The sequence below is a fragment of the Kosakonia sp. LAM2021 genome, from assembly GCF_016620385.1.
Lineage (GTDB): Bacteria > Pseudomonadota > Gammaproteobacteria > Enterobacterales > Enterobacteriaceae > Kosakonia > Kosakonia sacchari.
In genome coordinates this window covers 1-111,084 of sequence record NZ_JAENHT010000012.1, presented here as the reverse complement: position 1 = coordinate 111,084, position 111,084 = coordinate 1, and the positions used below count along the sequence as shown (strand labels likewise).

The window sequence follows — 111,084 nt, the reverse complement described above, 5'->3', positions numbered from 1 at the left end:
AAGGAACGTTGAAGACGACGACGTTGATAGGCCGGGTGTGTAAGCGCAGCGATGCGTTGAGCTAACCGGTACTAATGAACCGTGAGGCTTAACCTTACAACGCCGAAGATGTTTTGGCGTGAGAGACAGATATTCAGCCTGATACAGATTACATCAGAACGTGAGAACGGTCTGATAGACAGAATTTGCCTGGCGGCACTAGCGCGGTGGTCCCACCTGACCCCATGCCGAACTCAGAAGTGAAACGCCGTAGCGCCGATGGTAGTGTGGGGTCTCCCCATGCGAGAGTAGGGAACTGCCAGGCATCAAACAAGTGAAGAGGCCATCCTGACGGATGGCCTTTTTGCATTTTTACGCAGCGAAACAGCACAGGCGCTCGCCCTGCGATGCCGGTTTTAATCTTTCATCTGCCCGACAGAAAGCCTCATATGAAACAGGCAGTAAGTACCGGCAAATTAATCCACTTGCCTAAGCCAGCGCATAATAAACGTGACTATCTGCTCAATATCATTCAGGTTTAGTATCGGCACACCATGCATCAGAGGGATATCACTGGCAATGGCGATAACATGCTCGTCCAGCACCAACTCCGCTAAATCATGACCACAGTCATGCCGCCAGAGCAGAATTTTGGGCACAGCCTCGTGTTTAAAACCCTCGATAAGAACCAGATCCAGTTTTGTTGCATCCATTCTACTAACCAGATATGCCAAATCCAACTCGGCCACATCCGGCGTTTCTGTCATTAATGCCCAGCGTTGCGAACTGGCAACCAACGTTTGTGCCGCACCTGCTTTACGTAATTCATAGCTGTCTTTACCGGGCATATCGACATCCATATCGTGATGGGTATGTTTGATTAACCCGGGGCGAATACCTTGTTCGCAGAGAGCTGGAATCAACTTCTTAAGTAGCGTCGTTTTACCGGTTCCGCTCCAGGCGGCAATGGCGAGTAATGGGATCATGTTCTCTCCTGCCAGTGCGCGAGATCATCAGGGGTGTTCACATTGGCGAAGGCGGATTTCACATCACTAAAATCAACCGCATGCCCTCCTGCTCGTCGCATAAATACCATCACCCGACGTTCGCCGCTGGCGAGATAGTCCCGCAAAAATGGTAAAACGCTGCGATGTACCAGAGCAATTGCCGGGTGATCTCTCTCGCCATCATTAACCCACATTGCTGGCGCATTATGCTGCCGATTCTTTTGTAACCGCGTCATAAGATCCGTTGGTATACGTGGCGTATCGCACGGGCAAAACAGAAACCACTCCCCATCGCTTTGCTGCATAATGGAGAGTATTCCCGCCAGCGGGCCGGGAAAATCATCCAGCGTATCTGTGAGGACCGGTAAGCCACTGGTGCGATAAATTTCAAGGTTTCGATTGGCGCTGATAACTAAGCTGGTTACCTGTGGTGCCAGCCGTTCGGCAACATGTTGCCACAGCGGTTTGCCATTTAATTCCTGCAGTCCTTTATCTTTTCCACCCATCCGCGAGGCTTTTCCTCCCGCCAGCACCACACCTGTTACTGCACTACTGTCCGTCACCCTTATCGCCTCTTTTATTGTGGGTTTTACCCTGCTAACGTGTCTGTACCCAGAGTAAGGAGCACGATTATGAAATGTAAACGCCTGAATGAAGTTATCGAACTTCTCCAGCCTGCATGGCAAAAAGAACCAGAGCTTAATTTAGTGCAATTTTTGCAGAAACTGGCGCAAGAGTCAGGTTATCAAGGCGACCTTGTGGATTTAAGTGATGACATCCTGATCTATCATTTGAAAATGCGCGACTCCTCGAAAGATGCAGTGATCCCAGGCATTCAGAAAGATTATGAAGAGGATTTTAAAACCGCGCTGTTGCGCGCGCGTGGCGTAATTAAAGAGTAAAAGCTTGTAAGCGGCGCAACCGAATACGCTACGAAATGATATCCTGAATTATTCGTCGTATTTTCGGATCCCAGGATGACCTGCAACGCCTTTACCTTCCAGACATTACACCCGGATACCATTATGGATGCGCTGTTTGAGCAGGGGATCCGGGTGGATTCCGGGCTTACCCCGCTCAACAGCTATGAAAACCGCGTTTATCAATTTCAGGATGAAGATCGCAAACGTTATGTGGTGAAGTTTTACCGCCCGGAGCGTTGGTCTGCAGAACAAATCCGTGAAGAGCATGAATTTGCTTTAGATTTGCAGCGTGATGACGTGCCGGTCGCGGCACCGCTCGCTTTCAACAATGAAACCTTACTCACCCATCAGGACTTCTTTTTCGCCGTTTTTCCAAGCGTTGGTGGCCGTCAGTTTGAAGCCGACAATCTGGATCAAATGGAGTGGGTGGGGCGCTACCTTGGTCGTATGCATCAAACCGGCAGTAAGAAGCGTTTTACAAGCCGTCCGGAAATAGGCGTTCAAGAATATCTGATTGAGCCACGCCAACTCTTTGAAACATCAACGCTCATTCCTTCTGGTTTAAAAGATGAATTTTTGCGCGCAGCCAATAAGCTTATTGATGCTGTAATGGCGCAATGGCATAACCGTTTTAATTTTTTGCGTCTGCATGGTGATTGCCATGCAGGGAATATTCTCTGGCGAGACGGGCCAATGTTCGTTGATTTAGACGATGCCCGTAATGGCCCCGCCGTACAGGATCTGTGGATGTTGCTACACGGCGATAAAGCTGAGCAGCGCATGCAGATGGAGATGATCGTTGAGGCCTACGAAGAATTCAGTGAATTCGACATGGCCGAGCTCGGGTTAATCGAGCCGCTACGCGCCATGCGCCTGGTTTATTATCTGGCATGGCTGATTCGTCGCTGGGACGATCCGGCATTTCCCAAAAATTTCCCGTGGCTAAGCAGTGAAGATCACTGGCACAGACAAACATTGATTTTTCTTGAACAGGTGAAAGTTCTTCAAGAACCACCTTTAGCATTAACACCAATGTATTAAATGGAGAGAGTTAACCATGAAGAAGATTTGGCTGGCGCTGGCAGGAATGATTCTGGCTTTTAGCGCCTCAGCAGCACAACCAACAGACGGTAAGCAATTTATTACGCTTGATAAGCCAGTGGCGGGCGAGCCGCAGGTGCTTGAGTTCTTCTCGTTTTATTGCCCGCACTGCTACGACTTCGAGCAAGTTTGGCATGTTGCTGATGCGGTGAAGAAGAAGCTGCCAGAGGGCACAAAAATGACCAAATACCACGTGGAATTCTTAGGTCCACTGGGTAAAGAGATGACGCAGGCGTGGGCTGTGGCCATGGCGCTTGGTGTGGAGGATAAAATCACTTCTCCACTGTTTGAAGCGGTTCAGAAAACACAGACCGTACAGTCTGTTGCAGATATTCGCGATGTCTTCATCAGCGCGGGCGTGAAAGGCGAAGAGTATGATGCAGCGTGGAACAGTTTCGTGGTGAAATCGCTGGTTGCTCAGCAAGAAAAAGCGGCTGCGGATTTACAACTTCAGGGCGTTCCGGCTATGTTTGTTAACGGGAAATATCAGGTTAACCAGCAGGGCATGGACGGCAGCAGCCTGGATGCCTTCGTTCAGGACTACGCAAACACCGTGAAGTATCTTGTTGAGAAGAAATAAAAATAACGCCGGTCACTGACCGGCGTTATTGTATTTTGCTTTGATGGTATCAATCAGTTCATCTTTTCCAAGCCACAGTTTATTCAGCCACTGCTGGAAACTCCGTTTAAAATTCTTATCGTTAACATAGTCTCCATGTAACGCTTCATCCACCGGCAATAAATTGACTCGCACGACAATACGCGTCAGTTTACCGCTGAGCATATCAAAGAACGGCGTCCGGTCGTTTTCCGGATAACAGAGCGTAACATCAAGCAATTTATCGAACTGTTTACCCAATACATTTAGCGCCATGGCAACACCTGCTGCTTTTGGCGACAACAGATTTTTAAAAGAAGAGCGTGTCTGTTGGCGCTTGTCTTCCGTGAAACGTGAGCCTTCAACAAAGTTCACAATGGTGGTCGGGTGAAAGCGAAATTTCTCGCATGAACGGCGCGTGGTTTCAACATCTTTACCCCGACGTTCAGGGTGACGAATCAAATAACTTCTGGAGTAACGGCGCATAAAAGGCATATCCAGCGCCCAGCAAGCAAGGCCAATAAAAGGTACCCACGCCAGTTGCTGTTTAAGGAAATATTTGTTCATGGGAATATGTTTACGAAACAACACGCATAACACCACAATATCCGCCCAGCTATGATGATTGCAGATCAATAAATACCAGTTTTTCTTATCCAGCCCTTCCAGCCCCTCAACATCCCATTGTAAATAAGGGTTGAGATGCAATAGCAATGAGAGCCCTTCGCACCAGCAGTACATCAGAAAATTGCAAAACGTTGAGATCGAGCGCCATACCGCGGGAACGGGAATTAACAGCTTGAGCATTCCGGCGATAATTATGGGCACGGAACAAACAATGGTAACCAATATGGTGAGCAGAACACTCAAAAATAGAGTAGTTACCGCAAGAAATCTCGACATAGTTATATTATTCAGAAAGTTAGCTGCTAAAAGCACATTAAAAAAGCGCAAGGCGCAGATCTTAACAGAAAACAGTTATCACGAATGCTTAAACCTTGCTGGTAATACCTGAACAATTATCGGTAATAAATCAAATCAAAATTACTTATATCCACACAGCGTAAATTGCTATCAAAAAGCAACAATGATCATCTTTTATAATATAACCTATTGAATATAAATGGTTTGTATAATTCTGCGATCGGCGTAATAGCACAAAAGTCCAGCCTGACAAAAACTATTCACAAACTTATCCACAGGATGTTTATGCGAGCGATCCCGACGATCGCGAAATCTTTTCGGCATTTTCCGCGAAAAACTCATGTTTTCTCCCTGTCTGTGGCATCCTTTAACCATAATTTGATAAACAGGCATGGACATCATGGTTCAGATCCCAGAAAACCCACTTATCCTTGTTGACGGCTCGTCTTACCTTTATCGCGCTTATCATGCGTTTCCGCCGCTGACCAATAGCGCCGGTGAGCCTACTGGCGCTATGTACGGCGTGCTCAACATGTTGCGCAGCCTGATTTTGCAATACCAGCCGACACATGCTGCGGTGGTGTTTGATGCGAAAGGCAAAACCTTCCGTGATGAACTGTTTGAGCATTACAAATCTCATCGCCCGCCAATGCCGGACGATTTGCGTGCGCAAATTGAGCCGCTGCACACCATGGTAAAAGCGATGGGGCTGCCGTTACTGGCGGTCTCCGGCGTTGAAGCGGATGATGTCATCGGCACGCTGGCGCGCGAAGCCGAAAAAGCGGGTCGGCCGGTGTTGATAAGCACCGGTGATAAAGATATGGCGCAACTAGTGACGCCAAATATTACGCTTATCAATACTATGACCAACACCATTCTCGGCCCAGATGAAGTCGTCACAAAATATGGCGTCCCGCCGGAGTTAATTATCGATTTCCTCGCCCTGATGGGTGACTCCTCAGATAACATTCCTGGCGTGCCGGGCGTTGGCGAGAAAACGGCGCAGGCATTGCTGCAAGGGCTGGGCGGTCTGGATACGCTCTATAAAGAATCGGATAAAATCGCCGGGCTCACCTTCCGCGGTGCTAAAACCATGGCGGCGAAGCTTGAGCAGAACAAAGAGGTGGCTTATCTCTCCTACCAACTGGCTACTATCAAAACGGATGTCGAACTGGAGCTTACCTGCGAACAGCTGGAAGTTCAGCAGCCTGCGGCGCAAGAGCTTCTGGAGCTGTTTAAGAAATATGAATTCAAACGCTGGAGCGCAGATGTAGAAGCGGGCAAATGGCTCCAGGCGAAAGGCGGCAAACCGGCGGCAAAACCGCAGGAAACCATTGAGATTGAGGCAGAAGCGGATATTCCCGCAGCCGCGCTGTCGGCGGAAAATTACGTCACCATTCTCGATGAAGAGACGTTGCAAACATGGATCGGTAAACTGAAAAGCGCACCGCTCTTTGCTTTCGATACTGAAACCGACAGCCTCGATAATATCAGCGCCAATCTGGTTGGCCTCTCCTTTGCGACCGAACCGGGTATCGCGGCTTATGTGCCGGTTGCGCATGATTACCTTGATGCACCGGATCAAATCCCGCGCGAGCGCGTGCTGGAATTACTGAAACCGCTGCTGGAAGATGAAAATGCCCATAAAGTGGGGCAGAACCTTAAATACGATCGCGGCGTGCTGGAAAATTACGGCATTGAACTGCGCGGCATTGCCTTCGATACCATGCTGGAATCCTACATACTGGATAGCGTCGCCGGTCGTCATGACATGGACAGCCTCTCCGAACGCTGGCTAAAGCATAAAACGGTCACCTTCGAAGAGATCGCTGGTAAAGGTAAAAACCAGCTGACGTTTAATCAGATCGATCTTGAACAGGCCGGGCGTTATGCAGCGGAAGATGCCGATGTCACGCTGCAGCTGCATCTGAAGATGTGGCCGGAGCTGCAAAATAATGCCGGACCGCTGAACGTCTTTCAGAACATTGAAATGCCGCTGGTGCCGGTAATTTCGCGTATTGAGCGTAATGGCGTCAATATTGATCCCGCCGTCTTACACAAGCACTCCGAAGAGTTGACGCTGCGCCTGGCAGAGCTGGAGAAAAAGGCGCATGAAATTGCGGGTGAGCCGTTTAACCTCTCGTCAACCAAGCAGTTGCAAACTATTTTGTTTGAGAAGCAAGGCATTAAGCCGTTGAAGAAAACACCTGGTGGCGCGCCGTCGACGTCGGAAGAGGTGCTCGAAGAACTCGCGTTGGATTACCCGCTGCCAAAAGTTATTCTCGAACATCGTGGGCTGGCGAAGCTGAAATCGACCTATACCGATAAGCTGCCATTGATGATTAACCCGAAAACCGGGCGTGTGCATACCTCGTATCATCAGGCTGTGACGGCAACGGGCCGTTTATCTTCGACCGATCCGAACCTGCAAAATATTCCGGTGCGTAATGAGGAAGGCCGCCGTATCCGCCAGGCTTTTATCGCGCCGAAAGATTATGTCATTGTCTCGGCGGACTACTCGCAAATTGAGCTGCGTATTATGGCGCACCTGTCACGCGACAAAGGTCTGCTGTCTGCATTTGCTGAAGGTAAAGACATTCACCGCGCAACGGCGGCAGAAGTGTTTGGTTTGCCACTGGAAAGCGTCAGTAACGAGCAGCGCCGCAGCGCGAAAGCGATCAACTTTGGGCTGATTTACGGCATGAGCGCCTTTGGTTTATCGCGTCAGCTCAATATCCCGCGTAAAGAGTCGCAGAAGTACATGGATCTTTACTTCGAGCGTTATCCTGGCGTGCTGGAATATATGGAGCGCACTCGCGCACAGGCGAAAGATCGTGGCTATGTTGAAACTCTGGATGGGCGTCGTCTTTACCTACCGGACATCAAATCCAGCAATGGGGCCAGACGAGCCGGTGCGGAACGTGCGGCGATCAATGCTCCCATGCAGGGAACGGCAGCGGACATCATTAAACGCGCCATGATCGCTGTAGATAGCTGGCTGCAAAGCGAGAAACCGCGCGTGCGGTTGATCATGCAGGTGCACGATGAACTGGTGTTTGAAGTGCATAAAGATGATGTTGAGGCCGTGTCGAAAAAGATCCATGAACTGATGGAGAGTAGCACCAAACTGGATGTGCCGTTGCTGGTGGAAGTCGGAAGTGGTCAAAACTGGGATCAAGCGCACTAAGTGTTCGGTGGGTAAAGGGCTTTTTCTGTAAGTAAGCAACAAATCACCGTGAGTTTTGTGACAATCATTAGAATTCCCTATGTAAAAATTGAAAAGAAATTACAAAAAGTGCTTTGTCCGGATCTAAAAAGGGAGTAGAGTTATTCGCGTAGGGTACAGAGGTAAGATGTTCTATCTTTCAGACCTTTTACTTCACGTAATCGGATTTGGCTGAATATTTAGCCGCCCCAGTCAGAAATGACTGGGGCGTTTTTTATTGTACGAAAGAAAGAAAAAGCGCGGCGAATGCCACGCTTGATATGAAGGTTACTCGCCCGTTTCTTCTTCCACTGGCGGCAGGTTATTGAACCAGCCATCCAGTTTCTCACGTAATTTATCCACGCCTTGTTTTTTCAGCGACGAGAAAGTTTCAACCTGTACTTCGCCGTTAAAGGCAAGCACAGCTTCACGCACCATATTCAGTTGCGCTTTCCGCGCGCCGCTGGCCAGTTTATCCGCCTTGGTCAGCAGCACCAGCACTTGCAGATTGCTCTCGACAGCCCACAGGATCATCTGCTGATCAAGATCTTTCAGCGGATGGCGAATATCCATCAGCACTACCAGGCCTTGCAGGCATTGGCGTTTTTCGAGGTATTCACCCAGCGCGCGTTGCCATTTGAGTTTCATCTCTTCCGGCACTTCCGCGTAACCGTAACCCGGCAAGTCGACAAGACGTTTGCCATCAGCGACTTCAAATAAGTTGATCAGCTGCGTACGGCCGGGCGTTTTCGAGGTTCGCGCCAGGTTTTTCTGGTTGGTCAGGGTATTAAGTGCGCTCGATTTACCTGCGTTGGAGCGGCCAGCAAAAGCCACTTCAATGCCGGTATCGGCGGGTAAGTGGCGAATATCAGGCGCACTGGTGACAAAGTGCGTCTGTTGGTAATTCCAGTTAGTCAAAATGGTCGTCTCCATCGTCAAAGCATGCGGCGATTATACCTGAACCCACGTAAAAGGCTGTTTTTCTCGCCAGAAACTCTCCTGTGAGCCATTACCGCGCGATGTGTAAGATATTTGCCCTTTTCGTTATGCGAACTTTCGGAGAAACTGCAGATTAAAAAATGGCTAAAAGTTATCTAATCAAAGGGTTATGTATATAGAATTTTCTTAAACTGCGGGTTCTGGCGCTTTTCCTGCTTGTCAGTTTAGCTCAGAAGGGTAAAGTAACCCACTAAGGCCGGATGCTGCTTGTGGAAGGATAACTCACGGAATGAGGGGTCAGGAGCGCCAGGAGGCGAAGACCGGAGACTAACGTCAGAAGACGTTGAACAAGGAAAAGGAACCGTAACAGGGAACGTTCTACGCTAACGGATAAACAGGGCAAGTTGATAGCGAACACGGAATGTAAAACCCATTACGGGTGAAGGGTCAAGAAAAAAGGCGACAGTTTGCACTGTCGCCTTTTTTCTTTGCTTGCTTTCTGCTAGATTCCGCCGCAATTCTATACTGATGAAAAACGACTTAAGACCACTAATATGAAAAAACCGTCCACCAATCCGCGCGGTAAAGTGCGCCGTAAAACCCGTGAAGAGTTAAATCAGGAAGGCCGCGATCGTAAGCGTGAGAAAAAGCACCGCGGTAATGCTTCAGGCAGCCGTGCGAACGGTGGCGACGGCGCTTCTGGCTCCGGAAGGGGTAAACAGCAAAAAGATCCGCGTATTGGTAGTAAAAAACCGATCCCGCTGGGTGTCACCGACACGCCGGTCAACAAGCAGCACAAACCTAAGAGCGAGAAACCTATGCTTTCACCGCAGGCAGAGCTGGAAATGCTGGAAACGGATGAGCGCCTGGACGCGCTACTGGAACGTCTGGAAGAGGGTGAAACCCTGAGCGCTGACGATCAGGCGTGGGTCGATGCCAAACTGGACCGCATTGATGAGCTGATGCAGAAACTCGGCCTCTCTTACGATGATGACGAAGAAGAGGAAGAAGAAGGCAAAGAAGATATGATGCGTCTGCTGAAAGGCGGCAACTAATCCTTTTCTATGGGGCTTTCTGTCCTGCTTATAACCCTTCCGGTTATATGTTATCTGGTGTGGTTATTCGTTAAACTACAGCGGTTGTCGCGGCGCAAATTGTGGCTGCGCAACCGGCTTATGACCCGAAACGAGGTCAGGCCGGGCCGCCGGAACCGCCAGCGGCGTCATCGGAAGGAGTAAACAATGTCTGAGCAAGTCATCGACTGGGATCTGGCCCTGATCCAGAAATATAACTATTCCGGGCCGCGTTACACCTCATATCCCACCGCGCTGGAGTTTTCCGACGCTTACGGCGAAGACGATTTTCGCCAGGCTGTGGTGCGTTACCCTGAGCGACCGCTGTCGCTGTATGTGCATATCCCGTTTTGTCACAAGCTGTGCTACTTCTGCGGTTGCAATAAAATTGTCACCCGCCAGCAGCATAAAGCCGATCAGTATCTGGACGCGCTTGAGCAGGAAATTATTCACCGCGCGCCGCTATTTTCAGGTCGCCACGTCAGACAGTTGCACTGGGGCGGCGGTACACCGACCTATCTGAACAAAGCGCAAATCAGCCGTCTGATGAGCCTGCTGCGCGGTCATTTTGCGTTTGATGCTGATGCGGAAATATCGATCGAAGTTGATCCGCGCGAAATCGAACTGGATGTGCTCGATCATCTGCGTAGCGAAGGTTTTAATCGCCTGAGTATGGGCGTGCAGGATTTCAACAAAGAGGTTCAGCGTCTGGTCAATCGCGAGCAGGATGAAGAATTTATCTTTGCGCTGCTCAATCACGCCCGCGATATTGGTTTTACCTCGACCAATATTGACCTGATTTACGGCCTGCCAAAACAGACGCCGGAAAGCTTCGCTTTCACGTTACAGCGCGTGGCGGCGCTTAGCCCGGATCGCCTGAGTGTCTTCAACTACGCGCATTTGCCGACATTGTTCGCCGCACAGCGCAAAATCAAAGACGCTGATTTGCCTACAGCGCAGCAGAAACTCGATATTTTGCAGCAAACTATCACTTCTCTGACCGGCTCCGGTTACCAGTTTATTGGCATGGATCACTTTGCCCGCCCGGACGATGAGCTGGCTATTGCTCAGCGTGAAGGTGTACTGCACCGTAATTTCCAGGGGTACACCACGCAGGGCGACAGCGATCTGCTGGGGTTGGGCGTGTCTGCCATTAGCATGATCGGCGACAGCTACGCGCAAAACCAAAAAGAGCTGAAACACTATTATCAGCAAGTGGACGAGCGCGGAAATGCGCTATGGCGCGGTATCGCGTTAACCCGTGACGACTGTATTCGCCGCGATGTGATCAAAGGGCTGATTTGTAATTTCCGCCTCGAGTTCGATGCGGTGGAACGCGCCTGGGATCTCAACTTCCGTGATTATTTTGCCGAGGATTTGCGCCTGCTGGCACCGCTGGTGGAGGACGGGCTGGTGGCAATGAACGAGCAGGGATTACAGGTCACAGCGAAAGGGCGTTTGCTGATCCGCAATATCTGCATGTGTTTCGATGCTTATCTGCGGCGCAAAGCGCGCTTGCAGCAGTTTTCACGCGTGATTTAACGAGATGGCGCATCAAGCCTACAAAATACGTTCTGTAGGCCTGATAAGCGCAGCATAACGCGAAGATTAGCTAAACAGCCCAACCAGCGCGGCACACAGAACAGCCGCGATGGCCGTTTGCGGTGTGTGGCTTGCCGACGCGCCAGCTTCTACGCCTGCAGTGACCACATTGATTAATGATTCCAGCATGATGACCTCTCCCATGAACGGGCAAGATCATACGTCACTGCCGGTAACAGTAAAGCGCAAAATAGCGGCAATTTGCGATCGCGGTTCATTCTTTACACTTCGCCTGCCTGTTATTCCATTCCCAGCTCTTTCAACTTACGCGTCAGGGTATTACGACCCCATCCGAGCAGCCGCGCCGCTTCCTGTTTGTGGCCCTGCGTGTGACGCAGCGCTGTGGTCAGTAAGGTGCGCTCCATTTCGGGTTGCGCTTCTGAAAGCAGATTTTGATGACCGGAACGCAATGCGCGATCCGCCCATTGCGCCAGCAGTGTTGCCCAACTGTCTGGCAGGCTCTGCGAAGGGCTGTCCGGCACGGTGGTTTCGAACAACTCGCCAGGCAAATCCTGAATCAACACTTCCTGGCCTGCGGCCATAACCGTTAACCAGCGGCAGGTGTTTTCCAGTTGGCGGACGTTACCTGGCCATGCCAGACGCGTAAGCGCGGTTTCGGTTTCCGGATGCAGTTGTTTCGTTTCCACGCCCAGCTCACGCGCGGCGACTTGCAAAAAGTGGCGTGCTAAACGCGGAATATCTTCCCGGCGTTCGCGCAGCGGCGGCAAATGCACACGGATCACGTTCAGGCGGTGGAACAGATCCTCACGGAATTTGCCCTCCTGAACGCGCTGTTCCAGGTTCTGGTGCGTGGCTGCGATAATGCGTACATCGACCTTCACCGGCGCATAACCGCCCACGCGATAAAACTGGCCATCGGCCAGTACGCGCAGCAAACGTGTCTGCACATCCAGCGGCATATCGCCGATTTCGTCCAGAAACAGTGTCCCGCCATCGGCTTGCTCAAACCGTCCCTGACGAATCGTATTCGCGCCAGTAAACGCCCCTTTTTCGTGACCAAACAGTTCCGATTCAATCAAATCCTTCGGAATGGCTGCCATATTGAGGGCGATAAACGGCGCCTTCACGCGCGGGCTGTGGCGATGCAGTGCATGAGCCACCAGTTCTTTACCGGTTCCCGATTCACCATTAATCAACACGCTGATCGATGAGCGCGACAGCCGACCGATAATGCGAAACACATCCTGCATCGCCGGTGCTTCGCCGATAATGTCGGTCGTTGGGCCACTGGCCTGCACATTGCGCGGCTGCTGCTGTTCCTGATAATGGCTGATCGCGCGCTCAACCAGCGCAACGGCTTCGTCGATATCAAACGGTTTAGGTAGATAATCGAATGCCCCTTGTTGATACGCGCTTACCGCTGCATCGAGATCGGAATGCGCGGTCATAATGATGACCGGGAGCATCGGATGGCGCTGTTTGATCTGTTTCAGTAACGCAAGACCATCCATCCCTGGCATACGAATATCCGAAAGCAGTACATCCGGGGTTTTGGTGGTGAGTGCATCTAGCACTTCATTGGCACTTTCAAACGTTGTACAACTCAAGCCAGCCCCGGTGAGCGCGCGTTCCAGCACCCAACGGATGGAGCTATCGTCATCAACGATCCAGACTATCCCTCGTTGCATAAACACCTCTACTTCCGAATAGGCAGAAATACCGAGAATTCGGTATGGCCTGGCCAACTGGTAAATTCAATTTTGCCAGAATGTTGATCAATCAAACTGCGTGCGATAGATAACCCAAGCCCGGTGCCGCCTTCGCGTCCGCTCACCATCGGGTAGAACAAGGTATCCTGGAGATGCGACGGAATACCCGGGCCGTTATCTTCCACATCTATTCTCGCCGCGAGGCGATAACGCACGCCGTGCAGTGTCAGCTGGAAGGCGGTACGGGTGCGCAGAATAATTTCGCCCCCTTCCGGTCCCAGCGCCTGCAGAGCGTTACGCACTATATTCAGTAAAACCTGCTCGATTTGGTCTGGATCGTGCGCGAGCTCCGGCAAACTTGGATCGTAATCACGGGTTAAGGTGACATTCTCCGGCAGCTCCATCGACACTAGTTTCACTACACGCTCGGCCACTTTGTGAATACTTTCGGTAACATGCATCCCCGGTTGCTGCGGCCCCAGCAGGCGATCAACCAGGTTACGCAAGCGGTCAGCTTGCTCGATGATTACTTTGGTGTATTCCAGCAGTGCCGGATCGGGCAGGGCTTTGCTCAGCAACTGTGCCGCGCCGCGTAAACCACCAAGCGGGTTTTTAATTTCATGCGCCAGACCGCGTACCAGATCGCGCGCCGCAACTTGTTGGGCGTGCTGGAGCTGCTCCTGGCTAAGACGACGCTGATTATCCATCGGCGCCATTTCCAGCAGAATCAAACCATCCGGCAGACGTTGCGCCGTCAGCGAAAGAATGTGTGAGCGCCCGTCAATGACGAGCGTCACTTCGTTGTCGGTAAACCCCTGCCCGGCATGTAAACTTTCCCGCATCAAATCGATGTTCAGGGAAAAGTAACTCAGCAGTTCGGGGAGCGGAGTGCCGAATAGCTTACGAGAGCTTTGCGCCAGCAGTTGCTGTGCCGCAGGGTTGGCGTAATGTACCGCCAGCTCGTCATCAACCAGCAAAATGCTGTTGATCAAAGAATTGAGGATCTGCCCAGCATCGGGCAGCACGCCGCTTGCCATTTAGCAGTCTCCCGGAGGTGTGCACCAATTTAGTGCAGTATAGCGTTTTATTGGTAAAAAGCGCGTTAGATCAGGTTGTTGGTGGAGAAAAAAGCCCATCCAGGGATGGGCTAAAAGTTCCACGGCAACTAAAAATCCTCTGGCGTCTTTCTCACCGTAGCTGTGTTGGCTGCCCTCATTCGCCCGAATCAGTTAGTGAACTCAGTGATTCGGGACATATTCGGTTGCCGCCTTGCTGCGACAAGACTTCTGCCGAGTCTTAATTCTTAAACGCTGTAGTACAGTTCGAACTCTACCGGGTGCGGCGTCATGCGAACGCGGTCGTTCTCTTCGATACGCAGCGCGATGTAAGCATCGATAGCGTCGTCGGTGAATACGCCACCGGCAGTCAGGAACTCGCGGTCAGCATCCAGCGCGTTGAGCGCTTCTTCCAGAGAGCCTGCAACTTGCGGGATTTCTTTCGCTTCTTCAGCCGGCAGGTCATACAGGTTTTTGTCCATCGCTTCGCCCGGGTGGATTTTGTTTTTAATGCCATCCAGACCAGCCATCAGCAGCGCTGCGAAGCACAGATACGGGTTAGCAGCCGGATCCGGGAAGCGCACTTCGATACGACGCGCTTTCGGAGAAGCCACAACCGGGATACGGATAGATGCAGAACGGTTACGTGCAGAGTAAGCCAGCATTACCGGCGCTTCATAACCCGGAACCAGACGCTTGTAGGAGTTGGTGGTCGGGTTAGACAGGGCGTTGATAGCTTTAGCGTGTTTGATTACGCCGCCAATGTAGTACAGCGCCATTTCAGACAGGCCTGCATATTTGTCGCCAGAGAACAGGTTAGTACCGTTCTTGGACAGGGACATGTGGCAGTGCATACCGGAACCGTTATCACCGAACATCGGTTTCGGCATAAAGGTCGCGGTTTTGCCGAAGCGGTGAGCAACGTTATGCACCACGTATTTGTAAATCTGAATTTCGTCCGCTTTTTTGGTCATGGTGTTGAAGCGGGTAGCCACTTCGTTCTGACCAGCCGTTGCCACTTCGTGGTGGTGAGCTTCAACAACCAGGCCCATCTCTTCCATCACCAGACACATGGTGGAACGCAGATCCTGTGATGAATCGACCGGTGGAACCGGGAAGTAACCGCCTTTCACAGCCGGACGGTGACCTTTGTTACCACCTTCGTATTTGGTGGAGGTGTTCCATGCGCCTTCGATATCGTCGATAGCCACGCTGGAACCGGAAATGGAGCTGCCGAAGCGCACGTCGTCGAACAGGAAGAATTCCGGCTCCGGCCCAAACAGAACGGTGTCTGCCAGACCGGTAGAGCGCAGGTACTCTTCAGCACGTTTAGCGATGGAGCGCGGGTCACGGTCGTAGCCCTGCATGGTGCCTGGTTCGAGGATATCGCAACGAATGATCAGCGTAGACTCTTCGTAGAACGGGTCAATGACAGCGGTAGTCGCGTCCGGCATCAGCACCATGTCTGATTCGTTGATGCCTTTCCAGCCACCAATCGAAGAACCATCAAACATTTTACCTTCTTCAAAGAAGTCAGCGTTTACCTGATGGGCTGGGATAGTGACGTGCTGTTCTTTACCTTTGGTATCGGTGAAGCGCAGATCGACAAACTTCACTTCGTGCTCATTCAGCATCGTCAAAACGTGTTCAGCGGACATACTTAAACTCTCCCGGATTTGTCATTGTCGTCGTGGTAACGAGGTCTTCTAATTACTACGTAAGCTGGCGTAGTTATCGTACAATCGTTAAAGCGAAATCTATGCCAACTTTTAAATGCCCCTAAAAAGGCGTTATCATGCACGGTATAGTGCAAAAGGGCTGCACCATGATGGTTATGTTGCACCAATATAGTGCCTTTATGTGAACATAGGGCACTATATTGGTGCAATTTTCGTTAATTGCCCCTTTTAACGCTCCGTGAAAGCGATCACAAAGCATCTCTGCAATACTTGTTTGCGGGGGATGTTTGTGATCCTGTTTTGTAGTGCGATTAATCCGTGTACAATAACGCGCTATTTCTAAATGCCTGAGGCAAAGTTGTGATCGAAAATTTGCGTAACATCGCCATCATCGCGCACGTTGACCATGGTAAAACTACCCTGGTTGATAAGCTGCTGCAGCAATCCGGTACGTTTGATGCTCGTGCCGAAACCCAAGAACGCGTGATGGACTCCAACGATTTGGAGAAAGAGCGTGGGATTACCATCCTCGCGAAAAACACCGCGATTAAATGGAATGACTACCGTATCAACATCGTGGATACCCCAGGGCACGCCGACTTCGGTGGTGAAGTTGAACGTGTAATGTCCATGGTAGACTCCGTTCTGCTGGTCGTTGACGCAATGGATGGCCCAATGCCGCAGACGCGCTTTGTGACTAAAAAAGCATTTGCCCATGGTCTGAAGCCCATCGTCGTTATCAACAAAGTTGACCGCCCTGGCGCGCGTCCTGACTGGGTTGTTGACCAGGTATTCGATCTGTTCGTTAACCTTGATGCGACTGACGAGCAACTGGATTTCCCGATCGTTTACGCTTCCGCGCTGAACGGTATCGCAGGTCTGGATCACGAGAACATGGCTGAAGACATGACTCCGCTGTACCAGGCGATTGTTGACCGTGTTCCTGCGCCAAATGTTGACCTCGATGGCACCCTGCAGATGCAGATCTCTCAGCTCGACTACAACAACTATGTTGGTGTAATCGGCATCGGTCGTATCAAACGCGGTAAAGTGAAGCCGAACCAGCAGGTCACTATCATTGATAGCGAAGGCAAAACCCGTAACGGTAAAGTCGGTAAAGTGCTGACCCACCTGGGGCTGGAGCGTATCGATAGCGAAATCGCCGAAGCAGGCGATATCATTGCGATCACCGGTCTGGGCGAGCTGAACATCTCCGACACCATCTGCGATCCGCAGAATGTGGAAGCGCTGCCGGCACTGTCTGTTGACGAGCCGACCGTATCCATGTTCTTCAACGTCAACACCTCTCCGTTCTGTGGTAAAGAAGGTAAGTACGTGACTTCACGTCAGATCCTCGACCGCCTGAACAAAGAACTGGTGCACAACGTTGCACTGCGTGTTGAAGAAACACCGGATGCTGATGCATTCCGCGTTTCCGGTCGTGGTGAACTGCACCTGTCTGTTCTTATTGAGAACATGCGTCGCGAAGGTTTCGAAATGGCGGTTTCCCGTCCGAAAGTTATCTTCCGCGAAATCGACGGCCGTAAACAAGAGCCGTTCGAAAACGTCACGCTGGACGTTGAAGAGCAGCACCAGGGTTCTGTAATGCAGGCGCTGGGCGAGCGTAAAGGCGATCTGAAAAACATGAATCCGGACGGTAAAGGCCGCGTACGTCTCGACTACGTGATCCCAAGCCGTGGCCTGATCGGTTTCCGTTCAGAGTTCATGACCATGACTTCCGGTACCGGTCTGCTGTACTCCACCTTCAGCCACTACGACGACGTTCGTCCGGGCGAAGTAGGCCAGCGTAACAACGGCGTGCTGATCTCCAACGGTCAGGGTAAAGCGGTTGCGTTTGCGCTGTTCAGCCTGCAGGACCGCGGTAAGCTGTTCCTCGGTCACGGTGCGGAAGTGTATGAAGGCCAGATCATCGGTATTCACAGCCGTTCTAACGACCTGACGGTAAACTGCCTGACCGGTAAGAAACTGACCAACATGCGTGCGTCTGGTACAGACGAAGCCACGGTTCTGGTTCCGCCGATCAAGATGACCCTGGAGCAAGCTCTGGAGTTCATTGATGACGACGAACTGGTAGAAGTGACCCCGCTCTCTATCCGTATTCGTAAACGTCACCTGACGGAAAACGACCGTAAACGCGCCATGCGCGGAGCGAAAGAAGAGTAATCGCTCTTTATTTGCTTGTGAAAAAGCCGCTGATTTTCAGCGGCTTTTTTTATGTCTGTATCTTCTGCGCGTGAAGTCGCGAACTATTCAAGTCAGAACTTTCCCGCTACAGTTAACTCTCCACGGCTGGCAAGGAGAGAGAAATGCTCTATATCTTTGATTTAGGTAACGTGATTGTCGACATCGACTTCAACAGGGTGCTGGGTGCCTGGAGCGATTTTAGCCGTGTGCCGCTGGCGACCTTAAAGCAGAGTTTCACCATGGGCGAGCCGTTTCATCAGCATGAGCGCGGTGAGATCAGCGACGAAGATTTCGCCAAAGCGCTGTGTCATGAAATGGAACTACCGCTCAGCTACGAGCAGTTTTCCACCGGCTGGCAGGCGGTGTTTGTCGCGCTGCGCAAAGAGGTTGTCGACATCATGCACAAACTGCGTGAGCAGGGGCATCGGGTCGTCGTGCTGTCGAATACTAACCGTCTGCACACCACGTACTGGCCGGAGCAATATCCGGAAATTCAGGCGGCGGCTGACCATATCTATCTTTCCCAGGAGATGGGAATGCGTAAGCCCGAAGCGCGAATTTATCAGCAGGTGCTGGCGCTGGAAGGTTTTTCTGCCGAAGATAGCGTCTTTTTCGACGATAATGCGGACAATATCGCCGGTGCGGAACAACTTGGCATTACCAGTATCCTGGTGACGAGCAAAACGACCATCCCGGACTACTTCGCGAAACAGCTATGCTAAAAAATCTGCGGCATCATGCAAAACATCGCACGCGCCCGCTTGTTGCCTGGTTGAGGCTGCTTTGGCGGCGCATTGATGAAGACCATATGACGACGCTGGCGGGGAATCTCGCCTACGTCTCTTTGCTTTCGATTGTGCCGCTGATCGCCGTGGTGTTTGCTTTATTCGCTGTTTTTCCTATGTTTTCTGAAATTAGCATCCAGTTGCGCCACTTTGTGTTTGCCAATTTCATTCCCACTACTGGTGATGTGATCCAGAACTACATTGAGCAGTTTGTGGCGAACTCCACCAAAATGACGGCGGTCGGCGCATGCGGGCTGGTGGTGACATCGCTGCTGCTGATGTACTCCATCGATTCGGCGTTAAACACCATCTGGCGCAGTACGCGTGTACGCCCGCATGTTTATTCATTTGCCGTCTACTGGATGATCCTCACACTCGGCCCGCTGCTGGCGGGTGCCAGTCTGGCGATAAGCTCCTACTTGCTGTCACTGCGCTGGGCGAGTGAGCTGGATAGCGTGATTGACGATGTGCTGCGCATATTTCCGCTGATCCTGTCGTGGCTCTCTTTTTGGTTGCTGTACAGCATTGTGCCGACAACGCGTGTGCCGAACCGCGATGCTATCGTCGGCGCGTTTGTCGCGGCACTGTTATTTGAGTTAGGTAAAAAGATTTTTGGCCTCTACATCACCATGTTTCCGTCTTACCAGCTGATTTATGGCGTGCTGGCTGTCATCCCCATTTTGTTCCTCTGGGTCTACTGGACCTGGTGTATCGTCTTGCTTGGCGCTGAAATAACTGTCACTCTCGGTGAATACCGAAAACTCAAAATAGCCGCACAGCAAGAAGAAGCAGACCAACCATGATTGCATTAATTCAACGTGTTTCCCGCGCGAGCGTTAGCGTGGCGGGTGAGGTGACGGGCGAAATCGGCCCTGGACTTTTGGTGTTGTTGGGCGTCGAAAGGGAAGACGATGAACAAAAAGCGAACCGCCTGTGCGAGCGTGTGCTGGGGTATCGTATTTTTGGCGACGCGGAAGGGAAGATGAATCTTAACGTCCAGCAGGCTGGTGGGAGTGTGCTGGTGGTGTCGCAATTTACGCTGGCGGCGGATACAGAACGTGGAATGCGTCCGGGATTTTCCCGGGGCGCTGCGCCGGAAAAAGCCGAGGCGCTGTACCACTATTTTGTTGAACGTTGCCGCAGCCAGCAAATGGAAACGCAAACCGGGCGATTCGCTGCCGATATGCAGGTTTCGCTGGTCAACGACGGCCCCGTCACGTTCTGGTTGCAAGTATGAGCCAGCTTGCGGCGTGGCCCCTGGTTACAAGAGAGAGTGCTGCTATGTACCACCTTCGCGTACCGCAAACGGAAGAAGAGTTAGAACTCTATTACCAGTTCCGCTGGGAAATGCTGCGTAAACCGCTGCATCAACCGAAAGGTTCCGAGCGTGATGGCTGGGATGCGATGGCACATCATCAGATGGTTGTCGACGAAGAGGGCAACATTGTCGCTATCGGTCGGCTGTATATCAACGCGGATAACGAAGGGTCGATTCGCTTTATGGCGGTCCACCCGGACGTGCAGGAAAAAGGCCTCGGCACATTGATGGCGATGACGCTGGAGTCCGTGGCCCGCCAGGAAGGGGTGAAGCGCGTGACCTGTAGCGCCCGTGAGGATGCGGTGGCGTTCTTCGCGAAACTCGGGTTCGTCAATGAAGGGGAAATCACCGCGCCGCAAACCACGCCGGTACGCCACTTTTTGATGATCAAACCGATCGCCACGCTCGATGATATTCTGCATCGCGGCGACTGGTGCGGGCAGTTGCAGCAGGCCTGGTATCAGCATATTCCGCTAAGTGAAAAGATGGGTGTGCGTATTCAGCAGTACACCGGGCAGAAATTTATCACCACCATGCCGGAAACCGGCAACCAGAATCCGCACCACACGCTGTTTGCCGGTAGCCTGTTTTCCCTGGCGACGCTCACCGGCTGGGGGCTGATCTGGCTGATGCTGCGCGAACGCCATCTCGGCGGCACCATCATCCTTGCCGATGCGCATATTCGCTATAGCACGCCGATCACCGGTAAGCCGAGCGCGATTGCCGATCTTGGCTCGCTAAGCGGTGATTTGGACCGTCTGGCGCGCGGGCGCAAAGCGCGCGTTCAGCTCCAGGTTGAACTGTTTGGCGAAGATAAGCAGGGCGCGATTTTCGAAGGCATTTATATCGTGTTGCCCGCCAAACCCTTCGGCTCGTTTGAAGAGGGTGGTAACGAGGAAGAGTAAGCCGCTGCGCGCCTGACGATACAGGCGCGCAACGTCCTGCGAACAACCCCTACTGCGCGAAGAAAAACCACGCGGTTTTGATCAACCCATCCTGCACTTCATAAACCGCCATATTTTCAATCACCGACTCGCCGATGCCGTAGATTTTTTCGTGATCGAACACCTTATTGCCCATCACCGTGCGCGAGAGCAACTCGGCGCGTAATGCCGGGTTGTTAAAGCGATGCGCAGCATAAAAGGCACGTAATGCTTCACGCCCTTGCAGCGACGGCTCAGTGGATGGCAAGCGATAAGCGATAACATCGTCGCTAAAACAGGCGGTAAACTCCTCAATATCATGGGCATTGTAAGCAGCAAACTGCTTTTCCACAGGACTTACGTCAGCCATCGGCTCTCCTTTTTTCACGCGGTTATATCCTGGCCACCCGTGCGGCCACGTCTCTTATCGCGTCTTTTGCGCTTTGGCTGATCCCGGCAAGCTGGAAGAAGCCATGGATCACGCCCTGATATTGTGAACAAGTACAAGTTACGCCCTGCTCGGTCATGTGCTGAAACAGCGCCTCGCCCTCATCACATAACGGGTCGAACTCTGCGGTAATAATATGTACCGGCGGCAGACCGGAAAAATCATCGCGCCACAGCGGGCTGACATCCGGCAACAGGCGGTCGGTATCGCCAAGATACATTTCATAGCCCGACAACAGCGCCTCGCGGGTAATCACATAATCGGAACCGTTAAAGGTATAGCTGTCGAAATAGGCGGTGGCGTCGAGCATCGGGTAAATCAACACCAACTGGGCCGGTTGCCATGTCGCCGCGGCTTTCAGCCGTAGCGCCGTCACCAGCGCTAAGTGACCGCCTGCGCTATCACCTGCTAGCGTGATACGTTCCCTGTCGATTCCGAGTTTTTCGGCGTTGTTCCATATAATATCGGCACCAGATTGCGCATCATCATGCGCGACAGGCCAGCGATATTCCGGCGCTAGCCGATATTGCACAGCCACAACCCGGCAACCACTATAAAAGGCCAGCTGACGCAGTTGGTTATCGTGCGTGTCGAAGCCGCCGCTAATAAAGCAGCCGCCGTGGTAGTAAATCAACGCGGGAAGATGACCGCTGGCGTCCTGCGGTGAAAACAGACGAAACGTCATACCTTCAAGCAATATATCTTCAACCTGAACGCGCGTTTCCGTTTCCCCTGCCAGCACGGTGCTGGCGACATATCCACTGCGCCGGTCATCAATACTCTTCGCTCGCGCTGACGGGCGTCCAGCGGCAATAAAGTCGCTTACCAGCCCGGCAATACCTTTTTCCAGTGCCATTCCGCTAACCTTTATCTGTATAAATATCCAGTCTTTATAGCCTGGTTTAGCGTAAATGGGAACGGCTGATTTTTAATAACAGACGGCGAAATGACAGTGCCAGGGGAAGTAAAAAGAGGGGCTGACAACCCTTGCCAGAAAGGCAAGGGCTGGAGGAGATTATTCCCCTTCGCCGGGGAATAAAAACGGGTTGATGGAGCTGCGGGCGAAGCCTTCCTGCTCCATGCGGGCATCTAACACCAGCGAGGCCAAATCGTCCGCGACCGGCTCGACGTTCGGGTCTTTTTCCTGATACAGGATCTTCAGGTAAGTGCCGCAGTCGCCGCAGCTTTCCGCTTTGATTGCTGCCTGCTCGTTATCCAGCGACCAGTAGTGTAAATCGCGGGTTTGCTCGCAGTTGCTGCATTTGACGCGCACCACATGCCACTCGGTTTCACATAGGTTGCAGTGCAGATAGCGCAGCCCTTGCGTCGTGCCAATATGCACCATGCTAGAAACCGGCATTGCGCCGCACACCGGGCAGAACTGGCGCTGTTCACCATATTCCGCGCGCGCTTTGCCGGGAATAAGGCTGGCCATTTGCGCCCAGTAGAGCGATAGCGCAGCCCAGACAAAAGGCGCTTTATCACTGCTTACGGAGGCGAAATCAGCGGCAAACAGCGCGCTGGCCATCGCTTCCAGTTCCTGCGCAGAGGCTTTTTCCAGGTTCTCAATGACCGCCAGCGCCGGGCCACTCATCTCCGGCTTCAGCTCGGCTATAAGCGAATGCAGCAGCTTGTGCCAGTGCGTATCGCGCGGCAGCACATGAATGTCCAGCGGCGGTTTGCCCTGTTCGGCGGCTTCTTTAATGCGCGCAGTCAGGTCAATGTGCAGGGGGTGGTCGTAAAGCACCACTTCCTGGGCATGGGCGATAAGCGCAGCAAAGCGCAGATAATCACCCAGCGGATTACTCTCTGCCAGCTCACGCAAACGCTCTGCGCGGCGGTTATAGAGATTTTTCAGTCTGGGGAATAATAACGGCGGAATAACTTCCGCCGTGCGTTTATCGCTCTTCTCCAGCTCATCTTGCGGGATTATGCGAATACTCATTCAGTCGATTTTTCCGTTGTCTTGCGAACTTCCCGGTACCAGCGCGGGTGATGTTTCTTCGCCCACGAGCTGGTAACCCAGCCTTCCACCATTGCGGTTATCGTGCCTTTTACCCACAGGGCGGCGTAAATGTGCACCATAATAACCACAATTAACGCGACTGCGGCAAATGAATGCACCATCAACGCTAATCGGATCACCGGAATGGGAAACGCTGGCGCGAAGTAAGGGCGCCAGATAACCACGCCGCTTACCAGTAGCAACACCAGGAAAATAATCGCCGCCCAGAAAACACATTTCTGACCGAAATTATAGCGCCCGGTGTCACCCACTTCCTCATTGACGACGATCTTACGAATATTCTTCGCCCAAAAGATATCATCCCTATTGATGAGGTTATGGTGCCAGTAGCGGAAAAACATGATTATAAACGACGCGAACATCACCACGCCGACAAACGGATGGAGAATGCGCGCCAGCTGCGGCGTACCCAGAATGCCCATCAACCAGTTGAAGGAGGGGAAGAAAAACCCCAGCCCGCTCACCGCCGCCAGCACGAAGCAGAAGGCGGTGACCCAGTGGTTGATGCGCTCTGGCGCCGTGTAGCGCACGATGGTGTCACGTTTTTTCATTTGCGCACCTCGTCTTTCTCTTCATGCAGGTTATCGTCTTCCTCTTCTGCGCGGTTCGGACCGACACCGACATAGTGGAAGATGCTGGCAGCGAAGGTCGCGGCAAAGCCGACCGCCGCAAGTGGTTTCCAGATACCTTTCCAGAACTTCACGGTAGAGCTGATTTCCGGGTTCTCCGGCAGGCCGTGATACAGATTCGGCTTGTCGGCATGATGCAGCACATACATCACGTGCGTACCGCCAACGCCCGCCGGATCGTACAGACCCGCGTTGTCGTAACCACGGGTTTTCAGTTCCGCCACGCGCTCGCCGGCCAGCGTTTTCATATCCTCTTTAGAGCCAAAGTGGATAGCGCCGGTCGGGCAGGTTTTCACACACGCCGGTTCCTGACCCACGGTTACGCGGTCAACGCACAGCGTACATTTATAGACGCGGTTGTCTTCCGGGTTCATGCGCGGTACGTCGAACGGACATCCGGCGATGCAGTAACCGCAGCCGATGCACTGCTCAGACTGGAAGTCGACAATGCCGTTAGCATACTGAATGATAGCCCCTTCTGACGGGCATGCTTTCAGACAGCCAGGATCGGCGCAGTGCATGCAGCCATCTTTACGGATCAGCCACTCCAGTTTGTCGTTCTGTTCCACTTCCGAGAAGCGCATGACCGTCCACGATTTGGCGGTCAAATCCGCCGGGTTGTCATACACCCCGACGTTATGTCCCACCTCATCACGAATGTCATTCCACTCGGAACAGGCCACCTGACAGGCTTTACAGCCGATACAGGTGGTGACGTCGATAAGCTTCGCCACTTCCTGCTGGTGATCCCGCGCCTGCGGCGCGGGAGTGAAACCGTTAGTCGCGGAACGACGGATGATGTCTTGCGATTGATAAGCCATAAGTCGTCTCCGTTACACCTTTTCCACATTCACCAGGAACGCCTTAAACTCCGGCGTTTGGGTGTTCGCATCGCCGACAAACGGCGTTAACGTATTGGCGATAAAGCCTTTCTTCGCCACACCTTCATAACCCCAGTGGATAGGAATACCGATGGTATCGACTTCCTTACCGTGCACGTTGAGCGTGCGAATACGTTTGGTCACCACCGCCTTGGCTTTGATATAGCCACGGTTGGAGGAGACGCGCACCGTATCGCCCTGCGTGATGCCCAGCTTGTTCGCCAGTTTCTCGCCAATTTCCACAAACTGCTCCGGCTGCGCGATTGCGTTAAGCAGCGCGTGCTTGGTCCAGTAGTGGAAGTGCTCGGTTAAACGGTAAGTGGTACCGACATACGGGAACTTATCCGCTTTACCCATTGCTTCCAGATCGCCTTTAAACACGCGGGCGGCCGGGTTGGAAACCACTTTCGGGTGCAGCGGGTTGGTGCCCAGCGGCGTTTCAAACGGCTCGTAGTGTTCCGGGAACGGCCCTTCAGCCATCTTATCAAGTGCGAACAGGCGACCCATGCCTTCCTGCTGCATGATAAACGGCCCGACATTGCTGCCAGGTGCGGCAGCGCTGTAGTCCGGAATATCCACGCCGCCCCACTTCGCGCCGTCCCATTTCAGCAACTGACGCTTCGGATCCCACGGGTTGCCCTGCGGATCAGCGGAGGCGCGGTTGTAGAGAATGCGGCGGTTAAGCGGCCATGCCCATGCCCAGCCCAGCGTATTGCCGAGGCCCGACGGATCAGCGTTATCGCGGTTAGCCATCTGGTTGCCTTTCGGCGTCCAGCTCCCGGCGAAAATCCAGCAACCGCTTGAGGTGGTGCCGTCATCGCGCAGGTGAGCGAAGGTGCTTAACTGCTCGCCTTTCTTCGCCAGCACGGTGCCGGTTGCCGGATCGATAATATCCGCCAGCGCTTTACCGTTGCTTTCCATGGCCACTTCTTCCGGCGACGGGTTTTCCGGCGTCGAGTAGTTCCAGGTCATGTTCAGCACCTGTTCCGGGCTGGCGCCGCCTTCTGCCGCGTACATTTTACGCATACGCAGGAAGATGCCCGCCAGGATCTCGCCATCGTTCAGCGCATCGCCCGGGGCGTCCGCGCCTTTCCAGTGCCACTGCAACCAGCGACCTGAGTTAACGATAGAACCGTTCTCTTCTGCGAAGCAGGTCGACGGCAGACGGAACACCTCGGTCTGAATTTTCGACGGATCGACGTCGTTAAATTCGCCGTGGTTCTGCCAGAAGTTAGCCGTTTCGGTATTGAGCGGGTCAATCGTCACCAGGAACTTCAGTTTCGACAGTGAGGCGACAACTTTATTTTTGTTCGGGAACGACGCTACCGGGTTAAAGCCCTGGCAGAGATAGCCGTTGACCTTGCCCTGGTTCATCATCTCGAAGTACTGCAGGACGTCGTAACCCTTGTCCCACTTCGGCAGCCAGTCAAAGCCCCAGCTATTTTCCGCTGTCGCTTTGTCGCCAAAGAAGGATTTCATCATCGAAACGAAGAATTTCGGGTAGTTGCCCCAGTAGTTCACCTGTCCTTCCAGCAGCGGTTTTGGCGTGTTGGCGGTCAGATAGGTCTGGAGATCGGTCTGTTTTTCATTTGGCAGCGTCATATAGCCCGGCAGGCTTTGTGACAGCAGGCCAAGATCCGTTAGCCCCTGAATGTTGGAGTGACCGCGCAGGGCGTTCACGCCGCCGCCTGCCATCCCCATGTTGCCGAGCAGCAGCTGAATCATCGCCATGGTGCGGATGTTCTGCGCGCCAACGGAGTGCTGCGTCCAGCCAAGTGCATACAGGAACGACGCGGTTTTATCACGGGCGCTGGTTTCGGCGATGTATTCGCACACCTTCAGGAAATCCGCTTTTGGCGTTCCACAGATGTCTTCCACCACGTCCGGCGTGTAACGTGAGACGTGCGCTTTCAGCAGGTTCCACACGCAACGCGGATGGGTGAGCGTGGTATCGCGTTTGGCGAACCCTTTCTCATCCAGTTCGTAGTTCCAGCTGGTTTTGTCGTATTTACGTTTTTCCGCGTCATAGCCAGTGAACAGGCCATCTTCGAAGCCAAAATCTTCACGCACGATAAGGGTGGCGTTGGTATAGGCCTCGGTGTATTCGCGCTGATATTTTTCGTTGGTCATCAGGTACAGCAACACGCCTGACAGGAAGGCAATGTCAGTACCGGAACGAATCGGCGCATAGAAATCCGCAACAGAGGCGGTACGCGTAAAGCGCGGGTCTATAACAATCAGCTTCGCGCCATTGTGGATCTTGGCTTCCATCGCCCAGCGGAATCCCACCGGATGCGCTTCTGCCGCGTTCCCCCCCATCACAACGATAAGGTTGGCGTTTTTCATGTCGACCCAGTGGTTGGTCATCGCACCGCGACCAAAAGATGGAGCAAGACTTGCTACCGTTGGTCCGTGTCAGACACGCGCCTGGTTGTCGACGGCTAACATGCCGAGTGCGCGGGTGAATTTTTGCGTTAAATAGCCGGTTTCATTACTGGATGCGGATGCGCACAGCATCCCGGTGCTCAGCCAGCGGTTGACGGTCGTCCCTTCTGCGTTTTGCGCAATATAGTTGGCGTCACGATCCGCTTTCATTAATTTGGCGATGCGGGTAAAGGCTTCATCCCACGAAATTTGTTGCCACTTATCCGAGCCTGGCGCGCGGTATTCCGGGTATTTCAGGCGGCTTTCAGAGTGGATGAAATCCACCAGACCTGCGCCTTTCGGGCACAGCGCCCCACGGTTTACCGGATGATCAGGGTCACCCTCGATATGGAAGATTGACGCTTTGGCGTTTTTTGCTCCATCGCCGAGGCTGTACATCAACAGCCCACAGCCGACGGAACAATATGTGCAGGTATTCCGGGTTTCGCGGGTGCGCAGCAGTTTATACTGCCGTGTTTCCGCGAGCGCAACACTCGGGGCAAAGCCCAGCGCCGCTGCCGTGGTTCCTGCCATACCGCCAGCGCAGATCTTAAAGAACTGCCTTCTGCTGACCTGCATGGTTTGCTCCTGGTTCGACATTACTCTTATCGTTTTTTTCTTTGCGGTGCTTTTCGCAAAGGTTCAGAATTGCTGTTAATCCCTCATATCCTGGGGGATTAGCAACGAAGAATACCACAATGTAGGTATGCTCATTCTGACGTGAAGGATTCAGAACTGCTGCTATTCCCTCTTTTCCCCAAGGGATATGCGCGGAGAATACCATAATGTCGATACGCTTGTTCGATAACGGTTAAGACAAAGTGAACGATTTGCAGACTAAAAAGCACAAAAATGCAACATCAGTCACAGGAGCCCGCGAGGTTAGCCTGTGGAAACGCGCTGATTTGCAGCACGCCGTGCCGGATATGCTGGCGGAGGAAGTGCCTGTCGCGCTGGTGTACAACGGCATTTCGCACGTGGTGATGATGGCGTCACCAAAGGATCTCGAGCTCTTCGCAATCGGCTTTTCCTTATCCGAAGGGATTATCGAAAACGCATCAGACATTTACGGAATGGATGTGGTGTCCTCCTGCAACGGCCTTGAGGTGCAAATTGAGCTCTCTAGCCGCCGTTTTATGGGATTAAAAGAGCGGCGCCGCGCGCTGGCCGGGCGCACCGGTTGCGGCGTGTGCGGTGTCGAACAACTCAATGACATTGGCAAGCCCATCGCGCCGCTGCCTTTTACTCAGACTTTTGATTTGCAGGCGGTGGATACCGGGCTGGCGCATTTAACCGATTTTCAGCCTGTCGGGCAGCTCACCGGCTGCACGCACGCCGCCGCCTGGATGCTGCCATCCGGTGAGTTAGCGGGGGGGCATGAAGATGTCGGGCGTCATGTTGCGCTGGATAAGCTGCTTGGTCATCGCGCCCGTGAAGCGCAAGCCTGGGCGCGCGGTGCGGTGCTGGTTTCCAGCCGCGCCAGCTATGAGATGGTGCAAAAGTCGGCCATGTGCGGTGTTGAGATCCTGTTTGCCGTCTCCGCCGCCACAACGCTGGCGGTAGAAGTGGCGCAGCGCTGTAACCTGACGCTGGTGGGTTTTTGCAAGCCGGGCAGGGCAACAATCTATACCCATCCGCAGCGATTAATTGGTGTGTGAGTTGGTCAAAAAAGTTGAATATTGAGAACAAATCCTTCCGCTTTTTGTTGTGAGTAAACAGGTCTACTATTTATTTCATCGAGGCACGGCGCCTCACTACAACAAATTAACGTAAGGGTTTATATCATGAAAAGCATCAAAACTTTTGTTGCAGTTATCGCACTGGCTACTTCTTTTGGTTCTTTCGCTGCACAGTCTGTGACCGCAACTGATTTAACGCTGAGCGGTGCAGAAGCGAAAATCGCCGCGCAGGCTCAGCAGGCTGGTGCATCTTCTTATCAGATTACTGAAGCATATACCGGCAACCAGGTTCACATGACCGCCGAACTGAACAAATAAGTCACGCTGTACTGTCGAAAGAGCGCCTGTGGGCGCTTTTTTTTTTGCTTGTTATTCAGCCTGCCGGGTGAGCCGCCAGTACGACACCAGCGTACTGAGAATGAAGGCGCTCTCCATGGCAACCGCCACGGGTGATCCGATCACCATATTGTTCACCAGCCAGCAGCCGCTACCGCAGAGGGTGAGCCGCCGCATACTTTTTGCCGCCGGGTGAAAAGCGGCGCTGGTCATCAGCAGACTACCGAGTAGCGGTAAGACATCGGTGGAGTGCTGCCAGCTTAGCGCGCTGCATAAGCAGGTTGCGACAATAAACCCATTCTTCATTTTCCGCGCGGTTGTCATGATTGCGGTGAGATAACGGCATGCGGCCAGCGCCATCAAACTTGCGGCTACGGGCGCGTTCAGCAAACAAAAATGTATCGCCAGCAGGCTGGTGGAGGCGGCAAGTATCGCCAGGGTTATCTGCCGGCGGGCAAACTGAAACGCCAACAAATCAAAAATGAAAGAAAAGCCAGCCAGCATTTGCGACAGCCAAAAAGCGCTCATCATCGTTTCCTCTACTGCATGATGGCGGCGATGGTAGCGGCCCGGTTGCAGGCTTTCGTTAACCTTTGTTAAGACGCGCGCGTATACGCGACAAGCTCACCGGCGAGATGCCGATATAACTGGCGAGATCTTTTTGCGTTAATTGTGCTTCCCATGCTGGAAAATGGCGCTGCACATAGCGATAGCGTTGCTCCGGGTTATTGAGCAAAAACATCTGCTCCTTCTTCTCTTTAAAGATCAGTTGCTGGCGCAGGAGCGCTATCTTTGCCGGCTGATGTTCTTCTTTTTCCAGTAAACGCAGCGGCACTTCGCTGAGCACGCCTGGTGTCAGCATTTGCAAGCTGTAATCCGCCACGCTACCGGTTAGCCAACTGAGATAGAGAAAACAGCACTCACCGGGAAAGTAAAACTCCTTTACGCGCTCACTTCCTTCCGGCGAATGCCAGACCGCACGCGCGATACCTTCCTGCAGCACAAACATTTTTTGCTGAACATCGCCCTGTCTGAGCAGGGTTGTTGTCGGGCGGATTTGCGCTGTTTTCTGACCGATAAGGAGAGGAGCTAACCAATCAGCAATCATGTATATCTCTTTTGTTCATAAATTTTGAAAAAGAATAGCAAATCCTTCCGCTTTTTGTTGTGAGTAAACAGCGCTATCATTTATTTCATCGAGGCATAACGCCTCACTCCAACAAATTAGCGTAAGGGTTTATATCATGAAAAGCATCAAAAATTTTGTCGCAGTTATCGCTCTGGCTACTTCTTTCGGTTCTTTCGCTGCCCAGTCTGTTACCGCAACGGATACCACTCTGAGCGGTGCAGAAGCGAAAATCGCCGCTCAGGCGCAACAGGCTGGCGCATCTTCTTACCAGATTACTGAAGCCTATGCCGGCAACCAGGTTCACATGACCGCCGAACTGAATAAATAAGTCACGCTTTCCTGTCGAAAGAGCGCCCGCGGGCGCTTTTTTTATTTCTGCGATGGGATAATAGCGTATTATCGGGGATGTAGTTGTGTTCAGTAATTACCCAAAGTGTTTTAAAAATATCCCTATATTATTGAAATGCCCGATGACATATAAGAAATGTCTTCGGGCATTATTATTATGGGTGAGTTAAATTCACATTCTTATTATTACAGTGTGTTATCAGTAATAATACTACGCGGTAAGCGAATTATTGATTAAATGTGTAGTTAACAATAATCTGGCTTGACTGGCCATTGACTGTCACCATTCTACCGGTACCATTTACGCGGGCATATAAACTGAACGGTTGGTTCGGTGCGAGATTATAAGGTGTGAAGTCAATATTACCTGAACGTGCATCAGAAACATCCCTACAGGCGTTACCGTTGTTATAGCATAAATAAACCTGCATTCCAGCCGGGTAGGAACTGTAAGCCCAGGTGTAATAAACCATGCCAACTTTACCGGTTGAAGGTGTTCCGGCTGTAATCGGGAACGTCTTGTTATACCATTGGTTTTTTACTGAGATTGATGGTGCAAGCATTGAGCCGATGGACGTGCCACCCGTTGCGAATGCGCTTGAAGAGATAAACATTAAACCTGATAAAGCCAGCAGGATCGATTTCCGTTTCATTTAAAGCCTCATTAAAGAGTAAGCTAACTAATATCCATGATATTTAACTTAAATCATGGGAATTATTGAGTTGCCCTGCGTGAATACAAGGGAACTCAATAATCCTTATTTGTTAGCTATATTTTCCGTTTGCCCGTGGAAAACTAGATAATATGTTTATTTTTGTCAATGCTTATTATTTTAATTAAGCGTGGCTTAATTGCTGTTTAATATTTAAATGTCCACGGTAAAGCATACAAAATACCTATCGGCGATTGAGGCTAATTCTTTAGGTATCAATTCTGGTAGGTTTTATTGAAATGAATACATGGCAAAAAAGCTAAAGATTTCGTTTTTCTGGCCGTTAGTATTGATATGTAGTTCACACCATATCCGTGTTCTTCAGGATGAATTATTAGCAAACATGGAACGGTTGCACGACTCAGGGATAAGCACAACTCAACACACGACATCTGGCGCTGATTTGATAAGCCTGGATTCGGTGACCTATTCCTACGCCGCCGGTGCCGCGCGACAGACCATCCTGCACAACATTTCGTTATCTATCCCCGCCGGGCAAAGTTGCGCCATTGTTGGCGCGTCTGGCTCGGGGAAAAGCACGCTGCTTAATCTGCTGGGATTGCTTGATACGCCTACCTCCGGGCGTGTGATGTTTCATGGCGAAGATATGTCCTGCTGCGGCGCAGACGCTCGCGCGACGGCGCGTAATCACATCATTGGTTTTGTCTTTCAGAGCTTCAATTTACTGCCCCGGCTTACCGCGCTGGATAATGTTGCTTTGCCGCTGCTCTACCGTGGCGTACTGCGTCATGAAGCACAGGACGCTGCCCGCAAACAGCTTCAGCGTGTGGGCTTAAGTGAACGCGCGCATCACCGCCCTGCGGATTTGTCCGGTGGGCAGCGCCAGCGTGTGGCCATTGCCCGTGCGCTGGTTGGCGAACCGGCTTTGCTGCTCGCCGACGAACCCACCGGCAACCTTGATAGCCAAAACGCCTCTGACATTATCGACTTACTGCTGACATTGAATCGCGACAGCGGCACCACGCTGGTGCTGGTAACGCATGACAACTCCATTGCCCGCCGCATGTCGCGCTGCATTCAGGTGGCTGACGGGCGGATCAGCGAGGCAACGCATGTCTGATCTTCGTCTGCCCGCCGCAATGTGTGCTTCTAAGTCTTCACGCTACGGAATGCCGTGGCTGCAACTTTTGCTGGAATCGCTGGATAACCTGCGGCTGTTAGGTCGTCGCGCGGTGCTGGCGCTATTAGGTATCGCGGTGGGCTGCGCCGCGGTGGTGGCGTTGCTCAACATTGGCTACAACGCCGAACGTGAGGCGATGAGCATCTTTCGTGGGATGGGCAGTGAGCTACTGGTTGCCAATATTCAGCAGCCTGTCGGTTCCGGCAGAAAACCGCTGGTTGCGCCGGCCGATCTCGATATCGATGCCTTGCATCAGCACATCCCGGAAATTGACGCAGCCTCTGCGCTCGTTCCCAGTAACACACAAGCACGTTTTAATGGCCGAACGGCGGCGGCAACGCTGGTCGGTAGCGGCGCTGAACTGCCTTCTGTTCTGCGGTTGCAACTGGAACAGGGCCGCTTTTTGAGCCGCTTTGATGCGCAGAGCACCTACGCCGTTCTCGGAGCGAATGTCGCCGCACAATGGGCCCCGCCCGACCGCCCTGTACTACTCGGCGACCGCATTCAGATTGGCGGTTATCTCTTTGAGATTGTCGGTATTCTGCGCCCGCAAGGGCCAAACCCGATCATTCCGGTCTCCGTGGATGATGCCATTTTGCTGCCGATTACCGGTATGCGCCGGGTAATCAGTTTTCCGCAAATAACGGGCGTAGCGGTGCGCAGCCGCAGTGGTGAAGAACTTGATCGCATCGCGCCCCGGCTACAAGCGTGGCTCAGCGAAAAGATGCCCGGCTTCGAGGTCAATGTGCAGGTTCCTCAGCAGTTGCTGGAAGGCATCGAGCAGCAGTCGCGCCTGTTTTCCTGGTTGCTCGCCGGGCTTGGCGGCATCTCGCTGTTGGTCGGCGGGGTGGGCGTGATGAATGTGATGGTGATGAATGTGTCGGAGCGCCGCCGGGAAATTGGGGTGCGCATGGCGCTGGGCGCGCGTCCGCGCGATATCGCGATGCTCTTTTTGCTGGAAGCGATTGTCTTGGCCACCGTTGGCGCGCTGCTTGGCGCGGCGGCGGGGTTGGCGGCGGCGTGGCTGTTTGTCTGGTTTTCTGGCTGGTCTGATTTTGCCTTATCTGCCGCAGCGTTGCCGTTGGGCGTTGGCAGCGCCATTGTTATCGGGCTGTTTTTTGGCTTATCTCCCGCACTGGCGGCGTCCCGGCTGGAGCCGGTGGAGGCGCTGCGCGATGCGTAGACATGCCTGGCTGTGGTTACTGGCAAGCCTGATGGTTTGCCCGGCGCGTGCTGACATGCCGGTGAACCCTTCCCATGCCACGCGAGACGGCGAGACGGCGCGTATTGCGCTGAAAGGCGATAGTATCGATCTTACCCTGAGCGATGCCATCTATCTCGGGCTGCGTGATAACCGCGCTATTCGTAGCGCGTATCTCGACAGGGTGGCGCAGAAATTTGACCTGCGCGTGGCCGAAGATCGCTTCACGCCAAAACTGGTGCTCTCAGGCAATTATCTCTCCACGCGTAACCAGGACGACCGCTACCGGCAGGGAAACCTGACGCCGACCTCCACGCTGCTCACCCCGTACGGCACGCGCGTTAGCCTCGGCTGGACATATCAGCACACCGACGCCAACGTGGCGGGGTTATCCCACAACGACGGGGCGAATTTTTCTGTTATTCAGCCGTTGCTGCGCGGCGCGGGTAAAGATATTGCCACCGCGCCGGTTCGCCTGGCGCAGATGACCGAACAAATCAACCGCCTGAATTTGAAGTCCACCGTTTCGCAGACGATCACCCAAATTATCACCGCTTACCGCGATCTGTTGCTGGCGCAGGAGCAGTTAAAGATTGCTCAGGATTCGCTGGCGCGGGCGCGGCAGTTGGTGGAAGTGAACCAGGCGATGATCAGCGCCGGGCGCATGGCGGAGTTTGAAATTGTGCAAACCGAAGCCGAAGTGGCTTCACAAGAACTGGCGCATGAAGAGGCGCGAAACCGGGTGGATATGGCGCGGCTGGCGTTGTTGCAACTGCTGGCGCTGGATCTGCATGCGCCAATTGTCGCGACCGAAGCGCTACAGGCAAAGCCAGTCGAGGTGCAGGCCGATCGCGCGTTGAAACAGGCGGAGGTGTCGCAGCCCGCGTACCTGGCGCAGCTGCTTGTTGGCGAACAGGCTGCGATTAACCTCGCCGTCGCCCGTAATGACCGGTTGTGGGATGTTTCGCTGGTCGGCGGCGCAACGCAGCAGCGTAACCGTGCGGCGCGAGGTGATGGCGCGCGCAACTGGGATAACTATGTTGGGGTTCAGGTGGAGATCCCTATCGGCGACATGACCGCCCGGCAGGCGGAAGTGCAAGCGCAGGTTAATGTGAAGAACCAACAAATCCAGCTGGCGGAAGCGCACCAGCAGCTTGATCGGGATGTGACCAACGCCGTGCGCGATATGGGCACCCGCTGGCGACAGTTTGAGATAGCCCAACGTGCGCGGGATTTGTCACGCCGCAAAGTAGAAATTGAACGGGAAAAACTGACCGCTGGCCGCTCCAGCAACTTCCAGGTGCTGAGCTTTGAAAACGATCTTCGCAACGCGGAAAACGCCAGGCTAAATGCGCTTATCAGCTATTTGAATGCACAGGCCGGGCTCGATCAAACGCTGGGAACCACGCTGCAAAGTTGGGATATTTCGCTCAATGATTAAGTTTTTTACGCAAAAGCAACGCCTGCTTTTACTGCTGACACTTGCGGTAGTGGCTGGCGGCTCGCTCTTATGGTGGGCAGTCGCACGCGAACCGGAAAGTGGCGCTGCGCAGGAGGTCTGGCTGCCGGTGCAGCCGCAGCGGCTTGAAAACCAACTGGGGCTGGTGGGGCGTATTCAGGCGGCCCGCCAGCAAACTCTTGCCGCGCCATTTGACGGGGTGATCCGTGAAATCGCGGTTCACGAAGGGCAGCGCGTTGAAAAGGGGGAAGTGCTGATAGTGCTTGATCCCGGGCAGATTGAAATCCAACTTCGCCAGGCGCAGGCGGATCTTTTGAAAGCGCAAAAAGAGGTAGCGCTGTTTCGCAACTGGAGCAGCAGCCCGGATGTTTCGCGCGCCAGACGCGTGGTGCAGGCCGCGCGTGCGACGCTCTCCAATACGCAGGCCAATCTTCGCGATACCACTGCGCTTTTTAAGCGCGGGATTGTCGCCCGTATGGAAGTCGATGCGCTGGCGCAGCAGGCACAAGCGCAGCAGCAGGATCTGGCTGCCGCGCAGGAAGAGTTACACACGATGGAAGCGCGGGGTAAAGGTGAGGACAGCAAAATTGCCGATATGGAACTGGCAAATGCGCAGGCTCGCTACGCAACACTGAAAGCGCAGGTGGAGCGACAAACGCTACATGCGCCGTTTTCCGGTTTTGTTGTGCGTCCGGTCGCGCCTGAGAGCGGTAAACCGATCACCCTCCAGCCGGGTTTGTCGGTGAGCCAGGGCGCGGCGTTGTTGACGGTGACGGGGCTGGACACGATACAGGTAGTGACTCGCGTCGAGGAAGCGGATCTCCATCAGTTAAAAGAGGGGATGCCGGTTAACATCACCGGTGAAGGGTTTGCTGGCAAAACGCTCAGCGGGCAGATCCGCGAGATTGGCGTTCAGAGCAGCGCGGCAGAGACGCAGGGCGCTTATTACGATGTCACTGTGTCGGTAAATACACCGCTGGCGGATTTACAGCAAGATATTCGGCTGGGGATGAGCGCCCGGCTGGCGGTGATCACCTGGCAGAACGAACACGGATTCGCGGTGCCCGCCCAGGCGTTACATGTCGATCCGCAGTCAGGTTCGCGCTGGGTGCTCTGGCGAGCTTCGTCCGGTGAGACACCGCGCAAAGTGGTGGTTACCACCGGGCAGACGGTGGCGCAGGGGGTGGAAATCCACGGGATTGACGCGGGAGAAGTGCGCGTTGAAATGGGCGCGCAGGGCGGTTCGGCTAACCCGGTTTCCGTGAGTATCCATTAACGCGCCCGTTTCTTATGCGATTCCGGCAAGGCGCAGCAGCGCGGTGACGACGGCTGCGGAGAGGATCACTATAATCAGCGGCATTTTGCGCCAGGCGAGAAACAACGCGAAAAGCACGCCCAGTACGCGCGCCATGCCAGCGAAATGCCCGCCTTCATAGAGCATTGATGCCAGCGCGACCGCGAAAAGCAGGGTGGTTGCCGCATCCGACAGCAGCGCCTGCGAGTGCTCGGAAAGCGCCAGCCGGCTGCCGAGTTTTGCACCGCCAAAGCGCATCAAATAGGTGCCGATAGAAAGGATGGCGATACCGCCGATAATGAGCGCAACGCTGGCCATTATTTCTTCCTCGTCAGTAAGCCAAGTAAAGAGAGCAGCACCGGTAATCCCACCGGCGCAAAGGGAACGGCTGCGAGCGATAATACCGCGCCGCTCGAGGCGCGGATCAGCGTGGTGCGCTTTTTCAGTGCCGGCAACACCAGCGCCAGCAAAATTGCCGGGAAAACCGCATCCAGACCAATGGTTTCCGGTGCGGGCAGCAATTTACCCACCGCCGCACCCACCAGTACGCCAGCGGGCCACAATAGCGCAACACCTAAACCACACAGCCAGTAAGCGGCTTTACGTTGCTCGGCGGTGGGCTGTGATAAGCCGAACACGACGCTTTCATCGTTCATGATGTGACAGCCGAGAAAACTGGCTGCACGTTGACCTACCAGTTCACGCACCGTGACGCCAAAAGGGATATGACGCGCGTTAACGAGCAGACCCGCCAGAGCCGCAGCCAACGGATTGCCGCCGCTGGCGACGATACCGATAAACATAAACTCGGATGCGCCAGCCAGCACCAGAGTGGAGAGCGCCAGAGGCACCCATAAAGGAAAGCCGTAAGCCATGGCCAGCGATCCATAGGAGACGCCGACAACGCCCACGGCCAGGCATACCAGGAAGATAGCTTTTACGGTGTCGCCCTTCAGCGAGGCGAAGTGTCTGGTGAACATCTCTCTTTACCCATATCGAACGTTTATCCATTATAATGAACACACCAGAATCGTTTTTCAACAAGAACGATTCGTTCGATTAAATGAACAATGGGGTGTTTATGACACAGCCAATTAGCATCATTGCCAAAAGTCTGGTGCGTGAGCGACTGCGAACAGGGCTTTCGCTGGCGGAAATTGCCCGCCGGGCGGGTATCGCCAAATCTACGCTTTCACAACTGGAAGCGGGTAACGGTAATCCTAGTCTGGAAACGCTCTGGGCGCTCTGCGTCGCGCTGGACATTCCCTTTGCTCGCCTGCTGGAACCGCAAAAACCAACCACCCAGGTTATTCGACGTGGCGAAGGCACAAAAGTGACCGCCGAAGAGGCAAACTACCAGGCGATATTACTCGCTGCCTGCCCGCCCGGCTCGCGACGCGATATCTATTTATTGCTCACTCAGCCCGGCGCCGATCGGATCTCGCATCCGCACCCGACAGGTTCAGTGGAGCACATTATTGTGACACAAGGGCGCGCGCTGGTCGGGCTGACGGAAGCGCCGGAAGAGTTAGGTGAAGGGGATTACATTTGTTATCCGGCGGACAGGGAACATATCTTTAAAGCGCTGGAAGCGGATACGCAGGCCATTCTGGTGGCTGAACAAAATTAATCCTGTTTAATCCACCCGGCAATAATAAAAACGGATAAAGATAACAGAGAGTGGAACAATTTAATTGTTCCCTTCGCGTTTTGTGTTTTCTTTGGGATTTTTCACTTCATTTTTTCTGGCGAATATTCTGATTAAACACCTGTTTTAATTAATTAATTGATCTTTTAAAGTTGTTAATTAATTACACAGCATGCTGTTTTTTATGGTTTTTTCTTTGTTGGTATATTGCTTTTGTGAATATTAAAAGCAATGTTATTAAATGCTTGTATGTTATAGCTTAGTTCCATTTAATGCTCCCTTTTAATACCTTTACATCAATATTATCCCAGTGTAATTTACTCGCGAAATCAAAATGGTTGGATATATATCAATCATTTTTATTGGGGTTGTTAATATAAAGAGTGAGGCGAGTTTATGCACAAGTTAGTAAATCTTTTTGCCGCAACAGCTATTTTGTCATTGAGCAGTTCTGCTTTTGCCGCGACATCAAATAACACCGTGCGTTTTATGGGTGAAGTTAGCGAACAGACCTGTGATATTAATATTAATGGTAGCAGCACATCTCCGATTGTACTTTTACCTACCGTCAGTGACAGTCAATTAGCGTCTTCCGGTTCAACGACAGGTGATACGCCGTTCACCGTAACGCTTTCTGGCTGTGGCGGTACGCAAGCATCCAATGCCGGAATTGTTTTTGTTGCCAACGATATTGATGGTACGAATTTAAAAAATACCGCGAGCACTTCAGCAGCAACGAATGTTGCGATTCAGCTGATGGAAGGTTCGAATGCGATGGACTTTACGGGCAATAAAGCCCAAACCACGACGCAATCTGTCGGCGGGGCCAACACTACCGTAACCTATGATCTGGCAGCACGGTATTACGCGACCGGGCAGGCAACGCCTGGCGCTGTTGAAGCACAAGCGCAATTTGCTGTGACGTATCAATAATTTTTCTTAAAGCGCTGCATTATGCAGCGCTTCTATACGGCCTATATCAGTATGTCGAAATATATATCACTGACAGCATTATTATTTTTTATAGTCGGAAATGCTTGCGCCAGTGTGACGATGGTCGGGACGCGCATTATTTATCCTGCTGACATAAAAGAAAAGGGATTAGCTTTTACTAATACGGGTAACGAACCTGTTTTAGTGCAAGTCTGGGCAGATAAAAATAACCCTCAGTCGACACCGGAAACGGCTGATGCGCCGTTTCTTTTGATGCCGTCGATTTTCCGCATTAATCCAGCTACTGAACACACATTAAGGCTGAAATTTACCGGGGCACAACTTCCTCAGGATCGAGAATCTCTTTTTTGGTTGAATTTTTTACAATATCCGGCAAAGAAAACGTCTGAACGTGGGCAGAACAGTTTAACAATGCTGATAAAAAGCCGATTGAAAATTTTTTACCGCCCCGACGGTGTTACAGGAGATGCTAACCATTCTCTGGACAATGTAAAAGTGACTTTACATGGACAAACTGTCGAAGTGAATAATACGAGTGCTTACCATATTTCTGTGATTAGCGCTTTTACTGAAGAACGGGAAAAGAAACATCCAATAAACTTCAAGGGAATGATAGCTCCACGATCCATTACGCAATGGTCCCTCCCGACTGCTGGTGGAGATAAATTAACGATTAATGCATTAAATGATTATGGTGGAGTATTTAGCAAGTCGTATTCTTTAGTTAAATAAATCTTCCGCTCTGAAATATAAAACGTTATTCAACTCGGATGGTACTGATGCATCTGCGCTCCTCATGCTTTCGTATTCTCATAGGGTTTATTTCTGTTGTATCGTTGACGGCATCGGCGAAAGATAATGAATTTTATTTTGACGCTTCCTTGTTAAGGGGAAGTGGGTTATCTAATGAAGATCTCCTGCGCTTAAATAAGGATGAATTAATTACGCCGGGCCGACATTCTCTCGATATTTATCTTAATGGAAAATTTACTACCCACCGCGAGATTGAGTTTTCCCGCCGGGGTAAAAAAGTCGAGCCTTGTCTACCCAATGATTTATTAACAACGTTGGGATTTAACGCATTGTCTGACGACGCTGCGCCATCATGTTATTGGCCAGATGATAAGGCGTTGAACGGTATCACCCGTAAAGATGACATGCCGCAATTGCGTATGGATTTCACCGCACCGCAGGCGTTATTGAAATCTGTTCCCCGTGGCAGCGTAAGCGAAGCAAGTCTCAGCGCCGGGGAAAGCATGCTATTTCTCAATTATATGGCTAACCAGTACCATGTTGAATCGCGGCAGGGTAGCGCTGGCGGCATGGATTCCACCTGGCTAAGTTTCAATGGTGGTATTAATTTGGGGCTATGGCGTTATCGCCAGCAATCCAACTTCAGTTACAGCAAATATAACGGCAGCCGCTGGAGCACCAGCCGCCGTTATATCCAGCGCGCGATTTATCCTTTACGCAGTGAAGTATTGATTGGCGAAGGCTACACCAACGGACAATTCTTCTCCGGCATGAGTTTTCGCGGCTTCCAGATCTCATCGGATACGCGAATGCTGCCTAATTCCCAACGAGGCTATGCGCCGGTCGTGCGTGGGATTGCCAAAACCAACGCCAAAGTGACCATCCTGCAAGGCAAAACCACGCTATACGAAACAACCGTTGCCCCTGGTCCGTTCACCATAAATGATCTCTATCCCACCAATTTTGCCGGGGATTTAACCGTTGTTGTCAGCGAGGCTGACGGCAGTGAAAACACATTTAGCGTGCCGTTCTCCGCTCTGGCTGAATCCATGCGTCCAGGCGCTTCCGACTATGTTTTCACCGTCGGGCGGGCGCGAGACGTGGGCGATAACAATGTCTTTAGCGAAGCGGTCTGGCGTCAGGGGCTGACGAACTCCCTCACCCTCAACCTCGGTAATCAGCTCGCCGCGGGTTACATGAGCTATTCATTGGGGGCGGTTTACAGCAGCGTGGCCGGAGCGTTTGGCCTGAACAGTATGTTTTCACGAGCAAACATGGGCAGCGAAGGTAACAAGAGCGGTTGGACGCTGCGCGCGAACTACAGCAAATTTATTCCGCGTACCGGCACCTCATTTACGCTGGCGGGTTATCGGTATTCCACGGAAGGTTATTCAGAACTTTACGACGCCCTGGGTTCGCGTGAAGCACGCAATCATGGGCAAAAATGGCAATCATTGAGCTGGAAACAACGCAGCCGTATTGAGATTTCTGCCGGTCAACGCATTGGCGTACTGGGGGATATCACCCTCTCTGCATCATCACAGGATTACCGTGACGGTAAAAAGCGCGATAAACAGCTGCAGTTCAACTGGAGTAAAACCTTCAACCATGGCATCTCGCTGAATCTGGGGGTGGCGAGGACGTATAACGTCGTGCCTGGCATGAACAGTACGCCATGGCAAAACAACGGTAACGACCATACGATTTTCCTGCGTGACCGTATACAAACCATGTGGTCGCTCTCTGTTTCCGTGCCGCTTGGCGGTACACGCTATGCCCCAATTTTGTCGGCCAGCGCGAACCGCTCAAACAGTAGTAATAGCCGCGATGGTGGCTATCAGTCGACGCTAAGCGGGGTGTATGGCGAGAAGAATCCACTGAACTACAACCTGAATTACTCAACCGATAGCAAAGGTGCACAATCTGTTTGGGGTGGCGGGCTCCAGCGCAGTTTCCCGTATGCCAATGCGGGTCTCTCATGGTCCTCTTCGAAAAATTACTGGCAGGCTTCAGGCTCGCTTCAGGGCGCACTGGTGGCGCATAAAGGCGGCGTGACGCTCGGTCACTGGGTGGGCGACAGCTTTGTACTGGTCGATGCACCCGGAGCCAAAGGTGCGGAAGTGATTGGCGGGCAGGGGGCGCGCATTGATGCCTTTGGTTATGCAATTGCGCCGTCGCTGGGGGCTTATCAGTTCAACAACATCGGTCTGGATCCCCGCAATATGAACGAAGATGTTGAACTGCAAACGTCACTCCAGCGTGTCGCACCTTATGCGGGCGCGACGGTGCGGGTCCGTTTTAACACGCTCAGCGGCCAGGCCATGCTTATCACCGCGCAGCCGCAGAACAATACGCCGATCCCCATGGGTTCCGCCGTCTATGACAGCTACGGCAATTACGTCGGCATGGTCGGCCAAGCCAATCAAATTTACCTGCGTTCAAGTGACGACAACGGAACGTTGCGCGTTCAGTGGGGAAATAACGCCCAGGAAATCTGCCATATCTCGTGGCGTATTACGCCACCACGCAAACCTCTGCTTCTGATGAGCTTGCCATGTCGTTAAGCAACGGAGTTTTTATGCCATTTATACGCATCATTTTGCTGAATATTTTTTTATTAATCAGTTTGTCCGCGAACGCGCTGTGTAAAAAAGGCCCGGATTTTGTCCGTACCGAGTTAGATGCCTATGGCCTCAGCCTGGCGATGGGAACTATTAACGTTTCCAGCCTTGAAATCCAACCGATAGGTACCCCTCTGGGCTCCAATATCGTGACGTTCTCGCAGAACCCGCGTTACAAAGGTCCGGATAGCGTGTTGTGGGTGTGCGATATTGCGGATAAAGACAATATCTTCGAAATCATCGCCACTAACGGCGACGATCGTAACAGCGGTTTTTATGATTTGGGGAAAGACGATGGTTTTCCCAACTATTACGGCACGCTGTTTGCGCATGTCGCGTTACGGTTGACGCATCTGAACTCTGGCACGGTGTTTACGCGTCAATATCAGCGTATCCCGATGAAGAATTACCTGGTTTCACCGGATGGTACGCAGATCTATATTCGGGTTAAAGATTTTAGCCCTATCCGTGCGGATCTGATTCGGGTGAGCGGGACAACCTCGACAGGGGCGCCCTTTAATTATTGTGGTCGTGCGTCGCAATTAACCTCCGGCAGTTATAGCTGCAACCAGCCCAACGGCTATGTTTCTTTCTGCTCACCCGGCAGCCCGGACGCGTATTGTGACTCTGGCGATTCTGCTTACACCTTTGATGGCTGGTATTTAGATAACTGGATGGCCATTAATATGGGCATTTCTACGGGTTACCCCGCCAACCTGGTATCGATACCCACCTGTGTGGCGAAAAGCGTCACACCGATGGTGTTTTTCCCCACGATTTCCGTGAGCGATCTGAACAACGGCCAAACCGCGCAGAGCAACTTTAACGTGCATATCCTCTGTGAAGGGCAATCGACAAGCGGTGAGACGCAGGGGATGACGGCAATGGGTCTTCAGGTGCCCTATGAAAGTTATCTGACTGCGCAGCAGCTTAACCTGGTGAATGCGTCCGGCGGGGTGAGCCATCTGCTTTCCGAAAAATATGGTCAACCGGGTTACGCCAGCGGAGTGGGAATTCAGATAGCCAATAGCAATGACGGTGTGCTGCGTAATTTTATTGGCTGGTCTCGCTGCCTGGCCGCAACCTGCCAACCCGGCGGCAACGGCGGCTGGTACGCGGTGCGTGATGGTGCGACGCAAGTGACGAATAACGGTTCAACCGCGATCAACGAATATGTGGTGAATTTCAATGCTTATCTGACACGTATCGCTGGCGAAACGGTCACGGCGGGCAAAGTTGATGCCAGTGCTGAAGTGCTGGTGAAAGTTCAATGAGATCCCGCCTTGCCATCGCGCTGCTCACCTCTTTGTTGATGACCGCCTTTTCCACCCGCGCCGGGCTTATCGCCGCCTCGACGCGGGTGATTTTTAACGAAGGTCAGACCCAGCAAAGCCTGATGCTGGTCAACACCAACAGCTGGCCGGTGATGGTGCAAACCTGGGTCGATAACGGCGAAGCAGATGTCGATGCGCCCGCCCGCTTTAAAGCGCCGTTTGTGGCAGTTCCGACGCTGTTTTCACTCGAACCCAAAGGGATGCAGGGGTTGCGGCTGCTGTATAACCAGCAAACGCTGCCAAAGGATCGGGAGTCGGTTTTTTGGCTCAACCTCTATGAGATGCCGCCAAAATCAACCGCCTCAGCGCCAGACGCGCGCAGTGTGATCCTGACGATGAACACGCAAATGAAAATCTTCTGGCGGCCAAAAGGGCTTGGCGCGCCAGTGGATATTGAGAAAAAAATCCGTTTCAGTGTGGCGAGCAGCGGCAAAAGCATGGTGATCGTCTGTCATAACGCCTCGCCGTGGCATGTCTCATTTGGCGGGTTATCGTTACGCTACGGCGAAAAAACCTATGCCGTGGAGCAGCAGCCGGACATGATGGTGGCACCCTACGGCGAGAAGCGATACACCGTGGTTGCAAAAGATCTGCAGCCCACGGTTTTACCGCTGCGTATCCATGCCAAACTGATTGATGATAGCGGCCTGGTTGCCGAACAGACATTTCCCGTTCGTTAAACCCCCTCCGTTGCGAAGGGGGCTAACCGCTTAATCCAGATAGAACACTTCTTTTAATTCCGCGCTGACCGGGCTGTTGTCCGGATTAGCGGGCATTACATCACGCATATGTTTCCACCAGCGCTGACACTCGTCGGTGTTAGCGACGGCGTTCCAGCGCGCTTCCGATTCAATCTCAACGGTGGCGAACAGCAGGTTGCGCTGTTTATCGAGAAAAATGGCGTAATGGTGCGCGCCGCCTGCTTTCAGCGCCGCTTCCAGTTCCGGCCAGATCGGGTTGTGGCGGCGTTCATACTCTTCGTGCGCATCGGGATTTACCTGCATCACAAAGGCCTTACGGATCATAATGCCTCCAGATAAAGCTCGCGGACTTCGTCCCGGCTGGCGGTTCGCGGGTTGCACGGTGCGCACGGATCGGCGAGCGCTTTATCCAGCCAGCCTTCGATGTCCGCTTTGGTAACGCCGAGTTTGCTGAAACCAGAAGGAATACCGACGCGTGCGCTCAGGGCGCGGATGGCATTGATGGCTTCCATGCTGGCGGCTTCATCGCTGATTCCTTTGGTGTCGACACCCATCGCCTGCGCCACGCGGGCAAAGCGGGCAACGGCGTTCGGGCGGTTAAAGTTTTCGATGACCGGCAACAAGATGGCATTGCACACGCCATGCGGCAAATTGTGCGTGGCACCCGGCTGGTGCGCTAACGCATGAACCAGACCAAGCCCGGCGCTGTTAAAGGCCATGCCGGCAAGATACTGGCCGTACGCCATTTGCTCACGCGCTTCAAGGTTGTGGCCGTCATCAACCGCCTTTGGCAGCCACAGGTTAATTAAGCGAATCGCTTCCAGCGCGTTGGCGTCGGTCAACGGGTGCGCACCCACCGAGACATACGCTTCAACGGCGTGGGTCAGCGCATCCATACCGGTTGCGGCGGTCACCGAGGCGGGGATTTCCAGCATCACGCTGGCGTCATCGACGGCGATATCGGGAATAATATTGGGGTCAATAATCACTTCTTTCACCTGACGCGCAGAATCAATGATCACCGCGTTACTGGTCATCTCCGCCGCCGTACCGGCGGTAGTATTGATGGCGACCAGCGGTACACCGGCGTTTTTCACTTTGCCGACGCCGGAATAGGCGGTTGACGGGCCAGGGTTGGCGGTGAGGATTTTCACCCCTTTGGCGGTATCGATCGGGCTTCCGCCGCCGAAGGCGATAATGTAATCGCAGGCGGCATTTTGATACGCCGCATAGCCTTGTTGTACCAGCGCTTCCGTTGGGTTCGGGAACACGTCATCAAACAGGTGATACGCCATGTTATGCGCTTTCAGCGCGGCAAACAGGCTGTCCAGCAGACCCAGTTTGACCAGTTGTCCGTCGGTGACAATCAGCGCTTTTCCCCACTGTTTGTTCGCCACCATATTGACCATATCGCCGATAGCGCCCGCGCCGTGCAGGCTGATTTTGGGTAGTGCTAACATAAAGCTCATACATAACTCCTTTATTTTCTTTGATTTTTACCGGCGACGAAACGCCCTGTCGCCGGAGGGATTCATAAACGCCTGCGCTGCATCATGCGGCGGGTAATGATCGGCAGCGAAATCACCACAATCAGCATCGCACCGACGATAATCGACATCACAATGCCCGGCACATTGAGCAGGCTCAGGCCAAAGGTCACCAGCCCCATCAGGAAGGCGGCGATAATCACGCCCACCATGCTGCCGGAACCGCCAAGAATGTTGACGCCGCCGAGCACTGCCATCGTTACCACCGACAGCTCCCAGCCCAACGCAATCGTCGGGCGCGTGCTGCCCAAACGCGATGTCAGCAGCACCGAGGCCAGACCCGCCATCAGCCCCACCAGCGCGAAGAGGATCAGGTTGTGGCGTTTCACATTGATGCCGGAATACCACGCGCCGGTCGGGTTATTACCGATGGCGTACGTGCGGCGGCCAAAGTTGGTTTTGTGCAGCAGAAAAGCAAACAGCAGCGCCAGCACGATGAACAAGGCAAACTCAAACGACAGCGCGCCCCACACGTAACCCTGACCAAACCACGCAAAGCTTTCAGGCCAGGTGTTAAGCGCCTGATCGCCGAGCAGAATGTAGGTAATGCCGCGATACAGGCTCATGGTGCCGATGGTGATCACAATCGAAGAGAGGTTGAAGCGCGTGACCAGAATGCCGTTGAACAACCCGCACAGCAGCCCAACGCTCAAACCGACGCACACCAGCAGCGGCGTATCCATACCCGCCTGGGCGCAAAAGCCCATCGCCGTTGAGCTGAGCGCGAGGGTGGCGGCGACAGAGAGGTCAATTTCGCGGGCAATGATCAGCATCGCCATCGGCAACACGATGATCGCTTTTTCGGTGAAGTTGAAAGTCGCGTCGGAAAGATTCCAGATGTTGAGGAAATAGGGCGATGCAAGGGCGTTTACCACAAACACCGCCAGCGTCACCGCCAGTAAAAAACCTTCCCAGCACAGCAAGCGCTTAAAGAATGGTGTCCCGGCAGGGGTATTTTTCACGGGCTCAGAGGTCAGTATCTTGCTCATGGTTTCACCGCCTGTTTTTGTCGCGCCAGCGCCGCGTCTCGCAGGATCAAGCGGCCTTTGCGTTTGTTACCGCGCTCGTTGAGCAGCACCGCAATCACGATCACCGTGCCGGAAATCGCCATCTGCCAGAACGGCGAAATGCCAATCACCGGCAGTGCGTTATTGATAACGCCGAGGAACAGCGCACCGAACAAACAGCCGAGCACGCGCCCGGTGCCGCCCATGGTGCTGATGCCACCAATCACACAGGCGGCAACCACTTGCAGTTCGAACCCGTTAGCCACGTCGACATAGGCCACGGCAAAACGTGAGATCCACAAGTAGCCGCAAAAGCCCGCCAGGGCGCCAGAAAGGCAGAAGCTGACAAACTGCATTTTCCCGGCGTTGATACCGGTGTAATACGCTGCCGTGGCGTTGCCGCCCGCAGTATAGAGCGCTCGTCCGGTGCGGCTGTAACGCAGGAAGTAACCCACCAGCAGCAACACGGCGATAGCGCACCAGCTCAGTACCGGCAAACCCAGCACCGAGGCTCGCGGCAGGCCGAGAAAATCTGCGCCCATCTGGTTAGAGTTCACCCAGCCGCCGCCGGAGAGCAAAAAGATAATCCCGCGATAAATACTCATGGTGCCAAGCGTGACGACAATCGCCGGGATACCCAGTTTCCACACCAGCAGACCATTGATGATGCCCATCACCAGCCCGAGCACCGTTGCCAGCAGTAGCAACGACCAGACCGGCACATCCGGGTGATGGAAGTTGATCAGCGCGACAATCATGCCGGTCAGCGCCAGGTTAGCCGCCATCGACAGGTCGATACCTTTGGCCAGCAGCACCATCATTTGCCCAAGGGCGAGAATGATCAGAATGGCAGTATCGTTGAACATCTCCACCAGGTTGCCAGGGCTGATAAACGAAGGGACACGGCTGCCGATAGCCAGCACCAGCAGCACAATCACGCCGCCGAGCAGCGCTTCGCGATGTTTAAGCAGTTGTTGCCACATTATGCTGCCTCCTTCCCGGCACCGCTGGCGGCGCTGACGATGGTTTCCGCCGTCGCTTCACCGGCCTGGTACTCGGCGACCATCAGCCCTTCGTGCATGATGATCACCCGATCGGCCATGCCCATCACTTCCGGCAATTCAGAAGAGACCATAATCACCGCCAGACCGTGCGCCACCAGTTCCGACATAAACTGGTGTACGGCGGCTTTCGAACCGATATCGATACCTTTCGTTGGCTCATCGAGAATGATCACGTCCGGATGGGTGGCGAGCCATTTGCCGATCACCACTTTTTGCTGATTGCCGCCGGAGAGGGTTTCCACCGCCTGTTTCCAGCTAAAGGCTTTCACCTGCAAACGCCGGGCGTACTCATCCGCCAGCGCCCACTCTTTGGCCTCGTTGAGTACGCCATTACCGTTCAGTTTGCTGAGCTGCGGCAGGCTGATGTTCTGGGCAATCGACAGTTCAATAATCGCGCCCTGCTTTTGCCGCTCTTCCGGCACGCAAACAATCCCGGCGTTGATGGCATCCGCAGGCTGGCGGAAATGCACCGTTCGCCCGTTAAGAATGATGTCGCCAGAAGAAGGGCGCGACACGCCGGAAAGCGCCTGCATCAGTTCTGTGCGCCCGGCACCCACCAGGCCGTAAAAGCCGAGGATCTCGCCTTTGCGCAGTGAAAAGTTGATATGGGCAAATTCGGTGGGATGGCATAAATCGCGCACTTCCAGTACGGTTTCCCCGAGTGCGCAGGCCACTTTCGGCCAGCTCTGGTTAATGGCGCGCCCGACCATCATCGCCACCATCCGCTCTTCGGTGATGTCGTTGATGGCGCCGGAATCGGCATACACTCCGTCGCGCAAAATGGTGTAGTGATCCGCCAGCTCAAAAATTTCATCAAACTTGTGCGAGATAAACAGGATCGCTTTGCCTTCCTGCTTCAGGCGTTCAACGATTTGGTAGAACTCCAGGATCTCATGCTGCGAGAGCGCGGCGGTCGGCTCGTCCAGAATTACCACCTGCGCGTCAAACGAGAGCGCACGCGCAATCGCCACCATGTGGCGCTGGGCGATACTCAATGTTTTCAGCGTCGCACGTGGATCAATTTGCACTTCCAGCCGGGTGAGGATCGCCTGCGCTTGCTGGTGCATGGCGGGCCAGTCGAGTTTTTTCAGCAGCCCTTTATATAAATACTGCCCAACGAAGATGTTCTCGGTGACCGAGAGCTCGTCGAACAGCACCGTTTCCTGGTGAATCGCGGTGATCCCCACTTTATGCGCCGACTCGGGCGTAGGCAGCGAAATCGGGATCGCTTTGTAGAGTATTTCGCCCTCTTCAGGCTGGTAAATACCGGTCATCACTTTGACCAGCGTGGATTTCCCCGCGCCGTTTTCACCGATCAACGCGGTGACTTTGCCGGGCCAGAGATCGAGCTGTACGTTCTCAAGGGCGCGCACACCGGGAAACACTTTGGTGATGCCCTTAAGCGACAGCAGAGGGGTGGATGCCGTCATGATAGTTCTCCAGTTTTTGCCCTCTCCTGTAAAAGAGGGCAGGAAGGGATCAGAAAATCTTCGAGAACTTATCAATGTTGCTGGCATCGTAGACAAACGGCTCAGCCATCGCGCCACTGCCGTCGGCGTCCAGTTTCACTTTGCCGAGTTTGCCCATGCTGGCTTCGTCTTTGGTCGCCGTACCTTTCACCAGGTCATCCGCTAAATAGGTGGCGGCATAACCGAGGTCGATCGGGTTCCAGATGGCGAAACTTTTGCTCGCGCCGGATTTAATGGCGCCCGCCATTTCAGACGGCAGCCCTAAACCGGTGACATACACTTTGCCAATCTTGCCCTGGTCTTTTACCGCTTGCGCCGCCGCGACAATGCCGACCGACGACGGCGAGACGATCACTTTCAGGTCCGGGTACGATTTCAGCAGGCCGACCGCTTCGCGGTAGCTCTTATCGGAGAGATCGTCGCCGTAAGCGACGGTCACCAGGTTAATCGACGGGTACTTTGGCAGTACCTTTTTCATCTCCGCAATCCAGATGTTCTGATTGGTGGAGGTGGGCGTGGCGCTAAGGATCGCCACATCGCCTTTTTCAACATTCAACGCTTTTAGCGCATCGGCGGCCAGTTTGACGTTGGTTTCGCCAATCAGCGCGTTATTCGAGGGATTGAGGTGGATCTGGCGTCCGGCTTTCGCCACGCCGGAATCCCACGACACCACTTTGATGCCGCGCTGCATCGCTTTTTTCAGCACCGGCACCACGGCATCGGGATCGTTGGCGGAGATAGCGATCGCATCCACCCCCTGGGCGATCAACCCGTTAAGCACTTCGATCTGCGCTTCGGCCGTGGTAGTGGTCGGGCCGGTGTAGATCACTTTGACATCGCCTAGCTCTTTGGCTGCCTCCTGTGCGCCGGTGTTTGCTGCTTCAAAAAAGCCATTACCTAAAGATTTCGCCACGAGGGCGATTTTTACTTCAGCTAAAGCGGAACCGGACAACGCCAGAATGGCAACGGTGAGGATTAAGCTTGCTTTTGTTTTCATTGCTTTTACTCCACGAGAGTTAGTGTTTGTAGGGCTTGCAGGTGAGGATTCGCCCCGTCTCAGTGAGCGGGGCGCGATGTTGTTATTGGTACAGATCTAATGCAGATTGCAGCGGCGTCACGCCAAAGCGTTTGCCCAGTGAAATCAACTCTTGCCGGGTGATGGTCTGTTTCATACCGCCCATCGAATAGATTTTTACCAGCACCTCGGCGGATTTCTCGGCGGTGTCGATCAGGCCAAAGGCTTCGTCGAGCGTAGGCCCGCTGCCGAACACGCCGTGGAAAGGCCACAGCACCAGCGAATGTTTCTGCATGTCTTTGGCGGTTGCCTGGCCGATTTCATCAGTGCCGGGCACCATCCACGGCAGAATGCCAACGCCATCCGGGAACACCACCAGACATTCGGTGCTGCCTTCCCACAGCTTGCGGGTAATCAAATCAGAGGTGTTTTCCAGCACGTAGGTCAACGCAATCAGGTTGGTGGCGTGGCAGTGCATAATCACGCGGTCTTTCCCGCCGGTGGCTTTGATGCGTTCGCAGTGCGACAAAAAGTGCGCCGGTAGCTCTGATGTCGGAACCGCTTCATGCTCCAGCCCCCACAGAATGTGGTAGCCTGCGCCGTCGCTATCGACTTTCACAACGCCTAAATTTGCTGCTGGATCAAGCTGCACGTTACGGAAAAATTTGCCGGAGCCGGTGACGATAAACGGCGTGTTGGCCAGCAGCGGCATCGGCTGGCTCAGGGCGATATAGCGCGGTTTCTGGTGAAAATCAGCGGCGAACGATGTGATATCGGCCTCATCCAGGCGCAGCGTCAGGTTGCCGCCGTTGCGTTCATCCCAGCCTTTCAGCCAGGCGTCCGAGGTGGCTTTGATCATCCCCTGGACGAACCAGGAATCGGTAATGGTCTGCATAGTCTTCTGTTTCCCGTTTATTGCCCGGTAGCGCTGCGCTTACCGGGCTGATGAATGCGCAGCGATTAGCCACGTTTGCTTAATACGTCTTTCTCATAGGCCCGCACGCTTTCCAGCCACTGGCTACCGGCTGGCGTGTCGTGGCGCTGGCAGTACATTTCCCACACCGCCTGCCACGGCAGGGATTTCTGCTCTTCGAGCAGCGCCAGGCGCGCGGTGTAATCGCCGTCCGCTTCCAGTTTGCGCAGTTGCGCAACCGGTTCGAGCAGCGCGCGCAGCAGCGCTTTTTTCATGTTGCGCGTACCAATCACCCACGCGGCGATGCGGTTGATGGAGGCGTCGAAGAAGTCGAGCCCAATGTGTACGCGGTCGAACAGTTTGTGGCGGATGATTTCGCTGGCGATGGCCTGGGTTTCGTCATCCAGCAGCACCACGTGGTCGCTGTCCCAGCGTACCGGGCGGCTGACATGCAGCAGCAGACGTGGCACATAGAGCATGGCGGCAGAGATTTTGTCGGAGATAACCTCCGTTGGATGGAAGTGACCAGCATCGAGACACAGCGCGGTCTGGCGGCTGGTGGCGTAACCCATATAAAACTCGTTGGAGCCGACGGTGTAGCTCTCAGCGCCGATGCCGAACAATTTACTTTCCACGGCATCGATATGGTGTGCCGGGTTCAGTTTTTCGCTAATCACTTCATCCAGCGCAGCCAGCAGACGCTGGCGCGGCGCGAGACGATCAACGGTGACATCTTTCATGCCGTCCGGGATCCAGATATTCATCACCGACGGCGTACCCAGTTGTTCACCAAAGTAAGCGGAAACGCGGCGGCTGGCTTTTACATGGTCGATCCAGAACTGGCGGATCTCATCGTTAGCGTGGGAAAGCGTGAAGCCATCGGCGCTCAGCGGGTGCGAGAAGCAGGACGGGTTGAAGTCCAGCCCCAGATTGTTGGCTTTTGCCCACTGCACCCAGTTTTTGAAGTGTTCGGGTTTGATTTCATTCCGCGCGACCGGCGTTTCGGCTTCGTGATAAATGGCATGCAGGTTCAGGCGTTTCGGGCCTGGGATCAGGCTCAGCGCTTGTTCCAGATCGGCGCGCAGCTCCGTGGCGTTGCGCGCTTTGCCCGGATAATTGCCGGTAGCCTGAATGCCGCCGGTCAGGCTGCCTTCCGGGTTTTCGAAACCGGCGACATCATCGCCCTGCCAGCAGTGCATGGAAACCGGCAGCCTGTCGAGCTGGCGCAGCGCCTCCTCGACATCAATCCCCACAGCGGCGAAACGCTGTTTAGCAATGTCCCAGGCTTGTTCAAGTTGAGTGGTCATGCGCAAAGCTCCTTTGTCTGTCGTTTTTGTTGAAAGCGCGCGACGTAGCGGGCGATTTCATTATCAGGATTAGGGGTAAACGTAATCAGTGAATGGTTAGCCGTGACCAGCTGGCGAAAATCATCGACGTTGCTTAGCTCATCCAGCGTCATCAGTTGCACGCCAATATTGCCCAGTGTCGAGGCTTCCACCGGCCCGGCAACCACTGGCAGCCCGCAGGCATCGGCGCAGAGCTGGTTCAGTAACTGGTTCTGGCAGCCGCCGCCGACGATATGCAAGCGGGTAAACGGCTTGCCACGCAGGAAAGCCAGTTCGCTCAGCACATCGGCATACAGCAGCGCGAGGCTATCGAAGATGCAGCGCGCCAGTTCGGCGGCGTTTTGCGGTACGGGTTGACCCGCTTCCCGGCAGGCGGCCTGAATTTCAGCGCTCATGTTGTCCGGGTTGATAAAGCGATCCGCGTTCGGGTTAATCACGCAGCGGCAGAGAGGGAGCTGCTCGGTGAGGGCGATTAACGCCGGCAAATCGGTGATGTTTTGCTCTTTCAGCACGCGTTGCAGCAGCCACAATCCCATGATGTTTTTCAGCACCCGGTAACGGCCTTCGGCACCGCCTTCGTTGGTGATATTGGCGGCGAGCGCCTCATCGCTGGTGTGTGGGGGTTTGCTCTCAAAGCCCATCAGTGACCAGGTGCCGGAAGAGAGATACGCCGCGTCGGGATTTTCCAGCGGTGCGGCGATAACCGCGCTGGCGGTATCGTGGCTGGCGACAGCGACGACCGGTATGGCATTACCCTGCGGGCAGATCCAGTTGCCGATCACGTTGCCAGGATGGGTTGGCGTGCCAAACCAGCGAGCCGGAACGCCTGCCCAGTTCAGCAGGGATTCATCCCAGTTATCGGTGTTGATATTCACCAGTTGGGTGGTGGTGGCGTTGGTGTATTCCCAGTTGAGATTGCCGGTCAGGCGGTAGCTGAAGTAATCCGGGATCAGCAGCGCGTGATCGGCCTGTTCCAGCAGGTGCGGTTGCTGTTCTGCCAGCGCGCGTAGCTGGTAAAGGGTGTTGAAGGGTAAAAACTGAATACCGCTGCGGCGATAGATATCGGCTTTACCGGGGTTTTGCAGCGCGCGGTGCATCACGCCATCGGTGCGATTATCGCGGTAGGCAATCGGCAGCCCGACGCGCTGGCCATCGCGGTTAATCAGGATGTAATCGACGCCCCAGGTATCAATACCGATGCTGTCTGGCTGTATACCTTCGGCGCAAACCTTGTTCAGGCCGAGGCGGATTTCGGTTTCCAGGCCGTCGATATCCCAGCAATCAAAGCCGTCCACTTTTTGCAGACAGTTTACAAAACGGTGCATTTCGCGAAGCGAAAGCGTGCGGTTCTGGCGGTCATAGCGCGCCAGCATGACGCGTCCGCTGGAGGCGCCTAAATCAACCGCAACACAATGGCGAAAAGTCATGATCGGGTCCTTCTTAGAGTCATTGCGGACAGTCTAAAAAGGGCGGGACAGTCGTACCTTCTTGCTACTGACAGCGGCGATTTCGCGCTGGCAAGAAAGCAAAGGTGAACGTGAGAGAGTTCACAGTTTCCAGTAATCGCGAGGTTTTCGGCCATTGTGACCCTCACCACATTTCCCGATCTTTCCGACCGTTTCTTGAAAAAACGGCAGGCTATGCGCAAATCGGCGTCGAAAATTTAAGGTGAGGTCGAAAACCCTTAATTACTATTTTGAGAACATTTCTCAAGACCGGGGCCATCATGACCGTATTGCATAGCGTGGATTTTTTTCCGTCAGGTAAATCACCCGTTGCCATTGAACCGCGATTGCCCCAGGCCGCGTTTCCGGAACATCATCATGATTTTCATGAAATTGTGATTGTTGAGCATGGAACGGGGATTCATGTGTTTAATGGCCAGCCTTATACCATCAGCGGCGGCACGGTCTGTTTTGTGCGCGATCATGACCGCCATTTGTATGAACATACTGATAATCTCTGTTTGACCAATGTGCTGTACCGCTCGCCGGATGCGTTCCAGTTCCTTGCCGGGTTGAACCAGTTGCTGCCGCAGGAGCAGGACGGGCATTACCCGTCGCACTGGCGGGTAAGCCAGCACACGCTCGGGCAGGTGCGCGGCATCATTAGCCAGATGGAAGAGATGGGCAGTGAAGCGGCAACGCACGACATTGCCAACCGCGAGATCCTGTTTATGCAGTTGCTAGTGTTATTGCGTAAAAGCAGCCAGCAGGAAGATGCGGGCAACAGCGATGCGCGGCTGAACCAGTTGATGCTGTGGCTGGAGGATCACTTCGCGGAAGATATTTGCTGGGAGTCGCTGGCGGAACAGTTCACTTTGTCGTTGCGTACGCTGCACCGCCAGCTTAAACAGTCCACCGGCATGACGCCGCAGCGCTATTTAAACCGCCTGCGGTTGATTAAAGCGCGTCATATGCTGCGCCACAGCGACGAGAGTGTTACCGATATCGCCTTTCGCTGCGGTTTCGGCGACAGTAACCACTTTTCGACGCTGTTTCGCCGCGAATTTGACTGGTCGCCGCGCGATATCCGCCAGGGGCGCGACACGCTGCTTCAGTAACGAGAAGGCTATCACCGATTTTTTGCCGGGCTTCCGTTAATAATGTCAGGTTGTTCACGGCAGAGGTGGCGTTGTGGCTGGTCAGTTAATTCTTCGTAAAGCAGACTTTTTCCCGCGCGCCGGACAGGCGGTCGCGGTGGCCGATCGCTACCCGCAAAATGTTTTTGCCGAACATACCCATGAGTTCTGCGAACTGGTAATGGTGTGGCGCGGCAATGGTTTGCACGTGCTCAATGACCGTCCTTACCGCATTACGCGCGGCGATCTGTTTTATATCCGCGCCGAAGATTGCCACTCTTACGCCTCGGTTAATGACCTGGTATTGCAGAACATTATCTATTGTCCGGACCGGCTGACGCTGAATCTCGACTGGGCCGCGCATATTCCGGGGCTTAACGGCGCACCGTCCAACCCACACTGGCGCATTGGCAGCAGCGGAATGGCGCAGGCGCGGCAGGTAATTACGCAACTGGAACATGAGAGCGCGAAGGACGATCCGCTGGCCAATTTGATGGCAGAAACCCTGTTCGCTCAACTGGTGATGACACTAAAACGTCACCGTTTCGCCACCGATAACCTTGCCGCGACCCACAGCGAAACGCTGCTGGATAAGCTTATCACCGCGCTTTCCGGCAGCCTGAATCGCAGCTTTGTGCTGGAGCGTTTTTGTGAACAGGAACAGTGCAGCGAGCGGGCGCTGCGCCAGCAGTTTCGTACTCAGACCGGGATGACCATCAACCACTATTTGCGCCAGTTGCGCATTTGCCACGCACAATTTTTGTTGCAGCACTCCGAGCAGATGATCAGCGAAATCGCCATGCAGTGTGGCTTTGAGGACAGTAATTACTTTTCGGTGGTGTTTAGCCGTGAGGTAGGGATGACGCCAGGTCAGTGGCGTCATCGTAGCCGGGTTGCTGCCTGATTAGCTCGCCATGCCGAGGCCGACGATATTGGCCGCGACAATGATTACCACACAACCGAGACTCAGCACACTCACCGGTTGGCGTCCGGCATTCTTCCACTCTTTGAGCACCAGCCCAACCAGCCCCCCGCACAGCACATAGAAGCTCATATGCAGCATCCAACTGATGTAGTCATACTGCCCCGGAATACGCGCATGACCCCAGGCGTAGAAGAAGAATTGCAGATACCACATCAGCCCACCCAGCGCGGAAAGCAGGATATTGCTGATAATTAGCCCTTTTGCCAGCGAGAAGTCGGCTTTTACCGACAAATCTTTCACTTTTGCCAGGCGGATAAAGCAAAAGCTCAGGTTGACCAGCGCACCGCCGCCCATGATCACCACATAGCTTGGCAACGCGGTATAGAGCGGATCGATACCCAGTGCAGCAGCGGCTTCGTGCATTGGTTTGGCGGCGTTCATCGCAAAGGACATCCCGGCAGAGAACACGCCGCACATCACCGCCAGCGCTAACCCTTTTCTCAGGTTGAACTCTTCGGCTTTGATGCCCATTTTGCGCTCTTTCAACTGACCGGCACGGGTGACAATGCCAACGCCAATCAGCGCTACCAGCACACCCAGCAGTGTCATCCGACCGCCTTCGGTGTTGATCAGCACGTCGAAGTGACCGTTGAGGATCGGCGTCATCAACGTACCGACAATCAGCGTAATGCCAATGGCGATACCAATGCCCATCGACATGCCTAAGTAGCGCATGGTCAGGCCATAGTTGATGTTGCCGATGCCCCACATTGCGCCGAAAAGAAACACCGGCAGCAGAGTTGAGGCGCTAAACGAACTGAAATAAGCCCAAAAATCAGGCAATAACAGCGCGCTGATAGTCCAGGGAAGAATCAACCAGGAGACGATGCCGCCGATTGACCACATGGTTTCCCAGGACCAATTTTTTACCTTTTTAAACGGGGCATAGAAACAGGCTGCACTGGCTGCACCTATCAAATGCCAAAAAATACCCATCGTAATCGCGTTACTCATTTCACAATCCTCTTTGTTTTTATCGCCGGGATACGAGCAGCCGACCTGATGAGTGTAAAAATCGGTCAGAGGATTAACCTTGAGGCGTTTGCCGCGTTGCGTTGCAGGCTGGCAATGAGCACGTGATGAGGGTGAGCGGCTTCACAATTTCAATAACATAACCAAAAGTTATAACCTTATAAAAACTACGGCATTGATAAACATTTTCAATATCATTTAATTAACTATAATGAACCAACTGCTTACGCGGCGTTAACACAATAGCCGCTTACCCTTAATGGAGATGAATATGAGCTATACACTGCCCGCTCTGCCGTATGCATACGATGCCCTCGAACCGCATTTCGACAAGCAGACGATGGAAATCCATCACACTAAACATCACCAGACTTATGTGAACAACGCTAACGCCGCGCTGGAAAGCCTGCCGGAGTTCGCCAGCCTGCCGGTTGAAGAGCTGATCACCAAACTGGACCAGCTGCCAGCAGACAAAAAAACCGTACTGCGTAACAACGCAGGCGGTCACGCTAACCACAGCCTGTTCTGGAAAGGCCTGAAAAAAGGCACCACCCTGCAGGGCGATCTGAAAGCCGCTATCGAGCGTGATTTCGGTTCCGTGGACAACTTCAAAGCTGAATTCGAAAAAGCAGCGGCAACGCGCTTTGGCTCCGGCTGGGCATGGCTGGTGCTGAAAGGCGACAAACTGGCTGTGGTTTCTACCGCTAACCAGGATTCCCCGCTGATGGGTGAAGCGATCTCTGGCGCGTCTGGCTTCCCGATCGTAGGCCTGGATGTGTGGGAACACGCTTACTACCTGAAATTCCAGAACCGCCGCCCGGACTACATCAAAGAGTTCTGGAACGTGGTGAACTGGGACGAAGCTGCTGCGCGTTTCGCTGCGAAAAAATAAGCCGCTTTCGTCACGCATTAGCGCGTGAGTCGAAACCCCGCCAGGCGTTGCCAGCGGGGTTTTTTTATTCTTTTTGTCCGCCATAAACCAAAAGGAACGATGATCCTAAAATAATGAAATAATGTTTTGTTATGGTTGTTTGATCACTTTTCTCACCTAAATCCGGGTCTACCCTCTCTTCATCCGCGCGGCTGTTGTTCCCTTCAACCGGAGTGCCTGCGCCATAAAAATCGAACGGTTTTTACAGGTGAAGATATGCAAATCAAGCGTGCAATAGAAAAAATCCCTGGCGGGATGATGCTGGTTCCATTGTTCATCGGTGCCTTGTGCCACACTTTTGCGCCCGGCGCAGGGAAATACTTCGGTTCATTCACCAACGGCATGATTACCGGCACGGTGCCGATCCTTGCGGTGTGGTTTTTTTGCATGGGTGCGTCGATCAAACTGAGCGCGACCGGTACGGTGCTGCGTAAATCCGGCACGCTGGTGGTGACGAAAATCGTGATCGCCTGGGTTGTGGCGGCTATCGCGTCGCGGTTGATTCCGGAACACGGCGTGGAGGCGGGTTTTTTTGCCGGTTTATCGACGCTGGCGCTGGTGGCATCGATGGATATGACCAATGGCGGGTTGTATGCCTCCATCATGCAGCAGTACGGCACCAAAGAAGAGGCCGGGGCATTTGTGCTGATGTCGCTGGAATCCGGCCCGTTGATGACGATGATTATTCTCGGCACTGCCGGCATCGCTTCTTTTGAACCGCACGTGTTTGTCGGTGCGGTGCTGCCATTCCTCGTGGGGTTCGCGCTGGGTAATCTCGACCCGGAACTGCGCGAGTTCTTCAGCAAGGCGGTGCAAACGCTGATTCCGTTCTTCGCCTTCGCGCTGGGCAACACCATCGATTTAAGTGTGATAGCACAAACCGGGCTGCTGGGGATTTTGCTGGGCGTCGCGGTGATTGTGATTACCGGGATCCCGCTGATTATTGCCGATAAACTGATTGGCGGCGGTGACGGCACTGCGGGCCTGGCAGCCTCCAGTTCGGCTGGTGCTGCGGTGGCAACGCCGGTGCTGATTGCTGAAATGGTGCCGGATTTCAAAGCGATGGCACCAGCCGCGACTGCGCTGGTGGCGACATCGGTGATCGTTACCTCGATCCTGGTGCCGATTCTGACTTCCGTCTGGTCACGAAAAGTGAAAGGGGCGGAAGCGGAAATGTCGATACGCAACACCGTGAAATAACAAAATGAGGCCGACCTTTACAGGTCGGCTTTTGCATTAGCGGATAGCAAAAACGGTGTCGATAATGTTGCACTGATCTTCATTGAGGGCGCCGCCGAAGTTACGGGCGACGGGTGTGCAATAACCAAATTTACGTGAGACGACGGTTTTGATGGTGGTAACAAAATCGTCACCGATGCTGTAGATGGCCATAAATTTGCCGATCTCTTGTTGTACCTGATGCAGCGTTGCCAAATCACCTTGCCGCCACGCTTCCCGCGCTTTAACGAACAGCTCCGGCATCACGTTGTTTAAGCCCGAAATCACGCCAGCGCCGCCCGCCAGCAGATTGGGAATGAAATATTCGTCGTAACCGCATAGCACTGCGAAATCATTGCGCACGTTCTTCGTTGCCAGAATCATATTGCGGGTGTGCGACTGGCAATCCACAGTGTCTTTAATGCCGGCAAAATCGGGGAATTCGGCGGCCAGCGTTGCTACCAATTCGGGTGTTAAATCGCAGCCGGTTCGCGCCGGGAAGTTATAGGCAAACCATTTGCCGCTGATCGCTTTGCCCAGCGCGCGAAAGTAGCTTAAAAGCTGGTTGCTGGTTTGCCCGTAGTAATAAGGCGGCAGCACCATCACCGCTTCATAGCCGGTGCGGTAGGCTTCATCGGCCATCCACAGGATGTCGTTAAAACAGGTGGAAGAGACATTAGCCACCATCGAAATGGGCGACATGCCGCGCGCTTCACGAATCAACATTATTCGTTCATCCAGTGTGAAAGAGGCGAACTCGCCGATACTGCCCATCAGCAATACCACGTCTATTTTCGCCGCCGTCAGGCGGGTAATATGCTGCTTTAATCCATTGAGATCGATGTTGCCTTCACTGTCCATCGGCGTGATGGAAGGACACCAGACGCCGGAAAAGGGGATTGTTTGCGTCACGTCACTACCTCCTCGATTAATGAAATCATGTTTCAAAAGCGTAAGGTAAGTGATAGCACGGCACCGCCGCGCGCACGTGCACGAATGTCTCATTTTTGCAGGTTTGGTCTGCGAACAATTGTGGTGTAATAACGTGATGAACGAAGCCTGTTGGAGGGAATATGCAACATCCGGTTGACGTGTTTGTAGGAAAAGTAAGGGATTATCAGGGCAGCCGACCGAGCGCCATCGCAAAATTGCAGGTTGAAGGCGAACTCATGCTCACCGAAACCGGCATTGCCGGGGACGAGCAGGCGGAGAAAAGTTACCACGGCGGGACGGATCGTGCGTTGTGCCACTACCCGCGAGAACACTATGCGCACTGGGCGCAGATGTTTCCGCAGCAGGCGGCGTTGTTTTGCGCGCCCGCATTTGGCGAGAATCTTTCTACCAGCGGTCTGACAGAAAAAAATGTCTTTATCGGCGATATCTTTCGCTGGGGCGACGCACTGATTCAGGTGACGCAACCGCGTTCGCCCTGTTTTAAACTCAATTTCCACTTTGGCATCAGCGATATGTCAACGCAGATGCAGTCCAGCGGCCGCATTGGCTGGCTTTATCGGGTGATTGCGGGCGGCAATGTGTCGGCGCAAGCGCCTCTGGAACTGGTTTCACGCGTGAGTGATATCAGCGTCTATGACGCGGCGGCGATTGCCTGGTTTCAGCCGTTTGACGACGAGCAATATCATCGCCTGCTGGCGGCTGCGGGGTTGTCGGCGAGCTGGACGCGTACGATGCAAAAGCGGCGTTTGAGCGGCAAGATTGAAGATAATTCACGCAGGTTGTTGGGAAAATAAAACGCCCCCTCCGGTGAGCGGAGAGGGCGAGTTATTAAGCGCGTTTATATAACGGCAGCCATATCGTCAGGCGTAAACCGCCGAGCGGGCTGTCGTCTGCTTTTACCCAGCCGCGATGCTGCTGGATAGCGGTTTCGACAATCGCCAGGCCAAGGCCTGTGCCGCCGGACTCGCGATCGCGCGCTTCGTCGGTGCGGTAGAACGGGCGGAAAATCTGTTCCCTGTCTTCCGCGCTGACGCCGGGGCCGTCATCGTCCACGTTAATGGTGATGCCGTCTTTATCCACCGCGAAACTGACTTCGATTTTGCTGTGCGAGTAGCGCAGCGCGTTGCGCACAATGTTTTCGACCGCACTTTCCAGCGCGCTGGGGTTACCGTACAGCGGCCACGGGCCCGGCGGGAAATTGATGGTCAGGGATTTGCCCATCTGTTCCGCTTCAAACGCCGCGTTATCCAGCACCTCATTCCACATCTGATTGGCTTTCACCGTTTCGCTGACCAGCGCGTTTTTCTGCTGATTGCGCGACATCACCAGCAGATCGTTGATCATGCTGTCCAGCCGCTGCGCTTCAGTTTCAATACGCTCCAGTTCTTTGCTTTCGCCGCTGCGGCGACGCAGCAGGGCGGTGCCGAGCTGTAAGCGTGTGAGCGGCGTACGCAGTTCGTGCGAGATATCGGAAAGCAGACGCTGCTGTGCGGTCATCATGCGTTCTAGCGCCGTCACCATCTGGTTGAAACTCGCTCCGGCGGCCAGAAACTCCTGCGGCCCGGATTCCAGTTCCGGATGTTGCCGTAAGTTGCCTTGCGCCACTTCATCCGCCGCATTTTTCAGCTTCCGTGCCGGTTTCGCCAGGCTCCACGCCAGCCACAACAGCAGCGGCGAGCTGATCAGCATGGTGACAATCAGCAGCAATAACGGGCGGTCAAACAACAGGTTGATAAAGTCGGATTGCGAACTGCTGGCGGGGCGAATCAGATAGAGTTGGTAGTTATCTTCCCCGTCGCGAACGGAGAAGGGACCTACCATTTCGACCCGGCCATATTTCTTCTTCTGCGGATGGTCGGAGTTGTCCGCCTGGCCGATGAAGTTACGGATGATCTGCATCTCGTTGCGTTCGGCGCCAATGACGCGCCCTTCGCTGGTCACCAGCAGCAGACGTTGACCCGGCGGCGCCCATTTGTCGATGGCGCGGAAAAGCCTGCGCCACCACATCAGGTCGTTCGGCGGGTCGTTCGACAGTTCCGCTTCAACATGCTGTTCAATCATCACGCCCTGACGCTGCTCGCTGTCCAGCAACTCTGTCATCTGACGGGAGTCCAGCTTTGGCACCATCAAAACCAGCATCAATACCAGCGCCAGCGTTAACCAGAAAATGGCAAAGATGCGGGCGGTCAAACTTCCTATCATGAAGCGGACACCATCAGATAACCGCGGCCGCGCAGGGTTTTAAACCACGGATGCCCATCTTTACGCTCCGGCAGTTTGCGGCGCAGGTTGGAAATGTGCATATCAATAGCGCGGTCGAACGGCGTTAAACGTTTACCCAGCACTTCCTGGCTCAGATGTTCACGTGATACCACCTGGCCTAAATGTTGCGCCAGCAAGTAAAGCAGGGTGAATTCTGTGCCGGTCAGTTCCAGCGCCTGGCCTTCAAAGCTGGCTTCCTGACGGCCCGGATTAAGACTCAGCGCGTCCACTTCAAGTGTAGGCGAGCCGTTATCATTGTTTTGCTGCTGCTCGCTCCAGTGCGAACGGCGCAAGATTGCGCGAATACGCGCAACTAATTCACGATCGTTAAACGGTTTTGGCAGATAGTCATCCGCGCCCAGCTCAAGGCCGAGAACGCGATCGAGTTCGCTGCCGCGTGCGGTCAGCATAATGACCGGTGTCTGGTGTGTCTGGCGTAGCTCTTTAAGTGTGTCGATACCGTTTTTCTTCGGCATCATGACATCAAGCAAAAGCAGGTCGATGCTGTCGTCGAGGAGGTCGAGCGCCTGCTCCCCGTCATGGGCAACGAGCACATTGAAACCTTCCATGTCGAGTAGCTCCTTTAACAAGGAAGTAAGCTCTCGGTCATCATCTACTAAAAGGATTTTATTCATTGTTTAAATACCTCCGAGGCAGAAATTACGTCATCGAGACTTGCTAATCCATGACTTTACGTTGTTTTACACCCCCTGACGCATGTTTGCAGCCTGAATCGTAGACTGATTATCGTTGAATCGTGAGACGAAAAGGTTACTGGAGTAAGTGATGCGCATCGTTACCGCTGCCGTCATGGCCTCAACGCTGGCGTTTAGCACCGTTAGCCAGGCTGCTGGCGTCGTAACAGGCGATAACTGGCACCCGATTGATGGGTTTGCACAGCGCAGTGTTCAGAGCCATATGTTCGACGGTATTAATTTAACCGAACATCAGCGTCAGCAGATGCGGGATTTAATGAGACAGGCGCGGCACGATCAGCCTCCTGTAAATGTTACCGAAATGGAGACAATGCATCGCCTTGTCACCGCAGAAAATTTTGATGAAAACGCTGTGCGCGCTCAGGCAGAAAAAATGGCGCAGGAGCAAGTCGCTCGTCAGGTTGAAATGGCGAAAGTCCGCAACCAGATGTACAACCTGCTTACGCCGGAGCAGCAAGCGGTTTTAAACCAGAAACACCAGCAACGGATGACGCAACTGCGCGAAGTCGCACAGATGCAACAAAGTTCTCCGTCGACAGTCTTAAGTAGCAGTAGTACCCGGCATTACCAGTAACAAACCCTGTTTTCCTTGCCATAGACACCATCCCTGTCTTCCCCCACATGATGTGGGGGTTTTTTTTGCCCGCAATTCCAACGCTTAATTTCCCCATTGCTGTTGCCTGGCTTTCGTTATAATCCCTGCAGGATCCAAGCAGGAGCGTTTATGAATCAATCCTATGGGCGTCTGGTCACCCGGGCAGCGGTTGCGGCGACCGTCACGGCATCGTCACTGCTGGTAATTAAAATCTTCGCGTGGTGGTTTACCGGTTCGGTCAGTATTCTGGCGGCGCTGGTTGATTCGCTGGTGGATATCGCCGCGTCGCTAACCAACTTGTTGGTTGTACGCTATTCGCTGCAACCTGCCGACGAAGAGCACACATTCGGTCACGGAAAGGCGGAATCGCTGGCGGCGCTGGCACAAAGTATGTTTATTTCTGGGTCTGCCTTGTTCCTGTTTTTGACCGGTATTCAGCACCTTGCTAAGCCTGAACCGCTTCGTGATGCTGGCATTGGTATTACGGTCACGTTGATCGCGCTGTTTAGCACTGTGATCCTTGTCACTTTTCAGCGCTGGGTAGTGCGGAAAACCCACAGCCAGGCGGTGCGGGCGGATATGCTTCATTATCAGTCTGATGTTATGATGAACGGCGCAATTCTCATCGCGCTGGGGCTCTCCTGGTATGGATGGCATCGTGCCGATGCATTGTTTGCGTTGGGTATTGGCAGCTATATTTTGTATAGCGCGTTACACATGGGGTACGACGCCGTTCAGGCATTGCTGGACAGAGCCTTACCCGACGAAGAGCGACAGGAAATTTTCACCATTGTCACCTCCTGGCCGGGCGTCAGCGGCGCTCACGATCTTCGCACGCGGCAGTCAGGGCCGACCCGCTTTATTCAAATACATCTGGAAATGGAAGATAACCTGCCGCTCGTTCAGGCGCATCTTATTGCTGAGCAGGTAGAACAGGCGATTCTGCAACGTTTCCCGGGTTCTGATGTGATAATCCATCAGGATCCTTGTTCGGTAGTACCTCAAGGACGATAAGCACGTAGAGGCTTTCGTATTTCGTTGTAAAAAAGTGAGCCAGACCAACTTTTTGTGTATAAATTACCGCCATTTGGTCTGACCTGAATCAATTCAGCAAGCTGGGATTGATATACTATTTGCACCATAGCAGCATAGTTGTTCGCTCCCGCAGGGGAGTCGCTTCGGGCCACAGAATTTTATTTTGCATTCCTAAGTTCAGAGGTAGTCATGATTAAAAAAATCGGTGTGTTGACAAGTGGCGGTGATGCGCCAGGCATGAATGCCGCTATCCGCGGTGTCGTCCGCGCAGCATTGACAGAAGGTCTGGAAGTAGCAGGTATCTATGACGGTTACCTCGGCCTGTACGAAGACCGCATGATCCAACTTGACCGCTACAGCGTGTCCGACATGATCAACCGCGGCGGTACATTCCTCGGCTCCGCCCGCTTCCCGGAATTCCGTGAAGAGCATATCCGCGCCGTGGCTATTGAGAACATGAAAAAACGCGGTATCGACGCGCTGGTTGTTATCGGCGGCGACGGTTCCTATATGGGTGCTAAGCGCCTGACTGAAATGGGGTTTCCGTGTATCGGTCTGCCGGGCACCATCGATAATGACGTGGCGGGTACTGACTACACTATCGGCTACTTCACCGCGCTGCAAACCGTGGTTGAAGCCATCGACCGCCTGCGTGACACCTCTTCTTCTCACCAGCGTATCTCCATCGTTGAAGTGATGGGTCGCTACTGCGGCGACCTGACGCTGGCGGCGGCGATTGCGGGCGGCTGCGAATTTATCGTACTGCCGGAAGTGGAATTCAATCGTGAAGACCTGGTAGCCGAAATCAAAGCGGGTATCGCCAAAGGTAAAAAACACGCCATCGTGGCGATTACCGAGCATATCTGCGATATCGACGAACTGGCGAAGTACATCGAAAGCGAAACCGAGCGTGAAACCCGTGCCACCGTTCTTGGCCATATTCAGCGCGGCGGTTCTCCGGTGCCTTACGACCGCATTCTGGCTTCCCGTATGGGTTCTTACGCCATCGAGCTGCTGTTGCAGGGCTACGGCGGTCGTTGTGTCGGCATTCAGAACGAAAAAATGGTGCATCACGACATCATCGACGCTATCGAGAACATGAAACGCCCATTCAAAGGCGACTGGCTCGACTGCGCGAAAAAACTCTACTGAATGCAAAAATGCCCTCAATAACGAGGGCGTTTTTTTATCCTGCTTTATTCCCCAAAGTTATAGCCAATCTTTTTTTATTCTTTAATCATTGGATGCCTTTCTGGCAGTCTGACGACATCAAAATCGATAACTTTAAGAGAGCGGGCGATGAATAAATGGGGCTTGGGGATTACATTACTGCTGGCTTCTACCAGCGTTCTGGCAAAGGATATCCAGTTATTAAACGTCTCTTACGATCCAACGCGTGAGTTGTATGAGCAGTACAACAAAGCTTTCAGCGCGCACTGGAAACAAGAGACTGGCGACAACGTTGTGATCCGTCAGTCCCATGGCGGTTCCGGCAAACAGGCAACATCGGTTATCAACGGTATCGACGCCGATGTGGTAACCCTGGCGCTGGCCTACGATGTTGACGCAATTGCAGAACGTGGCCGTATCGATAAAAACTGGATCAAACGCCTGCCAGACAACTCCGCTCCGTACACTTCGACCATCGTTTTCCTGGTCCGTAAAGGCAACCCGAAACAGATTCATGACTGGAACGATCTGATTAAACCCGGCGTTTCAGTGATCACGCCGAACCCGAAAAGCTCAGGTGGCGCGCGCTGGAACTATCTGGCGGCCTGGGGTTATGCGCTGCATCAGAACGGCGGCGATCAGGCGAAAGCGCAGGAGTTCGTCAAAGCGCTGTTTAAAAACGTAGAAGTGCTGGATTCCGGTGCGCGCGGTGCGACCAATACTTTCGTTGAGCGCGGTATCGGTGATGTACTGATTGCGTGGGAAAACGAAGCGCTGCTGGCAACAAACGAACTGGGCAAAGACAAATTTGAAATTGTCACCCCGAGCGAATCTATCCTCGCGGAACCGACCGTCTCCGTTGTCGACAAAGTGGCAGAGAAGAAAGGCACTAAGAAAGTAGCAGAAGCCTATCTGAAATATCTCTACTCGCCGGAAGGCCAGGAGATTGCCGCGAAGAATTTCTATCGCCCGCGTGACGCGCAGGTAGCGGCGAAATACGCCAACGCGTTCCCGAAATTGAAACTCTTTACCATTGATGATGTGTTCGGTGGCTGGACGAAGGCGCAAAAAGAGCACTTCTCCAACGGTGGTACGTTCGACCAAATCAGTAAACGTTAATCTCCCCCAAACGCCCTCGTAAGAGGGCGTTTTTGCTTTTTACCTGCGTAAAATCCAGGATTTCCAACTTGCCCTGCAATCTGCGCTATCATTCCGGTTCTTTCAGCAAAGGAAGCGGAAAAATGAAAACAGTGCGTCGCATCGCCATTATTCTGTTGGTGCTGGCCTTACTGGCAGCGGCGGGAGCGTGGCTATGGTTTAAAAACAGCGGTAACCCGGATGCGCTGCGCCATATTGTCACTGAACAATGTTTACCGAACATGCGCGAGCATAACTCGCCAAAACCCTGCGCCCAGGTGAATCTGAAAAGCGGCTATGTGTTAATGAAAGATCGCAATGGACCGCTGCAATTTTTGCTGATGCCGACGTATCGCATCAACGGCACGGAAAGCCCGTTGCTGCTGCAACCGACAACGCCCAACTTCTTCTGGCAGGCGTGGCAATCCCGCGATGTTATGAGCAAGCTGCGTGGCAGCACGGTACCGGACAACGCGATCTCGTTGACCATTAATTCACGCTCCGGGCGCACACAGAACCATTTTCATATCCATATCTCCTGCCTGCGTTCCGATGTGCGCACGCAACTGAATGACAATGCCGCACGCATCAGCAGCCAGTGGCTGGCGTTTCCGGGCGGCCTGCTCGGTCATCAATATTTAGCGCGCCGCGTGACGGAAGCGGAGTTGGTGCAACGCAGTCCGTTTTTGATGCTGGCAGAAGAAGTGCCGGAAGCAAAAGCGCATATGGGCCGCTTCGCGCTGGCAATGGCCCAGCAGGCTGATGGCTCGTTTGTGCTGCTGGCCACCGAGCGTGATCTGTTAGCACTAAACCGCGCATCGGCAGAGGAAATTCAGGATCATCAATGCGATATCCTGAAATAACCCCACCATAATTCACGTTTACTCCGCCTGCCTGTCACCGTAGACTTGCTGAAAAAATCTACAGGAGACAGGCATGTCGCTCTGGCTTTCTCACCCTCTGTTCCTTCCCTCTGTCATTGTCGGCATCACCATCGTGCTGTGGGCAACCTCGTTATTGCCGGAATTTATCACCGCGCTGCTGTTTTTTACGGCGGTGATGGTGGCGAAAATTGCGCCGCCGGACGTCATTTTTGGCGGTTTCGCTTCATCGGCCTTCTGGCTGGTGTTCAGCGGTTTTGTGCTCGGTGTGGCAATACGCAAAACCGGTCTGGCGGATCGGGCGGCGAGAGCGTTATCGGCAAAGCTGACCGACTCATGGCTGCAAATGGTCGCAAGCGTGGTACTGCTCAGTTACGCGCTGGCGTTTGTGATGCCTTCGAACATGGGGCGCATTGCGCTGTTGATGCCAATCGTCGCGGCAATGGCGGCGCGGGCGGGCATTAACGAAGGGACGCGTTCCTGGTACGGGCTGGCGCTGGCGGTCGGTTTTGGCACTTTCCAGTTATCGGCGACCATTTTGCCCGCCAACGTGCCAAACCTGGTGATGAGCGGCGCGGCAGAAGGCTCGTATGGAATTCATCTAAACTATGTGCCTTATCTGCTGCTGCACACGCCGGTACTTGGCATTTTAAAAGGGCTGATTTTGATTGGCCTGATTTACTGGCTTTTTCCTGGTCAGCCACGCGCGCCGCGTGAACAAGCTCCTACTGAACCGATGAGCCGGGATGAAAAACGGCTGGCGTGGATGCTGGCGGTGGTGCTGACGCTTTGGGTTACCGAAAGCTGGCATGGCATCGGCCCTGCGTGGACGGGGCTTGCCGCTGCCTGCGTGACGCTGTTGCCGCGCGTGGGTTTTATCTCGGGGGATGAGTTTTCCAGCGGCGTGAATATTCGCACTTGTATCTATGTGGCGGGAATTCTCGGCCTGGCGATTACGGTGACGCAAACCGGCATCGGTAGCGCCGTTGGTGACGCGCTGCTGCATGTGATGCCGCTCGATCCGGCGCGGCCATTCACCAGTTTCCTGGCGCTAACCGGCATTACCACCGCCCTGAATTTTATTATGACCGCTAACGGCGTACCGGCGCTGTTTACTACGCTTGCGCAGAGTTTTGCCGACGCCACCGGTTTCCCGTTGTTGTCAGTGATCATGATTCAGGTGCTGGGATATTCCACGCCGCTGTTGCCGTATCAGGCGTCGCCGATTGTGGTGGCGATGGCGCTCGGCAAAGTCCCGGCGAGATCGGGAATGCTGCTCTGTCTGGCGCTGGCGGTGGTGACGTATCTGGTGTTGTTACCGCTGGATTACGCGTGGTTTAGCGTGCTGGGGAAATTGTGAGATAAAACCCTCTCCCTGGCCGGGAGAGGGTAAACAGAATTACGCCTGTTTTGCAGCTTCTGCCGCTTTAACGATCACTGCGAAAGCGTCAGCTTTCAGGGATGCGCCGCCAACCAGTGCGCCGTCGATATCCGGCTGGGTGAACAGCTCAGCAGCGTTGCCAGCGTTAACGGAACCGCCGTACTGAATGATCACTTGTTCAGCCACTTTTGCGTCGGCTTTAGCAATGTGGTCACGGATAAATTTGTGAACATCCTGCGCCTGTGCCGGGGTAGCGGATTTGCCGGTACCGATAGCCCAAACTGGTTCGTAGGCAATTACCGCGCCTTCGAATGCCGCCGCGCCCTGCGTTTTCAGCACGGCATCGATCTGACGTGCGCACACTTCTTCGGTTTTACCGGCTTCGTTTTCTGCTTCGGTTTCACCGATGCACAGAACCGGCGTCAGGCCCTGCGCTTTCAGCACAGCGAATTTCTTCGCGATCAACTCGTCGGATTCTTTGTGGTAAGTACGGCGCTCAGAGTGACCGATGATGATGTATTTCGCGCCAATATCTTTCAGCATTTCGGCAGAGGTTTCGCCGGTGAATGCGCCAGACAGGTTAACGTCAACGTTTTGCGCGCCCAGTACGATGTGGCTACCGTCAGCGGCATGTTTAGCCAGATCGAGGTACATTTCCGGCGGAGCGATTGAGACAGCACAACCCGTTACGCCAGCCAGCTCGGTACGCAGGTTTGCAACCAGTTCGTTTACCATGTGGCGGCTGCCGTTCAGTTTCCAGTTACCCATCACTAAAGGATGTCGCATTTTTACTCTCCACGCGCTTGGCGAATTAAGGAATATGGCCGCCCCTCAGGGCAGCATGGTCTGTGAAACAGTATAGAGATTCATCCCCTGAAAGGCTTTGCTTTTTGTCATTTATTGTTCTCTTCCAGCGAATCAGATAGCGTCAGCTTAATCGGTTCAACAGCGAAGGTCAGCCCTTTTTCGCCGTTGTCTGCCACCACATAGCGAATCGCGCCTTCCGTTTCGGCGTAGTAAGGTTTGTTTCTGCCGTTAGTCAGCAATTTTTGCAGCTTTTGCGTACTTTGCGCCGCAGTTAGCGTCGGTGAAAAGGCGCGGATAAACGCCGCCATATACTCCTGAGCCTTTGCTTTTGCCGCTTTTTGCTCTGGCCCTTGCACCGGCAGCCAGGTGATTTGCATCGATTTGATTTTCAGCGTACCGCGCTCCAGCGCCGTCGAGGCGTAGAGGTAATCATTGATTTTCGTGGCTGCGCGCGTCAGGTTTGCCTGATCGCCCCGGCTATCCACCGCGCGAAATTCACTGAGCGCCAGCGTCGGGTTATCGGTATTGAATTTCTCGCGAAACTGACTAATCGACTGGTCAAATGTCGGCGCGCCCGGCAATAAATAGGGCGCAGTGGTGGCGGTCGGCGGCTCTTCTGCATGGATCGGCATGCTGAAAATCAGCGCGGAAAAGAGCAGCCAAATGGGATAACGCCATGCTTTCATTCACATCGCCCTCTGTTGAGTTTGCTCACGATTAAAACGATATCGGGCTGGCTTGTCAAAAACTCCCGCCGCCAGGGTAAACTACGCAGCACTACGATAATAAGGAACCTTACATGGGCATACAGCAGTGGTTGTTCTCTTTTAAAGGGCGCATTGGGCGTCGCGATTTTTGGGTCTGGGTGATCCTGTGGGTGTTGAGTATGACGGTGCTGTTCACGCTGGCCAACGGCGGCATGCTCGATTTTCAGATGGCGGCATTTATCCTTGTATGTCTGATCTGGCCGACAACCTGCGTGATGGTAAAACGTCTGCATGACCGGGGTCGCCACGGGGCGTGGGGCTTGCTGATGGTGCTGGCGTGGATGCTGCTTTCGGGTAACTGGCAAGTGCTGGGCGGTACGCTTGAGTGGACGGTGGGACGTCTGATCCCGGTGGTGATTATCGTCATGATGCTGATTGACCTGGGCGCGTTTGTTGGCACCCAGGGGGAAAACAAGTACGGCAAAGAGACACTGGATGTGAAGTACCGCTGATCACCAATAGTGTTCGGCGGTGATATGCCCCGGGCGGCGGCGCAGGTGTTTTGCCATCTGCCGGGTATCTTTCAGTAACTGTGTGGTATCGCGCACCATTTGCGGGTTGCCGCACAGCATTACATGGCTGGTTTCGGCGTTCAACGCCAGCCCAACGGCTTCTTCCAGCGCACCGCTTTCAATCAGCGCCGGAACGCGCCCGGTCAGCGAACCGGAAAGTGTCTCCCGGCTAACCACCGTCTGGATCTTAAGCTTCCCTTCGTAGCGTTTTTGCAGCTCCAGCATCAGTGGCAAATAACTTAAATCCGCCGCGTAGCGCACCGCATGTACCAGCACCAGGTTTTTGAAGCGCTCCAGATCTTTGCCTTCCTGCAAAATCGACAAGTACGGCCCAATCGCGGTGCCGGTTGCCAGCATCCACAAGGTGTCGCAGTCCGGCACTTCTTCCAGCACGAAGAACCCCGCGGCTTCGCTCACCAGCAGCACTTCGTCTCCCGGCTGGAGCGCGGCCAGGCGCGGGCTAAGTTTCCCTTCCGGTACGGTAACGAGATAGAATTCCAGATCGGGATTGCTCGGTGCGTTCACGTAGGAGTAGGCGCGCTGTACGCGCTCGCCGTCAATTTCCAGCCCGAGCTTGGCGAATTGTCCGGCAGTGAAGGGGTGAACGGGGGCATGAACGGTGAGGCTGAATAGCGCATCGGTCCAGAACTGCACCTTTGTGACTTTTCCTGTTACCCAGTCCGCCATGGTTTTCTCCTGTTCTGTAGCGTTGCCTTATCTTCGTGTCTGTCGGGTGAGATTTCCAGCCCGCGAAGGCCGGAAAGCTCAATTGAACAAATACCCTTACAGTATATGACGCTGCACTTCCGGGTCTTTGCGATCCAGGTAGTGAATAGACTGAATACGGCGAATGGTGCGCGATTTGCCGCGGATCAGCAGCGTTTCGGTGGTGGCGATATTGCCTTTACGGGTGATGCCGTCCAGCAGGTCGCCTTTGGTAATGCCGGTGGCGGCGAAAATAACGTTGTCGCTGCGCGCCATCTCATCCAGACGCAGCACATTGCCCGCTTCTATCCCCATTCCGCGGCAACGTTTTAATTCGTATTCGCCAATACGACGGTTCTCTTCGTTGTCGCCCTTCACCTGATGGCGCGCCAGCAGACGGCCCTGCATATCGCCATCAAGCGCGCGGATGACCGCCGCAGAGACCACGCCTTCCGGCGCACCACCAATGCCGTACAGAACGTCCACTTCGCTATCCGGCATGCAAGTGAGGATCGACGCGGCAACATCGCCATCTGGAATCGCAAAAACACGTACGCCCAGCGCCTGCATTTCGGCAATGGTGGCGTCGTGGCGCGGTTTAGCCAAAATAGTGACCGTCAGTTCGCTCAGCGGTTTGCCGAGCGCAGCAGCGACATTGCGCAGGTTATCAGCCAGCGGCAGATTGAGATCGATAGCGCCTTTCGCACCAGGACCGACAATCAGTTTCTCCATGTACATGTCCGGCGCATTCAGGAAACAGCCCTTATCGCCGACCGCCAGCACCGCCAGCGCGTTGGCCTGGCCCATCGCCGTCATGCGTGTCCCTTCGATTGGGTCAACGGCGATATCGACTGCGTCACCTTTACCGGTGCCGACTTTTTCACCGATAAACAGCATTGGCGCTTCATCGATTTCGCCTTCACCGATCACGATGGTGCCGTCAATGTCGACATTGTTGAGCATGATGCGCATAGCGTTAACCGCTGCGCCATCCGCCGTGTTCTTATCGCCACGCCCCAGCCATTTGTAGCCAGCCAGCGCTGCGGCTTCGGTCACGCGGGAGAATTCGATGGCAAGTTCTCGTCTCATAACAAACTCTATAGTGAAAGAAATTGAGCGAAGTTTATCACAGCGAGAAGAGGAGGGTTTGTTGGGCAGCCCTCTCTCCGGGGAGAGAGGGCAAGGTTGAAGCCAATTATTCGTCGCGATCTTCCCACGCCAGTGCACGTTTCACCGCTTTTTTCCAGCCGTCGTAACGGAAGTTACGCTCGGTGGTTTCGATACCCGGGCGGAATTCACGTTCGATAACCGCTTTTTCCTGCAGCTCATCCAGATTCTGCCAGAAACCAACCGCAAGACCCGCAAGGTACGCCGCGCCCAGCGCCGTAACTTCACGCACTTCCGGACGTTCTACGCGCGTGCCGAGAATGTCAGACTGGAACTGCATCAGGAAGTTGTTGGCAACTGCACCGCCGTCCACGCGCAGAGCGTGTAAACGAATGCCGGAATCTGCCTGCATCGCCTCCAGCACGTCGCGCGTCTGGAAGGCGATAGACTCAAGCGTAGCGCGGATGATGTGGTTCGCGTTGACGCCACGGGTCAGACCGAAAATAGCCCCGCGTGCATACGGGTCCCAGTACGGCGCGCCCAGGCCGGTAAAGGCCGGCACCACGTACACACCATTGGTGTCTTTCACTTTGGTGGCGAAGTATTCAGAGTCGAAGGCATCACTGATAAGCTTCATCTCGTCGCGCAGCCACTGAATGGATGCACCTGCCATAAACACTGCGCCTTCCAGCGCATAGTTCACTTCACCTTTCGGGCCGCAACCGATAGTGGTCAATAGACCGTGTTCGGATTTCACTGCTTTCTCGCCGGTGTTCATCAGCATAAAGCAGCCCGTACCATAGGTATTTTTCGCCATCCCTTCTTTTACGCACAGTTGGCCGAACAGAGCCGCCTGCTGGTCACCCGCGATACCGGCAATAGGAATACGCGTACCGCCTTTACCACCAATGTTGGTCTGGCCGTAAACTTCTGAGGATTTACGCACTTCCGGCAACATGGCGCGCGGAATATCCAGCGCCTCCAGCATTTTGTCGTCCCAGTCCAGCTCGTGGATGTTGAACAACATGGTACGCGAGGCGTTGGTGTAATCCGTCACATGCACGCGGCCCTGGGTCATTTTCCAGATAAGCCAGGTATCAACGGTACCGAACAGCAACTCGCCGCGTTTCGCACGTTCGCGAGAGCCTTCAACGTGATCGAGGATCCATTTCACTTTGGTACCAGAGAAATACGGGTCAACCACCAGACCAGTGGCATTGCGTACATACTCTTCCATGCCGTCGCGTTTCAGTTTTTCGCAAATATCTGCGGTGCGGCGGCACTGCCAGACGATAGCGTTATAAATCGGCTTGCCGGTTTCACGTTCCCAGACGATCGCAGTTTCACGCTGGTTAGTGATACCGATAGCAGCGATTTCGTCAGAATTGATATCCGCTTTCGCTAACACTTCTACCAGCGTAGAGCTCTGCGATGCCCAGATTTCCATTGGGTCGTGCTCGACCCAGCCTGGCTTCGGATAAATTTGTTCAAACTCGCGCTGTGAGACGCTGATGATGTTGGCGTCATGATCCATCACGACGGCGCGGGAGCTGGTAGTGCCCTGGTCGAGCGCAACGATATATTTTTTGTCAGTCATGGTTATGTTCCCGTAGTCACATTACAGCGAAGCTTTTTGTTGAGTCGTGGAGGCGGTGCCTTTTTCTTCCGCCGCCTCACTGGTTCCAGACGGCAGATGGCGACCAATCAGTTTACGATAACCGAATGCGCCAAGCGCCGCGCCTACGATCGGCCCGAACAGCGGGACGAGGAAGTAGGGAATATCTTTGCCACCGGTAAAGGCAACGTTGCCCCAACCAGCAAGCCAGGCGAATGTTTTCGGACCAAGGTCACGTGCCGGGTTCATGGCGAATCCGGTCAGCGGTCCCATTGATGCACCGATAACCGCAATCAACAAACCGATCAGCAAAGGTGCCAGCGGGCCGCGCGGAATACCGTTACCGTCGTCACCCAACGCCATGATCACACCCATCAATACAGCGGTAATCACCATTTCAACGGCGAAGGCCTGTACAAAGTTAATGTGCGGGTTCGGGTAGGTTGAGAAAATACCAGCCAGATCAAGACTTTCAACACTGCCGCGCACCATATTGTGCGTGTGTTCGAAATCGAAGAAAAGATTGTAGTAAAGCCCGTAAACAAGTGCAGCCGCGCAAAACGCGCCGGCAAACTGAGAAATGATGAAGGGAACAACTTTGCGCCCATCAAAACTAGCGAAGAGCCATAATGCAATAGTCACAGCCGGGTTCAGATGTGCGCCGGAAACCCCTGCGGTCAGGTAGATAGCCATCGCCACACCCAAACCCCAGATGATACTGATTTCCCATTGGCCGAAGGTGGCACCAGCCACTTTCAACGCCGCAACACAGCCGACACCGAAGAAAATCAACAACCCGGTGCCGAGAAACTCGGCGATGCACTGGCCTTTTAAGGTTGATGTCTGACTCATAATCGGATCCTGCAAAAGAGTAATGGTTATTGTTAGCACGGGCGATCGCTCCCCCATGATGTCGTGTAGACATAGTGTTAATTTATCGTTAACGAGCAAAAACGAGAAATATCGAAATTAAAATGTGTGTACTGCGTCAATAAAATGAGCGTTTTCGAGCGCTGAAGCGCGTTTTTGCACCATCGTGAAATGTGAGCTGAATCATTTTTGTAACCCAGGCCTTAACAATTTAGTGGTAGGCGCGCGCGTTGCACCAGGATGAGGACGAAAAGTGTTGCAAAGCGCAAACAGCGCGGCTCTGCGCTGGACAGGGGCTGGTGGGCTTCATACAATCGGGGACAAGCGAGATCCGCTCAATATCATAAGGCGTCGCCGATTTTCGGGACGAGGATTTTTAAAGACACGACTCATTCGGGTTGCAGGAAAGCGGCGACGCACCTGCAACGCGAAGAATCAAGTGTATATCCATCAGCGCCTTGCAACTCAGGAGAGGTATGACAATGTCATTAGAAGTGTTTGAAAAACTGGAAGCGAAGGTGCAGCAGGCGATTGATACCATCACGCTGCTGCAGATGGAAATCGAAGAGCTGAAAGAGAAAAACAATAGCCTGGCGCAGGACGTACAGTCTGCTCAGCAGAGCCGTGAAGAGCTGGAGCGTGAAAACCACCAACTGAGAGAGCAGCAACACGGCTGGCAGGAGCGCTTGCAGGCGCTGCTGGGACGTATGGAAGAAGTCTGATTACGCTTTTCGTGCTGTCGCGGCGTTTGCTGCGCGTATTTACCCCGGTGACTGTGTTTGCCGGGAAAACGGGCTTAGCTACAGCGCGAAATTGGCAGGGAAAGTACTGCGATGTCGGATAAGTGAAGCGCTATCCGGCAAAAAGAAAAAGGGCACCTGACGGTGCCCTTTTTTTACTCGATATCGAGGGGATCTTCGGAAAGGATAATGCCGGTGTTATCGGCATAAAGATGGTCGCCGGAGAAGAAGGTTACGCCGCCGAAATTGACGCGCACGTCGCTTTCGCCGATGCCTTCGCCCGCTGCGCCAACCGGAATGGCGGCAATCGCCTGAATACCAATATCCAGCTCTTCAAGGTCGTCTACCTGGCGTACTGAGCCATAGACAACAATCCCTTCCCACTCGTTTTGCACCGCAGTGCGGGCGAGATCCGCGTCGATTAACGCACGACGCATTGAACCACCACCGTCGACCAGCAGGACGCGACCACGGCCGTTTTGTTCGAGCAGATCGTACAGCAACCCGTTATCCTCGAAACATTTCACCGTGATGATTTGTCCGCCAAACGACGACCGTCCGCCAAAATTGGAGAACAGCGGTTCCACGACGTTGATCTCTTCCTGGTAAATATCACAAAGCTCAGAAGTATCGTATTTCATAGGATTAGCGTTCAGTTGCTGCGAGAACCGTCAGTATATCGCGCATCACGCGCTGTTGGCAAAATCATCAATTGTTCGTTGACATTTATCAGTTAAAAATGCGTTTGACTGATGATTATTCCTAATACAAACAATAGATTAGTTAATAGTGCGCCTTTTACCGTGCGTTCCAGCATCGGCGGCATGGCGCGCGGGTCAAGCTCGCGCAGCACAAAGCGCGCCTGTTTGATAAGCAGCGGTGCTGCCAGCACAAACAGCCAGCCCCACAGGCTTTGCAGCGAAAACAGGTTAAACAGCGCAAGGCATAACAGCGCACCAACCAGCAGACCGGCGTGGTAACGGCGTGCATTAATCGGTCCTAAACGGACGACAAGCGTATTTTTGCCGTTTTCGCGGTCGCTTTCGATATCGCGCAGATTATTGATATTCAGCACCGCCGTCGCCAGCAGGCCACAGGCGGTCGCGGGCAGAATAACTGCCGGGATAAGCATATGCGTCTGCAAATACCAACTGCCCATTACGCTTATCCAGCCGAAGAAAAGCAGCACGGAGATATCGCCAAGACCAAGATAACCATAGGGACGTTTGCCGACGGTGTAAGTGATGGCGGCAATAATCGACAGCCCGCCGAGTGCAAGGAAGCCGATGAAATCCGCCATCGTTTGTGTCGCTGCGGTTACCAGCAGCAGCCCGGAGATACAGCTCAGCACAATGACAATCATCAGCGCGCGCTTCATCTGCGCAAGGGAGATTGCCCCTTTTTGCATGCCGCGCAACGGACCAATGCGATCCGGTTTATCGCTGCCTTTGACCGCATCGCCATAATCATTGGCAAGGTTGGAGAGGATTTGCAGCAATCCTGCGGTGATAAGCGCGAGCACCGCCACCAGCGGATCAAAATAGCCCTGCCACCAGGCCAGCACTGTGCCAACGACAATCGCGGCGAAAGCCAGTGGTAATGTTTTCGGTCGCAGGCTTTCCAGCCAGGCCTGGGTGAGGCTAAGAGATTGCGTTTCGTTCATAAGGTCAGCCAACAAAAATGGGGGCATAAGCCCCCATCGAGTGTGATGAAAACGTTGTGACCGGGATTATAAGATAAAACGGCTCAGATCTTCATCTGCCACTAAAGCATCAAGATGCTTACTCACATAGTCTGCATCAATGATGATCGTCTCGCCGCCGAGATCGCTGGCGTCATAAGAGATATCTTCCATCAGACGTTCCAGCACGGTATGCAAACGACGCGCACCGATGTTTTCGGTGGTTTCGTTCACCTGCCATGCGGCCTGAGCAATACGTTTGATGCCGTCGTCGGTGAAATCAATGTTTACGCCTTCGGTCGCCATCAGCGCTTTGTACTGTACGGTGACAGACGCGTTTGGCTCAGTCAGGATGCGTTCGAAATCTTGCGTGGTTAACGCTTTCAGCTCAACGCGGATCGGCAAACGGCCTTGCAGCTCCGGGATCAGATCCGACGGGCTGGCAATCTGGAACGCGCCAGAGGCAATAAACAGAATGTGGTCGGTTTTCACCATTCCGTGTTTGGTCGACACGGTGCAGCCTTCCACCAGCGGCAGCAGATCGCGCTGCACACCTTCGCGGGAAACATCCGGGCCAGAGGTATTGCCGCGTTTACAGATTTTATCGATCTCGTCGATAAAGACGATCCCGTGCTGCTCAACGGCTTCAATAGCATCCTGCTTCAGCTCTTCCGGGTTCACCAGCTTCGCCGCTTCTTCTTCAATCAGCAGCTTCATCGCGTCTTTGATTTTCAGCTTACGCGGTTTCTGCTTCTGGCCGCCCAGGTTCTGGAACATGGACTGGAGCTGATTGGTCATCTCCTCCATGCCCGGAGGCGCCATAATTTCTACGCCCATCGGCGCGGCAGCGAGATCGATTTCAATCTCTTTGTCGTCGAGCTGGCCTTCGCGCAGCTTTTTGCGGAAAGACTGACGCGCAGCGGAAGGTTCAGCGGCTTGTTCCGGCTGGCCCCAGTTGTTTTTCGCCGGTGGGATCAACACGTCGAGAATGCGCTCTTCTGCCATCTCTTCCGCACGGTAGCGGTTTTTCTCGATCGACTGACTACGCACCATTTTCACTGCAGCATCGGTCAGATCGCGGATGATAGAATCCACTTCTTTCCCAACGTAGCCGACTTCGGTGAACTTGGTCGCTTCAACTTTGATAAACGGCGCGTTGGCCAGTTTTGCCAGGCGGCGGGCGATTTCGGTTTTACCGACGCCGGTTGGGCCGATCATCAGAATGTTTTTCGGTGTGACTTCATGGCGCAGCTCTTCATCAAGCTGCATGCGGCGCCAGCGGTTACGCAGGGCAATCGCCACAGAACGCTTCGCCGCGTCCTGGCCGATAATGTGTTTGTCCAGTTCGCTGACAATTTCGCGTGGGGTCATTTCAGACATGGGAGATCCTTACGCTTTATAGGCTAATTCTTCGATGGTGTGGAAGTGGTTGGTATAGATGCAGATATCGCCTGCAATTCCCAACGCCTTCTCAGCAATTTCACGTGCGCCAAGCTCGGTGTTTTCCAGCAACGCGCGGGCAGCGGCCTGGGCGTATGGCCCGCCGGAACCGATGGCGATCAGGTCATTTTCCGGCTGGATCACATCGCCGTTACCGGTGATGATCAGCGACGCGGTTTCGTCGGCTACCGCCAACAGTGCTTCCAGCTTGCGCAGCATGCGATCGGTGCGCCAGTCCTTTGCCAGCTCGACAGCCGCTTTCACCAGATGGCCCTGGTGCATTTCCAGTTTGCGTTCGAATAATTCAAACAGAGTGAAGGCATCGGCCGTGCCGCCGGCAAAGCCCGCAATGACTTTGTCGTTATACAGGCGGCGAACTTTTTTCACGTTGCCTTTCATTACGGTGTTGCCCAGTGTGGCCTGGCCATCACCAGCGATAACGACATGGCCGTTACGGCGTACGCTTACGATTGTTGTCACGAGCAGACCCCTTGGTTACAAATGCACAATACAGCGCCCCGCACGGTGTACGGGGCAGAATGCAATTATAAATGGGGGGTGTTTTAGGGGTTTCAACCCCCGGCGGCGAGACGGATGCAGTTTGCGTGACCGGCCATTTTAAGGCGGCTGATGGTGGCATCGGCGCTCTCTTTACCTTTTACCGGGCCCATCACCACGCGATTCCAGCCGTTGTTGCTGGTAATACGCGAGTCGAAACCTTCAAATGCCAGCTGTGCACGCACGGTTTCTGCCTGATCCTGGCCTTTAAACGAACCGCACTGGATAAGCCAGCGGCGATCGTCTTTCTTCTCAGCCGTTTGCGGTTGCGCCTTCGGCGTTTCCACTTCACGCGTTACCGGCGCGGCTTGTTGCGTTTTCGGCTGTGACGCAGCGGTATGCGGCGGCGTTTGCAGCAGATCCTGATATGGTTGCGAGGTGGCCGCTGGTTTTTGCTGCGTCGTGGTTTGCGTCTGGCGCGGCGGTGGCGTGGTTTGCGTAGTACGCGCCTGCTGCTGCTCCGTCACGCGCGGTTGCGTGCGCGGCTGCTGGGCCTGTACCGGCTGCGACTGCGTCCACTGCTGCTGTTGCATCTGCACTTGCTGCTGCGCCTGGCGCTGGCGCTGCAGTGTTTGCTGGCGCTGTTCCGGCGTCTGTTCGTTCCACGGCACTTCGTTGAGCTGCGTCGGCTGCTGGCGCATGTCGGCCTGCATCTGCGCTAACAACTGGCGCTGCTCATCGGTCAACTGCTCCGGTTTTTGCACTTCACCACCGGCTGTCGGCTCGGTTGGCGCGCGTACGCCAGGCTGGCGACTTTCCAGCTCTTTAATATAGCGCCAGCGCTCTTCGGGTTTCGGCGGCAGGCCGTTGCCGGTCATTTTCTGGTTTTGCAGTGACTCGGATTCTTCTTTTTTGTGGTGCGTAATAAAGTACAAACCACCGATAAAGGCGACCAGCACAGCGGCCGCAATGGCGACCATAGCTGGAGAGACCGCAGACTTGCTGCGCTGTTTTTTCCTTGAGTTACTCGTCTTTCGCCGCGCAGGAGCCGACTGGCTGCGGCGTACATAATCTCGTTGTGCCACTATCGTTTCGCTGTATTTATTTCGTTTATCAGCCCGCCATGTTACTTAAGCGACGGGGTTTTGACCAGAAGAGGGCGTCTGAAAGCCCGCGCCTTTACTTCAGCGCGCGGGTGCTGCCGCGCAGGATTAATTCACACTCCAGCAAGCGCGAACCGCTGCTTACGTTATGCCCCTGCAACTGCTCCAGCAGCAATAACATGGCTTCGCGGCCAATCTGATAACGCGGTTGCGAGACAGTGGTCAGCGGCGGGTCGCAGAATTCAGCCAGTGAAATGTTATCAAAGCCGATGATCGATAAGTCGTCCGGTACTTTCAGCCCCCGGCGTTTAGCTTGCGACAGCGCACCGAGCGCCATCACATCGCTATGGCAGAACACGGCAGTGGGAGGCTTCGGTAGCATCAACAACTGATCCAACGCCCGTGCGCCCGCCTCGAAAGTGAAATCGCCGCGCGTGATGTAATGCGGATCAACGGTCACGCCAGAGCGGCGCAATGCCTGAACATAGCCCTGCAATCGGTAATGGCACAGCGGCATCTCTTCCGGACCGGCAATACAGCCGATTCGCTGGTGGCCCTGTTCCTGCAAATAATTGACGGCATTAAAGGCGGCGGTCAGGTTATCGATATGCACCGTCGGCAGTTCCAGCTCCGGTGCGAATTCATTGGCCATCACCATAGGCGGTAAATTGCGTTGCTCTTCGATGCTGGCGTCAAACGGCAAACGCGAGCCGAGCAGCAGCATGCCATCGATTTGCTTGGTGATAATCAGGTCGATAAAGGTTTTTTCCTGCTGATTTTGGTGGGCGCAGTCGCCAATCAGCACCAGATAGCCGTGTTCCGCGGCGGTCACTTCAATGCCGCGAATAATCTCGCTGAAAAAGGGATCGCAAATATCCGGCACAATCACCAGCAGTGTGCGTGATTCATTGCGTTTGACGTTGCGTCCCATCGACTGGGGCAAATAACCCACTTCCATTGCCGCTTGTTCCACCCGGTTGCGGGTAGCCTGCGACACTTTTTCCGGGTTCATTAATGCACGTGACACAGTTGCCGTCGAAACCTTTGCTTTCATGGCAACATCTTTCATGGTCGCTGCCGCAACCTGATTTTTGGGTTTCACCTTGTTCTCCTCGCATGCACGGCGCAGGCGTTGTCACATTTTTATCAGATAGTTAAACGCACCGGTTACAGAATTTTCATGAAAAGTGTGATGAAAGTTGAATTTTATAGGTTGGCTCGCAGCCTTAACTTTCAATCGGGTCGACATCCAGCACCCATTTCACCCGCCGTGCGTCCGGCAGGGTGTTAATCAGGGCCAGCGCGCCGGTGACGATATGCTGCAGGCGAATGCGGGAAGGGTGTTGTAGCAGCAACTGCCAGCGGTAACGCCCGGCGCGTTTGGCCGCCAGCGCCGGAACCGGGCCCAGAACCCATAGCTGGTTATCCGCCAGTGGGCTGGCTTGCAGCAGATTTTTAAGCTGTTGCAGAAATAGCGGCGCGTGCTGGTTGTTCTGATCTTCAGCACGGATCAACACATGGCTGGTCCACGGCGGCAATTGCATGGTTTGCCGCTCCGCCAGCGCCTGTTCCGCGAAGGTGTCATAGCCTTTATGCAGCAGCGTTTGCAGAAGCGGATGTTCCGGATGGTGCGTTTGCAGTACCACTTCGCCCTGTTTGCCTGCGCGCCCGGCACGGCCGGAAACCTGGGTATAAAGCTGGGCGAAACGCTCGGCAGCGCGGAAATCTGCCGAAAATAACGCGCCGTCGACATCCAGCAGCGCAACCAGCGTAACATCCGGGAAGTGGTGGCCTTTTGCCAGCATTTGCGTGCCAATCAGAATGCGCGCGCCTCCGCGATGCACTTCGGCAAGGTGCTGCTCCAGCGCGCCTTTGCGGCTGGTGGTATCGCGGTCAATGCGTGATAGCGGTACACCGGGAAACATCGGCGTTAACGCGTGTTCCAGCTGTTCAGTGCCAAGGCCAACAGGCAATAAATGTGTAGAACCGCAGGACGGACACTGGCGCGGCACCGGGCGCTGGCTGTCGCAGTGGTGGCAGCGCAAATGCTGCTGCGCCTGGTGGAAGGTGTAATAGTGATCGCAGCGCGGGCATTCTGCTATCCAGCCGCAGTCATGACACAGCAATGCAGGCGAAAAACCACGGCGGTTAAGGAACAAAATAACCTGGTTTCCCGCCTGCAGATGCTGGCGCATACGGTTGATCAGCGCCGGAGCCAGACCGGCCTGTAACGGCTGGCCTTTCAGATCCAGCACATGCTGCATCGCCGGTCGCGCGTGGCCTGCCCGGCGGGTCAGGCGCAGCAGATGGTATTTGCGTGACCGCACGTTGTGCAGGGTTTCCAGCGCGGGCGTTGCCGAGCCAAGAATAATCGGGATCTGTTCGCTGTGGGCGCGGTAAACCGCCAGATCGCGGGCGTGATAACGCCAGCCTTCCTGCTGTTTATAGGAGCTGTCGTGCTCTTCGTCGATGACGATCACGCCAAGGTTCTTAAACGGGGTAAACAGCGATGAGCGCGTGCCAATCACAATCGCGGCTTCACCGCTCTTTGCTTTTTGCCATGTTATCAGGCGTTCGCTGTCGTTCAGCCCGGAGTGCAGCACTTCAACTGGCGCGTTAAAGCGCTCGCGAAACCGGGCGATAGTTTGCGGCGTCAGGCCAATCTCCGGCACCATCACCAGCGCCTGTTTCCCCTGCGCCAGCACGTTTTCCAGCACGCTTAAATAGACTTCTGTTTTACCGGAACCCGTCACGCCAGCCAGCAACCAGGCGGAAAAGCGATCGGCGGCGCTGTGAATAGCGCCAACGGCGGTGGCTTGCTCTGTGTTCAGGCGCAGTCGGTCACCGCTAACGGAAAATGTTGTGCGCCAGTCGCTAAAGGCTGGCGTTTCGCTGTTCATCTCCGCCAGCCCTTTGGCGCGCAGCGCTTGCAGGGTAACGCTTTTCAGATCCAGCGCTGCCAGTTGATGCTGCCAGATTTTGCCTTTACGCAGCGCCGAGAGCGCCTGTTGTTGTTTGGCTGATTTGACGCGGTTGATGTCCATTGCCTGGCCCTGCTCGGTCGCAAACCAGTAGCCCTGGAACTCCGCGCTGGCGGGCTTAGTCTGGCGTAGCAGAACGGGAAGCGCGTTGAACAACACATCACCGATCGGATGGTGATAATAATCCGCCGCCCAAAGTAGCAACCGCCAGACCGCCGGGGAAAAAACCGGTTCGCTGTCGAGCACCTCTTCCACGCTTTTGAGATCGGCCAGCGGCAGCTCACTTTCATCACCAACCGCCATCACAATACCGACGCGGTGCTGGTTACCAAACGGCACGCGCACGCGACAACCCGCGCGCGCGGACATCTCATCCGGCAGCAGGTAATCGAACGTGCGGGGCAAAGGTACAGATAGCGCAACGCGGGCGACGGGCATCTCATCATCCTGACTTGAAAACTGGCGGGATAGTATACACATTGTTGCTACGGGCGAGCGGATCAGTTTGCATGTGCTGGCTAATTTCTGTATGATTCGCCGCCTTTGATGCGTTTTGAACGTGCCAAAGATACACTTACATATTAACTCGCGTGGTGTCTGGCGTTAGGGCTGGAAGAGCGACGCGGCCTTAAACTGAGGTTTCCCATGAAAAAAGGTATTCACCCGAATTATGTAGCGATTACTGCAACCTGTTCTTGCGGTAACGTAATCAAAACCCACTCCACCGTGGGTCACGACCTGAACCTGGACGTGTGCGGCAAATGCCACCCGTTCTTTACTGGTAAACAACGTGTTGTTGATACCGGTGGTCGTGTTGAGCGTTTCAACAAACGCTTCAGCATCCCGGGCAGCAAATAAGTTGCCAAAGAAAAAAGCGCCGAAAGGCGCTTTTTTTGTCTCTGAGGTTTGCCGAAGCGATGATTTTTTGTGATTGGCATCACAAAAATATTGCCCTGCTTAAAAAACGAGCATATCCTTTTCGTCATCCACTCCTGTGACCCGAGCGAAAAAAATGAGCGATTTGCTGACGGCTGTGAAAAACGTATTTATGTCTTACTTGCTCTCACTGGCGGAAGTGCATCCGGAAGTGACGCGCTTCTGAGTGAGCCGATAAGATAAACAGATTGAAACAAAAAGGGCGGAAGATATCTTCCGCCCTTTTTTGTTGCGATCAGTATTCCCACGTATCCGGGTCGATCCCCAGTTCACGCATAATCACTTTCGCCTCTTCCGGGATTTCGTCGCTGCGCTCTTTACGCAGGTCTTCATCGTTCGGCAGGGGTTGACCGGTAAACGCATGCAAAAACGCTTCACACAACAGCTCGCTGTTGGTGGCGTGACGCAAGTTGTTCACCTGACGACGGGTACGTTCATCGGTGAGGATTTTTAACACCTTAAGAGGAATGGAAACCGTAATTTTTTTTACTTGCTCACTCTTCTTGCCGTGCTCAGCGTATGGGCTGATATATTCGCCGCTCCATTCAGCCATGAGATACCTTTAATCCTCTCAGTCATTAGTCTAAACCCGGGCACCGCCGGGCCGTAATTCCGCGTAGTTTACCGTAGAGTCAACATGGTGACACGGTGTATCGCTCAGCTACCGGTACTAAAGCGTATAATTTTAACGGCTATTGTACTTTTGCTCAATCTATACGCAAAGAAGTTTAGATGTCCAGATGTATTGACGTCTATTGTCGCAATGTTTACTCTGTCGTGAGACTTTTCATCCATTAAGCCAGGAAGCCTTCACCATGACGCGTAAACAGGCCACCATCGCAGTGCGTAGCGGATTGAACGATGACGAGCAGTACGGTTGCGTTGTCCCGCCGATTCATCTCTCCAGTACTTATAATTTCACCGGCTTTAACGAACCTCGTGCGCATGACTATTCGCGTCGCGGCAACCCAACGCGTGATGTGGTTCAGCGTGCGCTGGCGGAACTGGAAGGTGGCGCGGGCGCGGTATTGACCAATACCGGCATGTCGGCGATTCATCTGGTGACGACCGTCTTTCTCAAACCTGGCGATCTGCTGGTTGCGCCGCACGACTGCTATGGCGGCAGCTATCGCCTGTTCGATAGCCTGGCGAAACGCGGTTGCTACCGGGTGAAATTTGTTGATCAGGGCGATGAACAAGCATTGAAAGCAGCGCTGGCGGAACAACCGAAGCTGGTGCTGGTCGAAAGCCCAAGCAACCCGCTGTTGCGCGTTGTGGATATCGCGAAAATCTGCCAGCTTGCGCGTGAAGCTGGCGCAATTAGCGTGGTGGATAACACATTCCTGAGCCCGGCCTTGCAAAACCCGCTGGCGCTGGGCGCGGATTTGGTGCTGCACTCTTGCACCAAATACCTCAACGGCCATTCCGATGTGGTGGCGGGCGTGGTGATTGCGAAAGATGAGGCGACTGTCACCGAACTGGCATGGTGGGCGAATAATATTGGCGTCACTGGCAGCGCCTTCGACAGCTATCTGCTGTTGCGTGGTCTGCGTACGTTGTCGCCGCGCATGGAAGTGGCACAGCGTAATGCTCAGGCGATCGTCGATTTCCTGCAAAAACAGCCGTTGGTGAAAAAACTGTACCACCCGTCTCTGCCGGATAATCAGGGGCACGAGATTGCTGCGCGTCAACAAAAAGGCTTTGGCGCGATGTTAAGTTTTGAGCTGGATGGCGACGAACAAACGCTGCGTCGTTTCTTAAGTGGTCTATCGTTGTTTACGCTGGCGGAATCATTAGGCGGGGTTGAAAGTTTAATCTCCCACGCCGCGACAATGACCCACGCAGGCATGGCGCCGGAAGCGCGCGCCGCAGCGGGAATTTCTGAGACGCTATTGCGTATCTCAACCGGTATTGAAGACAGTGAAGATCTAATTGCCGATCTGGAAAATGGCTTCCGGGTCGCAGCTGAGGGGTAAACATGAGTGTGATTGCGCAGGCAGGGACGAAGGCTCGTCAGCTGCACAAATTTGGTGGGAGTAGTCTGGCGGATGTGAAATGTTACCTGCGCGTCGCAGGGATCATGGCGGAGTATTCACAACCGGGCGACATGATGGTTGTCTCGGCCGCGGGCAGCACCACCAACCAGCTGATCAACTGGCTGAAATTGAGCCAGACTGACAGGCTTTCTGCGCATCAGGTTCAACAATCGCTGCGTCGTTACCAGAGTGATTTAATCAGCGGGCTGTTGCCCGCCGTTATCGCCGACGGTCTGACCAGCGAGTTTATTCACGATCTTGAACATCTGGCGGTGTTGCTGGATGGCGGCATCACCGACGCGGTTTACGCCGAAGTGGTTGGCCATGGTGAAATCTGGTCGGCGCGCTTAATGGCCGCCGTGCTGAACCAGCAAGGTCTGGATGCCGCCTGGCTGGATGCCCGCGATTTCCTGCGCGCTGAACGCGCGGCACAGCCGCAGGTAAATGAAGGTGCGTCTTATCCGCTGCTGCAACAACAGCTGGCGCAGTATCCGGGCAAACGTATTGTCGTGACCGGTTTTATCAGCCGCAACGAAGCCGGCGAAACCGTGCTGTTGGGACGTAACGGTTCGGACTACTCGGCCACGCAAATTGGCGCGCTGGGCGATGTCAGTCGCGTAACCATCTGGAGCGACGTGGCCGGTGTTTACAGCGCGGACCCGCGTAAAGTGAAAGATGCCTGCCTGTTACCGCTGCTGCGCCTTGACGAAGCCAGCGAGCTGGCGCGTCTGGCGGCACCGGTGCTGCATGCGCGTACCTTACAGCCGGTTTCCGGCAGTAATATCGATCTGCAATTGCGCTGTAGTTATAACCCGGAACAGGGGTCAACACGCATTGAACGCGTGCTGGCTTCCGGTACCGGGGCGCGGATTGTCACCAGCCATGATGACGTTTGCCTGATTGAGTTCCTGGTGCCATCCGGGCAGGACTTCAAACTGGCGCACAAAGAGATTGACCTGATCCTTAAACGTGCGCAGGTACGCCCGCTGGCGGTTGGCGCACATGCGGATCGCAACTTATTGCAGCTTTGCTACACCTCAGAAGTTGTCGATAGCGTCTTTAAACTGCTTGATGAAGCCGGTTTGCCGGGTGAATTGCGTCTGCGCCAGGGGCTGGCGCTGGTAGCGATGGTTGGTGCGGGTGTTTGTCGCAATCCGTTGCACAGCCACCGTTTCTGGCAGCAACTGAAAGGCCAGCCGGTGGAGTTTATCTGGCAATCTGACGAAGGCATTAGCCTGGTCGCCGTGCTGCGCGTTGGTCCTACGGAAAGCCTGATTCAGGGTCTGCACCAGTCGCTGTTCCGCGCAGAAAAACGCATTGGTCTGATGCTGTTTGGCAAAGGCAATATCGGTTCCCGCTGGCTGGAGCTGTTTTCGCGCGAGCAGAGCGCATTGTCGGCGCGTACCGGTTTTGAATTTGTGCTGGCGGGCGTGGTGGATAGCCGCCGCAGTTTGCTGAGTTATGACGGACTGGATGCCAGTCGTGCGCTGGCGTTCTTTAATGATGAAGCGGTGGAACAGGATGAGGAGTCGCTATTTTTGTGGATGCGCGCCCATCCGTACGATGATCTGGTGGTGCTGGATGTCACCGCAAGCTCGCAGCTGGCGGAGCAGTATCTGGATTTCGCCAGCCATGGCTTCCATGTGATCAGCGCCAACAAACTGGCCGGAGCCAGCACGACCGATACCTATCGTCAAATCCACGATGCGTTCGAAAAAACCGGTCGCCGCTGGTTGTATAACGCGACGGTTGGCGCCGGTTTGCCGGTGAATCATACCGTGCGCGATCTGCGTGAAAGTGGTGATGCGATTCTGGCAATCAGCGGGATTTTCTCCGGTACGCTCTCCTGGCTGTTCCTGCAATTCGACGGCACCGTACCGTTTACCGATTTAGTGGATCAGGCCTGGCAGCAAGGGTTGACCGAGCCGGATCCACGCGTTGACCTTTCCGGCAAAGATGTGATGCGCAAGCTGGTGATCCTCGCTCGCGAGGCAGGTTACGACATCGAACCTGACCAGGTGCGCGTGGAGTCTTTAGTGCCTGCGGGTTGCGAAGAGGGATCGGTCGATCACTTCTTTGAAAATGGCGATGAGCTGAATGAACAGATGGTGCAGCGCCTGGAAGCCGCCCGCGAAATGGGGCTGGTGCTGCGTTATGTGGCGCGTTTTGATGCTAACGGTAAAGCGCGCGTCGGCGTTGAGGCCGTTCGCCCGGAACACCCGCTGGCGGCGGTTTTGCCTGGGGATAACGTCTTCGCCATTGAAAGCCGCTGGTACCGTGATAATCCGCTGGTGATCCGCGGGCCGGGCGCGGGGCGTGATGTGACCGCTGGCGCTATCCAGTCGGATATCAATCGCCTCGCACAGTTACTGTAGTTCCTTTCTTTTATCCTCTCCCTGAACCGGGGGAGGATGCTTTGCGGCATCGTGAACTTTTTTCATCTTCGCTGAACATTCCTCACACAGAATAGTGATTTTCCTGTTGACGCCCCGATCGTTTTCCGTCATTTTTACATCTGGACGTCTAAACGTATAGAAGTTCACAAAACAACAGACAATGACATGCGATTGATGAGGTAAGGTATGAGCTTTTTTCACGCCAACCAGCGGGAAGCCCTGAATCAGAGCCTGGCGGAAGTTCACGGCCAGATTAATGTTTCCTTTGAATTTTTCCCGCCGCGCACCAGTGAAATGGAACAGACCTTATGGCACTCCATCGATCGTTTAAGCAGCCTGAAGCCGAAATTTGTTTCGGTAACTTACGGTGCAAACTCGGGCGAGCGCGATCGTACACACAGCATCATTAAAGGCATCAAAGATCGCACTGGGCTGGAAGCGGTGCCGCATTTGACCTGCATCGATGCCACCCGTGACGAGTTGCGCACTATCGCGCAGGATTACTGGAACAACGGCATCCGCCACATTGTGGCGTTGCGCGGTGATTTACCCCCGGGCGGCGGTAAGCCGGATATGTACGCCACCGATCTGGTGACGTTGTTAAAAGAGGTCGCCGATTTCGATATTTCCGTCGCCGCTTACCCGGAAGTTCACCCGGAAGCGAAAAGCGCGCAGGCCGATCTGCTGAACCTGAAACGTAAAGTGGATGCGGGCGCGAGCCGCGCGATTACGCAGTTCTTCTTCGATGTGGAAAGCTATCTGCGCTTTCGCGATCGCTGTGCGGCAACCGGTATTGATGTTGAGATCGTGCCGGGCATCCTGCCGGTCTCGAACTTTAAACAGGCGAAAAAATTCGCCGATATGACCAATGTGCGTATCCCGGCGTGGATGTCGCAGATGTTCGACGGCCTGGATGACGATGCGGAAACCCGCAAGCTGGTGGGCGCGAATATCGCCATGGATATGGTGAAAATTTTAAGCCGCGAAGGGGTGAAAGATTTCCACTTCTATACGCTGAACCGCGCCGAAATGAGTTACGCCATTTGCCACACGCTGGGCGTTCGCCCGGCAGTGTAAAAATCCAGTCAGTGGCAAAATCAAAGAAAAGCCGGATTGCGATCCGGCTTTTTTATGGCTCACTGAAAACCACGCCCTGTGCGCGTGGTCATCAACCGATTATAGCGCTGCATTGTTTTGGATTCATATCTCTCAGGGTTTGCAGAGACTCTTTTTAAGGGGTTTGGTACTCCCCGTTAGAGCGCAACCCATGCCGCCCTCGCTAAATCTGGATGCTATTCCCACTCTTCAAGAAAACGCTGCCCATACTGATCGGCGACCAGTAGCGCGGCATAGACCTGATCCGGTGTCGCACCGCCCGGCATATTATGAATGGTTTCCCCTTGCGCGCAGGCAGCTTGCGCCACGATGCGCATTTTTGCCGGAATATCAGTTTTGATGCCCAGTTGCGCCAGCGTAATTGGTAAGCTGACGGTATGGCACAGCGCTGCGACGGTTTCGATCTCTTCCAGCGGCGCGTTTTCCAGCACCAACTGGGTTAAGGTGCCAAATGCTACTTTTTCGCCGTGGTAGTAATGATGCGCTTCCGGAATTGCCGTGATGCCGTTATGAATAGCGTGTGCTGCCGCCAGACCACCACTCTCAAAACCGACGCCGCTCAGGTAAGTATTGGCTTCCACCACGCGCTCCAGCGCGGGCGTCACCACATGCTGTTCGGCGGCGAACATCGCTTTTTCACCCTCTTCAAGCAGCGTGTTGTAACACAGCTCCGCCAGCGCGAGGGCGGATTGTGTACACTGACCGCCCGCCATGGTTTTTGCGCCGCTGCGTGAACAAGCACGCGCTTCAAACCAGGTAGAGAGCGCATCGCCAATCCCGGCCGCCAGCAAACGCGCAGGTGCTCCGGCGACAATTTTGGTGTCGACAATCACCCGATCCGGGTTGTTGGGCAGCAGCAGGTAGCGATCAAATTCGCCACTGTCGGTGTAGATAACTGACAGCGCGCTACAGGGCGCATCGGTCGATGCGATAGTAGGGGCAATGGCTACCGGTACGTGCATGAAATGCGCCAGTGCTTTGGCCGTATCCAGCGTTTTGCCACCGCCGATGCCGAGCACCGCGCCACAGCGGGCGCTTTCTGCCACACCGCGCAGGCGGTCAATTTCGTTTTGTGAACATTCGCCGCCGAACGGCGCGATTTCGCAGGCCAGCCCGGCATCTACCAGGCTTTTTTGCAGCGTTTCCTGCGCAAAACCGAGAACAAATTTGTCACCGACCACCAGCCAGCGATCGGCGAGCGGTTTGAGATAGTCACCGAGGCGGGTGATAACGTCTGCACCCTGGATATACTTGCCCGGCGACTGGATGATGTGATCCATATACTGTCTCCTTACAGGTTGAGGTTGCCAAAAGCTGTTTTCCAGTCCTGTTCAAACTTCTCAATGGCTGACTCTACTGCGGGCGTATTGAGCATTTGTTGCGCTACATCTAATGGGAGCGTGATCGCTTCGCACCCGATCAACAAACACTCCAGTGCCTGGCGCGGCGTTTTAAAACTCGCGGCCAGCACTTTGCTCTCTGGCGCATGGAGTTTCAGCAGAGTTTGCAGCTCCTGCACCATGCGGATCCCATCTCCACCCTGTGCATCGACACGGTTAACGTACGGGGCGACATATTTTGCGCCCGCCAGCGCGGCAAGCAGCCCCTGCGCGGCGCTGTAAACCGCCGTACCCAGCGTGACAATGCCCTCTTTTTTCAGTTGCTTGATGGCGGCCAGGCCTTCAGCAGTGACCGGAATTTTGACCACGATATCCGGCACGGCGTTATTGAGGCGTTTGGCCTCCGCTACCATTCCATCCGCTTCACGGCTCATCACCTGGGCAAACAGCGTTCCTTGTGGGCCAATAACGCGTTGCAGGCGGGGCAATACATCCCACAGGGCGTCTTTACCGGCGGCGATAATGCTCGGATTGGTGGTTACGCCCGCCAGCGGGTAAATGCGTGCCAGGCGCTCCACTTCCGCTACGTTTGCGGTGTCCAGATACAGTTCCATCATGCTTCCTCATATAGCGTTTCTGCACACAGCATAAGAGCGTGGGTTGTGTGACTGCCATATAACAAATCTGCCAAACACTGGACAAATGTGATCGAGAGAGCAAAGTGCGAGCTGGCTCACAAGTTGCTTGCTAGCTGATGAAAAGAGGTATTGTGGAGTGCCGTTAAAATAAACATGGCATTTTTAACGTACAAAAATCCAGCTTTGGCGTTATTCGTCCAGCCGGGACTTTTCGCTGAGATGGCTGTGATACTGCTGGCGGTATTCCGAGGGGGAGCGTTCTGTGTTTTTTCGAAACAGGCGGCAGAAGTAATTGCTGTCAACAAACCCGCAGCCGTGCGCCACTTCTTTGACTTTTAAATCGTATCCTTTGAGCAGCGTTTTAGCGTGCTCCAGCCGGGTATGAGTCAGATATTCGTTGAAGCCGACAGAACCGGTTTTCTGAAACAGGTGTGACAGGTAATTGGGTGAGATATAAAACGCCTGCGCCACCGATTCACGCGTGAGCGGTAAAGCGTAATTTTCGTCGATATAGTCGCGAACGGCTTCGAACAGCGCCTGACTGCGCGAAGCCGTTTGGATCTGGCTGCCAAGCAAGTCATGACAATGGCTGAGCAGGCTGGTGACAATCAGACGTGCGGTTTGCTGTTCGTGCGGCTGCATCTGCATTTCATGCAGGGTTTGTAGCAGGAAGGAGCCGACGCGCGGGCCGCGACGCGCAACATGCTGTTTCGCCAGGTTTTGCAGCATGGCGCCATCCCACTGCGTGACGTTAAAACTGAGCTGTTGCTTGCCAAACAGCACGCTCAGGGTGGTGGCCGGGAGCTGCCATTGTGGGTGATTCCAGCTGCCTGCGGGAACATACAGCACGTCGTGCTGTGACATCCGCGCGGTTTCGCCATTGATACCCGTATCGGTCACTGTTCCTTCCAGCACAATCTCCAGGCGTGGAAAATCCACCTGGCAGGCCTGCGCAGGCGCGGTTCCGGTCACGCCCGCAAAGCATATCTGCCGTAGCGGAGCCGGGCCGTTTATCAGGCGTGAGATAAGATGGCTGACATCGAAACTCATGGTGTTCCTTTGGATGCTGGCGAAGGGACAACCTTAACTGGCAGGATCAAAAAAGGCCACAACCTGTGTGGCCTTTTGCGATAACAGCGAAATTAGCCGGTATTACGCATACCCGCCGCCACCCCGGCGATCGTAACCATCAGCGCTTGCTCAACGCGGTGATCCGGCTCTTTGCCTTCCTCTTCCGCAAGGCGCGAGCGGTGCAGCAGCTCTGCCTGCAACACGTTCAGCGGGTCGGTATAGATATTACGCAGCTGGATAGATTCGGCGATCCACGGCAGATCGGCCATTAAGTGCGAATCGTTGGCGATGGCCAGCACCACATTGATATCCGCTTCCAGCAGTTTGCGCAGTTCGCTACCCAGCGCCCACAGTTCGGGTTTCACCAGCCGCTGATCGTAATATTCTGCCAGCCACAGGTCGGCTTTCGAGAACACCATTTCCAGCATGCCAAGCCGGGTGGAGAAGAACGGCCAGTCGCGGCACATGGCTTCCAGCTCGCTCTGTTTGCCGTCTTCCACCACTTTCTGCAATGCCGCACCCGCGCCCAGCCAGGCTGGCAGCATCAGGCGGTTTTGCGTCCAGGCGAAGATCCACGGGATTGCGCGCAGCGATTCAACACCGCCGGTCGGGCGACGTTTCGCCGGACGAGAACCCAGCGGCAGTTTGCCCAGCTCCTGCTCCGGCGTGGCGGAACGGAAATACGGTACGAAATCTTTGTTTTCACGCACATAGCCACGGTACATATCGCAGGAGATATCCGACAGCTCGTCCATAATATGGCGCCATTCGGTTTTCGGCTCCGGCGGCGGCAGCAGGTTAGCTTCCATAATGGCGCTGGTATAGAGCGACAAACTGCTGATGGTGACTTCCGGTAGACCGTATTTGAAGCGAATCATTTCGCCCTGTTCGGTGACGCGTAAGCCGCCTTTCAGGCTGCCTGGCGGTTGCGAGAGCAGTGCGGCGTGAGCCGGTGCACCGCCACGGCCAATAGAGCCGCCGCGGCCGTGGAACAGTGTCAGCTCAATACCGGCTTTCTCGCAGGTTTTGATTAGCGCATCCTGCGCCTGATATTGCGCCCAGGAAGCAGCCATCACGCCTGCGTCTTTCGCCGAGTCGGAGTAGCCAATCATCACCATCTGTTTGCCCTGGATAAAGCCGCGATACCAGTCGATATTCAGCAACTGGGTCATCACGTCGTCGGCGTTATTCAGGTCATCAAGGGTTTCAAACAGTGGCGCGACCGGCAGCGCGAAACCGATACCGGCTTCTTTCAGCAGCAGATGAACCGCCAGCACGTCTGAAGGCGTTTTCGCCATCGAGATCACATATGCGGCGATAGATCCGCGTGGCGCTTCAGCGATCACCCGGCAGGTGTCCAGCACTTCGCGTGTCTCTTCGCTTGGCTCCCACTGGCGCGGCAACAGCGGACGTTTAGAATTCAGTTCACGGATCAGGAATGCCTGTTTGTCCGCTTCCGACCAGCTTTCGTAGTCGCCAATACCCAAATAGCGGGTTAATTCGCCCAGCGCTTCCGTATGACGGGTGCTCTCTTGTCGAATGTCGATGCGTACCAGCGGCACGCCGAAACTCTTCACGCGGCGTAATGTATCGAGCAGTTCACCGTTGGCGATAATGCCCATACCACAGGCCTGCAACGATTTATAACAGGCGTAGAGCGGTTCCCACAGTTGTTCGTTTTGCGTCAGCAGCCCGGCCGGTTTCGGTAATTTCTGGCCTTTCAGGCGCGCTTCCAGCCAGGCCTGGGTGGCCATCAGATCGCCGCGCAGCTTCTTCATCAAGTAGCGATACGGTTCGCGCGCGCCTTCTGCGCCCGCCAGTTCGCGCAGCTCGTCGGTACACTCCACCATCGACAGCTCGGAAATCAGCAACTGAACATCTTTCAGGAACAGATCGGTTGCTTTCCAGCGGCTAAGCAGCAGGACATGGCGGGTGATATCGGCGGTAACGTTCGGGTTGCCGTCACGATCGCCGCCCATCCACGAAGTAAAACGCACCGGAACAAAATCCACCGGCAGTTTGTAATTGAGGTTCTCTTCCAGCTGTTCGTTCAGCTCGCGCAGATAGTTTGGTACGCCTTCCCACAGGCTGTTTTCTACTACGGCAAAGCCCCATTTGGCTTCGTCTACCGGGCTTGGGCGGTTTCTGCGGATTTCATCGGTATGCCAGGACTGGGCAATCAACTGGCGCAGGCGGCGCATCAGCTGGTGGCGTTCATAATCGGCGATATCGCTGTTATCCAGCTGCTTTAAGCAGTTGTTCACTTCCACCATTTTGTGGATCAGCGTACGGCGAGTGATTTCGGTTGGGTGCGCAGTCAGCACCAGCTCCAGCGATAGTGATTCAATCGCGTTGATAATCGTGGCTTCGTTGAGATTGGGTTGGTCTTTCAGTTTTCTGATGGTCTGGGCAATCACTTCCGGGTTGCTGGCCGCTTCGCCTTTCGCTGAAATGCTATGGTATTGCTCAGCGGTGTTAGCAAGGTTGAGGAACTGGCTAAACGCGCGTGCTACCGGCAGCAGTTCGTCATTGGACAGATTCTGCAAGGTGGTGAGCAGTTCCTGACGGCTGGCTTCATTCCCGGCGCGAGAAGATTTGGACAGCTTGCGGATTGTTTCTACCCGGTCGAGAATGTTCTCGCCGAGAGCATCCTTGATGGTATCTCCCAGCAGTTTGCCGAGCATACTGACATTACTACGCAAAGCGGAATATTGTTCGTTCATGTTACCCCAGACACCCCATCTCATTTTATTTTGTTATACCTGTCGTTGAGCAGATATAAGACACCGTCTTTTATAAAGCCACGTAAAACCCACCGCGTCAATTGTTGCGAAATCGCTTCAGCAAACGAATAAATGTCGGCAATTTACGAAATTTAATTCGCATCGTGTTCAATAAGTATTGCTTATGGGATCGTGACAATTGTCACGCTTTTTCGCACATAAAAACCCCCTCATTCGAGGGGGTAAAAAAGCGAAAATCATCTCAGTGCCAGCAGAAATGATGAACAACCTGAGTGATGAGTTCACGCGTTGGTTTAATAAAGCGGGTTTCCAGATATTCATCCGGCTGGTGTGCCTGGTTGATAGACCCAGGCCCCAGCACCAGCGTTGGGCAAAGTGTCTGAATAAAAGGCGCTTCGGTGCAGTAGTTCACCACTTCGGTTTCGACGCCGAGCAGTTTTTCTACCACTTCTACCAGTTGATGATCCGGCGGGCATTCGTATCCCGGAATCGGCGGATGCAGCTCGGAAATGGTCAAACGACCCGGCCAGCGAGAACTTACCGGCTCCAGCGCATCGTTTAACAACCCATTGAGATCGTTAAGCGTCATGCCCGGCAGTGGGCGAATATCCATATGCAGTTCGCAGCAGGCGCAGATACGGTTTGCCGCATCACCACCGTGAATATGCCCAAGGTTCAGCGTCGGATACGGCACGGTGAACGCGTCATAGTGATAGCGTTCTTTCAGGCTGTCGCGCAGTTGCAGAATATGGCCGATGGCATCGTGCATCAGTTCGATGGCGTTGACGCCGCGCGCCGGATCGCTGGAGTGGCCGGATTGACCAAGAATGCGAATCGCATTGGAGATATGGCCTTTATGCGCACGTACCGGCTGCAAAGAGGTCGGTTCGCCGATGATGGCGCAGTCCGGTCGCAGTTGCGTGTTCTCGGAGAAATAGCGCGCACCGGCCATGCTGGTCTCTTCATCGGCGGTGGCGAGCACATACAGCGGCTTGCTCAGTTTTGTCACATCGACGTCACGCAGCGCATCAAGAATAAAGGCGAAAAAGCCTTTCATGTCGGCAGTGCCCAGACCGTAGAGCTTGTTGTCATGTTCGGTCAGCGTGAACGGGTCGCGCGTCCAGCGCCCGTCATCATACGGCACCGTGTCGGTGTGGCCGGTCAGCAACAGACCGCCCGCGCCGGTTCCGGCACTGGCGAGCATGTTGAATTTATTGCGGGTGCCGGGGACCGGCTGCACTTCAACCGTGAAACCGAGGTCGCCAAACCATCCTGCCAGCAAATTGATTAAAGACGCATTACTCTGATCCAGCGCTTCTTCCGTCGCGCTGATCGACGGCGTGGCTATCAGGGCGCGGTAGATCTCGATAAATGGTGGCAAATTCATTTTCATTGTTGACATACCTGAGTTCGTGATAGTATCAATATTCATGCACTAAATGTGAATAAAAATACATTAATGTTGAGCGTAAAGGAACCCATGCGGCGACTTTGCTCAGCGACGCGGGATTGATGCCGAGTCTTTCCCTGGCACACATGACGTAAGAAGGTAAACCGCCCCAATGTTGAACACATTAATTGTGGGTGCCAGCGGTTATGCTGGTGCAGAGCTAGTGACCTATGTAAATCGCCATCCTCATATGAACATAACCGCTTTGACGGTTTCTGCGCAAAGTAATGATGCAGGAAAATGTATCTCTGATTTACATCCGCAGTTGAAAGGCATTGTTGATCTCCCGTTACAGCCGATGTCCGATATTGGCGATTTCCTCGAGGGCGTGGATGTTGTCTTCCTCGCCACCGCCCATGAAGTTAGCCACGATCTGGCACCAACCTGCCTGGCGGCGGGATGCGTGGTGTTCGATCTCTCTGGCGCGTTCCGCGTTAACGATCCCGCGTTTTACAAAAAATTCTACGGTTTCACTCATCAGCACGCCGATCTGCTGGCACAGGCGGTGTACGGGCTGGCGGAGTGGAACCACGACAAACTGAAAGAAGCGCAATTAATTGCCGTGCCGGGTTGCTACCCAACGGCGGCGCAGTTGTCACTAAAACCGTTGATCGACGCCGGGCTGCTGGATCTGAACCAGTGGCCGGTGATCAACGCCACCAGCGGCGTAAGCGGCGCGGGGCGCAAAGCGGCGCTTTCTAACAGTTTCTGCGAAGTGAGCCTGCAACCGTACGGTGTTTTCAACCATCGCCACCATCCGGAAATCGCTACTCACCTTGGCGCGAGTGTGATCTTCACCCCGCACCTGGCGAGCTTCCCGCGTGGGATCCTTGAAACCATCACCTGCCGTTTGCAACCGGGCGTTACCCACGCACAGGTGGCGGATGTGTTCAAACAAGCGTATGGCGACAAACCACTGGTGCGTCTGTATGACAAAGGCGTTCCGGCGTTGAAAAACGTGGTTGGCCTGCCGTTCTGCGATATCGGTTTTGCGGTACAGGATGAGCACCTGATTGTCGTCGCCACGGAAGATAACCTGCTGAAAGGCGCGGCGGCGCAGGCAGTACAGTGCGCGAATATTCGTTTTGGCTATGCTGAAACTCAGTCACTTATTTAATTGAACAGGCGTGATGATGAATCCATTAATTATTAAGCTCGGTGGCGTACTGCTGGATAGCGAGGAAGCGCTGGAGCGTTTGTTTACGGCACTGGTGCACTATCGTGAATCTCATCAGCGCCCGTTAGTGATTGTCCACGGCGGCGGCTGCGTGGTGGATGAGCTGATGAAACAGCTTAACCTGCCGGTTAAAAAGAAAAATGGCCTGCGCGTGACTCCGGCGGATCAGATTGACATCATCACCGGGGCGCTGGCCGGTACGGCCAACAAAACCCTGCTGGCGTGGGCGAAGAAACACCATATCGCCTCTGTCGGCCTGTTCCTCGGCGATGGCGACAGCGTGAAAGTGACACAGCTGGATGAAGAGCTGGGGCATGTGGGCCTGGCGCAACCGGGTTCACCGAAACTGATTAATGCGCTGCTTGATGGCGGCTTCTTGCCGGTGATCAGCTCTATTGGCGTCACCGATGAAGGTGAGCTGATGAATGTTAACGCCGACCAGGCGGCAACCGCGCTGGCTGCAACGTTGGGTGCGGATCTGATCCTGCTGTCTGATGTAAGCGGTATTCTGGACGGTAAAGGCCAGCGTATTGCCGAGATGACGGCGGCGAAAGCGGAGCAACTGATTGCCCAGGGCATTATTACCGATGGCATGATCGTAAAAGTGAATGCGGCGCTGGACGCGGCGCGCACGCTGGGTCGCCCGGTAGATATCGCCTCCTGGCGTCATGCCGAGCAGCTACCTGCGCTGTTTAACGGCACGCCGATCGGCACTCGTATTCTGGCGTAATGACACAACAATTTATGTAGGCCGGGCAGGCGCAGCGCCGTCCGGCAAAACGGATAAAGAGAAGGAAGCAAACTATGGCACTTTGGGGCGGGCGTTTTACTCAGGCAGCGGATCAACGGTTCAAACAGTTCAACGACTCTTTGCGCTTTGACTATCGCCTGGCGGAGCAGGATATCGTTGGCTCTGTGGCCTGGTCTAAAGCGCTGGTGACTGTTGGTGTGCTGACAGCGGCTGAGCAGCAGCAACTGGAAGAAGCGTTGAACAATTTGCTGGAAGAGGTGCGTGCTAATCCGCAGCAGATCCTGCAAAGCGACGCGGAAGATATTCACAGCTGGGTGGAAGGCAAGTTGATCGACAAAGTGGGTCAACTGGGCAAAAAATTGCACACCGGGCGCAGCCGTAATGACCAGGTCGCGACCGATCTGAAACTGTGGTGTAAAGACACCATCAGTGAATTGCTGCTGGCGAATCGCCAGTTGCAGAGCGCGCTGGTGGTGACGGCGGAAAATAACCAGGACGCAGTCATGCCTGGTTATACGCACCTGCAACGTGCGCAGCCAGTGACGTTCGCGCACTGGTCGCTGGCTTATGTTGAGATGCTGGCGCGTGATGAAAGCCGCTTGCAGGATACGCTGAAACGCCTGGATGTCAGCCCGCTGGGCAGCGGTGCGCTGGCGGGAACGGCTTATGAAATCGACCGTGAGCAGTTAGCCGGTTGGCTGGGTTTTGCCTCGGCAACCCGCAACAGCCTGGACAGTGTGTCCGACCGCGACCACGTGCTGGAACTGCTTTCTGATGCTTCTATTGGTATGGTGCATTTGTCGCGCTTTGCCGAAGACCTGATTTTCTTTAACTCCGGCGAAGCGGCGTTTGTCGAGCTTTCTGACCGCGTAACCTCTGGTTCTTCGCTGATGCCGCAAAAGAAAAACCCGGATGCGCTGGAGCTGATCCGTGGTAAATGTGGCCGTGTGCAGGGCGCGCTTACTGGCATGATGATGACGCTTAAGGGTCTGCCGCTGGCGTACAACAAAGATATGCAGGAAGACAAAGAAGGGCTGTTTGACGCGCTCGACACCTGGCTTGACTGCTTACATATGGCGGCGCTGGTGCTGGACGGCATTCAGGTGAAACGCCCGCGTTGCCAGGAAGCGGCGCAGCAGGGTTACGCCAATGCCACCGAACTGGCGGATTACCTTGTCGCGAAAGGCGTACCATTTCGCGAAGCCCACCACATTGTTGGTGAGGCGGTGGTAGAAGCAATTCGCCAGGGCAAACCGCTGGAAGATCTGCCGCTTGCCGATCTGCAAAAATTCAGCGATGTGATTGGCGACGATGTTTATCCCATTCTGTCACTGCAATCCTGCCTTGATAAACGCGCGGCGAAAGGCGGCGTGTCACCGGTTCAGGTTGCGCAGGCCATTGCGGATGCGAAGGCGCGTTTGGTGTAAGTGGGGCGCGGTTTGCAAACAGGAGCCTGGCGTTATGCCGGGCTTTTTTATGCAAAAAAAAGCGGACGCTAAGGTCCGCAAAACGTTCACGTTGGCTTTAGTTGTTCAGAGAGAAACAGAGGGTAGTTGCCTCATCACGGGTCAAGCTGAGGTGCCGCTTCGTTTCTGGTGCTAATTATTGAACAGAATGCTTGATAGGGATAATCGTTCGTTGCTATGCTATCTATCGCCACGAACTATCGTGGCGACGGAGGATGAATAATGAATATTCGTGATCTTGAGTACCTGGTGGCGTTAGCCGAACACCGCCATTTTCGCCGTGCAGCCGATTCTTGCCACGTCAGCCAGCCCACGCTGAGCGGGCAGATCCGTAAACTGGAAGATGAACTTGGCGTAATGCTGCTGGAACGTACCAGCCGCAAAGTGCTGTTCACCCAGGCGGGTTTGTTGCTGGTGGATCAGGCGCGCACCGTGCTGCGCGAGGTCAAAGTGCTGAAGGAAATGGCAAGCCAGCAGGGGGAAACGATGTCCGGTCCGCTGCATATTGGCCTGATCCCAACCGTTGGACCTTACCTGTTGCCGCACATCATTCCGCTGTTACACCAGACTTTCCCGAAACTGGAAATGTATCTGCATGAAGCGCAGACGCATCAGCTTTTAGCGCAGCTGGACAGCGGCAAGCTCGACTGTGCGATCCTCGCGCTGGTGAAAGAGAGCGAAGCCTTTATTGAGGTGCCGCTGTACGATGAGCCAATGATGCTGGCGATTTATGAAGATCATCCGTGGGCGAACCGCGAATGTGTGCCGATGGCTGACCTGGCGGGCGAAAAGCTGCTGATGCTGGAAGATGGGCACTGCTTGCGCGACCAGGCGATGGGCTTCTGCTTCGAAGCGGGTGCGGACGAAGATACGCATTTCCGCGCAACCAGCCTGGAAACGCTGCGCAATATGGTCGCCGCCGGGAGTGGTATCACGTTGCTGCCTGCGCTTTCCGTTCCGCGCGAGCGTAAACGCGATGGCGTGGTTTACTTACCGTGCATCAAACCTGAACCGAAACGCACGGTTGGGCTGGTTTATCGCCCAGGTTCGCCGCTGCGCAGCCGCTATGAGCAGCTGGCAGAGGCCATCCGTGGTGCGATGGATGGCCATTTCGACACGGCGTTAAAACAGGCGGTTTAAGCCGTTTAATGCCGCTACCCGGTAGGCTTCCGCCATTGTCGGGTAGTTAAAGGTGGTGTTAACGAAGTACTCAATGGTGTTACCGCCACCTTTCTGCTCCATAATCGCCTGGCCGATATGAATAATTTCGGCCGCGCGCTCGCCAAAGCAGTGAATTCCCAAAATCTCTTTCGTTTCGCGGTGGAACAGGATCTTCAGCGTACCGACATTCATGCCGACAATCTGGGCCCGCGCCAGGTGTTTAAACTGCGCGCGACCCACTTCATACGGCACTTTCATGGCAGTGAGCTGCTGCTCGGTTTTGCCCACGGAACTGATCTCCGGAATGGTGTAAATCCCGGTCGGAATATCTTCAATCAGATGCGCGGTGGCTTCGCCTTTGACCATTGCCTGCGCGGCAATGCGCCCCTGATCGTAAGCCGCTGATGCCAGGCTTGGGTAACCAATCACATCGCCGACCGCATAGACGTGTGGCAGTGCGGTCTGGTACATGCTGTTTACTTTCAACTGACCGCGTCCGTCCGCTTCAAGGCCAATATTCGCCAGTTGCAGGCTATCGGTGTTGCCGGTACGGCCGTTGGCATAGAGCAGGCAGTCGGCTTTCAGTTTTTTGCCGGATTTCAGGTGCATAATCACCCCGTCATCCAGCGGCTCAATGCGCTCGTACTCTTCGTTATGGCGGATAACGACGCCGCTATTCCAGAAGTGATAAGAGAGTGAGTCCGACATTTCCTGATCAAGGAACGCCAGCAGGCGATCGCGGGTGTTGATCAGATCGACTTTGACGTTCATACCACGGAAGATCGATGCATATTCGCAGCCGATCACCCCCGCGCCGTAGATGATTACATGGCGGGGTTCGTGGTGCATATCAAGAATCGAGTCGCTGTCGTAAACGCGCGGATGGGCGAAATCAACATCGGCCGGACGGTAGGGACGTGAACCGCAGGCGATAACGAACTTTTCGGCGGTGATGGTTTCGACCGTGCCGTCATGACACTCGAGCGCCAGTGTGTGGTCATCAATAAAGTGGGCGTTGCCTTCTAAAATTTCGCAGCGGTTACGCTCATAAAAGCCCTGACGCATGCGCGTTTGCTGATTAATCACGCTTTCAGCATGGTTCAGGATATCGGCGAAAGAGGAGCGGAGAAGGCGGGTATGGTCACTGTAGAGCGGGTTTTGGTTGAATTCGATAATACGGCTAACGGCGTGGCGCAACGCTTTTGAGGGGATGGTACCCCAATGCGTACAGCCGCCGCCGACATTGTGGTAACGCTCAATAACCGCGACCCGTGCTCCTTGTTTAACCAGGCCCATAGCTGCGCCTTCGCCGCCGGGGCCGGAGCCTATTACTATTGCATCATAATCGTAGGAATGTGGCATGGTAAGGCTTACCTGTTCTTATACATAAAAGCAACATAATACTAACATCAAAGCGGCGGTAACCCAATTATCGTTGTGCTCTTTTGCCACGAAAAAGAAGAAACTGCGCGTAAACAATCAGTCACAATCCAGTACAATCGGATCGGATTTATTCTCTGGTATAGTGCCAGCGGGCCCCTGGAAGGATTCAAACATCGTGATGGGTGTAAGAGCGCAACAAAAAGAGAGAACGCGGCGTTCGCTGATCGAAGCCGCATTTAGCCAACTCAGCGCGGAGCGCAGCTTCGCCAGCCTGAGCCTGCGGGAAGTTGCCCGTGAGGCAGGCATTGCGCCAACGTCTTTTTATCGTCATTTCCGGGATGTGGATGAACTCGGTCTGACCATGGTGGACGAAAGTGGGTTAATGCTGCGCCAACTGATGCGCCAGGCGCGTCAGCGTATTGCGAAAGGCGGTAGCGTGATCCGCACGTCAGTTTCCACATTTATGGAATTTATCGGCAATAATCCCAACGCTTTTCAGCTCCTGTTGCGGGAACGCTCCGGAACGTCCGCAGCCTTTCGTGCGGCGGTAGCGCGTGAGATCCAACATTTTATTGCGGAACTTGCCGACTACCTTGAACTCGAAAACCATATGCCGCGAGCGTTCACCGAAGCGCAAGCCGAAGCGATGGTGACGATTGTCTTCAACGCCGGTGCTGAAGCGCTGGATGTAGGGGCGGAACAACGCAGGCAATTAGAAGAGCGACTGGTACTACAATTGCGCATGATTTCAAAAGGCGCGTATTACTGGTATCGCCGTGAACAGGAAAAACTGGCGCATCAACCGACGAGTGAAGGATGAGTAATGAAACAGTCTGGTCAAGATAAAGGTACGTTGCTGCTGGCGCTCATTGCTGGCTTATCGATTAACGGTACGTTCTCCGCCGTGTTCAGCTCTATTGTACCGTTTTCAGTATTCCCGATTATTTCGCTGGTGCTGACTGTGTATTGTCTGCATCAGCGCTATCAAAATCGCACGATGCCGGTGGGTCTGCCAGGACTTGCCGCCGCCTGTTTTATCCTCGGTGTGCTGATTTACAGTACGGTGGTGCGTGCCGAGTATCCGGATATCGGTTCTAACTTCCTGCCCGCCGTTTTATCGGTAATACTGGTTTTCTGGATTGGTTTTCGTCTGCGCGGTCGCAAACACGAAGCCTCTGAATAAGCATTATCCCCTCTCCCTGCGAGAGGGGATTCCCAGCCCCAATTAATCAAGCGACGGAAATGATAAATCCATTTGTTCTGCGCTTGCGAAATAAAGCCCCGGCAGAATTCATCAATAATTTATTAATTAAAAAAATCTACAATAAAACGCATTTCATCTGATGTACTGATTCGGCATTTTATTCGGTTGCCTGACGATCGTTTGATCCAGGCGGCAGGTTAAAATTAACTCTGGACATCCTGATGAAAAAAATAACACACCTTCTGTTAGCCACGGCCGGTTTCGTTATTTCGGTCGCCGCATCTGCGGATACAACAAAAACGAATGGGAGCGAACACCGTATTCCGGCGGTAAAGCTCATTAATACGCAAGATAACCACTCAGCGTTTATTAAAGGCTCTGTTCCCTCGCTGGCGAAGCTCTCTTCGCAAAATCTCTACTTCAGCAATACATTCGAAGAGTGGCAAAAAGGGGTGCATCCGGCACCGAAGAAGCAATACGTGGTGACGATGAAAGGTAAGTTGAAGTTCAGGGTTAGCGATGGCTCAACCTTCATCATTGAACCTGGCACCGTTCTGCTTGCGGCAGACACGGCGGGCGAAGGTCACAGCTGGGATATTGTCGACGGTAAAGAGTGGGTTCGCGTTTATATTCCGGTGGGCGATGATGACCACTTTATTGCCGATAAATAACCAGTAAAATGCATTTCTTCTCAGCCCTGTTTCGTGCGGGGCTGATCACTTAATACCAGGATCACATATCCATGGTGATATAAATACCATATAAGAACATTCATAAATCATTATAAAATAATGTTAGTGCGATCACGTTCCGCAATAGTGATTATTCTGATAAATAAATAGCTGCGTGCAGCAGTCATTTACGTCTCGCCACTATTATTGGATTGGCCTGGTTAACAGGCCAATCGTTAAATGACGTTGCCGTATTTTATATAGCGCTATTTGTTTTTACGCGTAAGCAGTACGCCGCACTCCATGTGGTGCGTATACGGGAATTGATCGAACAGCGCCAGACGTGAAATATCGTGTGTCTGGCTCAATGCTTCCAGGTTTTTACACAGCGTTTCCGGGTTGCAGGAGATATACAGAATACGCGGATAGGCCTGCACCATTTTTTCGGTTTCCGCATCCAGCCCGCTGCGCGGCGGATCGACGAAAATCGTTTCGCACTGGTAGCTCGCAAGATCGATACCCTGCAAGCGATTAAAAGCGCGCACGCCATTCATCGCCTGCGTAAATTCTTCGGCGGACATGCGGATAATCTGCACGTTATCAATGTGGTTAGCCGCGATATTGTATTGCGCTGCCGCCACGGACGGTTTGGCGATTTCGGTTGCCAGCACGCGATCGAAATTGCGTGCCAGCGCCAGCGAGAAGTTGCCATTGCCGCAATACAGCTCCAGCAGATCGCCCGTTGAATCGCGCGTGACATCAAGCGCCCATTCCAGCATTTGGATATTCATCGCGGCGTTAGGCTGCGTAAAGCTGTTCTCCACCTGGCGGTAGATCATCTCTCTGCCACCGACCGGCAGACGCTCATCGACAAAATCCTGATCCAGCTCGATTTTGGTTTTGGTCGCACGGCCAATTAACTGCACATTCAGATTCTGCGCGCGCAGCGCGTCACGCAGGTGCGCAGCTTCTGCCTGCCATTCATCATCCAGTTTTTTGTGATAGAGCAGAGTGACAATCGCCTGGTTGCTCATGGTGCTCAGATAATCAATCTGGAACAGCTTATGACGCAGTGTTTTATTGCCGCGTACCGTCTCGATCATCACCGTCATTAATTGGTTAATCAGCTCGCTTGCCGCCGGGAAGCTGTCCACGCGGATCCGCGATTTCGTCTGCTGATCGAAAATGATGTGGTAGAGATCGTCGCCGTCATGCCAGATGCGGAATTCGGCGCGCATACGGTAATGGCTGACCGGTGAGCGGAACACCTCCGGAAGCGGCGCGGAAAAAGGCGTCATCATTGATTGCAGACGCACCACTTTTTCAGCCAGCTGGGCTTCGTACTGTTCTGTCGGCAGGTGTTCGGGGGTCATCATGCTTCCTGAGTGATTAAGAATAACGCGGGGATTGTAGGCATTGCTCAGGCGATGTCCAGCCCCGGATGTGAGCTAAATAATCAGTTAGCAGTCTGGACATCCATATGTTACAGAATGTAGCATCCTTGTTCCGGTCCTGTGAGTTAAAAGGGAACCCAGTGAGAATCTGGGGCTGACGCGCAGCGGTAAGGATCAAGGTGAGAGAGCAGACACTGCCTGTTGGGTGGGAAGTCGCTTTCTTGATGTACCTCCAAGCCCGAAGACCTGCCGGTATACGTCGCATCTGGTTGACATCATCGCGTGCTATTGATGGAACCTGCGGCATCCTTACTCTTTTGTGGATGCTTTCACAATGATTAAAAAAGCTTCGCTGCTGACGGCGCTCTCCGTCACAGCTTTTTCCGGCTGGGCGCAAGATAGCAGCTCAGACAATTTGGTGGTGACAGCAAATCGTTTTCAGCAATCGGCTAAGACGGTGCTTGCACCGACAGAAGTGGTGACGCGTGAGGACATTGACCGCTGGCAGTCGCGCTCACTGGTTGATGTGTTGCGCCGCCTGCCTGGGGTTGATATCGCGCAAAACGGCGGGTTAGGTCAAACCGCCTCGGTTTATGTGCGCGGTACAGAAGCGAAACACCTGCTGTTGCTGATTGATGGCGTACCGGTTGCGCGCTCCGGGATTTCCAACGATCCCGAGCTGAATCAAATCCCGCTCTCTTTAGTGCAACGCGTTGAATATATTCGCGGGCCGCGCTCTGCCGTGTATGGCTCCGGGGCGATTGGCGGCGTGGTTAACGTTATTACTATGACGGGCAATGAGAAATCGCAAATCAACGCCGGCGTTGGCTCGAAGGGCTACCAGACGTATGACGGCACGCTGCGTCAGCGCTTTGGTGACACCGTGGCGACAGCGGCGGGTTCTTATACCAGCACGCGCGGTTTTAACGTGCAGCCGGATTCAACCTGGGATCATGACGAAGATCGCGACGGTTATCGCAACAAAACGTTCTGGGGCAGCCTGCAGCACAAATTCAACGATAACGTCGACGGTTTCTTTCGCGGCTACAACTTTAGCAACAACGTGGATTATGACCTCGGCAGCGCGCCGTTTTCCGCAGATTACAGCGCTGATGAGCGCCAGCTGTTTGTGCAGGGTTGGGATACCGGGCTGAATTTCGCCCAGGGGATCTACTCGTCCCAGTTGCTGGCCAGCTACCAAAAAAGCAAAGACTACAACTACAGCAGCATTTACGGCCGCTATAACGATGGCACCACACTGGATGATATGGAGCAACGATACATTCAGTGGGGTAACAACGTTAATGTCGGCAAAGGTTCTGTTGGCGCGGGCATAGACTGGAAACAAGAGCGCCTGGTTTCTTCTAATAAAACGACGCGCGATGCTTATGAGCGTGAAAATACTGGCTTATATCTGAACGGGATGCAGCAGTTTGGCGATGTCACGCTGGAAGCATCAGGCCGCGAAGATAAAGATGATGAGTTCGGCTGGCATGGCACCTGGCAGACCGCTGCCGGCTGGGAGTTCGTTGAGAATTACCGTCTGACTGTTTCTTACGGCACCGGCTTCCTGGCACCGTCTTTAGGTCAGCAGTTTGGCGCGAAGCGTTTTGGTATCGCTTCCAACCCGAACCTGAAGCCGGAAGAGTCAAAACAGTGGGAAGCGGGTGTTGAAGGCTTAACCGGCCCGCTGGACTGGCGTTTGTCTGCCTATCGCTATGAGATTGAAAATCTGATCACCTACAGCGATACGGCTTACTACAACATCAACTCTGCCACCATTAAAGGCGTTGAGTGGACGGGCAGCGTGGATACCGGCATCTTCTCGCATCGTGTGACGCTGCAATATATTGACCCGCGTGATGATGAAACCAATGAAGTGCTGCCGCGTCGTGCGAAGCGTCAGGCGAAGTACCAGCTTGACTGGTCCGTATTGAACGTCGATATGGATCTGGCCTGGGAGTACTTCGGTAAGCGCTATGACAACCGCACGTCAACCTATAATCCTGAGCAACGTATTTTGCCAAGTTATAGTACGGTTGATTTTTCTGCCTCATATCCTGTGACCTCTCATTTAACAGTTCGTGGTAAAATCGCCAACCTGTTCGATAAAGAGTACGAGACAGCATATGGCTACCAAACTGCAGGACGGGAATACACCTTGTCTGGCAGCTACACCTTCTGACGCACGTCCCACCGTGCTGGTGTTTGACTCCGGCGTCGGTGGGTTATCCGTTTATGATGAGATCCGGCATCTCCTGCCGGATCTGCATTACATCTACGCGTTTGACAATGTCGCTTTCCCCTATGGTGAGAAAAGCGAAGCGTTTATCGTTGAGCGTGTTGTCGAAATCGTCACCGCCGTCCAGGCCCAGTACCCCCTCGCGCTGGCCGTTATTGCCTGTAATACGGCGAGCACCGTCTCTTTGCCCGCGCTGCGGGAGAAGTTCTCTTTCCCTGTCGTCGGCGTCGTGCCTGCCATCAAACCCGCCGCGCGTCTAACGGCGAACGGCGTGGTAGGGCTGCTGGCAACGCGGGGTACGGTGAAGCGACCTTATACACACGAACTGATTTCGCGTTTCGCGAATGAGTGCCGGATTGAGATGTTGGGTTCGGCGGAGCTGGTTGTATTGGCGGAAGCGAAACTGCATGGGGAAACGGTCTCGCTGGATGAGCTGCGACATATCCTTCGCCCATGGCTGCGCATGAAAGAGCCGCCGGATACGGTGGTACTGGGATGTACGCACTTTCCTTTACTGCAAGACGAGTTGCTGCAAGTGTTGCCGGAAGGGACGCGTTTGATCGACTCAGGCGCGGCAATTGCGCGACGTACTGCCTGGCTGCTTGAACACGAAGCGCCGGATGCGAAATCTTCCGATGAGAATATTGCCTATTGCATGGCATTAACTCCAGAGACTGCGCAACTATTGCCCGTTTTGCAGCGCTATGGGTTCAAAAAGCTCGAAAAACTGGCGCTTTAGAGTAGTTTTGCGCAAAAAAGAGACGGTTGAAAAGTTTTTTGAAATTAGGGGTTGTCAGCGGGAATTAACTCCCTATAATGCGCCTCCACTGACACGGCACAACGGCAAACACACCGGCCTGTCAGGTGAGGAAATCTGAAAATAAACAGTTGACTTCACGGCGGGAAAGCGTAGTATACGCAACCCGCGCCGCAGCAAAAAGCGAGGCGGCACTGCTCTTTAACAATTTATCAGACAATCTGTGTGGGCACTCAGGGTGACTGGATTCTTAACGTCTTCGGACGAAAAATGAATACCAAGTCTCAACGAGTGAACACGTAATTCATTACGAAGTTTAATTCATTGAGCATCAAACTTTTAAATTGAAGAGTTTGATCATGGCTCAGATTGAACGCTGGCGGCAGGCCTAACACATGCAAGTCGAACGGTAGCACAGAGAGCTTGCTCTCGGGTGACGAG

The 111,084-nt window shown here is 54.0% G+C and carries 102 protein-coding genes, 3 rRNA genes, 1 pseudogene and 1 riboswitch; of the genes and pseudogenes, 53 read left to right on the top strand and 53 right to left on the bottom strand.

The features are described 5' to 3' along the window. Together JKP81_RS20890 and rrf are read left to right on the top strand one after the other, a co-directional pair. Window positions 1-96 (top strand): 23S ribosomal RNA (locus JKP81_RS20890); the annotation flags it as partial. A 92-nt stretch (window positions 97-188) separates the two neighbouring features. Continuing rightward, window positions 189-304 (top strand): 5S ribosomal RNA (gene rrf, locus JKP81_RS20885). 151 nt (window positions 305-455) lie between these two features. Here the strand turns inward: rrf and mobB are convergent. Together mobB and mobA are read right to left on the bottom strand one after the other, a co-directional pair. After that, window positions 456-965: a molybdopterin-guanine dinucleotide biosynthesis protein MobB gene (gene mobB / locus JKP81_RS20880; protein WP_200553216.1), complete on the bottom strand. Its 510-nt coding sequence runs from the start codon at window positions 963-965 to the stop codon at window positions 456-458. Next, on the bottom strand, window positions 962-1,549 hold the full coding sequence (gene mobA / locus JKP81_RS20875) for a molybdenum cofactor guanylyltransferase MobA (protein ID WP_200553215.1): 588 nt from the start codon (window positions 1,547-1,549) through the stop codon (window positions 962-964). Before mobA ends, mobB begins: the two co-directional genes overlap by 4 nt. Before the next feature lie 69 nt (window positions 1,550-1,618). Here mobA and JKP81_RS20870 point away from each other — a divergent pair, with 69 nt between their 5' ends. The 3 genes from JKP81_RS20870 to dsbA all read left to right on the top strand — a co-directional run bounded on the left by JKP81_RS20870 (window position 1,619) and on the right by dsbA (window position 3,590). After that, window positions 1,619-1,888, top strand: coding sequence for a YihD family protein (locus JKP81_RS20870; protein WP_017460091.1), 270 nt, complete (start codon window positions 1,619-1,621; stop codon window positions 1,886-1,888). A 75-nt stretch (window positions 1,889-1,963) separates the two neighbouring features. Beyond that, on the top strand, window positions 1,964-2,950 hold the full coding sequence (locus tag JKP81_RS20865; RefSeq protein ID WP_200553214.1) for a serine/threonine protein kinase: 987 nt from the start codon (window positions 1,964-1,966) through the stop codon (window positions 2,948-2,950). A 16-nt stretch (window positions 2,951-2,966) separates the two neighbouring features. Next, a complete protein-coding gene (gene dsbA / locus JKP81_RS20860) occupies window positions 2,967-3,590 on the top strand; it encodes a thiol:disulfide interchange protein DsbA (RefSeq protein WP_131413656.1) in 624 nt (207 codons plus the stop codon). Between the two features lie 12 nt (window positions 3,591-3,602). On the opposite strand, the gene JKP81_RS20855 is transcribed toward dsbA, so the two are convergent. Beyond that, a complete protein-coding gene (locus tag JKP81_RS20855; RefSeq protein WP_200553222.1) occupies window positions 3,603-4,511 on the bottom strand; it encodes an acyltransferase in 909 nt (302 codons plus the stop codon). Between the two features lie 421 nt (window positions 4,512-4,932). Between JKP81_RS20855 and polA the strand changes: the two genes are divergently transcribed. Next, a complete protein-coding gene (gene polA / locus JKP81_RS20850) occupies window positions 4,933-7,719 on the top strand; it encodes a DNA polymerase I (protein ID WP_200553213.1) in 2,787 nt (928 codons plus the stop codon). A 306-nt stretch (window positions 7,720-8,025) separates the two neighbouring features. Here polA and yihA read toward each other — a convergent pair whose 3' ends face one another. Further along, window positions 8,026-8,655, bottom strand: a complete 630-nt coding sequence (yihA, locus tag JKP81_RS20845; RefSeq protein ID WP_200553221.1) for a ribosome biogenesis GTP-binding protein YihA/YsxC — start codon at window positions 8,653-8,655, stop codon at window positions 8,026-8,028. Window positions 8,656-9,230: 575 nt separating this feature from the next. Here yihA and yihI point away from each other — a divergent pair. Continuing rightward, the gene (gene yihI / locus JKP81_RS20840) at window positions 9,231-9,731 is read left to right on the top strand and encodes a Der GTPase-activating protein YihI (RefSeq protein WP_017460097.1); all 501 of its coding nucleotides are present in this window, start codon (window positions 9,231-9,233) and stop codon (window positions 9,729-9,731) included. Between the two features lie 186 nt (window positions 9,732-9,917). Further along, complete coding sequence (gene hemN / locus JKP81_RS20835) at window positions 9,918-11,291, top strand: oxygen-independent coproporphyrinogen III oxidase (RefSeq protein ID WP_200553212.1); 1,374 nt, start codon at window positions 9,918-9,920, stop codon at window positions 11,289-11,291. Window positions 11,292-11,357: 66 nt separating this feature from the next. Here the strand turns inward: hemN and JKP81_RS20830 are convergent, their stop codons facing one another. From JKP81_RS20830 to glnA, 4 genes are all read right to left on the bottom strand, one after another. Further along, complete coding sequence (locus JKP81_RS20830; protein ID WP_141399381.1) at window positions 11,358-11,480, bottom strand: YshB family small membrane protein; 123 nt, start codon at window positions 11,478-11,480, stop codon at window positions 11,358-11,360. Between the two features lie 110 nt (window positions 11,481-11,590). Continuing rightward, complete coding sequence (gene glnG, locus JKP81_RS20825) at window positions 11,591-13,000, bottom strand: nitrogen regulation protein NR(I) (protein ID WP_017460100.1); 1,410 nt, start codon at window positions 12,998-13,000, stop codon at window positions 11,591-11,593. Window positions 13,001-13,008: 8 nt separating this feature from the next. Next, window positions 13,009-14,058 carry a nitrogen regulation protein NR(II) gene (gene glnL, locus JKP81_RS20820; RefSeq protein ID WP_200553211.1) on the bottom strand — a complete coding sequence of 350 codons (1,050 nt, stop codon included), beginning with the start codon at window positions 14,056-14,058 and terminating at the stop codon, window positions 13,009-13,011. Between the two features lie 266 nt (window positions 14,059-14,324). Next, window positions 14,325-15,734, bottom strand: a complete 1,410-nt coding sequence (gene glnA, locus JKP81_RS20815; RefSeq protein ID WP_017460102.1) for a glutamate--ammonia ligase — start codon at window positions 15,732-15,734, stop codon at window positions 14,325-14,327. Window positions 15,735-16,115: 381 nt separating this feature from the next. Between glnA and typA the strand changes: the two genes are divergently transcribed. The 5 genes from typA (at window position 16,116) to fabY (ending at window position 20,968) form a co-directional block, all read left to right on the top strand. Next, the gene (typA, locus tag JKP81_RS20810) at window positions 16,116-17,939 is read left to right on the top strand and encodes a ribosome-dependent GTPase TypA (protein ID WP_200553210.1); all 1,824 of its coding nucleotides are present in this window, start codon (window positions 16,116-16,118) and stop codon (window positions 17,937-17,939) included. Between the two features lie 143 nt (window positions 17,940-18,082). Then, window positions 18,083-18,682, top strand: coding sequence for a glucose-1-phosphatase (gene yihX, locus JKP81_RS20805; protein ID WP_200553209.1), 600 nt, complete (start codon window positions 18,083-18,085; stop codon window positions 18,680-18,682). After that, window positions 18,676-19,548: a virulence factor BrkB family protein gene (locus JKP81_RS20800; protein ID WP_200553208.1), complete on the top strand. Its 873-nt coding sequence runs from the start codon at window positions 18,676-18,678 to the stop codon at window positions 19,546-19,548. Before yihX ends, JKP81_RS20800 begins: the two co-directional genes overlap by 7 nt. Continuing rightward, window positions 19,545-19,982, top strand: a complete 438-nt coding sequence (gene dtd / locus JKP81_RS20795; RefSeq protein ID WP_017459695.1) for a D-aminoacyl-tRNA deacylase — start codon at window positions 19,545-19,547, stop codon at window positions 19,980-19,982. Before JKP81_RS20800 ends, dtd begins: the two co-directional genes overlap by 4 nt. A 44-nt stretch (window positions 19,983-20,026) precedes the next feature. Further along, window positions 20,027-20,968 carry a fatty acid biosynthesis protein FabY gene (gene fabY, locus JKP81_RS20790; RefSeq protein WP_020455892.1) on the top strand — a complete coding sequence of 314 codons (942 nt, stop codon included), beginning with the start codon at window positions 20,027-20,029 and terminating at the stop codon, window positions 20,966-20,968. Window positions 20,969-21,017: 49 nt separating this feature from the next. Here fabY and JKP81_RS20785 read toward each other — a convergent pair whose 3' ends face one another. The 6 genes from JKP81_RS20785 to fdnG form a co-directional block, all read right to left on the bottom strand. Beyond that, the gene (locus tag JKP81_RS20785) at window positions 21,018-21,356 is read right to left on the bottom strand and encodes a nuclear transport factor 2 family protein (RefSeq protein WP_200553207.1); all 339 of its coding nucleotides are present in this window, start codon (window positions 21,354-21,356) and stop codon (window positions 21,018-21,020) included. Window positions 21,357-21,378: 22 nt separating this feature from the next. Beyond that, entirely contained in the window at window positions 21,379-22,290 is a 912-nt protein-coding gene (locus JKP81_RS20780) for an alpha/beta hydrolase (protein WP_200553206.1), read from the bottom strand. A gap of 159 nt (window positions 22,291-22,449) precedes the next feature. Beyond that, window positions 22,450-23,379 carry a formate dehydrogenase accessory protein FdhE gene (gene fdhE, locus JKP81_RS20775; RefSeq protein WP_200553205.1) on the bottom strand — a complete coding sequence of 310 codons (930 nt, stop codon included), beginning with the start codon at window positions 23,377-23,379 and terminating at the stop codon, window positions 22,450-22,452. After that, a complete protein-coding gene (fdoI, locus tag JKP81_RS20770) occupies window positions 23,376-24,011 on the bottom strand; it encodes a formate dehydrogenase cytochrome b556 subunit (RefSeq protein WP_017459690.1) in 636 nt (211 codons plus the stop codon). Before fdoI ends, fdhE begins: the two co-directional genes overlap by 4 nt. Further along, a complete protein-coding gene (gene fdxH / locus JKP81_RS20765; protein WP_017459689.1) occupies window positions 24,008-24,910 on the bottom strand; it encodes a formate dehydrogenase subunit beta in 903 nt (300 codons plus the stop codon). Before fdxH ends, fdoI begins: the two co-directional genes overlap by 4 nt. Before the next feature lie 12 nt (window positions 24,911-24,922). Next, on the bottom strand, window positions 24,923-27,973 hold the full coding sequence (fdnG, locus tag JKP81_RS20760) for a formate dehydrogenase-N subunit alpha (protein ID WP_200553204.1): 3,051 nt from the start codon (window positions 27,971-27,973) through the stop codon (window positions 24,923-24,925). 242 nt (window positions 27,974-28,215) lie between these two features. On the opposite strand from fdnG, the gene fdhD reads away from it, so the two are divergent. After that, on the top strand, window positions 28,216-29,052 hold the full coding sequence (gene fdhD / locus JKP81_RS20755) for a formate dehydrogenase accessory sulfurtransferase FdhD (protein ID WP_200553203.1): 837 nt from the start codon (window positions 28,216-28,218) through the stop codon (window positions 29,050-29,052). A 126-nt stretch (window positions 29,053-29,178) separates the two neighbouring features. Next, the gene (locus JKP81_RS20750; protein WP_017460122.1) at window positions 29,179-29,391 is read left to right on the top strand and encodes a YdgH/BhsA/McbA-like domain containing protein; all 213 of its coding nucleotides are present in this window, start codon (window positions 29,179-29,181) and stop codon (window positions 29,389-29,391) included. A gap of 51 nt (window positions 29,392-29,442) precedes the next feature. On the opposite strand, the gene JKP81_RS20745 is transcribed toward JKP81_RS20750, so the two are convergent. Together JKP81_RS20745 and JKP81_RS20740 are read right to left on the bottom strand one after the other, a co-directional pair. Continuing rightward, complete coding sequence (locus tag JKP81_RS20745) at window positions 29,443-29,937, bottom strand: YgjV family protein (RefSeq protein WP_200553202.1); 495 nt, start codon at window positions 29,935-29,937, stop codon at window positions 29,443-29,445. Window positions 29,938-29,995: 58 nt separating this feature from the next. Then, window positions 29,996-30,517, bottom strand: coding sequence for a Crp/Fnr family transcriptional regulator (locus tag JKP81_RS20740; protein ID WP_234455744.1), 522 nt, complete (start codon window positions 30,515-30,517; stop codon window positions 29,996-29,998). A gap of 136 nt (window positions 30,518-30,653) precedes the next feature. Between JKP81_RS20740 and JKP81_RS20735 the strand changes: the two genes are divergently transcribed. Then, window positions 30,654-30,866: a YdgH/BhsA/McbA-like domain containing protein gene (locus tag JKP81_RS20735; RefSeq protein WP_200553201.1), complete on the top strand. Its 213-nt coding sequence runs from the start codon at window positions 30,654-30,656 to the stop codon at window positions 30,864-30,866. A 247-nt stretch (window positions 30,867-31,113) separates the two neighbouring features. Here JKP81_RS20735 and JKP81_RS20730 read toward each other — a convergent pair whose 3' ends face one another. Beyond that, window positions 31,114-31,539, bottom strand: coding sequence for a flagellar protein FlhE (locus JKP81_RS20730; RefSeq protein ID WP_200553200.1), 426 nt, complete (start codon window positions 31,537-31,539; stop codon window positions 31,114-31,116). A 463-nt stretch (window positions 31,540-32,002) separates the two neighbouring features. On the opposite strand from JKP81_RS20730, the gene JKP81_RS20725 reads away from it, so the two are divergent. The 4 genes from JKP81_RS20725 to JKP81_RS20710 are packed head-to-tail and all read left to right on the top strand — an operon-like array spanning window position 32,003 to window position 36,676. Continuing rightward, on the top strand, window positions 32,003-32,680 hold the full coding sequence (locus JKP81_RS20725; protein ID WP_200553199.1) for an ABC transporter ATP-binding protein: 678 nt from the start codon (window positions 32,003-32,005) through the stop codon (window positions 32,678-32,680). Then, window positions 32,673-33,923, top strand: coding sequence for an ABC transporter permease (locus JKP81_RS20720; protein ID WP_200553198.1), 1,251 nt, complete (start codon window positions 32,673-32,675; stop codon window positions 33,921-33,923). The genes JKP81_RS20725 and JKP81_RS20720 overlap by 8 nt, the downstream gene beginning before the upstream one ends. After that, the gene (locus JKP81_RS20715) at window positions 33,916-35,382 is read left to right on the top strand and encodes a TolC family protein (protein WP_200553197.1); all 1,467 of its coding nucleotides are present in this window, start codon (window positions 33,916-33,918) and stop codon (window positions 35,380-35,382) included. Before JKP81_RS20720 ends, JKP81_RS20715 begins: the two co-directional genes overlap by 8 nt. Next, entirely contained in the window at window positions 35,375-36,676 is a 1,302-nt protein-coding gene (locus JKP81_RS20710) for an efflux RND transporter periplasmic adaptor subunit (protein ID WP_200553196.1), read from the top strand. Before JKP81_RS20715 ends, JKP81_RS20710 begins: the two co-directional genes overlap by 8 nt. A gap of 12 nt (window positions 36,677-36,688) precedes the next feature. Here JKP81_RS20710 and JKP81_RS20705 read toward each other — a convergent pair whose 3' ends face one another. Together JKP81_RS20705 and JKP81_RS20700 are read right to left on the bottom strand one after the other, a co-directional pair. Beyond that, window positions 36,689-37,012: an AzlD domain-containing protein gene (locus JKP81_RS20705; protein ID WP_200553195.1), complete on the bottom strand. Its 324-nt coding sequence runs from the start codon at window positions 37,010-37,012 to the stop codon at window positions 36,689-36,691. Then, complete coding sequence (locus JKP81_RS20700; protein ID WP_017459678.1) at window positions 37,012-37,674, bottom strand: AzlC family ABC transporter permease; 663 nt, start codon at window positions 37,672-37,674, stop codon at window positions 37,012-37,014. Before JKP81_RS20700 ends, JKP81_RS20705 begins: the two co-directional genes overlap by 1 nt. A 101-nt stretch (window positions 37,675-37,775) precedes the next feature. On the opposite strand from JKP81_RS20700, the gene JKP81_RS20695 reads away from it, so the two are divergent. The 6 genes from JKP81_RS20695 to JKP81_RS20670 all read left to right on the top strand — a co-directional run bounded on the left by JKP81_RS20695 (window position 37,776) and on the right by JKP81_RS20670 (window position 44,684). Then, entirely contained in the window at window positions 37,776-38,324 is a 549-nt protein-coding gene (locus JKP81_RS20695; protein ID WP_200553194.1) for a helix-turn-helix domain-containing protein, read from the top strand. 414 nt (window positions 38,325-38,738) lie between these two features. Then, on the top strand, window positions 38,739-39,275 hold the full coding sequence (locus JKP81_RS20690; RefSeq protein WP_200553193.1) for a fimbrial protein: 537 nt from the start codon (window positions 38,739-38,741) through the stop codon (window positions 39,273-39,275). A gap of 21 nt (window positions 39,276-39,296) precedes the next feature. Continuing rightward, window positions 39,297-40,028: a molecular chaperone gene (locus tag JKP81_RS20685; RefSeq protein ID WP_200553192.1), complete on the top strand. Its 732-nt coding sequence runs from the start codon at window positions 39,297-39,299 to the stop codon at window positions 40,026-40,028. Window positions 40,029-40,066: 38 nt separating this feature from the next. After that, window positions 40,067-42,613, top strand: coding sequence for a fimbria/pilus outer membrane usher protein (locus JKP81_RS20680; RefSeq protein WP_234455743.1), 2,547 nt, complete (start codon window positions 40,067-40,069; stop codon window positions 42,611-42,613). 14 nt (window positions 42,614-42,627) lie between these two features. Beyond that, a complete protein-coding gene (locus tag JKP81_RS20675) occupies window positions 42,628-43,944 on the top strand; it encodes a fimbrial protein (protein ID WP_200553190.1) in 1,317 nt (438 codons plus the stop codon). Next, window positions 43,941-44,684, top strand: a complete 744-nt coding sequence (locus JKP81_RS20670) for a molecular chaperone (protein ID WP_200553189.1) — start codon at window positions 43,941-43,943, stop codon at window positions 44,682-44,684. Before JKP81_RS20675 ends, JKP81_RS20670 begins: the two co-directional genes overlap by 4 nt. Before the next feature lie 30 nt (window positions 44,685-44,714). Here JKP81_RS20670 and rhaM read toward each other — a convergent pair whose 3' ends face one another. From rhaM to rhaB, 9 genes are all read right to left on the bottom strand, one after another. Continuing rightward, window positions 44,715-45,029, bottom strand: coding sequence for an L-rhamnose mutarotase (gene rhaM, locus JKP81_RS20665; protein WP_200553188.1), 315 nt, complete (start codon window positions 45,027-45,029; stop codon window positions 44,715-44,717). After that, window positions 45,026-46,174 (bottom strand): lactaldehyde reductase, encoded by a 1,149-nt coding sequence (fucO, locus tag JKP81_RS20660; RefSeq protein WP_200553187.1) that lies wholly within the window; start codon window positions 46,172-46,174, stop codon window positions 45,026-45,028. The genes rhaM and fucO overlap by 4 nt, the downstream gene beginning before the upstream one ends. A gap of 62 nt (window positions 46,175-46,236) precedes the next feature. Further along, window positions 46,237-47,241 carry an ABC transporter permease gene (locus tag JKP81_RS20655; protein WP_200553186.1) on the bottom strand — a complete coding sequence of 335 codons (1,005 nt, stop codon included), beginning with the start codon at window positions 47,239-47,241 and terminating at the stop codon, window positions 46,237-46,239. Beyond that, window positions 47,238-48,242, bottom strand: a complete 1,005-nt coding sequence (locus tag JKP81_RS20650) for an ABC transporter permease (RefSeq protein ID WP_200553185.1) — start codon at window positions 48,240-48,242, stop codon at window positions 47,238-47,240. The genes JKP81_RS20655 and JKP81_RS20650 overlap by 4 nt, the downstream gene beginning before the upstream one ends. Further along, the gene (locus tag JKP81_RS20645) at window positions 48,242-49,753 is read right to left on the bottom strand and encodes a sugar ABC transporter ATP-binding protein (RefSeq protein ID WP_200553184.1); all 1,512 of its coding nucleotides are present in this window, start codon (window positions 49,751-49,753) and stop codon (window positions 48,242-48,244) included. The genes JKP81_RS20650 and JKP81_RS20645 overlap by 1 nt, the downstream gene beginning before the upstream one ends. A 49-nt stretch (window positions 49,754-49,802) precedes the next feature. Further along, complete coding sequence (rhaS, locus tag JKP81_RS20640; protein ID WP_131412917.1) at window positions 49,803-50,789, bottom strand: rhamnose ABC transporter substrate-binding protein; 987 nt, start codon at window positions 50,787-50,789, stop codon at window positions 49,803-49,805. 82 nt (window positions 50,790-50,871) lie between these two features. Continuing rightward, the gene (rhaD, locus tag JKP81_RS20635; RefSeq protein WP_200553183.1) at window positions 50,872-51,702 is read right to left on the bottom strand and encodes a rhamnulose-1-phosphate aldolase; all 831 of its coding nucleotides are present in this window, start codon (window positions 51,700-51,702) and stop codon (window positions 50,872-50,874) included. A 65-nt stretch (window positions 51,703-51,767) separates the two neighbouring features. Continuing rightward, complete coding sequence (rhaA, locus tag JKP81_RS20630; protein ID WP_200553182.1) at window positions 51,768-53,027, bottom strand: L-rhamnose isomerase; 1,260 nt, start codon at window positions 53,025-53,027, stop codon at window positions 51,768-51,770. Then, window positions 53,024-54,493, bottom strand: coding sequence for a rhamnulokinase (gene rhaB / locus JKP81_RS20625; RefSeq protein ID WP_200553181.1), 1,470 nt, complete (start codon window positions 54,491-54,493; stop codon window positions 53,024-53,026). The genes rhaA and rhaB overlap by 4 nt, the downstream gene beginning before the upstream one ends. A gap of 299 nt (window positions 54,494-54,792) precedes the next feature. Between rhaB and rhaS (JKP81_RS20620) the strand changes: the two genes are divergently transcribed. Further along, window positions 54,793-55,629, top strand: a complete 837-nt coding sequence (gene rhaS / locus JKP81_RS20620) for an HTH-type transcriptional activator RhaS (RefSeq protein ID WP_200553180.1) — start codon at window positions 54,793-54,795, stop codon at window positions 55,627-55,629. A gap of 73 nt (window positions 55,630-55,702) precedes the next feature. Beyond that, complete coding sequence (gene rhaR, locus JKP81_RS20615; RefSeq protein WP_065369760.1) at window positions 55,703-56,551, top strand: HTH-type transcriptional activator RhaR; 849 nt, start codon at window positions 55,703-55,705, stop codon at window positions 56,549-56,551. Here rhaR and rhaT read toward each other — a convergent pair whose 3' ends face one another. Beyond that, entirely contained in the window at window positions 56,552-57,586 is a 1,035-nt protein-coding gene (gene rhaT / locus JKP81_RS20610; RefSeq protein ID WP_200553179.1) for an L-rhamnose/proton symporter RhaT, read from the bottom strand. It abuts the gene before it with no gap. 289 nt (window positions 57,587-57,875) lie between these two features. Here rhaT and sodA point away from each other — a divergent pair, with 289 nt between their 5' ends. Both sodA and kdgT read left to right on the top strand, forming a co-directional pair. Beyond that, complete coding sequence (gene sodA, locus JKP81_RS20605; RefSeq protein ID WP_017459659.1) at window positions 57,876-58,496, top strand: superoxide dismutase [Mn]; 621 nt, start codon at window positions 57,876-57,878, stop codon at window positions 58,494-58,496. 255 nt (window positions 58,497-58,751) lie between these two features. Further along, on the top strand, window positions 58,752-59,735 hold the full coding sequence (gene kdgT / locus JKP81_RS20600; RefSeq protein WP_200553178.1) for a 2-keto-3-deoxygluconate transporter: 984 nt from the start codon (window positions 58,752-58,754) through the stop codon (window positions 59,733-59,735). Between the two features lie 36 nt (window positions 59,736-59,771). On the opposite strand, the gene JKP81_RS20595 is transcribed toward kdgT, so the two are convergent. Beyond that, window positions 59,772-60,665: a dihydrodipicolinate synthase family protein gene (locus JKP81_RS20595; protein ID WP_200553177.1), complete on the bottom strand. Its 894-nt coding sequence runs from the start codon at window positions 60,663-60,665 to the stop codon at window positions 59,772-59,774. A 161-nt stretch (window positions 60,666-60,826) separates the two neighbouring features. Between JKP81_RS20595 and yiiM the strand changes: the two are divergent. Beyond that, window positions 60,827-61,553: pseudogene (gene yiiM, locus JKP81_RS20590) on the top strand (6-hydroxyaminopurine reductase). Here yiiM and cpxA read toward each other — a convergent pair. Then, window positions 61,536-62,909, bottom strand: coding sequence for an envelope stress sensor histidine kinase CpxA (gene cpxA / locus JKP81_RS20585; protein WP_200553175.1), 1,374 nt, complete (start codon window positions 62,907-62,909; stop codon window positions 61,536-61,538). The pseudogene yiiM and the gene cpxA sit on opposite strands and share 18 nt — an antisense overlap. Further along, the gene (gene cpxR / locus JKP81_RS20580; protein WP_017459654.1) at window positions 62,906-63,604 is read right to left on the bottom strand and encodes an envelope stress response regulator transcription factor CpxR; all 699 of its coding nucleotides are present in this window, start codon (window positions 63,602-63,604) and stop codon (window positions 62,906-62,908) included. Before cpxR ends, cpxA begins: the two co-directional genes overlap by 4 nt. Window positions 63,605-63,755: 151 nt before the next feature. On the opposite strand from cpxR, the gene cpxP reads away from it, so the two are divergent. The 6 genes from cpxP (at window position 63,756) to JKP81_RS20550 (ending at window position 69,863) form a co-directional block, all read left to right on the top strand. Beyond that, window positions 63,756-64,259, top strand: coding sequence for a cell-envelope stress modulator CpxP (gene cpxP, locus JKP81_RS20575; protein ID WP_200553174.1), 504 nt, complete (start codon window positions 63,756-63,758; stop codon window positions 64,257-64,259). Window positions 64,260-64,409: 150 nt separating this feature from the next. Beyond that, window positions 64,410-65,294, top strand: coding sequence for a CDF family cation-efflux transporter FieF (gene fieF / locus JKP81_RS20570; RefSeq protein ID WP_200553173.1), 885 nt, complete (start codon window positions 64,410-64,412; stop codon window positions 65,292-65,294). Window positions 65,295-65,504: 210 nt separating this feature from the next. Then, the gene (pfkA, locus tag JKP81_RS20565) at window positions 65,505-66,467 is read left to right on the top strand and encodes a 6-phosphofructokinase (RefSeq protein WP_061499376.1); all 963 of its coding nucleotides are present in this window, start codon (window positions 65,505-65,507) and stop codon (window positions 66,465-66,467) included. A gap of 147 nt (window positions 66,468-66,614) precedes the next feature. Then, window positions 66,615-67,604, top strand: a complete 990-nt coding sequence (locus tag JKP81_RS20560) for a sulfate ABC transporter substrate-binding protein (protein ID WP_200553172.1) — start codon at window positions 66,615-66,617, stop codon at window positions 67,602-67,604. A gap of 122 nt (window positions 67,605-67,726) precedes the next feature. Further along, the gene (locus tag JKP81_RS20555) at window positions 67,727-68,485 is read left to right on the top strand and encodes a CDP-diacylglycerol diphosphatase (RefSeq protein ID WP_200553171.1); all 759 of its coding nucleotides are present in this window, start codon (window positions 67,727-67,729) and stop codon (window positions 68,483-68,485) included. A gap of 73 nt (window positions 68,486-68,558) precedes the next feature. Then, window positions 68,559-69,863 carry an SLC13 family permease gene (locus tag JKP81_RS20550; RefSeq protein ID WP_200553170.1) on the top strand — a complete coding sequence of 435 codons (1,305 nt, stop codon included), beginning with the start codon at window positions 68,559-68,561 and terminating at the stop codon, window positions 69,861-69,863. 39 nt (window positions 69,864-69,902) lie between these two features. Here JKP81_RS20550 and tpiA read toward each other — a convergent pair whose 3' ends face one another. Continuing rightward, window positions 69,903-70,670: a triose-phosphate isomerase gene (gene tpiA, locus JKP81_RS20545; RefSeq protein ID WP_200553169.1), complete on the bottom strand. Its 768-nt coding sequence runs from the start codon at window positions 70,668-70,670 to the stop codon at window positions 69,903-69,905. Window positions 70,671-70,777: 107 nt separating this feature from the next. Continuing rightward, entirely contained in the window at window positions 70,778-71,377 is a 600-nt protein-coding gene (locus JKP81_RS20540; protein WP_200553168.1) for a DUF1454 family protein, read from the bottom strand. Between the two features lie 113 nt (window positions 71,378-71,490). Between JKP81_RS20540 and JKP81_RS20535 the strand changes: the two genes are divergently transcribed. After that, window positions 71,491-71,910 carry a DUF805 domain-containing protein gene (locus tag JKP81_RS20535; protein WP_200553167.1) on the top strand — a complete coding sequence of 140 codons (420 nt, stop codon included), beginning with the start codon at window positions 71,491-71,493 and terminating at the stop codon, window positions 71,908-71,910. On the opposite strand, the gene fpr is transcribed toward JKP81_RS20535, so the two are convergent. From fpr to JKP81_RS20515, 4 genes are all read right to left on the bottom strand, one after another. Continuing rightward, entirely contained in the window at window positions 71,911-72,657 is a 747-nt protein-coding gene (gene fpr / locus JKP81_RS20530; RefSeq protein ID WP_200553166.1) for a ferredoxin--NADP(+) reductase, read from the bottom strand. It abuts the gene before it with no gap. A 96-nt stretch (window positions 72,658-72,753) separates the two neighbouring features. Continuing rightward, the gene (gene glpX / locus JKP81_RS20525; RefSeq protein WP_017459643.1) at window positions 72,754-73,764 is read right to left on the bottom strand and encodes a class II fructose-bisphosphatase; all 1,011 of its coding nucleotides are present in this window, start codon (window positions 73,762-73,764) and stop codon (window positions 72,754-72,756) included. Between the two features lie 106 nt (window positions 73,765-73,870). Then, a complete protein-coding gene (gene glpK / locus JKP81_RS20520; RefSeq protein ID WP_200553165.1) occupies window positions 73,871-75,379 on the bottom strand; it encodes a glycerol kinase GlpK in 1,509 nt (502 codons plus the stop codon). Between the two features lie 21 nt (window positions 75,380-75,400). Then, complete coding sequence (locus JKP81_RS20515) at window positions 75,401-76,249, bottom strand: MIP/aquaporin family protein (protein WP_200553164.1); 849 nt, start codon at window positions 76,247-76,249, stop codon at window positions 75,401-75,403. A gap of 494 nt (window positions 76,250-76,743) precedes the next feature. Here JKP81_RS20515 and zapB point away from each other — a divergent pair, with 494 nt between their 5' ends. Beyond that, the gene (zapB, locus tag JKP81_RS20510; protein ID WP_086873298.1) at window positions 76,744-76,989 is read left to right on the top strand and encodes a septal ring assembly protein ZapB; all 246 of its coding nucleotides are present in this window, start codon (window positions 76,744-76,746) and stop codon (window positions 76,987-76,989) included. Window positions 76,990-77,162: 173 nt separating this feature from the next. Here zapB and rraA read toward each other — a convergent pair whose 3' ends face one another. The 7 genes from rraA to priA all read right to left on the bottom strand — a co-directional run bounded on the left by rraA (window position 77,163) and on the right by priA (window position 85,148). Continuing rightward, a complete protein-coding gene (gene rraA / locus JKP81_RS20505; protein WP_017459639.1) occupies window positions 77,163-77,648 on the bottom strand; it encodes a ribonuclease E activity regulator RraA in 486 nt (161 codons plus the stop codon). Window positions 77,649-77,740: 92 nt separating this feature from the next. Beyond that, entirely contained in the window at window positions 77,741-78,670 is a 930-nt protein-coding gene (gene menA / locus JKP81_RS20500) for a 1,4-dihydroxy-2-naphthoate polyprenyltransferase (protein ID WP_200553163.1), read from the bottom strand. 66 nt (window positions 78,671-78,736) lie between these two features. Continuing rightward, complete coding sequence (hslU, locus tag JKP81_RS20495; RefSeq protein ID WP_200553162.1) at window positions 78,737-80,068, bottom strand: HslU--HslV peptidase ATPase subunit; 1,332 nt, start codon at window positions 80,066-80,068, stop codon at window positions 78,737-78,739. Between the two features lie 9 nt (window positions 80,069-80,077). Continuing rightward, the gene (hslV, locus tag JKP81_RS20490; protein ID WP_020455959.1) at window positions 80,078-80,608 is read right to left on the bottom strand and encodes an ATP-dependent protease subunit HslV; all 531 of its coding nucleotides are present in this window, start codon (window positions 80,606-80,608) and stop codon (window positions 80,078-80,080) included. Window positions 80,609-80,700: 92 nt separating this feature from the next. Then, entirely contained in the window at window positions 80,701-81,711 is a 1,011-nt protein-coding gene (ftsN, locus tag JKP81_RS20485; protein ID WP_200553161.1) for a cell division protein FtsN, read from the bottom strand. A 94-nt stretch (window positions 81,712-81,805) separates the two neighbouring features. Next, the gene (gene cytR / locus JKP81_RS20480) at window positions 81,806-82,831 is read right to left on the bottom strand and encodes a DNA-binding transcriptional regulator CytR (protein ID WP_017459634.1); all 1,026 of its coding nucleotides are present in this window, start codon (window positions 82,829-82,831) and stop codon (window positions 81,806-81,808) included. Window positions 82,832-82,955: 124 nt separating this feature from the next. Beyond that, entirely contained in the window at window positions 82,956-85,148 is a 2,193-nt protein-coding gene (gene priA, locus JKP81_RS20475) for a primosomal protein N' (RefSeq protein WP_200553219.1), read from the bottom strand. A 207-nt stretch (window positions 85,149-85,355) separates the two neighbouring features. Here priA and rpmE point away from each other — a divergent pair, with 207 nt between their 5' ends. Next, on the top strand, window positions 85,356-85,568 hold the full coding sequence (gene rpmE, locus JKP81_RS20470; protein ID WP_007369223.1) for a 50S ribosomal protein L31: 213 nt from the start codon (window positions 85,356-85,358) through the stop codon (window positions 85,566-85,568). Between the two features lie 313 nt (window positions 85,569-85,881). Here rpmE and metJ read toward each other — a convergent pair whose 3' ends face one another. After that, on the bottom strand, window positions 85,882-86,199 hold the full coding sequence (gene metJ, locus JKP81_RS20465; RefSeq protein WP_007369220.1) for a met regulon transcriptional regulator MetJ: 318 nt from the start codon (window positions 86,197-86,199) through the stop codon (window positions 85,882-85,884). 262 nt (window positions 86,200-86,461) lie between these two features. Between metJ and metB the strand changes: the two genes are divergently transcribed. The 3 genes from metB (at window position 86,462) to metF (ending at window position 91,155) form a co-directional block, all read left to right on the top strand. Further along, on the top strand, window positions 86,462-87,622 hold the full coding sequence (gene metB / locus JKP81_RS20460; RefSeq protein ID WP_020455964.1) for a cystathionine gamma-synthase: 1,161 nt from the start codon (window positions 86,462-86,464) through the stop codon (window positions 87,620-87,622). A gap of 2 nt (window positions 87,623-87,624) precedes the next feature. Further along, window positions 87,625-90,057 (top strand): bifunctional aspartate kinase/homoserine dehydrogenase II, encoded by a 2,433-nt coding sequence (locus JKP81_RS20455; RefSeq protein WP_200553160.1) that lies wholly within the window; start codon window positions 87,625-87,627, stop codon window positions 90,055-90,057. A 207-nt stretch (window positions 90,058-90,264) separates the two neighbouring features. Continuing rightward, a complete protein-coding gene (gene metF, locus JKP81_RS20450) occupies window positions 90,265-91,155 on the top strand; it encodes a methylenetetrahydrofolate reductase (RefSeq protein WP_200553159.1) in 891 nt (296 codons plus the stop codon). Window positions 91,156-91,370: 215 nt separating this feature from the next. Here metF and JKP81_RS20445 read toward each other — a convergent pair whose 3' ends face one another. The 5 genes from JKP81_RS20445 to argE form a co-directional block, all read right to left on the bottom strand. Next, window positions 91,371-92,474, bottom strand: a complete 1,104-nt coding sequence (locus JKP81_RS20445; RefSeq protein ID WP_200553158.1) for a glycerol dehydrogenase — start codon at window positions 92,472-92,474, stop codon at window positions 91,371-91,373. An 11-nt stretch (window positions 92,475-92,485) separates the two neighbouring features. Further along, entirely contained in the window at window positions 92,486-93,148 is a 663-nt protein-coding gene (fsa, locus tag JKP81_RS20440; protein ID WP_200553218.1) for a fructose-6-phosphate aldolase, read from the bottom strand. A 213-nt stretch (window positions 93,149-93,361) separates the two neighbouring features. Continuing rightward, window positions 93,362-94,222, bottom strand: coding sequence for an AraC family transcriptional regulator (locus JKP81_RS20435; protein WP_200553157.1), 861 nt, complete (start codon window positions 94,220-94,222; stop codon window positions 93,362-93,364). Window positions 94,223-94,314: 92 nt separating this feature from the next. Next, window positions 94,315-96,966 carry a phosphoenolpyruvate carboxylase gene (gene ppc, locus JKP81_RS20430; RefSeq protein ID WP_200553156.1) on the bottom strand — a complete coding sequence of 884 codons (2,652 nt, stop codon included), beginning with the start codon at window positions 96,964-96,966 and terminating at the stop codon, window positions 94,315-94,317. A gap of 262 nt (window positions 96,967-97,228) precedes the next feature. Continuing rightward, window positions 97,229-98,380 carry an acetylornithine deacetylase gene (gene argE / locus JKP81_RS20425; RefSeq protein WP_200553155.1) on the bottom strand — a complete coding sequence of 384 codons (1,152 nt, stop codon included), beginning with the start codon at window positions 98,378-98,380 and terminating at the stop codon, window positions 97,229-97,231. Between the two features lie 169 nt (window positions 98,381-98,549). Here argE and argC point away from each other — a divergent pair, with 169 nt between their 5' ends. The 4 genes from argC to oxyR all read left to right on the top strand — a co-directional run bounded on the left by argC (window position 98,550) and on the right by oxyR (window position 102,971). Next, window positions 98,550-99,554, top strand: coding sequence for an N-acetyl-gamma-glutamyl-phosphate reductase (argC, locus tag JKP81_RS20420; RefSeq protein WP_200553154.1), 1,005 nt, complete (start codon window positions 98,550-98,552; stop codon window positions 99,552-99,554). Window positions 99,555-99,567: 13 nt separating this feature from the next. Next, window positions 99,568-100,344: an acetylglutamate kinase gene (argB, locus tag JKP81_RS20415; protein WP_020455972.1), complete on the top strand. Its 777-nt coding sequence runs from the start codon at window positions 99,568-99,570 to the stop codon at window positions 100,342-100,344. A 74-nt stretch (window positions 100,345-100,418) separates the two neighbouring features. Then, window positions 100,419-101,792: an argininosuccinate lyase gene (argH, locus tag JKP81_RS20410; protein WP_045512284.1), complete on the top strand. Its 1,374-nt coding sequence runs from the start codon at window positions 100,419-100,421 to the stop codon at window positions 101,790-101,792. A 261-nt stretch (window positions 101,793-102,053) separates the two neighbouring features. Beyond that, the gene (oxyR, locus tag JKP81_RS20405) at window positions 102,054-102,971 is read left to right on the top strand and encodes a DNA-binding transcriptional regulator OxyR (RefSeq protein ID WP_017459619.1); all 918 of its coding nucleotides are present in this window, start codon (window positions 102,054-102,056) and stop codon (window positions 102,969-102,971) included. On the opposite strand, the gene sthA is transcribed toward oxyR, so the two are convergent. Then, window positions 102,954-104,354 (bottom strand): Si-specific NAD(P)(+) transhydrogenase, encoded by a 1,401-nt coding sequence (sthA, locus tag JKP81_RS20400; RefSeq protein WP_044489539.1) that lies wholly within the window; start codon window positions 104,352-104,354, stop codon window positions 102,954-102,956. The genes oxyR and sthA overlap by 18 nt on opposite strands. A 196-nt stretch (window positions 104,355-104,550) precedes the next feature. Here sthA and fabR point away from each other — a divergent pair, with 196 nt between their 5' ends. From fabR to JKP81_RS20385, 3 genes are all read left to right on the top strand, one after another. Then, on the top strand, window positions 104,551-105,195 hold the full coding sequence (gene fabR / locus JKP81_RS20395; RefSeq protein WP_017459617.1) for an HTH-type transcriptional repressor FabR: 645 nt from the start codon (window positions 104,551-104,553) through the stop codon (window positions 105,193-105,195). A gap of 3 nt (window positions 105,196-105,198) precedes the next feature. Further along, window positions 105,199-105,558, top strand: coding sequence for a YijD family membrane protein (locus tag JKP81_RS20390; RefSeq protein WP_200553153.1), 360 nt, complete (start codon window positions 105,199-105,201; stop codon window positions 105,556-105,558). Window positions 105,559-105,800: 242 nt separating this feature from the next. Beyond that, a complete protein-coding gene (locus JKP81_RS20385) occupies window positions 105,801-106,250 on the top strand; it encodes a hypothetical protein (RefSeq protein WP_200553152.1) in 450 nt (149 codons plus the stop codon). A gap of 266 nt (window positions 106,251-106,516) precedes the next feature. Here JKP81_RS20385 and trmA read toward each other — a convergent pair whose 3' ends face one another. After that, window positions 106,517-107,623 (bottom strand): tRNA (uridine(54)-C5)-methyltransferase TrmA, encoded by a 1,107-nt coding sequence (gene trmA / locus JKP81_RS20380; protein ID WP_200553217.1) that lies wholly within the window; start codon window positions 107,621-107,623, stop codon window positions 106,517-106,519. Window positions 107,624-107,740: 117 nt separating this feature from the next. After that, window positions 107,741-107,913: riboswitch (cobalamin riboswitch) on the top strand. A gap of 65 nt (window positions 107,914-107,978) precedes the next feature. On the opposite strand from trmA, the gene btuB reads away from it, so the two are divergent. The 3 genes from btuB to JKP81_RS20365 all read left to right on the top strand — a co-directional run. Then, entirely contained in the window at window positions 107,979-109,829 is a 1,851-nt protein-coding gene (btuB, locus tag JKP81_RS20375; RefSeq protein ID WP_200553151.1) for a TonB-dependent vitamin B12 receptor BtuB, read from the top strand. Beyond that, window positions 109,774-110,625 carry a glutamate racemase gene (murI, locus tag JKP81_RS20370; protein WP_200553150.1) on the top strand — a complete coding sequence of 284 codons (852 nt, stop codon included), beginning with the start codon at window positions 109,774-109,776 and terminating at the stop codon, window positions 110,623-110,625. Before btuB ends, murI begins: the two co-directional genes overlap by 56 nt. Window positions 110,626-110,984: 359 nt before the next feature. Continuing rightward, a 16S ribosomal RNA gene (locus tag JKP81_RS20365) occupies window positions 110,985-111,084 on the top strand; the annotation flags it as partial.

Excerpts from the sequence above, each read along its gene's own strand:
- mobB (WP_200553216.1), bottom strand. The coding sequence starts at position 965 with ATGATCCCATTACTCGCCATTGCCGCCTGGAGCGGAACCGGTAAAACG.
- JKP81_RS20870 (WP_017460091.1), top strand. The coding sequence starts at position 1,619 with ATGAAATGTAAACGCCTGAATGAAGTTATCGAACTTCTCCAGCCTGCA.
- JKP81_RS20865 (WP_200553214.1), top strand. The coding sequence starts at position 1,964 with ATGACCTGCAACGCCTTTACCTTCCAGACATTACACCCGGATACCATT.
- dsbA (WP_131413656.1), top strand. The coding sequence starts at position 2,967 with ATGAAGAAGATTTGGCTGGCGCTGGCAGGAATGATTCTGGCTTTTAGC.
- JKP81_RS20855 (WP_200553222.1), bottom strand. The coding sequence starts at position 4,511 with ATGTCGAGATTTCTTGCGGTAACTACTCTATTTTTGAGTGTTCTGCTC.
- polA (WP_200553213.1), top strand. The coding sequence starts at position 4,933 with ATGGTTCAGATCCCAGAAAACCCACTTATCCTTGTTGACGGCTCGTCT.
- yihI (WP_017460097.1), top strand. The coding sequence starts at position 9,231 with ATGAAAAAACCGTCCACCAATCCGCGCGGTAAAGTGCGCCGTAAAACC.
- hemN (WP_200553212.1), top strand. The coding sequence starts at position 9,918 with ATGTCTGAGCAAGTCATCGACTGGGATCTGGCCCTGATCCAGAAATAT.
- JKP81_RS20830 (WP_141399381.1), bottom strand. The coding sequence starts at position 11,480 with ATGCTGGAATCATTAATCAATGTGGTCACTGCAGGCGTAGAAGCTGGC.
- glnG (WP_017460100.1), bottom strand. The coding sequence starts at position 13,000 with ATGCAACGAGGGATAGTCTGGATCGTTGATGACGATAGCTCCATCCGT.
- glnL (WP_200553211.1), bottom strand. The coding sequence starts at position 14,058 with ATGGCAAGCGGCGTGCTGCCCGATGCTGGGCAGATCCTCAATTCTTTG.
- glnA (WP_017460102.1), bottom strand. The coding sequence starts at position 15,734 with ATGTCCGCTGAACACGTTTTGACGATGCTGAATGAGCACGAAGTGAAG.
- yihX (WP_200553209.1), top strand. The coding sequence starts at position 18,083 with ATGCTCTATATCTTTGATTTAGGTAACGTGATTGTCGACATCGACTTC.
- JKP81_RS20800 (WP_200553208.1), top strand. The coding sequence starts at position 18,676 with ATGCTAAAAAATCTGCGGCATCATGCAAAACATCGCACGCGCCCGCTT.
- dtd (WP_017459695.1), top strand. The coding sequence starts at position 19,545 with ATGATTGCATTAATTCAACGTGTTTCCCGCGCGAGCGTTAGCGTGGCG.
- fabY (WP_020455892.1), top strand. The coding sequence starts at position 20,027 with ATGTACCACCTTCGCGTACCGCAAACGGAAGAAGAGTTAGAACTCTAT.
- JKP81_RS20785 (WP_200553207.1), bottom strand. The coding sequence starts at position 21,356 with ATGGCTGACGTAAGTCCTGTGGAAAAGCAGTTTGCTGCTTACAATGCC.
- JKP81_RS20780 (WP_200553206.1), bottom strand. The coding sequence starts at position 22,290 with ATGGCACTGGAAAAAGGTATTGCCGGGCTGGTAAGCGACTTTATTGCC.
- fdhE (WP_200553205.1), bottom strand. The coding sequence starts at position 23,379 with ATGAGTATTCGCATAATCCCGCAAGATGAGCTGGAGAAGAGCGATAAA.
- fdoI (WP_017459690.1), bottom strand. The coding sequence starts at position 24,011 with ATGAAAAAACGTGACACCATCGTGCGCTACACGGCGCCAGAGCGCATC.
- fdxH (WP_017459689.1), bottom strand. The coding sequence starts at position 24,910 with ATGGCTTATCAATCGCAAGACATCATCCGTCGTTCCGCGACTAACGGT.
- JKP81_RS20750 (WP_017460122.1), top strand. The coding sequence starts at position 29,179 with ATGAAAAGCATCAAAACTTTTGTTGCAGTTATCGCACTGGCTACTTCT.
- JKP81_RS20745 (WP_200553202.1), bottom strand. The coding sequence starts at position 29,937 with ATGAGCGCTTTTTGGCTGTCGCAAATGCTGGCTGGCTTTTCTTTCATT.
- JKP81_RS20740 (WP_234455744.1), bottom strand. The coding sequence starts at position 30,517 with ATGATTGCTGATTGGTTAGCTCCTCTCCTTATCGGTCAGAAAACAGCG.
- JKP81_RS20735 (WP_200553201.1), top strand. The coding sequence starts at position 30,654 with ATGAAAAGCATCAAAAATTTTGTCGCAGTTATCGCTCTGGCTACTTCT.
- JKP81_RS20730 (WP_200553200.1), bottom strand. The coding sequence starts at position 31,539 with ATGAAACGGAAATCGATCCTGCTGGCTTTATCAGGTTTAATGTTTATC.
- JKP81_RS20720 (WP_200553198.1), top strand. The coding sequence starts at position 32,673 with ATGTCTGATCTTCGTCTGCCCGCCGCAATGTGTGCTTCTAAGTCTTCA.
- JKP81_RS20715 (WP_200553197.1), top strand. The coding sequence starts at position 33,916 with ATGCGTAGACATGCCTGGCTGTGGTTACTGGCAAGCCTGATGGTTTGC.
- JKP81_RS20710 (WP_200553196.1), top strand. The coding sequence starts at position 35,375 with ATGATTAAGTTTTTTACGCAAAAGCAACGCCTGCTTTTACTGCTGACA.
- JKP81_RS20705 (WP_200553195.1), bottom strand. The coding sequence starts at position 37,012 with ATGGCCAGCGTTGCGCTCATTATCGGCGGTATCGCCATCCTTTCTATC.
- JKP81_RS20700 (WP_017459678.1), bottom strand. The coding sequence starts at position 37,674 with ATGTTCACCAGACACTTCGCCTCGCTGAAGGGCGACACCGTAAAAGCT.
- JKP81_RS20695 (WP_200553194.1), top strand. The coding sequence starts at position 37,776 with ATGACACAGCCAATTAGCATCATTGCCAAAAGTCTGGTGCGTGAGCGA.
- JKP81_RS20690 (WP_200553193.1), top strand. The coding sequence starts at position 38,739 with ATGCACAAGTTAGTAAATCTTTTTGCCGCAACAGCTATTTTGTCATTG.
- JKP81_RS20685 (WP_200553192.1), top strand. The coding sequence starts at position 39,297 with ATGCAGCGCTTCTATACGGCCTATATCAGTATGTCGAAATATATATCA.
- JKP81_RS20680 (WP_234455743.1), top strand. The coding sequence starts at position 40,067 with ATGGTACTGATGCATCTGCGCTCCTCATGCTTTCGTATTCTCATAGGG.
- JKP81_RS20675 (WP_200553190.1), top strand. The coding sequence starts at position 42,628 with ATGCCATTTATACGCATCATTTTGCTGAATATTTTTTTATTAATCAGT.
- JKP81_RS20670 (WP_200553189.1), top strand. The coding sequence starts at position 43,941 with ATGAGATCCCGCCTTGCCATCGCGCTGCTCACCTCTTTGTTGATGACC.
- rhaM (WP_200553188.1), bottom strand. The coding sequence starts at position 45,029 with ATGATCCGTAAGGCCTTTGTGATGCAGGTAAATCCCGATGCGCACGAA.
- fucO (WP_200553187.1), bottom strand. The coding sequence starts at position 46,174 with ATGAGCTTTATGTTAGCACTACCCAAAATCAGCCTGCACGGCGCGGGC.
- JKP81_RS20655 (WP_200553186.1), bottom strand. The coding sequence starts at position 47,241 with ATGAGCAAGATACTGACCTCTGAGCCCGTGAAAAATACCCCTGCCGGG.
- JKP81_RS20650 (WP_200553185.1), bottom strand. The coding sequence starts at position 48,242 with ATGTGGCAACAACTGCTTAAACATCGCGAAGCGCTGCTCGGCGGCGTG.
- JKP81_RS20645 (WP_200553184.1), bottom strand. The coding sequence starts at position 49,753 with ATGACGGCATCCACCCCTCTGCTGTCGCTTAAGGGCATCACCAAAGTG.
- rhaS (WP_131412917.1), bottom strand. The coding sequence starts at position 50,789 with ATGAAAACAAAAGCAAGCTTAATCCTCACCGTTGCCATTCTGGCGTTG.
- rhaD (WP_200553183.1), bottom strand. The coding sequence starts at position 51,702 with ATGCAGACCATTACCGATTCCTGGTTCGTCCAGGGGATGATCAAAGCC.
- rhaA (WP_200553182.1), bottom strand. The coding sequence starts at position 53,027 with ATGACCACTCAACTTGAACAAGCCTGGGACATTGCTAAACAGCGTTTC.
- rhaB (WP_200553181.1), bottom strand. The coding sequence starts at position 54,493 with ATGACTTTTCGCCATTGTGTTGCGGTTGATTTAGGCGCCTCCAGCGGA.
- rhaS (WP_200553180.1), top strand. The coding sequence starts at position 54,793 with ATGACCGTATTGCATAGCGTGGATTTTTTTCCGTCAGGTAAATCACCC.
- rhaT (WP_200553179.1), bottom strand. The coding sequence starts at position 57,586 with ATGAGTAACGCGATTACGATGGGTATTTTTTGGCATTTGATAGGTGCA.
- sodA (WP_017459659.1), top strand. The coding sequence starts at position 57,876 with ATGAGCTATACACTGCCCGCTCTGCCGTATGCATACGATGCCCTCGAA.
- kdgT (WP_200553178.1), top strand. The coding sequence starts at position 58,752 with ATGCAAATCAAGCGTGCAATAGAAAAAATCCCTGGCGGGATGATGCTG.
- cpxA (WP_200553175.1), bottom strand. The coding sequence starts at position 62,909 with ATGATAGGAAGTTTGACCGCCCGCATCTTTGCCATTTTCTGGTTAACG.
- cpxR (WP_017459654.1), bottom strand. The coding sequence starts at position 63,604 with ATGAATAAAATCCTTTTAGTAGATGATGACCGAGAGCTTACTTCCTTG.
- cpxP (WP_200553174.1), top strand. The coding sequence starts at position 63,756 with ATGCGCATCGTTACCGCTGCCGTCATGGCCTCAACGCTGGCGTTTAGC.
- fieF (WP_200553173.1), top strand. The coding sequence starts at position 64,410 with ATGAATCAATCCTATGGGCGTCTGGTCACCCGGGCAGCGGTTGCGGCG.
- pfkA (WP_061499376.1), top strand. The coding sequence starts at position 65,505 with ATGATTAAAAAAATCGGTGTGTTGACAAGTGGCGGTGATGCGCCAGGC.
- JKP81_RS20560 (WP_200553172.1), top strand. The coding sequence starts at position 66,615 with ATGAATAAATGGGGCTTGGGGATTACATTACTGCTGGCTTCTACCAGC.
- JKP81_RS20555 (WP_200553171.1), top strand. The coding sequence starts at position 67,727 with ATGAAAACAGTGCGTCGCATCGCCATTATTCTGTTGGTGCTGGCCTTA.
- JKP81_RS20550 (WP_200553170.1), top strand. The coding sequence starts at position 68,559 with ATGTCGCTCTGGCTTTCTCACCCTCTGTTCCTTCCCTCTGTCATTGTC.
- tpiA (WP_200553169.1), bottom strand. The coding sequence starts at position 70,670 with ATGCGACATCCTTTAGTGATGGGTAACTGGAAACTGAACGGCAGCCGC.
- JKP81_RS20540 (WP_200553168.1), bottom strand. The coding sequence starts at position 71,377 with ATGAAAGCATGGCGTTATCCCATTTGGCTGCTCTTTTCCGCGCTGATT.
- JKP81_RS20535 (WP_200553167.1), top strand. The coding sequence starts at position 71,491 with ATGGGCATACAGCAGTGGTTGTTCTCTTTTAAAGGGCGCATTGGGCGT.
- fpr (WP_200553166.1), bottom strand. The coding sequence starts at position 72,657 with ATGGCGGACTGGGTAACAGGAAAAGTCACAAAGGTGCAGTTCTGGACC.
- glpX (WP_017459643.1), bottom strand. The coding sequence starts at position 73,764 with ATGAGACGAGAACTTGCCATCGAATTCTCCCGCGTGACCGAAGCCGCA.
- glpK (WP_200553165.1), bottom strand. The coding sequence starts at position 75,379 with ATGACTGACAAAAAATATATCGTTGCGCTCGACCAGGGCACTACCAGC.
- JKP81_RS20515 (WP_200553164.1), bottom strand. The coding sequence starts at position 76,249 with ATGAGTCAGACATCAACCTTAAAAGGCCAGTGCATCGCCGAGTTTCTC.
- zapB (WP_086873298.1), top strand. The coding sequence starts at position 76,744 with ATGACAATGTCATTAGAAGTGTTTGAAAAACTGGAAGCGAAGGTGCAG.
- rraA (WP_017459639.1), bottom strand. The coding sequence starts at position 77,648 with ATGAAATACGATACTTCTGAGCTTTGTGATATTTACCAGGAAGAGATC.
- menA (WP_200553163.1), bottom strand. The coding sequence starts at position 78,670 with ATGAACGAAACGCAATCTCTTAGCCTCACCCAGGCCTGGCTGGAAAGC.
- hslU (WP_200553162.1), bottom strand. The coding sequence starts at position 80,068 with ATGTCTGAAATGACCCCACGCGAAATTGTCAGCGAACTGGACAAACAC.
- priA (WP_200553219.1), bottom strand. The coding sequence starts at position 85,148 with ATGCCCGTCGCCCGCGTTGCGCTATCTGTACCTTTGCCCCGCACGTTC.
- rpmE (WP_007369223.1), top strand. The coding sequence starts at position 85,356 with ATGAAAAAAGGTATTCACCCGAATTATGTAGCGATTACTGCAACCTGT.
- metJ (WP_007369220.1), bottom strand. The coding sequence starts at position 86,199 with ATGGCTGAATGGAGCGGCGAATATATCAGCCCATACGCTGAGCACGGC.
- metB (WP_020455964.1), top strand. The coding sequence starts at position 86,462 with ATGACGCGTAAACAGGCCACCATCGCAGTGCGTAGCGGATTGAACGAT.
- JKP81_RS20455 (WP_200553160.1), top strand. The coding sequence starts at position 87,625 with ATGAGTGTGATTGCGCAGGCAGGGACGAAGGCTCGTCAGCTGCACAAA.
- metF (WP_200553159.1), top strand. The coding sequence starts at position 90,265 with ATGAGCTTTTTTCACGCCAACCAGCGGGAAGCCCTGAATCAGAGCCTG.
- JKP81_RS20445 (WP_200553158.1), bottom strand. The coding sequence starts at position 92,474 with ATGGATCACATCATCCAGTCGCCGGGCAAGTATATCCAGGGTGCAGAC.
- fsa (WP_200553218.1), bottom strand. The coding sequence starts at position 93,148 with ATGGAACTGTATCTGGACACCGCAAACGTAGCGGAAGTGGAGCGCCTG.
- JKP81_RS20435 (WP_200553157.1), bottom strand. The coding sequence starts at position 94,222 with ATGAGTTTCGATGTCAGCCATCTTATCTCACGCCTGATAAACGGCCCG.
- ppc (WP_200553156.1), bottom strand. The coding sequence starts at position 96,966 with ATGAACGAACAATATTCCGCTTTGCGTAGTAATGTCAGTATGCTCGGC.
- argE (WP_200553155.1), bottom strand. The coding sequence starts at position 98,380 with ATGAAAATGAATTTGCCACCATTTATCGAGATCTACCGCGCCCTGATA.
- argC (WP_200553154.1), top strand. The coding sequence starts at position 98,550 with ATGTTGAACACATTAATTGTGGGTGCCAGCGGTTATGCTGGTGCAGAG.
- argB (WP_020455972.1), top strand. The coding sequence starts at position 99,568 with ATGATGAATCCATTAATTATTAAGCTCGGTGGCGTACTGCTGGATAGC.
- argH (WP_045512284.1), top strand. The coding sequence starts at position 100,419 with ATGGCACTTTGGGGCGGGCGTTTTACTCAGGCAGCGGATCAACGGTTC.
- oxyR (WP_017459619.1), top strand. The coding sequence starts at position 102,054 with ATGAATATTCGTGATCTTGAGTACCTGGTGGCGTTAGCCGAACACCGC.
- sthA (WP_044489539.1), bottom strand. The coding sequence starts at position 104,354 with ATGCCACATTCCTACGATTATGATGCAATAGTAATAGGCTCCGGCCCC.
- JKP81_RS20390 (WP_200553153.1), top strand. The coding sequence starts at position 105,199 with ATGAAACAGTCTGGTCAAGATAAAGGTACGTTGCTGCTGGCGCTCATT.
- JKP81_RS20385 (WP_200553152.1), top strand. The coding sequence starts at position 105,801 with ATGAAAAAAATAACACACCTTCTGTTAGCCACGGCCGGTTTCGTTATT.
- trmA (WP_200553217.1), bottom strand. The coding sequence starts at position 107,623 with ATGACCCCCGAACACCTGCCGACAGAACAGTACGAAGCCCAGCTGGCT.
- btuB (WP_200553151.1), top strand. The coding sequence starts at position 107,979 with ATGATTAAAAAAGCTTCGCTGCTGACGGCGCTCTCCGTCACAGCTTTT.
- murI (WP_200553150.1), top strand. The coding sequence starts at position 109,774 with ATGGCTACCAAACTGCAGGACGGGAATACACCTTGTCTGGCAGCTACA.